The 113368-nt window shown below is 74.5% G+C and carries 106 protein-coding genes, 1 tRNA gene, 1 pseudogene and 1 riboswitch (2 of these 109 running past the window's edge); of the genes and pseudogenes, 60 read left to right on the top strand and 48 right to left on the bottom strand.

Annotation, left to right across the window (positions count from 1 at the left end; translation table 11 throughout):
- Positions 1-610, bottom strand: the 5' end (the start) of a protein-coding gene (locus tag NRO40_RS13895; protein ID WP_058943034.1) for an FAD-dependent oxidoreductase. 995 nt of this gene lie to the left of the window's left edge; only the first 610 of its 1605 coding nucleotides appear in the window; it begins with the start codon at positions 608-610; its stop codon lies beyond the left edge, outside the window.
- 4 nt (positions 611-614) lie between these two features.
- Entirely contained in the window at positions 615-815 is a 201-nt protein-coding gene (locus NRO40_RS13890) for a hypothetical protein (protein WP_058943033.1), read from the bottom strand.
- 142 nt (positions 816-957) lie between these two features.
- Here NRO40_RS13890 and NRO40_RS13885 point away from each other — a divergent pair, with 142 nt between their 5' ends.
- Together NRO40_RS13885 and NRO40_RS13880 are read left to right on the top strand one after the other, a co-directional pair.
- Positions 958-1860, top strand: a complete 903-nt coding sequence (locus NRO40_RS13885) for a hypothetical protein (RefSeq protein ID WP_058943032.1) — start codon at positions 958-960, stop codon at positions 1858-1860.
- A 231-nt stretch (positions 1861-2091) separates the two neighbouring features.
- Entirely contained in the window at positions 2092-2274 is a 183-nt protein-coding gene (locus NRO40_RS13880; RefSeq protein ID WP_058943050.1) for a hypothetical protein, read from the top strand.
- A 157-nt stretch (positions 2275-2431) separates the two neighbouring features.
- Here NRO40_RS13880 and NRO40_RS13875 read toward each other — a convergent pair whose 3' ends face one another.
- Positions 2432-2785, bottom strand: coding sequence for a metal-sensitive transcriptional regulator (locus NRO40_RS13875; protein WP_058943031.1), 354 nt, complete (start codon positions 2783-2785; stop codon positions 2432-2434).
- A gap of 190 nt (positions 2786-2975) precedes the next feature.
- Between NRO40_RS13875 and NRO40_RS13870 the strand changes: the two genes are divergently transcribed.
- Both NRO40_RS13870 and NRO40_RS13865 read left to right on the top strand, forming a co-directional pair.
- A complete protein-coding gene (locus NRO40_RS13870; RefSeq protein WP_058943030.1) occupies positions 2976-3596 on the top strand; it encodes a DUF47 domain-containing protein in 621 nt (206 codons plus the stop codon).
- Between the two features lie 6 nt (positions 3597-3602).
- On the top strand, positions 3603-4601 hold the full coding sequence (locus NRO40_RS13865) for an inorganic phosphate transporter (RefSeq protein WP_058943029.1): 999 nt from the start codon (positions 3603-3605) through the stop codon (positions 4599-4601).
- A 135-nt stretch (positions 4602-4736) separates the two neighbouring features.
- Here the strand turns inward: NRO40_RS13865 and pstB are convergent, their stop codons facing one another.
- From pstB to mshD, 8 genes are all read right to left on the bottom strand, one after another.
- Positions 4737-5513, bottom strand: coding sequence for a phosphate ABC transporter ATP-binding protein PstB (pstB, locus tag NRO40_RS13860; protein WP_058943028.1), 777 nt, complete (start codon positions 5511-5513; stop codon positions 4737-4739).
- A gap of 50 nt (positions 5514-5563) precedes the next feature.
- Positions 5564-6643: a phosphate ABC transporter permease PstA gene (gene pstA / locus NRO40_RS13855; RefSeq protein WP_058943027.1), complete on the bottom strand. Its 1080-nt coding sequence runs from the start codon at positions 6641-6643 to the stop codon at positions 5564-5566.
- A complete protein-coding gene (pstC, locus tag NRO40_RS13850; protein ID WP_058943026.1) occupies positions 6640-7638 on the bottom strand; it encodes a phosphate ABC transporter permease subunit PstC in 999 nt (332 codons plus the stop codon). The genes pstA and pstC overlap by 4 nt, the downstream gene beginning before the upstream one ends.
- A 104-nt stretch (positions 7639-7742) precedes the next feature.
- Positions 7743-8873 (bottom strand): phosphate ABC transporter substrate-binding protein PstS, encoded by a 1131-nt coding sequence (gene pstS, locus NRO40_RS13845; RefSeq protein ID WP_058943025.1) that lies wholly within the window; start codon positions 8871-8873, stop codon positions 7743-7745.
- Between the two features lie 528 nt (positions 8874-9401).
- On the bottom strand, positions 9402-9800 hold the full coding sequence (locus NRO40_RS13840; RefSeq protein ID WP_058943024.1) for an NUDIX hydrolase: 399 nt from the start codon (positions 9798-9800) through the stop codon (positions 9402-9404).
- The gene (locus NRO40_RS13835) at positions 9797-10732 is read right to left on the bottom strand and encodes a CHAD domain-containing protein (RefSeq protein WP_058943023.1); all 936 of its coding nucleotides are present in this window, start codon (positions 10730-10732) and stop codon (positions 9797-9799) included. Before NRO40_RS13835 ends, NRO40_RS13840 begins: the two co-directional genes overlap by 4 nt.
- Positions 10719-12968, bottom strand: coding sequence for an RNA degradosome polyphosphate kinase (locus NRO40_RS13830; protein ID WP_058943022.1), 2250 nt, complete (start codon positions 12966-12968; stop codon positions 10719-10721). The genes NRO40_RS13835 and NRO40_RS13830 overlap by 14 nt, the downstream gene beginning before the upstream one ends.
- A 389-nt stretch (positions 12969-13357) precedes the next feature.
- Complete coding sequence (mshD, locus tag NRO40_RS13825) at positions 13358-14359, bottom strand: mycothiol synthase (RefSeq protein ID WP_058943021.1); 1002 nt, start codon at positions 14357-14359, stop codon at positions 13358-13360.
- Between the two features lie 184 nt (positions 14360-14543).
- Here mshD and NRO40_RS13820 point away from each other — a divergent pair, with 184 nt between their 5' ends.
- Together NRO40_RS13820 and NRO40_RS13815 are read left to right on the top strand one after the other, a co-directional pair.
- Positions 14544-16373, top strand: coding sequence for a bifunctional metallophosphatase/5'-nucleotidase (locus NRO40_RS13820; RefSeq protein ID WP_058943020.1), 1830 nt, complete (start codon positions 14544-14546; stop codon positions 16371-16373).
- Between the two features lie 103 nt (positions 16374-16476).
- Positions 16477-17412 carry a phosphatidylinositol-specific phospholipase C gene (locus NRO40_RS13815; protein ID WP_079047192.1) on the top strand — a complete coding sequence of 312 codons (936 nt, stop codon included), beginning with the start codon at positions 16477-16479 and terminating at the stop codon, positions 17410-17412.
- On the opposite strand, the gene NRO40_RS13810 is transcribed toward NRO40_RS13815, so the two are convergent.
- From NRO40_RS13810 to NRO40_RS13790, 5 genes are all read right to left on the bottom strand, one after another.
- Positions 17392-18846: a sensor histidine kinase gene (locus NRO40_RS13810; RefSeq protein ID WP_058943019.1), complete on the bottom strand. Its 1455-nt coding sequence runs from the start codon at positions 18844-18846 to the stop codon at positions 17392-17394. The genes NRO40_RS13815 and NRO40_RS13810 overlap by 21 nt on opposite strands.
- Entirely contained in the window at positions 18843-19568 is a 726-nt protein-coding gene (locus tag NRO40_RS13805; protein ID WP_058943018.1) for a response regulator transcription factor, read from the bottom strand. The genes NRO40_RS13810 and NRO40_RS13805 overlap by 4 nt, the downstream gene beginning before the upstream one ends.
- Positions 19569-19588: 20 nt before the next feature.
- Complete coding sequence (locus tag NRO40_RS13800) at positions 19589-20725, bottom strand: S1C family serine protease (RefSeq protein WP_408057002.1); 1137 nt, start codon at positions 20723-20725, stop codon at positions 19589-19591.
- A 419-nt stretch (positions 20726-21144) separates the two neighbouring features.
- Positions 21145-22173: a LacI family DNA-binding transcriptional regulator gene (locus tag NRO40_RS13795; RefSeq protein WP_058943017.1), complete on the bottom strand. Its 1029-nt coding sequence runs from the start codon at positions 22171-22173 to the stop codon at positions 21145-21147.
- A 24-nt stretch (positions 22174-22197) separates the two neighbouring features.
- Positions 22198-23004, bottom strand: coding sequence for a winged helix-turn-helix transcriptional regulator (locus NRO40_RS13790; RefSeq protein WP_058943016.1), 807 nt, complete (start codon positions 23002-23004; stop codon positions 22198-22200).
- Positions 23005-23289: 285 nt separating this feature from the next.
- Here NRO40_RS13790 and NRO40_RS13785 point away from each other — a divergent pair.
- The 8 genes and pseudogenes from NRO40_RS13785 to NRO40_RS13755 all read left to right on the top strand — a co-directional run.
- Positions 23290-24123, top strand: a pseudogene (locus NRO40_RS13785) (alpha/beta hydrolase); the annotation flags it as partial.
- Between the two features lie 208 nt (positions 24124-24331).
- Positions 24332-24586: a MoaD/ThiS family protein gene (locus tag NRO40_RS13780; RefSeq protein WP_058943015.1), complete on the top strand. Its 255-nt coding sequence runs from the start codon at positions 24332-24334 to the stop codon at positions 24584-24586.
- 10 nt (positions 24587-24596) lie between these two features.
- Positions 24597-26210 (top strand): hypothetical protein, encoded by a 1614-nt coding sequence (locus tag NRO40_RS13775; protein ID WP_079047188.1) that lies wholly within the window; start codon positions 24597-24599, stop codon positions 26208-26210.
- 292 nt (positions 26211-26502) lie between these two features.
- Complete coding sequence (locus tag NRO40_RS13770; protein ID WP_058943014.1) at positions 26503-27192, top strand: LmeA family phospholipid-binding protein; 690 nt, start codon at positions 26503-26505, stop codon at positions 27190-27192.
- A gap of 266 nt (positions 27193-27458) precedes the next feature.
- Positions 27459-27542, top strand: a complete 84-nt coding sequence (locus tag NRO40_RS30785; protein WP_368857873.1) for a putative leader peptide — start codon at positions 27459-27461, stop codon at positions 27540-27542.
- 152 nt (positions 27543-27694) lie between these two features.
- Entirely contained in the window at positions 27695-28540 is an 846-nt protein-coding gene (locus tag NRO40_RS13765) for a sulfurtransferase (RefSeq protein ID WP_058943013.1), read from the top strand.
- 37 nt (positions 28541-28577) lie between these two features.
- Positions 28578-28865 carry a DUF1416 domain-containing protein gene (locus NRO40_RS13760; protein ID WP_058943012.1) on the top strand — a complete coding sequence of 96 codons (288 nt, stop codon included), beginning with the start codon at positions 28578-28580 and terminating at the stop codon, positions 28863-28865.
- 95 nt (positions 28866-28960) lie between these two features.
- A complete protein-coding gene (locus NRO40_RS13755) occupies positions 28961-29362 on the top strand; it encodes a DUF3099 domain-containing protein (RefSeq protein WP_058943011.1) in 402 nt (133 codons plus the stop codon).
- Between the two features lie 20 nt (positions 29363-29382).
- Here the strand turns inward: NRO40_RS13755 and NRO40_RS13750 are convergent, their stop codons facing one another.
- Positions 29383-29745 carry a DsrE family protein gene (locus NRO40_RS13750; RefSeq protein WP_058943010.1) on the bottom strand — a complete coding sequence of 121 codons (363 nt, stop codon included), beginning with the start codon at positions 29743-29745 and terminating at the stop codon, positions 29383-29385.
- A 297-nt stretch (positions 29746-30042) separates the two neighbouring features.
- On the opposite strand from NRO40_RS13750, the gene NRO40_RS13745 reads away from it, so the two are divergent.
- Genes NRO40_RS13745 through ygfZ form a run of 3 tightly spaced genes read left to right on the top strand, consistent with a single transcriptional unit; the run spans position 30043 to position 32202 of the window.
- Positions 30043-30615 carry an FABP family protein gene (locus tag NRO40_RS13745; RefSeq protein WP_058943009.1) on the top strand — a complete coding sequence of 191 codons (573 nt, stop codon included), beginning with the start codon at positions 30043-30045 and terminating at the stop codon, positions 30613-30615.
- A 38-nt stretch (positions 30616-30653) separates the two neighbouring features.
- A complete protein-coding gene (locus tag NRO40_RS13740) occupies positions 30654-31211 on the top strand; it encodes a Fur family transcriptional regulator (RefSeq protein WP_058943008.1) in 558 nt (185 codons plus the stop codon).
- 10 nt (positions 31212-31221) lie between these two features.
- Positions 31222-32202, top strand: coding sequence for a CAF17-like 4Fe-4S cluster assembly/insertion protein YgfZ (gene ygfZ, locus NRO40_RS13735; protein ID WP_058943007.1), 981 nt, complete (start codon positions 31222-31224; stop codon positions 32200-32202).
- 186 nt (positions 32203-32388) lie between these two features.
- On the opposite strand, the gene dtd is transcribed toward ygfZ, so the two are convergent.
- A complete protein-coding gene (gene dtd / locus NRO40_RS13730) occupies positions 32389-32814 on the bottom strand; it encodes a D-aminoacyl-tRNA deacylase (protein ID WP_058943048.1) in 426 nt (141 codons plus the stop codon).
- A gap of 115 nt (positions 32815-32929) precedes the next feature.
- Here dtd and NRO40_RS13725 point away from each other — a divergent pair, with 115 nt between their 5' ends.
- A complete protein-coding gene (locus tag NRO40_RS13725) occupies positions 32930-33592 on the top strand; it encodes an RsiG family protein (RefSeq protein WP_058943006.1) in 663 nt (220 codons plus the stop codon).
- Between the two features lie 163 nt (positions 33593-33755).
- Positions 33756-35021 (top strand): GNAT family N-acetyltransferase, encoded by a 1266-nt coding sequence (locus NRO40_RS13720; RefSeq protein WP_058943005.1) that lies wholly within the window; start codon positions 33756-33758, stop codon positions 35019-35021.
- Positions 35022-35052: 31 nt separating this feature from the next.
- Here NRO40_RS13720 and NRO40_RS13715 read toward each other — a convergent pair whose 3' ends face one another.
- Positions 35053-35805: an ABC transporter permease gene (locus NRO40_RS13715; protein ID WP_058943004.1), complete on the bottom strand. Its 753-nt coding sequence runs from the start codon at positions 35803-35805 to the stop codon at positions 35053-35055.
- Entirely contained in the window at positions 35798-36778 is a 981-nt protein-coding gene (locus NRO40_RS13710; RefSeq protein ID WP_058943003.1) for an ATP-binding cassette domain-containing protein, read from the bottom strand. Before NRO40_RS13710 ends, NRO40_RS13715 begins: the two co-directional genes overlap by 8 nt.
- A 137-nt stretch (positions 36779-36915) precedes the next feature.
- Between NRO40_RS13710 and NRO40_RS13705 the strand changes: the two genes are divergently transcribed.
- The 8 genes from NRO40_RS13705 (at position 36916) to NRO40_RS13670 (ending at position 44889) form a co-directional block, all read left to right on the top strand.
- Positions 36916-37677 carry a TetR/AcrR family transcriptional regulator gene (locus NRO40_RS13705; RefSeq protein WP_058943002.1) on the top strand — a complete coding sequence of 254 codons (762 nt, stop codon included), beginning with the start codon at positions 36916-36918 and terminating at the stop codon, positions 37675-37677.
- A complete protein-coding gene (locus NRO40_RS13700; protein WP_107115127.1) occupies positions 37670-38335 on the top strand; it encodes a TetR family transcriptional regulator in 666 nt (221 codons plus the stop codon). The genes NRO40_RS13705 and NRO40_RS13700 overlap by 8 nt, the downstream gene beginning before the upstream one ends.
- A 66-nt stretch (positions 38336-38401) precedes the next feature.
- A complete protein-coding gene (locus NRO40_RS13695) occupies positions 38402-40480 on the top strand; it encodes a HelD family protein (RefSeq protein ID WP_058943001.1) in 2079 nt (692 codons plus the stop codon).
- A 252-nt stretch (positions 40481-40732) separates the two neighbouring features.
- Positions 40733-42031, top strand: a complete 1299-nt coding sequence (locus NRO40_RS13690; RefSeq protein WP_058943046.1) for an ATP-grasp domain-containing protein — start codon at positions 40733-40735, stop codon at positions 42029-42031.
- A 278-nt stretch (positions 42032-42309) separates the two neighbouring features.
- A complete protein-coding gene (locus NRO40_RS13685) occupies positions 42310-43152 on the top strand; it encodes a sulfurtransferase (RefSeq protein ID WP_232791121.1) in 843 nt (280 codons plus the stop codon).
- 142 nt (positions 43153-43294) lie between these two features.
- A complete protein-coding gene (locus tag NRO40_RS13680) occupies positions 43295-43795 on the top strand; it encodes a helix-turn-helix domain-containing protein (protein WP_058945409.1) in 501 nt (166 codons plus the stop codon).
- A gap of 47 nt (positions 43796-43842) precedes the next feature.
- Positions 43843-44436 (top strand): hypothetical protein, encoded by a 594-nt coding sequence (locus NRO40_RS13675; protein WP_058945408.1) that lies wholly within the window; start codon positions 43843-43845, stop codon positions 44434-44436.
- 117 nt (positions 44437-44553) lie between these two features.
- On the top strand, positions 44554-44889 hold the full coding sequence (locus NRO40_RS13670; protein WP_058945410.1) for a DUF2516 family protein: 336 nt from the start codon (positions 44554-44556) through the stop codon (positions 44887-44889).
- A gap of 182 nt (positions 44890-45071) precedes the next feature.
- Here NRO40_RS13670 and NRO40_RS13665 read toward each other — a convergent pair whose 3' ends face one another.
- From NRO40_RS13665 to NRO40_RS13655, 3 genes are all read right to left on the bottom strand, one after another.
- A complete protein-coding gene (locus tag NRO40_RS13665; protein WP_058945407.1) occupies positions 45072-46307 on the bottom strand; it encodes a PP2C family protein-serine/threonine phosphatase in 1236 nt (411 codons plus the stop codon).
- 243 nt (positions 46308-46550) lie between these two features.
- Positions 46551-47612: a C40 family peptidase gene (locus NRO40_RS13660; RefSeq protein WP_058945406.1), complete on the bottom strand. Its 1062-nt coding sequence runs from the start codon at positions 47610-47612 to the stop codon at positions 46551-46553.
- A 398-nt stretch (positions 47613-48010) separates the two neighbouring features.
- Positions 48011-48829: a class I SAM-dependent methyltransferase gene (locus NRO40_RS13655; RefSeq protein WP_058945405.1), complete on the bottom strand. Its 819-nt coding sequence runs from the start codon at positions 48827-48829 to the stop codon at positions 48011-48013.
- A 495-nt stretch (positions 48830-49324) separates the two neighbouring features.
- Here NRO40_RS13655 and mshA point away from each other — a divergent pair, with 495 nt between their 5' ends.
- The gene (mshA, locus tag NRO40_RS13650; RefSeq protein WP_058945404.1) at positions 49325-50686 is read left to right on the top strand and encodes a D-inositol-3-phosphate glycosyltransferase; all 1362 of its coding nucleotides are present in this window, start codon (positions 49325-49327) and stop codon (positions 50684-50686) included.
- Positions 50679-51167: a type III secretion system chaperone family protein gene (locus NRO40_RS13645; RefSeq protein ID WP_058945403.1), complete on the top strand. Its 489-nt coding sequence runs from the start codon at positions 50679-50681 to the stop codon at positions 51165-51167. The genes mshA and NRO40_RS13645 overlap by 8 nt, the downstream gene beginning before the upstream one ends.
- 274 nt (positions 51168-51441) lie before the next feature.
- Here NRO40_RS13645 and NRO40_RS13640 read toward each other — a convergent pair whose 3' ends face one another.
- Positions 51442-52974, bottom strand: a complete 1533-nt coding sequence (locus NRO40_RS13640) for an MDR family MFS transporter (RefSeq protein WP_079047543.1) — start codon at positions 52972-52974, stop codon at positions 51442-51444.
- Between the two features lie 116 nt (positions 52975-53090).
- On the opposite strand from NRO40_RS13640, the gene NRO40_RS13635 reads away from it, so the two are divergent.
- Positions 53091-53852 carry a phosphoglyceromutase gene (locus NRO40_RS13635; protein ID WP_058945341.1) on the top strand — a complete coding sequence of 254 codons (762 nt, stop codon included), beginning with the start codon at positions 53091-53093 and terminating at the stop codon, positions 53850-53852.
- Positions 53853-54029: 177 nt separating this feature from the next.
- Here the strand turns inward: NRO40_RS13635 and NRO40_RS13630 are convergent, their stop codons facing one another.
- Positions 54030-54374 carry a hypothetical protein gene (locus NRO40_RS13630; protein ID WP_058945342.1) on the bottom strand — a complete coding sequence of 115 codons (345 nt, stop codon included), beginning with the start codon at positions 54372-54374 and terminating at the stop codon, positions 54030-54032.
- 312 nt (positions 54375-54686) lie between these two features.
- On the opposite strand from NRO40_RS13630, the gene NRO40_RS13625 reads away from it, so the two are divergent.
- Together NRO40_RS13625 and NRO40_RS13620 are read left to right on the top strand one after the other, a co-directional pair.
- A complete protein-coding gene (locus tag NRO40_RS13625) occupies positions 54687-55616 on the top strand; it encodes a LysR family transcriptional regulator (RefSeq protein ID WP_058945343.1) in 930 nt (309 codons plus the stop codon).
- A 172-nt stretch (positions 55617-55788) separates the two neighbouring features.
- Entirely contained in the window at positions 55789-56493 is a 705-nt protein-coding gene (locus tag NRO40_RS13620; protein WP_408057086.1) for a histone deacetylase, read from the top strand.
- Between the two features lie 138 nt (positions 56494-56631).
- Here NRO40_RS13620 and NRO40_RS13615 read toward each other — a convergent pair whose 3' ends face one another.
- Together NRO40_RS13615 and phoU are read right to left on the bottom strand one after the other, a co-directional pair.
- On the bottom strand, positions 56632-56781 hold the full coding sequence (locus NRO40_RS13615; RefSeq protein ID WP_198549488.1) for a hypothetical protein: 150 nt from the start codon (positions 56779-56781) through the stop codon (positions 56632-56634).
- Positions 56782-56914: 133 nt separating this feature from the next.
- Entirely contained in the window at positions 56915-57595 is a 681-nt protein-coding gene (gene phoU, locus NRO40_RS13610; protein WP_058945344.1) for a phosphate signaling complex protein PhoU, read from the bottom strand.
- Positions 57596-57791: 196 nt separating this feature from the next.
- Between phoU and NRO40_RS13605 the strand changes: the two genes are divergently transcribed.
- Positions 57792-59030 (top strand): sensor histidine kinase, encoded by a 1239-nt coding sequence (locus NRO40_RS13605; protein ID WP_058945345.1) that lies wholly within the window; start codon positions 57792-57794, stop codon positions 59028-59030.
- Positions 59027-59707 (top strand): response regulator transcription factor, encoded by a 681-nt coding sequence (locus tag NRO40_RS13600; RefSeq protein ID WP_058945346.1) that lies wholly within the window; start codon positions 59027-59029, stop codon positions 59705-59707. Before NRO40_RS13605 ends, NRO40_RS13600 begins: the two co-directional genes overlap by 4 nt.
- Before the next feature lie 252 nt (positions 59708-59959).
- Here NRO40_RS13600 and NRO40_RS13595 read toward each other — a convergent pair whose 3' ends face one another.
- Positions 59960-60619, bottom strand: coding sequence for a hypothetical protein (locus NRO40_RS13595; RefSeq protein ID WP_058945347.1), 660 nt, complete (start codon positions 60617-60619; stop codon positions 59960-59962).
- A 693-nt stretch (positions 60620-61312) separates the two neighbouring features.
- Between NRO40_RS13595 and NRO40_RS13590 the strand changes: the two genes are divergently transcribed.
- The 7 genes from NRO40_RS13590 (at position 61313) to NRO40_RS13560 (ending at position 68999) form a co-directional block, all read left to right on the top strand.
- Positions 61313-61795 (top strand): CarD family transcriptional regulator, encoded by a 483-nt coding sequence (locus NRO40_RS13590; RefSeq protein ID WP_003953493.1) that lies wholly within the window; start codon positions 61313-61315, stop codon positions 61793-61795.
- Positions 61796-62150: 355 nt separating this feature from the next.
- Complete coding sequence (ispD, locus tag NRO40_RS13585; RefSeq protein WP_058944147.1) at positions 62151-62921, top strand: 2-C-methyl-D-erythritol 4-phosphate cytidylyltransferase; 771 nt, start codon at positions 62151-62153, stop codon at positions 62919-62921.
- Complete coding sequence (ispF, locus tag NRO40_RS13580; protein WP_058944148.1) at positions 62911-63423, top strand: 2-C-methyl-D-erythritol 2,4-cyclodiphosphate synthase; 513 nt, start codon at positions 62911-62913, stop codon at positions 63421-63423. Before ispD ends, ispF begins: the two co-directional genes overlap by 11 nt.
- Positions 63424-64108: 685 nt before the next feature.
- Positions 64109-65509 carry a cysteine--tRNA ligase gene (gene cysS, locus NRO40_RS13575; RefSeq protein ID WP_058944149.1) on the top strand — a complete coding sequence of 467 codons (1401 nt, stop codon included), beginning with the start codon at positions 64109-64111 and terminating at the stop codon, positions 65507-65509.
- An 84-nt stretch (positions 65510-65593) separates the two neighbouring features.
- Positions 65594-66544, top strand: a complete 951-nt coding sequence (rlmB, locus tag NRO40_RS13570) for a 23S rRNA (guanosine(2251)-2'-O)-methyltransferase RlmB (RefSeq protein WP_058944150.1) — start codon at positions 65594-65596, stop codon at positions 66542-66544.
- 109 nt (positions 66545-66653) lie between these two features.
- Positions 66654-68282, top strand: coding sequence for a DoxX family protein (locus tag NRO40_RS13565; RefSeq protein ID WP_079047349.1), 1629 nt, complete (start codon positions 66654-66656; stop codon positions 68280-68282).
- A 123-nt stretch (positions 68283-68405) separates the two neighbouring features.
- Positions 68406-68999: a helix-turn-helix domain-containing protein gene (locus NRO40_RS13560; protein WP_058944152.1), complete on the top strand. Its 594-nt coding sequence runs from the start codon at positions 68406-68408 to the stop codon at positions 68997-68999.
- Between the two features lie 254 nt (positions 69000-69253).
- Here the strand turns inward: NRO40_RS13560 and NRO40_RS13555 are convergent, their stop codons facing one another.
- From NRO40_RS13555 to NRO40_RS13545, 3 genes are all read right to left on the bottom strand, one after another.
- On the bottom strand, positions 69254-69976 hold the full coding sequence (locus tag NRO40_RS13555) for a nucleotidyltransferase family protein (protein WP_058944153.1): 723 nt from the start codon (positions 69974-69976) through the stop codon (positions 69254-69256).
- A 49-nt stretch (positions 69977-70025) separates the two neighbouring features.
- Entirely contained in the window at positions 70026-70439 is a 414-nt protein-coding gene (locus tag NRO40_RS13550; RefSeq protein ID WP_058944154.1) for a hypothetical protein, read from the bottom strand.
- A 237-nt stretch (positions 70440-70676) separates the two neighbouring features.
- The gene (locus NRO40_RS13545; RefSeq protein WP_058944155.1) at positions 70677-71813 is read right to left on the bottom strand and encodes an ABC transporter ATP-binding protein; all 1137 of its coding nucleotides are present in this window, start codon (positions 71811-71813) and stop codon (positions 70677-70679) included.
- A gap of 181 nt (positions 71814-71994) precedes the next feature.
- Here NRO40_RS13545 and NRO40_RS13540 point away from each other — a divergent pair.
- Positions 71995-72071 (top strand) — tRNA-Thr (locus tag NRO40_RS13540).
- 194 nt (positions 72072-72265) lie between these two features.
- Positions 72266-72742 carry a GNAT family N-acetyltransferase gene (locus NRO40_RS13535; RefSeq protein WP_058944156.1) on the top strand — a complete coding sequence of 159 codons (477 nt, stop codon included), beginning with the start codon at positions 72266-72268 and terminating at the stop codon, positions 72740-72742.
- Between the two features lie 156 nt (positions 72743-72898).
- On the opposite strand, the gene NRO40_RS13530 is transcribed toward NRO40_RS13535, so the two are convergent.
- The 5 genes from NRO40_RS13530 to NRO40_RS13510 form a co-directional block, all read right to left on the bottom strand.
- A complete protein-coding gene (locus NRO40_RS13530) occupies positions 72899-73900 on the bottom strand; it encodes a zinc-binding dehydrogenase (RefSeq protein ID WP_058944157.1) in 1002 nt (333 codons plus the stop codon).
- A gap of 116 nt (positions 73901-74016) precedes the next feature.
- Positions 74017-75225: a phytoene desaturase family protein gene (locus NRO40_RS13525; protein ID WP_058944158.1), complete on the bottom strand. Its 1209-nt coding sequence runs from the start codon at positions 75223-75225 to the stop codon at positions 74017-74019.
- A gap of 190 nt (positions 75226-75415) precedes the next feature.
- Entirely contained in the window at positions 75416-75916 is a 501-nt protein-coding gene (locus tag NRO40_RS13520; RefSeq protein ID WP_058944172.1) for a hypothetical protein, read from the bottom strand.
- 226 nt (positions 75917-76142) lie between these two features.
- Positions 76143-76880 carry a response regulator gene (locus NRO40_RS13515; RefSeq protein ID WP_079047351.1) on the bottom strand — a complete coding sequence of 246 codons (738 nt, stop codon included), beginning with the start codon at positions 76878-76880 and terminating at the stop codon, positions 76143-76145.
- On the bottom strand, positions 76877-78013 hold the full coding sequence (locus NRO40_RS13510; RefSeq protein ID WP_058944174.1) for a sensor histidine kinase: 1137 nt from the start codon (positions 78011-78013) through the stop codon (positions 76877-76879). The genes NRO40_RS13515 and NRO40_RS13510 overlap by 4 nt, the downstream gene beginning before the upstream one ends.
- 358 nt (positions 78014-78371) lie before the next feature.
- Between NRO40_RS13510 and NRO40_RS13505 the strand changes: the two genes are divergently transcribed.
- On the top strand, positions 78372-78965 hold the full coding sequence (locus tag NRO40_RS13505) for a GlcG/HbpS family heme-binding protein (protein ID WP_058944159.1): 594 nt from the start codon (positions 78372-78374) through the stop codon (positions 78963-78965).
- A gap of 239 nt (positions 78966-79204) precedes the next feature.
- Positions 79205-80590, top strand: coding sequence for a M1 family metallopeptidase (locus NRO40_RS13500; RefSeq protein ID WP_058944160.1), 1386 nt, complete (start codon positions 79205-79207; stop codon positions 80588-80590).
- Positions 80591-80787: 197 nt separating this feature from the next.
- Here NRO40_RS13500 and NRO40_RS13495 read toward each other — a convergent pair whose 3' ends face one another.
- Both NRO40_RS13495 and NRO40_RS13490 read right to left on the bottom strand, forming a co-directional pair.
- Complete coding sequence (locus NRO40_RS13495) at positions 80788-81300, bottom strand: GNAT family N-acetyltransferase (RefSeq protein WP_058944161.1); 513 nt, start codon at positions 81298-81300, stop codon at positions 80788-80790.
- 174 nt (positions 81301-81474) lie between these two features.
- Positions 81475-82050, bottom strand: coding sequence for a TerD family protein (locus NRO40_RS13490; protein ID WP_058944162.1), 576 nt, complete (start codon positions 82048-82050; stop codon positions 81475-81477).
- A 117-nt stretch (positions 82051-82167) separates the two neighbouring features.
- Here NRO40_RS13490 and arfB point away from each other — a divergent pair, with 117 nt between their 5' ends.
- Positions 82168-82605: an alternative ribosome rescue aminoacyl-tRNA hydrolase ArfB gene (gene arfB / locus NRO40_RS13485; protein ID WP_058944163.1), complete on the top strand. Its 438-nt coding sequence runs from the start codon at positions 82168-82170 to the stop codon at positions 82603-82605.
- 187 nt (positions 82606-82792) lie between these two features.
- Here the strand turns inward: arfB and NRO40_RS13480 are convergent, their stop codons facing one another.
- The gene (locus NRO40_RS13480) at positions 82793-83257 is read right to left on the bottom strand and encodes a flavin reductase family protein (RefSeq protein WP_107115187.1); all 465 of its coding nucleotides are present in this window, start codon (positions 83255-83257) and stop codon (positions 82793-82795) included.
- A gap of 355 nt (positions 83258-83612) precedes the next feature.
- Between NRO40_RS13480 and cdgB the strand changes: the two genes are divergently transcribed.
- Both cdgB and NRO40_RS13470 read left to right on the top strand, forming a co-directional pair.
- On the top strand, positions 83613-85337 hold the full coding sequence (cdgB, locus tag NRO40_RS13475) for a diguanylate cyclase CdgB (RefSeq protein WP_058944165.1): 1725 nt from the start codon (positions 83613-83615) through the stop codon (positions 85335-85337).
- 65 nt (positions 85338-85402) lie between these two features.
- Positions 85403-86431, top strand: a complete 1029-nt coding sequence (locus NRO40_RS13470) for a carbohydrate-binding protein (protein ID WP_058944166.1) — start codon at positions 85403-85405, stop codon at positions 86429-86431.
- Positions 86432-86590: 159 nt separating this feature from the next.
- On the opposite strand, the gene NRO40_RS13465 is transcribed toward NRO40_RS13470, so the two are convergent.
- The 5 genes from NRO40_RS13465 to NRO40_RS13445 form a co-directional block, all read right to left on the bottom strand.
- Positions 86591-87484, bottom strand: coding sequence for a class II fructose-bisphosphate aldolase (locus NRO40_RS13465; protein WP_058944167.1), 894 nt, complete (start codon positions 87482-87484; stop codon positions 86591-86593).
- A 122-nt stretch (positions 87485-87606) separates the two neighbouring features.
- Positions 87607-88533: a 1-phosphofructokinase family hexose kinase gene (locus NRO40_RS13460; RefSeq protein ID WP_058944175.1), complete on the bottom strand. Its 927-nt coding sequence runs from the start codon at positions 88531-88533 to the stop codon at positions 87607-87609.
- A gap of 143 nt (positions 88534-88676) precedes the next feature.
- Positions 88677-89957, bottom strand: a complete 1281-nt coding sequence (nagA, locus tag NRO40_RS13455; protein WP_058944168.1) for an N-acetylglucosamine-6-phosphate deacetylase — start codon at positions 89955-89957, stop codon at positions 88677-88679.
- Entirely contained in the window at positions 89957-90907 is a 951-nt protein-coding gene (locus tag NRO40_RS13450) for an ROK family protein (RefSeq protein WP_058944169.1), read from the bottom strand. Before NRO40_RS13450 ends, nagA begins: the two co-directional genes overlap by 1 nt.
- Positions 90908-91076: 169 nt before the next feature.
- Complete coding sequence (locus tag NRO40_RS13445) at positions 91077-91979, bottom strand: SIS domain-containing protein (protein ID WP_058944170.1); 903 nt, start codon at positions 91977-91979, stop codon at positions 91077-91079.
- Positions 91980-92149: 170 nt separating this feature from the next.
- Here NRO40_RS13445 and NRO40_RS13440 point away from each other — a divergent pair, with 170 nt between their 5' ends.
- The 3 genes from NRO40_RS13440 (at position 92150) to otsB (ending at position 95599) form a co-directional block, all read left to right on the top strand.
- Entirely contained in the window at positions 92150-93433 is a 1284-nt protein-coding gene (locus NRO40_RS13440) for an extracellular solute-binding protein (RefSeq protein WP_232791200.1), read from the top strand.
- Positions 93434-93447: 14 nt separating this feature from the next.
- Positions 93448-93684, top strand: coding sequence for a DUF3263 domain-containing protein (locus tag NRO40_RS13435; RefSeq protein WP_058944171.1), 237 nt, complete (start codon positions 93448-93450; stop codon positions 93682-93684).
- A gap of 1063 nt (positions 93685-94747) precedes the next feature.
- Positions 94748-95599: a trehalose-phosphatase gene (gene otsB, locus NRO40_RS13430; RefSeq protein ID WP_058945330.1), complete on the top strand. Its 852-nt coding sequence runs from the start codon at positions 94748-94750 to the stop codon at positions 95597-95599.
- A 103-nt stretch (positions 95600-95702) separates the two neighbouring features.
- Here otsB and NRO40_RS13425 read toward each other — a convergent pair whose 3' ends face one another.
- Together NRO40_RS13425 and NRO40_RS13420 are read right to left on the bottom strand one after the other, a co-directional pair.
- On the bottom strand, positions 95703-97082 hold the full coding sequence (locus NRO40_RS13425) for an alpha,alpha-trehalose-phosphate synthase (UDP-forming) (protein WP_058945331.1): 1380 nt from the start codon (positions 97080-97082) through the stop codon (positions 95703-95705).
- 59 nt (positions 97083-97141) lie between these two features.
- The gene (locus tag NRO40_RS13420) at positions 97142-98098 is read right to left on the bottom strand and encodes a glucosyl-3-phosphoglycerate synthase (RefSeq protein WP_058945332.1); all 957 of its coding nucleotides are present in this window, start codon (positions 98096-98098) and stop codon (positions 97142-97144) included.
- Between the two features lie 147 nt (positions 98099-98245).
- A riboswitch (SAM riboswitch) is annotated at positions 98246-98395 on the top strand.
- 18 nt (positions 98396-98413) lie between these two features.
- On the opposite strand from NRO40_RS13420, the gene thrC reads away from it, so the two are divergent.
- From thrC to NRO40_RS13375, 9 genes are all read left to right on the top strand, one after another.
- Positions 98414-99706 (top strand): threonine synthase, encoded by a 1293-nt coding sequence (gene thrC, locus NRO40_RS13415; protein ID WP_058945333.1) that lies wholly within the window; start codon positions 98414-98416, stop codon positions 99704-99706.
- Positions 99707-99725: 19 nt separating this feature from the next.
- Positions 99726-100004 (top strand): MoaD/ThiS family protein, encoded by a 279-nt coding sequence (locus NRO40_RS13410; RefSeq protein ID WP_058945334.1) that lies wholly within the window; start codon positions 99726-99728, stop codon positions 100002-100004.
- A gap of 440 nt (positions 100005-100444) precedes the next feature.
- Positions 100445-100648 carry a cold-shock protein gene (locus tag NRO40_RS13405; protein WP_010474007.1) on the top strand — a complete coding sequence of 68 codons (204 nt, stop codon included), beginning with the start codon at positions 100445-100447 and terminating at the stop codon, positions 100646-100648.
- 1095 nt (positions 100649-101743) lie between these two features.
- Positions 101744-103366 carry a chaperonin GroEL gene (groL, locus tag NRO40_RS13400; protein ID WP_058945335.1) on the top strand — a complete coding sequence of 541 codons (1623 nt, stop codon included), beginning with the start codon at positions 101744-101746 and terminating at the stop codon, positions 103364-103366.
- A gap of 336 nt (positions 103367-103702) precedes the next feature.
- Positions 103703-107695, top strand: coding sequence for a polymorphic toxin-type HINT domain-containing protein (locus NRO40_RS13395; protein WP_257375417.1), 3993 nt, complete (start codon positions 103703-103705; stop codon positions 107693-107695).
- A gap of 62 nt (positions 107696-107757) precedes the next feature.
- Positions 107758-108219, top strand: a complete 462-nt coding sequence (locus NRO40_RS13390; protein ID WP_058943244.1) for a hypothetical protein — start codon at positions 107758-107760, stop codon at positions 108217-108219.
- A gap of 47 nt (positions 108220-108266) precedes the next feature.
- Positions 108267-110414 carry an FG-GAP-like repeat-containing protein gene (locus NRO40_RS13385; protein WP_232791136.1) on the top strand — a complete coding sequence of 716 codons (2148 nt, stop codon included), beginning with the start codon at positions 108267-108269 and terminating at the stop codon, positions 110412-110414.
- A 261-nt stretch (positions 110415-110675) separates the two neighbouring features.
- Positions 110676-110879 (top strand): hypothetical protein, encoded by a 204-nt coding sequence (locus NRO40_RS13380; RefSeq protein ID WP_306674868.1) that lies wholly within the window; start codon positions 110676-110678, stop codon positions 110877-110879.
- Positions 110876-111124, top strand: a complete 249-nt coding sequence (locus tag NRO40_RS13375) for a hypothetical protein (RefSeq protein WP_107115140.1) — start codon at positions 110876-110878, stop codon at positions 111122-111124. Before NRO40_RS13380 ends, NRO40_RS13375 begins: the two co-directional genes overlap by 4 nt.
- Positions 111125-111154: 30 nt before the next feature.
- Here NRO40_RS13375 and NRO40_RS13370 read toward each other — a convergent pair whose 3' ends face one another.
- Together NRO40_RS13370 and NRO40_RS13365 are read right to left on the bottom strand one after the other, a co-directional pair.
- Positions 111155-111934 carry a bestrophin-like domain gene (locus NRO40_RS13370; RefSeq protein ID WP_058943241.1) on the bottom strand — a complete coding sequence of 260 codons (780 nt, stop codon included), beginning with the start codon at positions 111932-111934 and terminating at the stop codon, positions 111155-111157.
- 16 nt (positions 111935-111950) lie between these two features.
- Positions 111951-113368, bottom strand: partial view of a hypothetical protein gene (locus tag NRO40_RS13365; RefSeq protein WP_257375416.1) — the 3' portion only. 625 nt of this gene lie beyond the right edge of the window; only the last 1418 of its 2043 coding nucleotides appear in the window; its start codon lies off the right edge, out of view; its stop codon occupies positions 111951-111953.

The raw sequence follows: 113368 nt of genomic DNA, 5'->3' as shown, positions 1-113368 counted from the left end.
CCACTCCGTGCCCGCCGCCCAGCGCCAGACCCGCCACCCCCACCGTCGGGCAGGACCCGGCGGGGATCGTGCGGCCCCGCCCGGCCAACGCCCGGTAGACGGGGGCGAGGCGCGCGCCCGCCCCCACCACGGCGGCGTCCCCGCCCGCCGCCGACACGGCCGCCAGCCGCGAGACGTCCACCACCAGGCGGTCGTCGCCGCTGGACCAGCCCCCGTAGGAGTGGCCGCCGCCGCGCACCGCGACCCGCACGCCGTGGCGGCGGGCGAACGCCAGGCACTCCCGCACGTCGTCCTCGCCCGCCACGTACGCGACGGCCGCCGGACGCAGCGCGTCGAAGCGGGTGTTGAACGACTGGCGGGCCGTCGCGTACGCCTCGTCGCCCGGCAGGACGAGCAGCCCGTCCAGGCCGCGGGCCAACGCCGGCCAGGAGGGGCGTCCGCCGTTCGCGGACGGTCCGGGCGAGCCGCCCGGCGACCGCGAGGGCGTGGGGGCCGAGCCCGTGGGGGAGGCGGTGGGGGAGGTCGGGGGCGGGCCGGTGGTGTCGCAGGCCGCGGCCGTCGCGGCCAGCGCCGTGGTCAGTCCCGTGGTCAGCAGCGCGCGCCGGTCCATGGCGTCACTGTCGCACGCCGCACCCCTCCTCCGACACGTGCGTCACGGCGTCCGTACGGGCCCGCTCACGGGAGCGGCGGGCGGGGCCCGACCAGCCGCAGGAACAGCGGGCCAGGGCGAAGGCGCCCCGTTCGGTCGTGGTGGTCGTGTGGTGCGGTTCGCCGCCGGGGCCCTGGGGCGGCGGCGGCGCGTCATGCGGGAGCACACGGCAACGGTACCGGGGAGCGGGGATGCGTGACGGGCCGTGTGAACGGTCGTTAGGGGAGTGGGGTTTTCCCTCGTCTCAGTGCTCCGGGGAGGGGGTGGGGCCCGGGCAGTCGGCGGCACGGCGTTGGAGTGGGCAGGCGATGGTGGTGCGGAAGCTCAGGCGGGCGGGCGGCGCGGACGCCGCGCCCGTCACCGCGGCCGTGGTGGCGGCGGCGGTGGCGGTCACGGGACTCGGCGGGTGCACGGGCGCGGTCGACGCCAGGCCCCCCGCCGGAGCGGTCGTCACCGCCGGCGGGCCGGTCGGCGACGCCGGCGGCCGGGGCGGAGACGGCGCCGGGCGGGGCCGGGGCGCGGAGGCGCTGCGCGCGGCGGCGGACGCGCTGGCCCGGGCCGGTACGTCGAAGGCCAGGACGTCCATGGAGATGACGACCGGTGGCACCCGGCTGACCGTCCACGGCGAGGGCGGCTACGACTTCCGGGCCCGGCGGGGACGCGTCCAGGTGCTGCTCCCCGAGGACGGCGGCCGCCCCCAGCGGCGCATCACGCAGGTGTTCACGCCCGGCGCGCTCTACATGAAGAACCGCGGCGCGGGCGTCCCCGCCGACAAGTGGGTCCGGGTCGACACCGCGACCCTCGCCGACGGCAACCTCGTCACGGGCGGTGCCACCGACCCCGCGGCCGCCGCCGAACTGCTCCGCGCCGCGCGGCGGGTGGCGTTCGTCGGTTCGGCGCGCCTCGGCGGGGTGCGCGTCGCCCACTACCGCGGCACCACCGACATCGCCGCCGCCGCGAAGACCGCGTCACCGCAGGTGCGCGGGGCGCTGGCGGCCGCGGCGAAGGGCTTCGCCACGGACGCGGTGGCGTTCGACGCGTACCTGGACGACGAGGGGCGGCTGCGGAAGGTCCGTCACCGGTTCCGCGTCACCAACGGGGGACGGGAGGTCGGTGTCGCGTCGACGACCGAGCTGTACGACTTCGGGACGCCCGTCGGCGTGGAGCTCCCGCCCCGGCGCGACATCTACGCCGGCCGGATCGAGGGCTGAGCCCCCGCGGCCAGGCCCGCCCGGCCCCGCCCCGTCCGGGCCCGCCCAGCCCTGGCCCGGACCGGCGCGACGACGTGGGAAGCGGCGTCCGGACTGCGGGCGGGGGCCCGACGGACCATTCGGATGGTTCCCAGAATGGTCCGGACGTGTCATGCGCGGTGCGTGTTCCGCTCCCTACGCTAGGAAGCCGACACCGGCTGGAAGAGGTGAACGCGCGTGGCGCCGATCAGCATGACGGCCGTCCAGGACCATGTGGCGCTCGCCGAGATCGAGCTCTGCGGAGAACTGATGATCGCGGCGTCCGCCACCGAGGCGGAGCGGCTCAGCGCCGACCGGATCGACGAGGTTCTGAAGGTCTCGACGGGCACCCGGCCTCCGGGCGGCACCCCTGCCGGCCCGCGCCTCACCCCGTGATCGCCGTCCCCTCGTGACCGCGGTCCGCCCCTCGTGACCACGGGTAGCTTCCCCGTGACCGCGGTCCCTGCCCCGACGCCACCGCTCCCCGTGAGCACGCCGGCCCCTCGTGCGCGCCACCGCTCCCCGAGCGATCGGTTTCGGACAGCCTGTGGACTCAGGTGCGCATCATCCTGGCGATCGCCTTCGTCGCCTCCTCGACCTTCGCGTCGATCTCGTCACCGCCCTTGACCGCCGCGGCGGCCACGCAGTGACGCAGGTGCTCCTCCAGCAACTGGAGCGCGAAGGACTGCAGCGCCTTCGTCGACGCCGAGACCTGGGTGAGCACGTCGATGCAGTAGACGTCCTCGTCGACCATCCGCTGCAGGCCCCTGATCTGGCCTTCGATGCGGCGCAGCCGCTTCAGGTGCTCGTCCTTCTGCTTGTGGTACCCGTGCACCGCGTGAGCGTGGTCACTGCCGACCCGTTCGGGGTCCGTGACCGGAGGGCCGGCCGGCTCGGTGGTCGTCATGGGGTCCTCCCGTCGTCCACGCGAGGGGGTATACCCCTCGCGGGTATATGGTACCGATCCGAACGCGATTGCGCGGGGCCGGTTCAGTTCTCCGCGCCCGATGGGCGACACTGAGGAACGCCGGTTCGCCGTGGCCGGATGATGCGCCTAGCATCAGCCTGACCGACATCCATGCACCGAAGGACCCCACGTGCGCTTTCGTCTGACCCCCAGGGAGACGAGCTTCTACGACATGTTCTCCGCGTCGGCGGACAACATCGTCACCGGCTCGAAGCTCCTGATGGAACTGCTGGGAGCGGAGGCGTCCGCGCGGGCCGACATCGCGGAGCGGATGCGGGCGGCCGAGCACGCCGGTGACGACGCGACGCACGCGATCTTCCACCAGCTGAACTCCTCCTTCATCACCCCGTTCGACCGCGAGGACATCTACGCCCTGGCCTCGTCGCTCGACGACATCATGGACTTCATGGAGGAGGCCGTCGACCTCGTCGTCCTCTACAACGTGGAGGAGCTGCCGAAGGGCGTCGAGCAGCAGATCGAGGTACTGGCCCGGGCCGCCGAGCTCACCGCCGAGGCGATGCCGCACCTGCGGACGATGACCAAGCTCACCGAGTACTGGATCGAGGTCAACCGGCTGGAGAACCAGGCCGACCAGATCCACCGCAAGCTGCTCGCCCATCTCTTCAGCGGCAAGTACGACGCCATCGAGGTGCTGAAGCTGAAGCAGATCGTGGACGTGCTGGAAGAGGCGGCCGACGCCTTCGAGCACGTGGCCAACACGGTGGAGACCATCGCCGTCAAGGAGTCCTGAGCCTCCGTGGACACCTTCGCTCTGGTCGTGACCATCGGGGTCGCGCTCTTCTTCACGTACACCAACGGCTTCCACGACTCCGCGAACGCCATCGCCACCTCCGTGTCGACGCGGGCGCTCACGCCGCGCGCCGCGCTGGCGATGGCCGCGGTCATGAACCTCGCCGGCGCCTTCATGGGCAGCGGCGTCGCCAAGACCGTCAGCGAGGGGCTGATCGCCACGCCCACCGGCGACAAGGGGATGGGCATCCTCTTCGCCGCGCTGGTCGGCGCGATCGTGTGGAACCTTGTCACCTGGTACTTCGGGCTGCCCTCGTCGTCGTCGCACGCGCTCTTCGGTGGCATGGTCGGTGCCGCGCTGGCCGGCGGTACCGAGGTCATCTGGGGCGGCGTGCTCCAGAAGATCGTCATCCCGATGTTCATCTCGCCGTTCGTCGGCCTCATCCTGGGCTACCTGGTGATGGCCGGCATCATGTGGATCTTCCGGAACGCCGGGCCGCACAAGACCAAGCGCGGCTTCCGCATAGCGCAGACGGTCTCGGCGGCCGGCATGGCGCTCGGCCACGGTCTGCAGGACGCCCAGAAGACGATGGGCATCGTGGTGATGGCGCTGGTCATCGCCGACGTCGAGCAGTCCGGCGACCCGATCCCGTTCTGGGTGAAGGTCGCCAGCGCGGTGATGCTGTCGCTCGGCACCTACGCGGGTGGCTGGCGGATCATGCGGACCCTCGGGCGCCGGATCATCGAGCTGGACCCGCCGCAGGGCTTCGCGGCGGAGACCACCGCGGCGTCCGTCATGTACTCGGCGTCGTTCATCTTCCACGCGCCGATCTCCACGACCCACGTGATCACCTCGGCGATCATGGGTGTGGGTGCCACCAAGCGCGTCAACGCCGTGCGGTGGGGCGTCGCGAAGAACATCATCCTCGGCTGGTTCATCACCATGCCGGCGGCGGCGGCCGTCGCCGCGGTGAGCTTCTTCGCCGTCCGGCTGTTCTTCGGCTGACGGCGGGGGCCGGCCCCGCCCCGCGCGGCGTTCGGCCGGAGGAAGTGAACGGGCCCGCCCCTGGGAGAGGGGGCGGGCCCTTCGTCTCGCGGTGGCACCGCCATGCAGCACCGCAGGACGTGTGTGGGGGGTGGCTCAGCCGAAGCGGCCGGAGATGTAGTCCTCCGTGGCCTGCACCGACGGGTTGGAGAAGATGCGCTCCGTCTCGTCGAGCTCGATCAGCTTGCCGGGCTGGCCGACCGCGGCCAGGTTGAAGAAGGCCGTACGGTCCGAGACGCGGGCGGCCTGCTGCATGTTGTGCGTCACGATGACGATCGTGAACTGTTCCTTCAGCTCGCCGATCAGGTCCTCGATGGCGAGCGTCGAGATCGGGTCCAGGGCGGAGCAGGGCTCGTCCATCAGCAGGACGTCCGGCTGGACCGCGATGGCGCGGGCGATGCACAGGCGCTGCTGCTGGCCGCCGGAGAGGCCCGAGCCGGGCTTGTTCAGCCGGTCCTTGACCTCGTTCCAGAGGTTCGCGCCCCTCAGGGAGCGCTCGACGACGTCGCTCAGCTCGGACTTGCGGTAGCTGCCGTTCAGGCGCAGGCCCGCCGCCACGTTGTCGTAGATCGACATGGTGGGGAAGGGGTTGGGGCGCTGGAAGACCATGCCGACCGTGCGGCGCACGGCGACCGGGTCGACGTCCTTGCCGTAGAGGTTCTGGTCGTCGAGCATCACCTTGCCCTCGACGCGGCCGCCGGGGGTGACCTCGTGCATCCGGTTCAGGGTGCGCAGGAAGGTGGACTTGCCGCAGCCGGACGGGCCGATGAAGGCCGTGACGGAGCGGGGCTCGACGGTCATCGAGATGTCGTCGATCGCCTTGTGGTTGCCGTAGTAAGCGGAGAGGCCGCTGACGTCGATTCGCTTGGCCATCTGAATCACTTCCCAGTTTGCGCCGCCCGGCGGGGCCGGGCGGTGGAGCCTTAGCGGCTGGTCTTCGGGGCCTTCCAGCGGGCGATGCCGCGGGCCACCATGTTGAGGATCATGACGAAGGCGATGAGGACGAGCGCGGCGGCCCAGGCGCGGGCCACGGCGGCGTCGGTACCGACGGCGTACTGCTCGTAGACGTAGAGCGGCAGCGACGCCTGCGCGCCTTCGAAGGGGTTCGGGTTGATCAGCTTCGTACCGAAGACGAGGAGCAGCACGGGGGCCGTCTCGCCGGTGATACGGGCGACCGCGAGCATGACGCCCGTGGTGATGCCGCCGATCGCGGTCGGCAGGACCACCTTGAGGATGGTCTTCCACTTGGGGACGCCCAGGGCGAGGGAGGCCTCGCGCAGCTCGTTCGGGACGAGCTTGAGCATCTCCTCGGTGGAGCGGACGACCACCGGCATCATGAGGATGGCCAGCGCCATCGAGCCGGCGAAGCCGGAGGGCCCGAAGCCCAGGACGAGGTTCCAGGTGGCGAGGATGAACAGGCCCGCGACGATCGACGGGACGCCCGTCATCACGTCGACGAAGAAGGTGACGGCCTGGGCCAGGCGGCCCCTGCCGTACTCGACCAGGTAGATCGCGGTCAGCATGCCGATCGGGGCCGCGATGACGGCCGCGATGGCGACCTGCTCGATGGTGCCGAGCAGCGCGTGGTAGACGCCGCCGCCCGTCTCGGCGTCGAGGACGCCGTTCATCGAGTGCGTGAGGAAGTAGACGTCGAGGACCTCGACGCCCTTGCTCACCGTCACCCAGGCGAGTGAGGCGAGCGGGACCACGGCGAGGACGAAGCAGACCCACACGAGGCTGGTCGCCACGCGGTCCTTGGCCTGCCGGGCGTTCTCGACCTTGGTGGTGACGGCGTACGTGGTGACGACGAAGAGCACCGCGGAGAGCATGCCCCACTGCGTGTGGCTCTCCCAGCCGGCGGCGGCGCCGATGCCGCAAGCGGCGGCGACGGACCCGACGGCGACGACGGCCGGCGCCCAGCGGGGCAGGCGCGCGTGGGACAGCGGCGCGGGCCGGCCCGCGGGGGCGGTGGCGGGCCGCTTCTCCTGGATGACGTGGCTCATGCGTTCGCCCCCGAGTACTCCTTGCGGCGCCCGATGATCCAGCGGGCCGCGCCGTTGACCAGCAGCGTGATGACGAAGAGGACGAGACCGGAGGCGATCAGGGCGTCCCGGCCGAACTCGTTCGCCTCGTTGAACTTGGCGGCGATGTTCTGCGCGAACGTGCCACCGCCCGGGTCGAGGATGTGCCCGGAGATGAGGAAGCTGGGGGAGAGGACGACGGCGACGGCCATCGTCTCGCCGAGCGCGCGGCCCAGGCCCAGCATGGACGCGCTGATGATGCCGGAGCGGCCGAACGGCAGCACCGACATGCGGATGGTCTCCCAGCGGGTGGCGCCGAGGGCCAGGGCGGCCTCCTCGTGCATGCGCGGGACCTGGAGGAAGACCTCGCGGGTGACGTTGGTGATGATCGGCAGGATCATGATCGCCAGCAGGACGCCCACGGTGAACAGGTTGCGCGCGACGCCCTCGCCGGACTTGTCGAAGACGTAGGTCCAGCCCATGTACTGGTCCAGCCACCGGTTGAGGCCGCCGAGGTACGGGACGAGGAAGATCGCGCCCCACAGGCCGTAGATGATGCTGGGCACCGCGGCGAGGAGGTCGACGACGTACGCGAGGGGCGAGGCGAGCCGGCGCGGCGCGTAGTGCGAGATGAACAGCGCGATGCCGATCGCGATCGGCACCGCGATGACCATGGCGATGATCGAGCTGACGATGGTGCCGAAGGCGAGGACGGCGATGCCGAAGACGGGCGGGTTCCCGGCCGGGTTCCACTCCGAGGTCGTGAGGAAGTCGCCCTCGTTCTTCGATATGGCGAGGACGGCGCGGTAGGTGAGGAAGACCGCGATCGCCGCCATGATCACCAGGAGGGTGATGCCGGAGCCGCGGGACAGGCCGCGGAAGATCCGGTCACCGGCGCGGGACGGGGCGCTCGTCTTCGGGGTCGTTGTCTGGTTCCCGCCGGGTGGCGGGGCGTGGTGCGGGGTGGCTGTGGCCATCGTGTGTTCTCCGGTCTGCGGAGCGGGCGTGGCTCCTGGCGGCGGTGCACCGGATGCCGGGGCCGGCCGGGCCCCGGGTGGGAGGGCCGGCCCCGGTCGGGTCGTTACGAGAGGGTGGGGACGATCTGCCGGACCTTGGTCGCGATCTCGGCCGGGAGCGGCGCGTAGCCCGCGTCGGAGAGGACCTTCTGGCCCTCCTCGCTCGCCGTGTAGGTGAGGAACGCCTTCAGGGTGGGCAGGGTGTCGGCCTTGTTGCCCTTGTCGCAGGCGATCTCGTAGGTGACCAGGATGATCGGGTAGGCGCCCTCGGCCTTGGTCTTGTAGTCGAGGGAGAGGGCGAGGTCGCTGCCGGTGCCCTTGACCTTGGCGGCGGCGATGGCCTTGGAGGCGTTCTCCGGGGTGGCCTCGACCGGCTGGGCGGCGCCCGTGTTCAGCTTGACGGTGCTGATGCTGCTGGCGGTCGCGTAGGACAGCTCGAAGTAGCCGATCGCGCCGTTGGTGTCCTTGACGGCGGCGGCGACGCCGGAGGAGCCGTTCGCGGCCTGGCCGCCGGGGGCGGGCCACGACTTCGTCTTCGGGTCGTGCTTCCATTCCGCGGCGGCGGCCTCGCTGAGGTACTTGCCGAGGTTCTGGGTGGTGCCCGACTCGTCGGAGCGGTGGAACGCCTGGATCGCCAGGTCGGGCAGCTTGACGCCCGGGTTCAGCTTGGCGATGGCCGGGTCGTTCCACTTGGTGATCTTCGAGTTGAAGATCTTGGCGAGGGTGGCGGCGTCCAGGACGAGGCCGTCCACGCCGTCGAGCTTGTAGCCGATGGCGACGGGGCCGCCGACCATGGGGAGGTTGATGCCCTTGCCGCCCTTGCAGATCTTCTGCGACTCGGTCACCTCCTCCTCCTTCAGCGCGGAGTCGGAGCCGGCGAAGGCGACCTGGCCCTGGTTGAACTTGGTGATGCCGCCGCCGGAGCCGATGGCCTGGTAGTTCACCTCGACGCCCTCGCAGGCCGCCTGGAAGTTCTTCACCCAGAGGTCCATGGCGTTCTTCTGCGCGGTGGAGCCCGCGGCGAGGAGCTGGCCCTTGGCGCCCTCGCAGGCGATGTTCGAGGCGGCCGTCGTCTTCTTCGTCCCGTCCGGGCTCGCGTTGTCGTCCGAACCACACGCCGTGAGGACCAGGGCGCCGGAGACGACGAGGGCGCCGAGCGCGGTGGCGCGAAGCCCGGTCTTGCGATGAAGCTTCACTTTCGGGTGTTCCTTCCAGTAACCGCCGGGCCGGAGGCCGCGTGGTGGGTCCATGGCCGGTTGTACGACGGCGTGTGTCGGAGTGGGGTGGTGATGGCGTCTGCTGGTCACCGTGTACGGCCGAAATTAGGCAGATCAGGTGAAGCGGTCGACGGGGGGGAGTGAACGGGAGGTGAACCATGCCGGAAGTGGCGGTGCAGTGCATACCGGGCGCCCCCGCTGCGCCCTGCACGCCCCCCGTACACCTCGCACGCCCCTGTCCCGCAGTCGACGGCCCCGGCCGGCCCGGGTGACACGGCCGCCCTCCGGCCACACGGCCCCGGGCAGACCCCGGCCTCGGGCACACGGCCCGGGCACCACGGTGGCCGGCGTGGACGCGGCCCCGGCCGCACCCCGGCGGCTCCCCGCCCCCCCGGCCCCCGGCACCGCACAGGCGCCCGGGCAGCACCGTACGCCCCAGGTCCTACCGCCCCTGGGAGCGGTACGGCCTGGGGCTCACCGCCCCCTGGGGGCGCCCCGGCCCGTGGCTCACACCGCGGCGAGGAACACCGCCACGAGCGGCCGGTCCGTCGCGTGGCTGAGGTGGGCGGTGGCCTGCGGGGCGGGCACCCACCGCAGGGCGTCGACCTCCCGGCTTGGCGTGAACCCGCCACCCGTCGCCTCGGCCGCCCAGTACGTGACCTCCTTGGGGCGGTCCTTGACCCGGTAGCGGACCGTCGCCAGGAACGGGCCGGGCCTGCACGACTGGCCGGTCTCCTCCGCCACCTCGCGGACCGCCGCCGCGAGGAGCTCCTCACCCGGTTCGAGCTTCCCCTTCGGGAAGGACCAGTCGTCGTACTTGGGCCGGTGCACCAGGCAGAGCTCCGGCACCCCGCCCGGCCCCGGCCGCCACAGCAGGCAGCCGGCCGCCCTGACGGTGCCGCTCACGGGGCCGTCACCGCCGTACGGCGCCAGGCGCGGTGGAAGGCGAGCCGCGCCGCGTCCACCTCGTGGCGCTGGTCGGCGTGGAGGACGCCCAGCGTGTACGCGGTGGCCGGGGCGATCCGGGGGGTGCGGGCGGCGGTGGCGGCGGCGGCCGCGGCCTCGGCGGCGTCCCGGTGCCGGTCCAGCGCGGTCGCCGCCTCGTACAGCTCCGGCGCGGGGACGGAGCACACCTCCCGCGCGTACCGGTGGAGGCGCAGCAGCAGCCGCACCTGGTGCCAGGGCGCGTCCTGGTGCTCCCCGCCGACGGCCGGGACCATGGGCAACACGCCGACCGCGTCCAGCAGGCGGCGCTCCACGGTCTCGGCGGGGACCGGGAGGACCTCCGGGGCGGGCGCGGCGGCGGCCGGCCCGAGGGGGACCTCCGACGCCAGCAGGGCCACCGCGTCCGCCACGGCGTGGAAGCGGGAGGAGCCGAGGGCCTCCAGGGCGGCGGAGTGGGCGCGGGTCCGGGCGAGGGTCAGCTGCCGTTCCAGCAGGGCGCCGGCCCGGGCGGCGCCCACCTGCATCGCCCCGCCCCCCGACGGCCCCCTCGGGGGCGGCACGGTCCCGCCGGTGAGACGGGACAGGGCGTCCACGAGGCGGACCAGGCGCGAGGTGCAGGCGTGCTCCTGGGCGAGCGTCCCGGAGAGCCAGGCCAGCTCGGCGCGCAGCCCGTCCGCCCACGCCCCGTCGAGGAGGGGGCGGAAGGTGTGCAGGGTCGCGCCGATGCGGCGGGCGGCGGCCCGCAGGGACCGGGTGGCCTCCTCCGCGCCCGAGCTGTCCGAGCCGTTGCTCTCGGTGTGCAGCCGCAGCGCGCGCAGGAAGTCGTTCGCGCGGGCGTGCAGGTACGGCGCCAGGACCTCGCCCGCGGGCGGGGTGGGGTCAGGTTTGTGCACGTCGGCGCCTCCGGGCGTCTATCAGCATCTCCTGGACGTGCCGCAGGGGCTGGCCGTCCGCGTCCGTCGAGTGCCGGGTCCATTCGCCGTCGGGGCCGAGGTGCCACGAGGCGGTGGTGTCGGCCATGCCCGTCTCCAGCAGGCGGTGGATCGCCGCGCGGTGGGCGGGGTCGGAGAGCCGTACCAGCGCCTCTATGCGGCGGTCGAGGTTGCGGTGCATCATGTCGGCGCTGCCGAGCCACACCTCCGGTTCGCCGCCGTTGCCGAAGGCGAAGACCCGGGAGTGCTCCAGGAAGCGGCCGAGGATCGAGCGGACCCGTATGTTCTCGGACAGGCCGGTGACGCCGGGGCGCAGGGCGCAGATGCCGCGGACCCAGATGTCGACGGGCACGCCCGCCTGCGAGGCGCGGTAGCAGGCGTCGACGACGGCCTCGTCGACCATGGAGTTGACCTTGATGCGGACGTACGCGGGGCGGCCCGCCCGGTGGTGGGCGATCTCCTTCTCTATCCGCGACACGAGGCCGTCGCGCAGCGACTTCGGGGCGACGAGCAGCCGGCGGTAGGTCTCGCGCCGGGAGTAGCCGGAGAGGCGGTTGAACAGGTCGGACAGGTCGGCGCCGACCTGCGGGTCGGCGGTGAGCAGTCCCAGGTCCTCGTAGAGGCGGGCGGTCTTCGGGTGGTAGTTGCCCGTGCCGACGTGGGAGTACCGGCGCAGCAGCTCGCCCTCCTGGCGGACGACGAGCGACAGCTTGCAGTGGGTCTTCAGGCCGACCAGGCCGTAGACCACGTGGCAGCCGGACTCCTCCAGCTTGCGCGCCCACTTGATGTTGGCCTGCTCGTCGAAGCGGGCCTTGATCTCGACGAGGACGAGGACCTGCTTGCCCGCCTCGGCGGCGTCGATCAGCGCGTCCACTATCGGCGAGTCGCCGGAGGTGCGGTACAGGGTCTGCTTGATCGCCAGGACGTCCGGGTCGGCCGCCGCCTGCTCCAGGAACGCCTGCACGGAGGTGGAGAAGCTGTCGTACGGGTGGTGCAGGAGCACGTCCCGCTCGCGCAGCGCCGCGAAGATGTCCGGCGCGGACGCCGACTCGACCTCGGCGAGGTCGCGGTGGGTGCCGGCCACGAACTTCGGGTACTTCAGCTCCGGCCGGTCCTGGCCCGCTATCCCGAACAGGCCGGTCAGGTCCAGCGGGCCGGGCAGCGGGTACACCTCGGCGTCGGAGACCTTCAGCTCGCGCACGAGCAGGTCGAGGACGTACGGGTCGATGGACTCCTCGACCTCCAGCCGCACCGGCGGGCCGAAGCGGCGCCGCATGAGCTCCTTCTCCAGGGCCTGCAGGAGGTTCTCGGTGTCGTCCTCCTCGACCTCCAGGTCCTCGTTCCTGGTGACGCGGAACATGTGGTGCGCCAGCACCTCCATGCCGGGGAACAGCTCCTCCAGGTGCGCGGCGATGACGTCCTCCAGCGGCACGTACCGCTGCGGGGACGCCTCCAGGAACCGCGTCAGCAGGGGCGGGACCTTCACGCGCGCGAAGTGGCGGTGGCCGCTGACGGGGTTGCGGACGACGACGGCGAGGTTGAGCGAGAGCCCGGAGATGTAGGGGAAGGGGTGCGCGGGGTCCACGGCGAGCGGCGTCAGCACGGGGAAGATCTGCTGCCGGAAGAGCGTGAAGAGGCGCGCCTGCTCCTTCTCGGTCAGGTCGGGCCAGCGGATGAGGTGGATGTTCTCGTCGGCGAGGGCGGGGGCGACGTCCTGCTGGAAGCAGGCGGCGTGCCGGGCCATGAGCTCGCGCGAGCGGGTCCAGATCAGGTCGAGGACCTCGCGGGGCTGGAGGCCGGACGCCGAGCGCGTGGCGACCCCGGTGGCGATGCGGCGCTTCAGGCCGGCGACCCGGACCATGAAGAACTCGTCCAGGTTGGACGCGAAGATCGCGAGGAAGTTGGCCCGCTCCAGGAGGGGGGTGTTCGGGTCCTCGGCGAGTTCCAGGACGCGTTCGTTGAACGCCAGCCAGCTGCGCTCGCGGTCGAGGAAGCGGCCCTCCGGCAGCTCCGAGGAGGCGCCGTCGACGTCGTACGCGTCGAGGTCGGCGTCCAGGTCCGGGGAGAGTTCGGCGGCGGCCGACGCCGGGGCGACGGCGTGGGGCCGGTGCGCGGCTATGGATCCGACGGACGGCTGGGCGTGCGGGGGCGACGGCTGTACCTGCTGGACCGGGACCTCGGCGGGCTGCTGGCTCATGTCACCATTCTTCCGCGCCAGGGGCTGGTCAGGCGCGTCGGAACGGCCCTGGCAGGCGGACACGGCGGGCTTCATTGGCCGAGGGTCGCAAGCGTGTCTGAATGATCGGTAACGAGGACGTGACGTTTCCGGGTGTGCCACCCCCGCAAATCCCCCACCCGGCCACGCCCCTCCGGGGCCGGGGCGGGCTGTGATCCGGGCGCCTGGGCCGGCCGGGGGCCGGGGGCCCGGGTGCGGGCGGCCCTGCGGCTCGCGCGGCGGTCCGCGGGTACGGCGGGGGCGTGCCGGGGCGCCGGGGGTGTGCACGGGGGCGCGATGGCGCGTACTCGCCACGGGCCCCGGGGGCGGGGCGCCGCCGTGGTGGCGGCACCCCGCAGGGGGAGGGGCCGTCACGTCTCCGTGCGGTACATGAGGTCCACCTCGTGCGTCGTGAAGCCCATGCCCTCGTAGACGCGCAGGGCCGCCGGGTTGTCGGCGTCGACGTACAGCATCGCCGTCGGCAGGCCCTCGGCGGCGAGGTGGCGCAGGCCGATCCCGGTGAGGGCCTTGCCGAGACCGCCGCCCTGGGCGTCGGGGGAGATGCCGAGCACGTACACCTCGCCGAGCCGCTCGTCGGCGTGGACCTTCGTCCAGTGGAAGCCGACCAGGGCGCCGTCGGACGCCCGCTCGGCGAGGAAGAAGCCCTTGGGGTCGAACCACGGCTCGCCCTTGCGGTCGTCCAGGTCCCGCTGGGTCAGGGCGCCCTGCTCGGGGTGGTGGGCGAAGGCGGCGGCGTTGAGGGCGAGCCAGGCGGCGTCGTCCCGGCCGGGGACGTAGGTGCGGACGGTGACGCCGGGGGGCAGGGTCGGCTCGGGGACGTCCAGCGGGGCCAGGGGGCGGCGCAGCTGCCGCAGCTCGCGGAAGAGGGTGAGCCCGAGCACCTGGGCGAGGTGGCGGGCGGCGGGCTTGCCGCCGTGCGCCCAGACCCGCAGCCGCTTGCCGGACTCGGCGAGCAGGGCGGAGCCGAGCGCCCGCCCGTGGCCGCGGCCGCGCTGCGCGGGGTCGACGACCAGCTCGGCCGCCGGGGCCTCGACGGGGTCGGTGTCCTCCAGCTGGGCGTAGCCGGCGAGCCGGTCGGCGAAGAAGAGGAGCAGGTGGCGCACGCCTTCCCGGCGGCCGTCCGCCTGCTGTCCGCCGCCGTCGCCCCGCTGTCCGCCGCCGTCGGCGGCGTCGGCGCGCGTGAACGCCTTCAGTTGGAGCCGGCCCTGTTCGGAGACGGCCTGGACGCCGTCGGTGCGGGCGGCGTCGGCGAGCAGGTCGAGGACGTCCTGGGCCTGCTCCGGGGTGAGCTCGTCGAAGATCTCGATGCGGCGTCCCGACTCGGGGGCCGTTGCGCGAACGTCAGTCGTCATGCGTACGAGCCTACGGCGGCGGTGCGCCGCCCGACGGGTGAAGGCAATCAGGTCGTAACCCGTTCCCCCCTGTTGCGCTACGCGCGTTGACCTTAGGCTGCGCTCGGCAGACCAGTGGCCATGACCTCACCCTTCTCTGACGGCGTGTGAAGTCATGTGGTGTCAAAAGGGGAAAAACGGACAGATGTCGACTACACGGCACAAGAAGCGGACGGGACGGCGGATACTCGCCACCGCGGCCGGACTCGCCACCGCGGGCGCGCTCGTGGCGGCCCTGCCGGCCGGCGCCGCCGACGAGCAGGACGCCGGCGCGTCCGGCTGGAAGCGCGGCGAGAAGGTCTCCGGTCGGACCGTCGACGTGCAGCTGCTCTCCTTCAACGACCTGCACGGCAACCTCGAACCGCCGGCCGGCTCGTCCGGCGAGGTCAGCCACGTCCACGCCGACGGCACCACCGAGAAGATCAAGGCCGGTGGCGTCGAGTACCTCGCGACCCACCTGCGCACCGCCCGCAAGGGCCACCCCTTCTCGATCACCGCGGCCGCCGGCGACATGATCGGCGCCTCCCCGCTGGTCTCCGGCCTCTTCCACGACGAGCCGACCGTCGAGGCGCTCAACAAGCTCAAGCTCGACGTCTCCTCCGTGGGCAACCACGAGTTCGACGAGGGCGCCGCCGAGCTCGCGCGCATCCAGAAGGGCGGCTGCCACCCCACCGACGGCTGCGCCGAGGGCACGACGTACGAGGGTGCCGACTTCCCCTACCTCGCGGCGAACGTGACGGACGAGAAGACCGGCAAGCCGATCCTCGACCCGTACTTCGTCTGGGAGCGCGCGGGCGTCCGCATCGGCTTCGTCGGCGTGACCCTGGAGGGCACCCCGAACATCGTCAACGCCGAGGGCATCAAGGGCCTGAGGTTCGGCGACGAGGTCGAGACGATCAACAAGTACACGAAGATCCTGGAGGCCAAGGGCGTCAAGTCCGTCGTCGCCCTGATCCACGAGGGCGGCGCCCCGGCCTCGTCCGCGTACAACTACGACTGCGACAGCCCCGGCCCCGGCGACGGCATCTCCGGGCCGATCGTCGACATCGCGAAGCGGCTCAGCCCGCAGGTCGACGCGGTGGTGACCGGCCACACCCACCAGGCGTACGCGTGCACCATCGCCGACCCGGCGGGCAAGCCGCGCACGGTCACCTCGGCGGCGTCCTTCGGCAAGCTGTACACGGACACGACGCTCACCTACGACCGCGCCACCAAGGACATCGTCCGCACGGCCGTGGCGTCCGCGAACCACGTCGTCACCCGTGACGTCGCCCCGGCGCCGGACATGACGCGGCTGATCGAGCGGTGGAAGGGGCTCGCCGCGCCGATCGCCGACCGCCCGGTCGGCCACATCACCGCCGACATCGACGGCCGCGGCTCGACCGCGTACGAGAAGCCGCTCGGCGACCTGATCGCCGACGCGCAGCTGGAGGGCCTGGCGCCGGCCGACAAGGGCGGCGCGCAGATCGCGTTCATGAACCCCGGCGGCATCCGCAGCGACCTCGTCCACGCGAAGTCCGGTGCCGAGACCACCGACGGCGTCGTCACGTACGGCGAGGCGTACACCGTCCAGCCGTTCACCAACATGATGACCAGCGTCGACCTGACCGGCGCGCAGATCGTCACCGCGCTCCAGCAGCAGGTCAGCGGCTCCAACGAGGCGTCGCCGAAGATCCTCCAGGTGTCGCGCGGCTTCACGTACACGCTGGACATGACCAAGACGGGCGCCGCCCGGGTGGACGTCTCCTCCGTGCGGCTGAACGGTGCGCCGCTCGACCCGGCCAAGACGTACCGCGTCGCGATGAACGAGTTCCTCTCCGGCGGCGGCGACGGCTTCCCGGCGCTGGCGCAGGGCAAGAACAAGCTGGTGGGCGCGTCCGACCTGGACGTCTTCATCGCCTACCTGACCGCGCACTCGTCGGCGGGCTCCCCGCTGGCGCCGCCCGCGGCCGACCGGATCACGGTCGTCAAGTAGGGCGAGGCATCCGGGGCGGGGCCCCGCCATCCGGTGCGCGGGTTCCGTTTCCGCCGGCGCCCGCCGTCTGGTCACTTTGACGTGTTCGCGTCATACTCCGCGCATGTCCCTGGACCGACGCGGCTTCCTCACGGCCGCCACCGCCACCGGCGCCGCCCTCGCCCTCGGCGCCCCGCCGGCCGCCCACGCCCGCACCGGCGCCCCCGCCCGCACCCCGACCGGCACCACGAGCCGGCCCCGGCCCCGGCCCCGGACCCGCGCGGCGTTCGGCCTCCAGGACTGGATGGGCGCCCACGCCGACGCCACGCCGCTGCGCGCCCTCACCATCCCCGGCACCCACAACTCCGCCGCGTCCACCGGCGGGCCCTGGGTGGCCTGCCAGAACACCACCGTGGCCCGGCAACTGGACGGCGGCATCCGGTACCTCGACGTCCGCTGCCGCGTCACCGGCGACTCCTTCGCCCTCCATCACGGCGCGTACTACCAGAACCTCATGTTCGGCGACGTCCTCGCCGCCTGCCGCGACTTCCTCGCCGCCCACCCCTCCGAGACCGTCCTCATGCGCGTCAAGCAGGAGTACTCCGAGGAGGGCGACGCCGTCTTCCGCCAGGTCTTCGACCGCTACCTCGACGCGAAGGGCTGGCGCCCGCTCTTCCGCATCGGCGACGGCCTCCCGCCGCTCGGCGAGGCCCGCGGCCGGGTCGTCCTCCTCGCCGACAACGGCGGCCTGCCCGGCGTCCGCTGGGGCGACGGCGCCCTCTTCGACATCCAGGACGACTACATGGCGGAGCCCACCGCCAAGTACCCGAAGATCGAGGCGCACTTCCGCAAGGCCGCCCAGCAGCCCGGCAGGCTTCACGTCAACCACGTCTCCACCGCCGCGCTGCTCCCGCCCCGCTGGAACGCCGACCGGCTGAACCCGCGCGTCCACACGCTCCTGGACGGCGCCGGGGCCGGCTGGCGCGGGCTCGGCATCGTCCCGATGGACTTCCCCCACACCCGCGGCGGCCTCGTCGAGTCACTGCTGCGGCACAACTGACCCCGTGCCGGCCGGCGGTGGCGTCGGCGCGCCCGGCAGACGGATCTCCGCACGCGTACCGCCGCCCTCCGCGCGGGTCAGGGCGACCTCGCCGCCCGCCTGCCGGACCGTGCGGGCCACGATCGACAGACCCAGCCCCGAGCCGGGCAGGGAGCGGGCCGACGGGGAGCGCCAGAACCGCTCGAAGACGTGCGGCAGCTCCCCCGCGGGGATGCCCGGCCCGTGGTCGCGCACCGCCAGCACCCCGTCCACGAGCCGCACCTCCACCTCACCGCCCGGCGGGGAGAACTTCACCGCGTTGTCCAGCACGTTGACCAGCGCCCGCTCCAGCGCGGCCGGCTCCGCCCGCACGTACCAGGGGCGTACGTCCGGGCTGAACACCAGCTCCGGGCCGCGCAGCCGCGCCCGCTCCAGCGCCGTCCCCAGCACCTCGTGCAGGGCGACCACCTCCAGGCGGCCCGCCGCCACCGCGTCCGGCCGGGCCAGCTCCTGCAGGTCCCCGATGAGCGCCGCCAACTCCGTCATCTGCGCCTTCACCGACGCCATCAGCGCCCGCCGGTCGTCCGCCGGGATCGCCCGGCCCGTCTCCTCGCTCCGCGCCAGCAGCTCGACGTTGGTCCGCAGTGACGTCAGCGGCGTGCGCAGCTCGTGCCCGGCGTCCGCGATCAGCTGCGCCTGCCGGTCGCGGGAGGAGGCGAGCGCGGCCGTCATGGCGTTGAACGACCGCGACAGCCGGGCGATCTCGTCCTCGCCCTCGACCGGGATCCGCACCGTCAGGTCCTCGGTCCGCGCCACGTGCTCGACCGCGTCCGTCAGCCGGTCCACCGGCCTCAGCCCGGCCCGCGCCACCCACAGCCCCGCCGCCCCCGCGCCCACGACACCGATCCCGGCGAGCGCGGTGAGCAGCAGCGCCAGGCGCCCGAGCGCCGCGTCGACCTCCGTCAGCGGACGGGCCAGGGAGACGGCGACCGTGACGCGCTGCCCGGACCCCGGCACGGTCACGACCTCCCGCACCGTGTGCACCCGCACGTTCTGTCCGCCGTCCGTGCGCGAGGTGTGCAGCGCCTCCGGCGCGTCGCCCCGCGCGACGGCGAGGTCCTCCGCCCCCACCGCGACGGGCAGCGAGTATCGCGCCACGCACCGCTCCCCGTCCGCCCCCACCAGCTGGGTGTACGCGAACCCGGGCCGGTCCTGCGCGGACGGCTCGGCCGACACCCCGACCCGGCAGGCGACGAGCGCCTCGGCCAGCTGCTCCTTCGGCGCCCGGGTGTTCTCCAGGGACCGGTCCAGCTCCTGCAGGAGCTGCCCCCGCGTCAGCAGCCACGCCGCCACCGACACCGCCGCCACGGCCACGGCGACCGCCAGCGCGGTCAGCAGGGCCAGCCGCGAGCGGAGCGGCAGCGCCCGGAAGCGCCGCACGGGACCGCTCGTCACTCCTGGCCCCCCTCGCGCAGCACGTACCCCACCCCGCGCACGGTGTGGACGAGCCGGGGCTCGCCGCCGGCCTCGGTCTTGCGCCGCAGGTACATGACGTACACGTCCAGGGAGTTGGACGTCGGCTCGAAGTCGAAGCCCCAGACGGACTTGAGGATCTGCTCGCGGGTGAGGACCTGGCGCGGATGGGCGAGGAACATCTCCAGCAGCGTGAACTCCGTCCGGGTCAGCTCCACCGGGCGCGGCCCGCGGGCCACCTCCCGGGTGGTGAGGTCCATCCGCAGGTCGCCGAAGGACAGCACGTCCCTGTGCTCCCCGCCCGCGCCGCCGCCGGTCACGTACGAGGAGCGGCGCAGCAGGGCGCGGATGCGGGCGAACAGCTCGTCCAGCTCGAACGGCTTGACCAGGTAGTCGTCGGCGCCCGCGTCGAGCCCGGTGACGCGGTCGCCGACGGCGTCCCGCGCGGTGAGCATCAGGATCGGCACGGTCGCACCGGACGCCCGGATGCGGCGGGCGGCGGTCAGCCCGTCCATGCGAGGCATCTGCACGTCGAGGACGACGAGGTCCGGCGCGTACGCCCCGATCCGCTCCAGGGCGTCGACGCCGTCGACGGCGACCTCCGTGCCGTACCCCTCGAAGGCGAGGCTGCGGCGCAGCGCTTCGCGGACGGCGGGCTCGTCGTCGACGACGAGGATGCGGTCGGGCTCGGCGGTGGTGTTCATGGGCTCAGCGTCGCACGGGGTCAGCCGCCCCCGCGGAGGGCGTCCAGGTCGGCCTTGACGGTGTCGACGGGGATCGCGAACCCGAGGCCGACGCTGCCCGCGGCACCCATGCCCGCGCCGCCGGTGGCGCTGGGCGCGTACATGGCGGAGTTGATGCCGATGACCTCGCCGCGCATGTTGATCAGCGCGCCGCCGGAGTTGCCGGGGTTGAGGGAGGCGTCGGTCTGGATCGCCTTGTACGTGGTCTTCGACGCGCCGGTGTCGCCGTTGAACCGCTGCCCGCCGAACTCGAACGGCCACCCCTGGCCGGAGTCGTACCACTGCCCGCCCTGCCCGCCGCCGGCGCTGTCGTCGTCCTTGGCGACGGTCACGTCGCGGTCGAGGGCGGAGACGATGCCACTGGTGACGGTGCCGGTGAGGCCCTCGGGGGAGCCGATGGCGACGACCTGCTCGCCGACCCGGACCGAGCCGGAGTCGCCGAGGACGGCGGGCTTGAGGCCCTTGGCGCCGCGCAGCTTCAGCAGCGCGAGGTCCTTGTCGGGATCGGTGCCGACGACGTCGGCGGTGTGGGTGCGGCCGTCGCTGAGCCGGACGGTGACCTCGGAGGCGCCGGAGACGACGTGGTTGTTGGTGACGACCTCCCCGTCGGCCGTGATGATCACGCCGGAGCCGGTGGACGAGCCGGCCGTCCCTGCCGCCCGGATCTCCACGATGCTGGGGGAGACGGCCCGCGCGACCCCCGCGACGGTGCCGGCGTCCGACTGCGAGACGGCCGTGCCGGCCACGGCGGTGGAGCCACCGCCGGTCGCGTCGCCGCCCACGAGGTCCTGGGCGAGCGCCCCCGCCCCGCCGCCGACGGCGGCCGCCACGATCGCCACGGCGGCGATCAGCCCCACCGGCCGCCGCGCGCGCCGGCGGCGCGGCGCGGGGCCGGGCGCGGGGGGTCCGGGGGGTGCGGGCGGCGGGGTGGTGCCGTCGGCGGGCGGCTGTCCACCGCCCGGCCACACGGTGACCCCGGGCCCGGCCATGACCGGCCGGGCCGGCTCGGGCGGGGGCTGCGGGGGCGGCGGGGGGACCCGGTCGTGGAACCCGGCGTACTGCTGCGGTCCGTCGTCGCCCTGGAGGTGGCCGTCACTGCGGCGGTCGTGGTCCGTCATGGATACGACTGTGGCGCCGGCGGATGAGAGCTTCCTGAGGGCGCCGTGAGAGTCCCGGAAGAAGTCGTGGACGGCCCTCGACGACGGGCGCCGGGGCGGCGCCTGCCGGGGGCGTCGGTCGGAGCGTCGGCGAGCGGGCGTCGGCCGGCGGCCGGGGTGGTGCCGCGCCGGCGCCCGAGCGTCGCGCCGCGGCCGGACGGCAGGGCCGTGACGGGTGGCCGGGCCGGCGTGGCCGGGTGGGCCGTGGCTGGTGGGCGGGCCGCGGGCGGGCGCTCGGCCCGTGTCCGTGTCCGGGTCCCTGGCCGGCCGTGTCCGTGCCCCTGGCCGGCCGGGGCCGTGGCCGGGTGGGCCGGGGACGTACGGCTGATGCGTCCGCGTCCGCGGCGGGCGCCGTCGCCGGTGCTGCCGGGGGCGGACGGTCAGGCGTCGTCGCAGCCGCAGCTGCGGCGGACCACCAGTGCGGAGGGGAACTGCTTCACGCGCTCGCGCCGCGACCCGGCGACCCTCAGCCCGTCGTCCAGGACCAAGTCCACCGCGGCGCGGGCCATGGCCGGCCGGTCGGACGAGATCGTGGTCAGGGGCGGGTCGGTCAGGGCGGCTTCCTTGACGTCGTCGAAGCCCGCCACCGCCAGGTCGCGCGGTACGTCGAGCCGCAGCTCGCGCGCGGCGCGCAGGACGCCGATCGCCTGGTCGTCCGTGGAGCAGAAGATCGCCGGGGGCCGGTCGGGACCCGACAGGATCTTCAGGGCGACCTGGTAGGCGTCGTAGCGGTTGTACGGGGCCTGGAAGAGGCGGCCCTCGACCGAGCGGCCCGCCTCCAGCATGGCGCGGCGCCAGCCCTCCTCGTGGTCGGCCACCGGGTCGCCGACGGCGGGCGTCGACTCGACGCCGCCGAGGCAGGCGACGTACGCGTGGCCGTGCTCCAGCAGGTGGCGGGTGGCGAGCTGCGCGCCGCCGATGTCGTCCGTGACCACCGCGACGTCGTCGAGGGCCTCGGGCCGCTCGTGCAGCAGCACCACGCGCGCGTCCCACGCCTCGATCTCCTGGGCGGCCCGCTCGCTCATGCCCTGGCTGACGAGGATGAGCCCCGCCACCCGCATGCCGAGGAAGGCGCGCAGGTAGTGGATCTCCCGCTCGTCTCGGTAGTCGGAGTTGCCGACGAGGACCATCTTCCCGCGGTCCGCGGCGGCCCGCTCGACCGCGTGCGCCATCTCCGCGAAGAACGGCTGCCGGGCGTCGGGGACGATCATGCCTATGAGATCCGTGCGCCGCGAGGCCATGGCCTGCGCGACGCGGTCGGGCCGGTAGCCCAGCTCCTTGATGGCGGCGAGGACACGCTCGCGCGTGGCCGGGGCGACCGGCCGGGGTCCGTTGTTGATGACGTAGCTCACGACCGCGGTGGAAGTACCCGCCAGTCGCGCCACGTCGTCCCGCGTCACCTTGGCCACGCGCGGCAGTCTACGCGGGGTGACCTACCTCCGGGCAGGTCGGACGGCTGCTTCCGCCGCCGGCTCCGTGTCCGCCATCCGGATGACCTCCGGCGCCGCCCGTTCGGCGTCGTCACCGGCGCGCGTGGCGGCCCTCGCCTCCTCCGCCGCGCGCTCCACCTTCTCGGGCGCGACGAAGCGGTAGCCGACGTTGCGGACGGTGCCGATCAGGGACTCGTGCTCGGGGCCCAGCTTGGCGCGCAGCCGCCGGACGTGGACGTCGACCGTCCGCGTACCGCCGAAGTAGTCGTACCCCCAGACCTCCTGGAGGAGCTGGGCGCGGGTGAAGACCCGGCCCGGGTGCTGCGCGAGGTACTTGAGCAGCTCGAACTCCTTGAAGGTCAGGTCCAGGACCCGGCCCTTCAGCTTCGCGCTGTACGTCGCCTCGTCGACCGACAGGTCGCCGTTGCGGATCTCCATGGGGGAGTCGTCCGCCGTGATCTGCTGGCGGCCCGTCGCCAGCCGCAGCCGTGCCTCGACCTCCGCGGGCCCCGCGGTGTCGAGCAGGACGTCGTCGACGCCCCAGTCGGCGGTGACGGCGGCCAGGCCGCCCTCGGTGACCACCAGCAGCAGCGGGCAGCCGGGGCCGGTGGAGCGCAGGAGCTGGCACAGCGACCGCACCTGCGGCAGGTCGCGGCGGCCGTCGACGAGGATGACGTCGGCTCCGGGGGTGTCGACGAGGGCGGGACCCTCGGCGGGCGCCACCCGCACGTTGTGCAGCAGCAGCCCGAGTGCCGGAAGCACCTCGGTCGACGGCTGCAGGGCGTTCGTCAGGAGCAGCAGTGAACTCATCGCGTCCCACCTTCAAGCTCTCGGCTGCGCTCCAGCAGGGGGGATCCCCATGGCCGGGTCGTCGTCCTGCTCGTCGTCGTCCGGTCGTGCACGATCAGCTCGCCCATAACGTCGGTTCCTCCTCGGTCCGTGCGAGGACGTTTGCGGCACTGCTTCGTACGGCTTCGTACGCCGGCTCCCGCGCCCCTGAGAGCCTTTGTTCACCCACCCGTAACACCGGCGGGAAAACACAAAAGGATCCGGGGGCTGCTTCGCCCGGATCCTCTGCCAGCCAGAATAGCCCACATGAGCTCCGGGACAGAGGGCGCGTTCCACAGTGTGGATGTCTCCTCGCTCACTCGCCGCCCTCTGGGTGAAACCTTGCGTATGTCTTTGCGGACTCCTGACGGAGTCCGCCTGGAGGCCCGGCACGACCCCTGCGCGGCCGGGCGGACGGACACCGCGGTGGTCGTCGCGCACGGTTTCACCGGCTCCGTGGACCGGCCCGCGGTGCGCCGCGCCGCCATCGCGCTGGCCCGGCACGCGGGGGTCGTGACCTTCTCCTTCCGCGGCCACGGCCGCTCCGGCGGGCGCTCCACGGTCGGCGACCGCGAGGTGCTCGACGTGGCGGCGGCCGTGGAGTGGGCGCGGGGGGCCGGGTACGCGCGCGTGGCGACGGTCGGCTTCTCGCTGGGCGGCTCCGTGGTGCTCCGGCACGCCGCCCTGTACGGATCGGAGCACGGGGGGCGCACGGAGGCGCGCACCGACGCCGTCGCCGCCGTCAGCGCTCCCGCGCGCTGGTACTACCGGGGGACCGCCCCCATGCGGCGGGTGCACTGGCTGATCACTCACCCCGCCGGGCGGCTGGTCGGCCGGTACGGGTTGCGCACCCGCATCCACGACCGCGACTGGGACCCGGTGCCGCTCCCGCCCGTCGGGGCGGTGCCACTGATCGCGCCGACGCCGCTGCTGGTCGTGCACGGGGACCGGGACCCGTACTTCCCCGTCGACCACCCGCTCGCGCTGGCCGCTGCGGCGGGCGGCGCGGCCGAGCTGTGGCTGGAGCCGGGCATGGGGCACGCCGAGAACGCGGCCGGCGACGCGCTGCTGGACCGGATCGGCCGGTGGCTGACGTCATCGGCGGCGGCGGGTCGTGGGGTGTCGGCGGGGTCCGCGGCGGCGGTGGGGCCCGGGGAACCGGCGGGGTCCGGGGAACCGGCGGGGTCCGCGGTGGCGGGGCCCGGGGATGCGGTGGGGCCTGCGGCGGTGGGGCCCGGGGAACCGGCGGCGCCTGCGGGCGGGCCTCCGGCGTGGCCCATCATGGAAGCCTGACGAAAGGAGCCCTCCTATGGCAGCGGGAACCATCCGCTACTGGGCCGCGGCCAAGTCCGCCGCCGGGACCGCCGAGGAACCGTACGCCGCGGAGACCCTCGCGGAGGCGCTGGACGCCGCCCGGGAACGCCACCCGGGGGAGCTGGTCCGGGTACTGCAGCGGTGCTCGTTCCTGGTGGACGGCGACCCCGTGGGCAAGCGGGGCCATGAGACGGTACGGCTGGCCGAGGGCGGCACGGTCGAGGTGCTCCCGCCGTTCGCAGGAGGGTGAACCGCACAGCATGAGCAGCGATCCGCAGTACCCGCACGACCCGTACGCCGACCCGGAGGTCGCCCAGACCTGGCAGGGGCAGACCTGGGACACCCACTACCAGCCGGCGGTCCAGCCCGACGACCCCCAGCCGCCGCGGCCGCAGCAGCACCACCGGCAGGCGCCCCGGCACCGGGCGCCCCAGCAGCACCAGGCGCAGCCGCAGCAGCCGTACCAGCCGCACCAGGACGCGGCCCCGTACTCACAGCACCAGGACGCCGCCCCGTACCAGCAACAGGCCCAGCCGCAGCCTCATCAGCCCCAGCAGCACCACGGGGCGCCCGGGTACCGACAGCCGCCGCAGCAGCAGGCCGCCGACGCGACGGCGTACCTGCCGCGGCAGGGTTCCGGCGCGTACCCCCTGCCGCCGCAGGCACCGGCGTCGACGGGGGCCGCCGGGTACGACGCGCCGACGGCCTACCTCCCGCCGGTCGCCGACGGCCCCGAGCCGTACGGCCGGGCCGCCCGGGCGCAGGCGCAGCCGGGACAGCAGAGCCAGGCGCAGTCGCAGGGGCAGTGGCACGGGCAGGAGCGGTACGGGCACGCGCCGGCGGAGGCGTACGCCCCCGAGCCCTCGGCCGCCGGCGCCCCCGGCGCGCACGACCCGTACGTCGCCCACGACCCGTACGCGGCGCACGACCCGTACGGGCGGCCGGAGGGGCCGGAGGCCCCCGAGCCCACCGCCCCGGAGCCCGCGCCCGGCCCGACCCCGGCCCCCGGGTCCGCCACCCCGGCGGCCCCCGCGTCCGCCACCCCGGCGGGTGGCGCCGTCGGCGCCCCGGCCGACGGCCCCGGGTACGGCTCCCCCACCACCTTGGGCAACGCCCGCGTCACCGACGCCCAGCGCGCCCGCGCGGAGGGCCGGTCGCCGATCATCGACCCGGGCGTCCAGCCCGCCGGGCTGACCGCGTTGCTCGGCCTGCTGCTCGCCGGCGGCGCCGCGCTCGGCCCGTACGCGGCGCTGGTCCCGTTGGTGCTGCTCCAGGCGGTCACCGCCGCGGGCTGGTTCCGGCTCAACGGCATGTGGCCCGCACGGCAGGGGATCGCGCTCGCCTTCCTCGGCGGTCTCGTCGCGGACGCCGCGCTGCTCACGACGGGCCGCGAGCACGGCCCCGCCGCGATCCTCGGCACCCTCGCCGTCTGGGTCCTCCTGGTCCTCGTCCTCCAGCTGCGCAGCCACGCGGCCCCCGAGGAGCGCGTGTACGGGCTGATGGCGACGGTCGTGTCGTCGGCGCTGGCCGTGGTGTGCGCGGGCTTCCTCGCGGCCGAGCCGGACGCGGTCGTCGTGGGCGCCCTCGCGGTCGCCGCCGCGACGGTGGCCCGTGCCCTCCCGCTGCCCGGCCCCGTCTCGCTCGCCGTCGCCCTGCTGGCGGGCGCGGGCGCGGGGCTCGCCGCGGGCGCCGCGACCGGCGCGGGACCGCAGGCCGCTGTGCTGGGCCTCGCCGCCGGGGCGTGCGCGGTGATCGGACTGCGGGTGGCGGCGTACGACTACCCGTCGCGGTTCGTGCACATGACGGCGGGCGTCGCCCTGCCGCTCGCGCTGGCCGCCCCGGCCGTCTACCTGCTGGGCCGCACGCTGGTGTGACCCGCGCGCCGGGTGCGGCCGCCCGCACCCGGCGCCGTCCCACCCCCGCCCGACCCGGCCCCGTCCGACCCCCGCCCGACCCGGCCCCCGTCGGAGCGCGTCCGGCCCGCGCCGGGCCCGCACCCCGGCGCCGCGGTGTGGCCCGCGCGGTGTGACCTGGCCCCATCCCGGGAAGCCGCGCCTGTGGCGTGCACGACGTCGACACGCCCCAGGGAACCAATGGGTAACCCCGTACGTCGATCATTTGCGTCGTCGGGGGCCGGGCACCAAGAGGCGGGGGAGACACCGAGCCATGCGAGCACTGCGAAAACTCCTGATCATCGCCGTCGTCCTCGGCGGGCTCCTCGTCGTGGGCGACCGGCTGGCGGCCGGCGTGGCCGAGAGGGAGGCCGCGGGGAGGATTCAGGCCAATCAGGGCCTCTCGACGGAGCCGGACGTCTCGATCGGCGGCTTCCCGTTCCTGACGCAGCTCCTCGCGAAGAAGTTCGACCGGGTCGACGTCGCCCTGACCGGCCTGGAGGTGACCGCGGGTGACCGTCGGGTACGGGTCGGCGAGCTCCAGGCCGAGCTGCACGACGTCCGCCTGGAGGGCGACTACTCCCGGGCCGTCGCCGCCACGGCCACCGGCACCGCCCGCATCTCGTACGACGAGCTGCGCAAGACCTCCGACAGCGACGTCACGCTCGCCTACGGCGGCGACGGCAAGATCAAGGTCACCGGCAGCGTCGAGTTCCTGGGGCAGACGGTGACCCGCAGCGTGCTGTCCACCGTCAGCGTCGTGGACGGCGACACCCTCCGGGTGCGGGCGGACGAGGTGCCCGGCGAGGGCCTCCCCGGCATCGAGGAACTGATCCGTCAGCGTACGGACTTCGACCGCCCGGTCAGCGGTTTCCCGGCCGGTCTCGCCATAGAGAAGGTCGAGGCGGCGCCGGACGGGCTCGCCGTCACCGTCGGCGGCCGGGACGTCGTCCTGACGGGCTGACCGCCCCGGGCGTCGCCCGGCGGCGCGGGGTGGGGCGGGGCATGGCAGGGCGTGATGAGGCGTGGCGGCTCGGGACGGCCGAACGCCCCCGTTCCCACATGGCGAGACGGCTGCGTCCGCACCGTAGACCGACGGTGGGAACGGCCCCGTCGCGACGTGCCCGGACGCGGGTCCGAAGCCCCTGTCGTCCCGGAATGCGGATGATCCCGTCTCACCATGCGACACGCCGGTGACACGAACGCCGCTCCGTCCCTACGATCGGTGCCATGACGAAGCGACAGGCGGACCTCACGAAGCGGCGGGCAGTAGACCTGTGCCGCGTCGCCGCCATGCTCTGTCGCACCGTCTGAGCGGGGTCCGCAGACCCCGCACGTTTCGGCCCTTCCCGCTCGGGGGGCCTTCCCCGTGCCGCGGCCGCCCCGCACCCTCGTACGCGTAGAGCGCTCGGCGCGACCTTCCGCACCCGCATCCCGCCGCAGACTGCCCCGGAGGAGAACTCAGCATGAGCCGCAGCGACGTCCTGGTAGACGCCGACTGGGTCGAGGCCCACATCGACGACCCGAAGGTGGTCCTCGTCGAGGTCGACGAGGACACGTCGGCCTACGACAAGAACCACATCAAGAACGCCGTCCGCATCGACTGGAAGCGGGACCTCCAGGACCCGGTGCGCCGCGACTTCGTCGACCAGGAGGGCTTCGAGAAGCTCCTCTCCGCGAAGGGCATCGCCAACGACGACACCGTCGTCCTCTACGGCGGCAACAACAACTGGTTCGCCTCGTACGCCTACTGGTACTTCAAGCTCTACGGCCACGAGAGCGTCAAGCTCCTCGACGGCGGCCGCAAGAAGTGGGAGCTCGACTCCCGCGACCTGGTCGACGGCTCCGAGGTCCCCAGCCGCCCGGCCACCGAGTACAAGGCCAAGGCCCAGGACACCTCCATCCGCGCCTTCCGCGACGACGTCGTGGCCGCGATCGGCAGCCTCAACCTGGTCGACGTGCGCTCCCCCGACGAGTTCAGCGGCAAGCTGCTCGCCCCGGCGCACCTCCCGCAGGAGCAGTCGCAGCGCCCCGGCCACGTCCCGAGCGCCCGCAACATCCCGTGGTCCAAGAACGCCAACGACGACGGCACCTTCAAGTCCGACGAGGAGCTCCGCGCGCTGTACGCCGAGGAGCAGGTCGACCTGGCGAAGGACACCATCGCGTACTGCCGCATCGGCGAGCGCTCGGCCCTGACCTGGTTCGTCCTGCACGAGCTGCTCGACCAGGGGAACGTCAAGAACTACGACGGCTCCTGGACCGAGTACGGCTCCCTCGTCGGCGTGCCGATCGAGCTCGGCCCCGCCAAGTAACCCCCGCCCGACCTGCGACGCGAAGGACAGAAACGACATGTGTGGAGCACAGGCCGGCGGCCCCGACGCCTCTGCGATCAAGCCCGGTGAGACCACCATCCAGGGCCAGGTGACCCGCGACGGCGAGCCCGTGACCGGCTACGTCCGGCTGCTGGACTCGACCGGCGAGTTCACCGCCGAGGTCCCCACCTCCGCGACCGGCCAGTTCCGGTTCTACGCGGCGGAGGGCACCTGGACCGTCCGCGCCCTGGTGCCGGGCGCCACGGCGGACCGCAAGGTCGCCGTCCGGACCGGTGGCCTCGCCGAGGTCGCCATCGCCGTCTGACACACGGCACGACGAACGGCCGCAGGGCCGCGCCTCCTGGGGGTTGGACGCTTTCCGGGACTTGAGGTGCGGCCCTGCGGTCTTACCCTGGAAGGGTGTACGCACGCCGCCGGCGCACCTACTTCGCGCTGATGGGCACGTGCCTGGCCCTCTTCGTCAGCGCCTGGTCCTTCGTGCGCCTCTGGTCCACCGAGGCCGCCGTCGGGATGGCCTTCGCGGCCATGGTCCTGCCGCCGCTCGCCGCCATCGCGGCGAACCGCCGGGACCCCGACGACCACTGGTGGGACGAGCCGCCCCCGAACCGCCCGCCTCCCGCCGACCGCTCGCCCGCGGACCCCGCCGACCGGACGCCCGCCGACCGGACGGGCGCCGAGCGGACGGGCGCCGGCCTCGTGGACCCCGGCCGGGTGGGCCCGGACCGGGTGGGCCCGGGCGGCGACCCGGAGTCCGACGCCTGGTGGGCGGAGCTGGACGGCAGGAGCCGGCCCGAACCGTAGCCGGGCCGGCCCCGCCCGCCTCAGTAGACGAGGGCCTGGACCCCGTCCTCCATGATCTCGCTGAGGAAAACCTGCGCGCCCGCGATGCGCACGCCCTCGATCAGGTCCCCCTCCGTGATCTCCCTGCGCGCCGCGCACTGCGTGCACAGGGTGATCCGGCCGGCCGCCTGGACCGACCCGATCAGGTCGGGCAGCGGCGCGGCGTGCGGCAGCTCGAACTCCGCCGCCCGACCGGGCAGCGCGAACCACGAGGACTCACCGGTCAGCCACAGGGACACCTCGACCCCGCTGGCCGCGGCGACCGCCGCCACGGTGAACGCCTGCGAACACCGCTCGGGCGCGTCGGCCCCGGCGGTCACCTTGATCACGAGCTTCTTCGCCATGGTCCGAACTGTAGTGGGCCCGGTCCCGCCGAGCCGGGTGGCCGCCCGGGCCGGGTCGGCGGCGCGGGCGGCTCACCTCACACGGAGGGCGGCGGGTCCACCCATTAGGCTGGGACCCGGCCCCCATACCGCCCACCGCCACCGAGGAGCACCCCGTGCTTGAGGCTTTCTTCTCCGCCCTGCTGGTCCTGGTCTGCGTCGGCGTCCTCGCCTTCGCCGGGCTGACCGTGAAGAAGCTGTACCAGGGCCAGCGCTGACCACCCGCACCCGCACAGATCGCCAGAGCAGCCAGACACCATGATCCAGATCCCGTCCGACCTGCACCCGGACCTCGTCCCCCTCGCGTTCCTCCTCGGCACGTGGGAGGGCGCGGGCGTCTCCGACTTCCCCGGCTCCGAGAAGTGCAACTTCGGCCAGTCGGTGACCTTCTCCCACGACGGCCGTGACTTCATCGAGTACGTCTCCCACTCCTGGGTCCTGGACGCCGAGGGCAACAAGGTCCGCCCGCTGGAGAGCGAGAGCGGCTACTGGCGGATCGACGCGGGCCGCAAGGTCGAGGTCGTCATGGTCCGCGACCAGGGCATCGTCGAGGTGTGGTACGGCGAGCTCGCCGACAAGAAGCCGCAGATCGACATCGTGACCGACGCCGTCGCCCGCACCGCGGCCTCCGGCCCGTACAGCGGCGGCAAGCGGCTGTACGGCTACGTCAAGAGCGACCTCATGTGGGTCGGCGAGAAGGCCACCCCCGAGGTGCCGCTGCGCCCCTACATGTCGGCGCACCTGAAGAAGGTCGTCACGCCCGAGGAGGTCGAGGCCATGGCGAAGAGCCTGGGCGACCTGCCGGACGACGGCATCGCGTTCTTCAAGTAGGCCCGGGAACGCCGGTCGGTGCTCCTACACTGGAGCGCGTGGTGAGCACCGACTGGAAGAGCGACCTCCGGCAGCGTGGCTACCGGCTGACGCCGCAGCGCCAGCTCGTCCTGGAGGCGGTGGACGTGCTGGGCCACGCCACGCCCGACGACATCCTCACGCAGGTCCGCAAGACCGCGGCGGGGATCAACGTCTCCACCGTCTACCGGACCCTGGAGCTCCTGGAGGAACTGGGCCTCGTCAGCCACGCCCACCTCGGCCCCGGCGCCCCCACCTACCACCTCGCCGACCGCCACCACCACCTCCACCTCGTCTGCCGGGACTGCGACGACGTCATCGAGGCCGACGTGTCGGTGGCCGCCGAGTTCACCCGCAAGCTCCTCGACACCTTCGGCTTCGACACCGACATGAAGCACTTCGCGATCTACGGGCGCTGCGGTGCCTGTACGGAGGAGGCGCGGGAGAAGTCCGGGGCGAAGGGGGCGGACACGAAGGGGGCCGACGCCAAGGCGGCTCAGGTGGAGGGGGCGCACGCGCGGGCGCAGGGGGAGGCGCCTGGGAAGGCGGCGGCGGAGGAGTCGAACAGCGGGTCGTAGGCTGGACGTCATGCAGCGACGTACACCGACCAGCCCCCTGCTGTCCCTGCCCGGCGCCGTCCCCGCCGAGGGGCGGGACGAAGGTGTCGCCGCGCACTACGGCGATCCGTTCCGCGAGCAGCGCGCCCTCGTCGCCGGCCGCGGGTTCGTCGACCTCTCCCACCGGGGCGTCATCACCGTCAGCGGCGACGACCGGCTGAGCTGGTTGCACCTGCTCCTCACCCAGCACGTCAGCGAACTGCCGCCCGGCCGCGCCGCCGACGCGCTGATCCTCTCCGCGAACGGCCACATCGAACACGCGCTGTACCTCGTCGACGACGGCACGACGGTCTGGGCACACGTCGAGCCCGGCACGCGCGAGGCGCTCCTCGCCTATCTGGAGTCGATGCGGTTCTTCTACCGCGTCGAGGTCGCCGACCGCACCGACGCCTACGCGGTGGTGCACCTGCCCGCCGGGTCGATCGCCCCGGTGCCCGACGGCGTCGTCGTACGGGAGACCCCGCACGGCCGTGAGCTGTTCCTGCCCCGCGGCGACCTGGAGGCGTACGCCGGGGAGCACGGGCCGCCGGCCGGGACGCTCGCCCACGAGGCGCTGCGCGTCGAGGCGCACCGCCCGCGCCTCGGCCACGAGACGGACCACCGCACCATCCCGCACGAGATCGGTCTCATCGGGTCGGCCGTCCACCTCCAGAAGGGCTGCTACCGCGGGCAGGAGACCGTCGCGCGCGTCCACAACCTGGGGAAGCCGCCGCGGCGCCTGGTCTTCCTGCACCTGGACGGCAGCGAGGTGCACCTCCCGGCGCACGGCACGCCCGTCCGGCTCGCCGCGGACGGCCCCGAGGGCCGGCAGCTGGGCTTCGTCACGACGGCGGTCCGCCACTACGAGCTGGGTCCGATCGCCCTGGCCCTGGTCAAGCGCAACGTGCCCGTGGACGCGCCGCTCATCGTGGGCACCACGGCCGCCGCTCAGGAGCCGGTCGTCGAGCCGTAAGCCGGTGTCGGTGTCGGTGGAGGTGCCGCTGTCGGTGGGCGGTGTCGGTGTCGGTGGGTGGGGCGGGGCCGCGATGGGTCACCTCCTCGCGGTCGGCGGCCTCGGGTACCGCGGAGGTGGACCCGCTGTCGCCGCCGACCCCTGCGGGGGCGACCCACCACGGCCCCGCCACTCGCCGTGGGCGGCTCAGACGTCGACGACCAGCGTGAACGGGCCGTGGTTCGTGAGCGAGACCCGCATCTCCGCACCGAACCGGCCCGTCGCCACGGTCGCGCCCAGCTCCCGCAGCCGTGCCACCACCTCGTCCACGAGGGGCTCGGCCACCTCCCCGGGAGCCGCCGCGTTCCAGGTGGGGCGGCGGCCCTTGCGGGCGTCCCCGTAGAGGGTGAACTGCGAAATCACCAACAAGGGTGCATTCACGTCGGAGCAGGACTTCTCGCCGTCCAACATGCGGACGCTCCACAGTTTGCGCGCCAGCTGCGCCGCCTTCTCCGGGGTGTCGTCGTGCGTGACGCCGACGAGGACGCACAGCCCCTCACCGGTCAGCTCGCCCACCGTCTCGCCCGCGACCTCGACCCTCGCCCCGTCGACCCTCTGTACCACTGCTCGCATGCGCCCCAACTTACCGAGGGCCGAACGGGTGCAGAGCACCTGCACTTCCCATGCGGGAGTGGCACCATGCCTGTCAGGCGGTGCGGCTGACGCGCCGGTCGAGGGGACGGAACACATGAGCACACCTGGCGCCGGGCAGACACCCGGCCCCGCACGGACCACCTGTGCCGGTTCGGGCTTCGACCGGTCCCGCCCGCCGATACAGCGCACCCCCGCCGAGCCGCCCACCGCCGGTACGGCCCGGGCCGTCGGCGCCCTCGCCGCCCTCGACGCCGTCCCGCACCCCGAGTACGCCCACGCGCTCGACCTGCGGGCGCTGCGGCTGGAGGAAGTGCGCGCGCTGCGCCGTGACTCGCACACCGACGAGGCCGACCTCAGTTACGTGCGGCGGCTGTTGCAGGGGCGCGTCGACATCCTCCGCGCCGAGCTGGCGAGCCGGGCCGTGCCGGAGGGGCCGGTGGTGCACCGGCTGCCGGAGATCCTCGCCGACGCGCCCTCACGGCGTCGGCCCAACTCCGCGCGGTACCTCACGCTGTCCACGCCGCGCGGCGAGGAGTACCGGCTGCTGGCCGCGGAGATGCTCGCCGAGGTCGAGCTGTCGGACCTGGACGCCCGTACCGACGAGGAGCTGCGCGAGGCCATGGCGCGGCTCGCGCGGTACGAGCAGGAGGTCTCGCGGCGCCGGCACGAACTCCAGCGCACCGCCGACGAGTGCAGCGCCGAGATCGCCCGCCGCTACCGCGACGGCGAGGCCCAGGTCGACGACCTGCTGTCCTGAACCGGGGGGTGTTGACCGGTTCTCGGGTCCGTCGGTCGGGATCCGGGTGCCCGTCGGACGGTCCCTCTCGGCCGGGGTGCCTGTCGGGGGTCCGGCCGTGGGCGGCGTGCCGTGCCGTGGAAACCGGATGCGTCGCCGTCGTTCCGCTGTCTAGCGTGGCGCCATGACCTCCGACGCCGCCGCCCCCGTGGTCCGCACGCTCACCGAGGACGACTTCCCCGACTGGCTCCGCGCCCTGCACACCGGTTTCCTGCGGCCGCCGACCCCCTCCGCCGAGGAGGTCGCCATCCGGCTTCCGTACCAGGACTTCGCCCGTACGCGCGGGGCGTTCGACCCGGACACCGGGCGGTGCGTGGCGACGTTCCGGTCCTTCGCGCAGGAGGTGACGGCGGTCGGCGGCGCCGCGGTCCCGGCGAGCGCCGTGTCGGCCGTGACGGTCTCGCCCACGCACCGGCGCCGCGGCCTGCTGGGCCGGATGATGCGGGCCGAGCTGGCGGAGTCCCGGGAGCGGGGTGACGTGCTGGCGACGCTCATCGCCGCCGAGTATCCGATCTACGGCCGGTTCGGCTTCGGTCCGGCCTCCTGGCTCACGCACTGGCGCGTCGACCTGCGCCGCGCGGGCCTGGACCCGCGCTGGTCCGGGCCGGAGGACGGCGGGCGCATCGACCTCGTCGACGGCGCGACCGTCCGCAAGCTGGGCCCGGAGCTGTACGACCGCGTCCGGGCCGTGCGGCACGGCATGGTCAGCCGCAGCGCGCGCGACTGGCAGCGGCGCACCGGTGAGGACGTGCCGGCGAGCGACCGGTGGACGGAACCGTTCCACGCGACGTACCGCTCGGCCTCCGGCGAGCTGGAGGGGTACGTGGCCTACGCCGCCGACGAGACGTGGGACGACGGCAAGCAGCCGATGAACACCGCCACCGTGCGGGACCTGGTCGCCCTGACGCCGGCGGCCGAGCGCGCCCTGTGGCGGTACGTCTGCGCGATCGACTGGGTGACGCTCGTCGACAGCGGCCACCGCGCCCCCGACGACCTGCTGCCGCTGCTGCTGCCGGACCCGCGGGCCGCCCGCGTCGTCACCCACGCCGACATGATGTGGGTGCGGATCCTCGACGTCGTGCGGGCCCTGGAGGCGCGTACGTACGCGACGGAGGGCTCGCTGGTGCTCGACGTGCGGGACGCGGACGGCCTGACCGGGGGCCGCTTCCTGCTGGACGCGTCACGGGACGGCGCCTCCTGCACGCCGACCGCCACGCGGGCCGACCTGGCCCTGGACGTCGCGGACCTGGGCGCGCTGTACCTGGGCGACGAGTCGGTGACGCGGCTCGCGGCGCTGGGGCGGGTGGAGGAGGCGACGACGGGCGCGGCCGCCCGCGCGGACGTCCTCTTCCGGGCCTCCCGCCGCGCTTGGTGCCCCGACATCTTCTGAGGGGGGTGCGCGGTCGCGCCGTGGCTGGTGGTCAGCGCGTGCGGGCTCGGAAGAGGGTCGCCGCCAGTGCCGGTGCCAGCAGCAGCAGCCCGGCGCACCAGGCCAGCGCGGTCCACGGGGCGTCGCCGACGGGCTGGTCGAGGAGGAGCCCCCGCAGGGACTCGATGACCGGGGTGACCGGCTGGTGCTCGGCGAAGCCGTGGAGCCAGCCCGGCATCGTGTCGATCGGTACGAACGCGCTGCTCGGGTAGGGCAGGAACATCATCAGGAAGGTGAAGCCGCCGGCCGCCTCCGGCGAGCGCGCCAGCAGCCCGGCCGCCGCCGACAACCACGACACCGCCAGCACGAACGCGAACAGCAGCCCGAGGGCGGCGGCCCAGGCGGCGGGTCCGGCCTGCGGGCGGAAGCCGATCAGGTACGCGACGCCGAGGACGAGGGCCGTCGACAGGACGTTGCGGGCGACGCTCGCGCCGACGTGCCCGGCGAGGATCGCGGTCGGGCCCACGTCGAGCGAGCGGAACCGGTCGACGATGCCGGCCCGCATGTCCTCACTGACGCGCACGGCGGTCGTGGAGGCGCCGAAGCCGGCGCACAGCAGCAGCACGCCGGGGACGACGTAGGTGACGTACGAGGTAGGCGTCCCGGTGTCGATGGCGCCGCCGAAGAAGTAGACGAAGATCAGCATCAGCATCACCGGCAGCACCATCGCGGTGAGGAGCGCGTCCGGGTTGCGGCGGTTCTGGCGGACGCCGCGGGCGACGAGGGTGAGGGCGGCGTCAGGCACGGGTGTTCTCCCGGTGGTCGGTGGTGGGGGTGGTCGGTCCGGCGTCCGTGGTGGGGCGGGTGGCGGTCAGGGCCAGGAACACGTCGTCGAGCGTGGCGCTGTGGAGCGTGAAGCGGGCGATGTCCGACCGGTGCGGGTCGAGGGTGTCGAGCAGGGTCCGTACGTGCGCGGCCGTGCCGTCGGTGGCGATGCCCAGGGTGAGCGTGTCGGGGGTGCGGCGCACCGCGTGCGGGGCGAGCCGCGCGTAGGCGGCCGCGTCGGTGGCGACGACGTCCAGGCGGTGGCCGGCGACCCGTGCCTTGAGGGCGTCCGCGGTGCCCTCGGCGACGACGCGGCCCCCGTCCAGTACGGCGACGGTGTCGGCCAGCTGGTCGGCTTCCTCCAGGTACTGGGTGGTGAGGAGCACCGCCGCCCCGCGCGCGGACAGGTCGCGCACCACCTGCCACAACTCCTGGCGGCTGCGCGGGTCGAGGCCCGTCGTCGGCTCGTCGAGGAAGACGACGTCCGGTTCGCCGACCAGCCCGGCGGCGAGGTCCAGACGGCGGCGCATGCCGCCGGAGTAGGTGCGGGCGGGGCGGTCGGCCGCGTCGGCCAGCGCGAAGCGGTCGAGCAGTTCGGTGGCGCGGCGGCGGGCGTCCCGGCGGGACAGGCCGGAGAGCCGGGCCATCATGCGGAGGTTCTCCGCCCCGGTCTGGTCGTCGTCGACGGCGGCGAACTGGCCGGTGAGGCTGATCGCCCGCCGTACCCGGGAGCGCTCGGCGACCACGTCGTACCCGGCGACGCGGGCCCGGCCGCCGTCGGGGGCGGTGAGCGTGGCGAGGACGCGCACGGCGGTCGTCTTGCCGGCGCCGTTGGGGCCGAGGAGCGCGAAGACGGCCCCGCGCGGGACGTGGAGGTCGAGGCCGTCGAGGACCGGGACGTGTCGGTACGACTTGCGGAGGCCGGTGGCCTCGATGGCGGCGGTGCCGGGCATGGCGATCCCCTTACTGCGTATGGCATACGCGTTACTGCGTAAGCCTTACGCATTACTAGGATGGGCGTCAAGCGTCCTGCTCGCGCCGGGCGGTGAGGTGGCCCGGGCGCGGGTGGTACGGGTGGTTCGGCTGGAGGGTGGCACCGGTGGAGGACAGTGGCGGTACGGGGCTCACGCCCGGCCTGGAGGCCGCCTGGGGGCTGCGTGAACGCCCCTCGAAGGGGCCGAGGCCGGGGCTGAGCGTGCACGCGATCGTCGACACGGCGGTGGCGGTGGCCGCGTCCGAAGGGCTGTCCGCGGTGTCCATGGGCCGGGTCGCCAAGGAGCTCGGCGTCTCCACGATGTCCCTGTACCGGTACGTCGGCGCCAAGGACGAGCTGTACGTGCTGATGCAGGACGCCGCCGTCGGCGCCCCGCCGCCCCCGCCCCCGCCGGGCACCGGCTGGCGCGAGGGGCTGACCCGCTGGGCGTGGGCGCAGCGTGCGGTGTTCCGGCGGAACCTCTGGCTCCTGCGCGTCCCGATCTCCGGGCCTCCGGCCACGCCCAACTCGGTGGCCTGGTGGGAAGCGGGCATGGAGGCGCTCGCGGGGACGGCGCTGGACGAGGGCGCCAAGATCTCCGTGGTGCTGCTGGTCGGCGGGTTCGTCCGCAGCGAGGCGGGCATGACGGCCGACCTCGGTGCCGCGATGGCCGCGACCGGCGAGACGCCCGAGCAGGTCATGGCCCGGTACGGCCGCACCCTGCGGCGTCTCGCGGACCCGGAGCGGTACCCGCGGGTGGCGCGGGCGCTGGACTCGGGGGTCCTGGACCAGCCGGACGACCCGGACCACGAGTTCCGCTTCGGGTTGGAACGGCTGCTGGACGGCGTCCGGATCCTGCTGGAGCGCTCCGATGGCTGAGCCGATCGTGCGCACCCCCGCCGGCGACGGGCCCGGGCTGCGGGAGCGGAAGAAGCGGCAGACGTACCGGACCCTCTCCGACACGGCGATCGCGCTCTTCCTGGAGCGCGGCTTCGACCGGGTGTCGGTCGCCGAGGTCGCCGCGGCGGCGGAGGTGTCGAAGCCGACGCTGTTCCGGTACTTCCCCACCAAGGAGGACCTGGTCGTGCACCGGTTCGCCGACCACCGCGACGAGGCGGCCCGGGTGGTCGCCGGGCGTCCCGCGGGCGTCGGGCCGCTCACGGCGCTGCACCGGCACTTCCTCGACGGGCTCGACCGCCGCGACCCCGTCACCGGGCTCAGCGACGAACCGTCGGTCCTCGCCTTCCATCGGCTGCTGTACGGGACGCCGAGCCTGCTCGCCCGGCTCCACGGGCACCAGGCCGCCGCCGAGGGCGCGCTGGCCGAGGCGCTCGGCGGGGGCGTCGGCGCCCGCCTGGCGGCGGGGCAGGTCGTCGCGGTGCTGCGGGTGCTCGCGGAGGACAACTGGCGGCGCGTCGACGCCGGCGAGAGCGCGGACGCGGTGCTGCCGGACGCGGTCGCGGCGGCGGAGGTGGCCTTCCGGCAGCTGATCGGAGGGCTCGGTGACGAGCCGGGTGGGGAGGGGTGGCGGCGGTAGTCGGCGCGTCGCCCAAGATTTGTTACTCGGTTAGAAAAGTTACTCGGTTGCGTTATTCTCGGGGGAATGACGCCACTCGACCATGACCTGACCCGGGAACGGGCCTTCCACGACACCTGCCGGGCCGCGCTGGAGCGCATGGTCGGGGCGGCCGAGGAACGCGTCGTGACCGGTGAGGACGTCGCCGCGTCCGGCGCGGACGCCGAGGCCCTCGGGTACCACCTGCGCAGCCACGCCAAGGCGCTGCGCGAGGAGGAGCCCGGGCCCCTCTTCTTCGGCCGCCTCGACCACTCCGACGGCCGCCACCACCACATCGGCCGCCGCCGCATCAGCACCCACCCCGCCGAACCACCGCTCGTCGTCGACTGGCGGGCGCCCGTGGCCCGCGCGTTCTACCAGGCGCGGCCCGACGACCCCCAGGGCGTACGGGTCCGACGCCGCTTCGGATGGGCGCCCCACAGCCGGGGCGACGCGGCCGACCTCACCGGCCTGGAGGACGAACACCTCGACGCGCCCCCCACCGCCGAGCCGACCGGAACCGGTGCGTCACCGGGCCCCGGCGCGTACGGCGACACGTCCCGCGGGCTGCTCGCCGCCGAGATCGAGCGGCCCCGCGTCGGGCCCATGCGCGACATCGCCGCCACCATCCAGCCCGAGCAGGACGACCTCGTCCGCGCCCCGCTCGGCACGTCCCTCTGCGTGCAGGGCGCGCCCGGTACCGGAAAGACCGCCGTCGGCCTGCACCGCGCCGCCTACCTCCTCTACACGCATCCGCGCCGCGTCGACCGCGGCGGGCTGCTGATCCTCGGCCCCAACCGGGCGTTCCTCGCGTACGTCGCCGAGGTCCTCCCCGCGCTCGGCGAACGGGACGTGCGCCAGACCACCGTCGAGGAGGAGGTCGCCCGCGCGGTCGGCCACGAGCCGCGCGCCGAGGACACCGCGGCGGCGGCGCTGGTGAAGCACGACGCCCGCATGGCCGGCGTCCTGCGAAGGGCCCTCTACGCGCGCGTGGCCGCCCCCACCGGCGAACTGGTCCTCCCGGACGGCGCCTACCGGTGGCGCGTCCCGGTGGACGAACTCGCCGCGGCCGTCGAGCGGGTACGGACCGACGCCCCGCCCTACGCGGTCGGCCGCGAACGGGTGCGCCACCGCTTCGTACGCGCCCTGCGGGACCGTGCCGAGCGGCGGGCGGGACCGGTGGGCGCGGCCTGGGAACGGCGCGTCGCGCGGGCGCGGCCGGTGTCGCGGCTGGTGGACGCCTGCTGGCCGAAGGTCACCCCCGAGCAGGTGCTCGCCGAGGTGCTGGCCGACCCCCGCGACGAGGCCCTCAGCCCCGCCGAACGCGCCGCGCTCCGCCTGCCCCGGCCCTCGCGCTCGTACCGGTCGGCCCGCTGGACCGCGGCCGACCTGCTCCTCCTCGACGAGCTGGCCGCGCTGCTCGAACGGCCCGCCGGATACGGCCACATCGTCGTCGACGAGGCCCAGGACCTGTCCCCGATGCAGTGCCGGGCCGTCGCGCGCCGCACCGCCGCCTCCGGGTCCCTGACCGTGCTCGGCGACCTCGCCCAGGGCACCACCCCCTGGGCCGCCCGGGACTGGCGGGAACACCTCGCGCACCTGGGCCGCCCGGACGCGCGGATCACCGCGCTGACGGCTGGCTACCGGGTGCCGGGCGCGGTGGTCGACCTGGCCAACCGGCTGCTCGGCACCCTCGACGTCGACGTACCGCCCGCCCGGTCCGTGCGGCGGGACGGCGAGGTGACCGTCCGCCGGGTGCACCGGCTGGAGGCGGCGGTGGTCGACGCCGTACGGGCGGCGCTCGGCCGTGACGGCTCGGTCGGCGTCATCACCCCGGACGCCGCGTACGAGGAGCTGCGCGGCGCCCTCACGGCGGCGGGTGTCGCGACCAGCCACCCCGGGGACGTCACCGCAGGCACCCCGCGCGTCACGGTGCTGCCGGCGGGCCTCGCGAAGGGCCTGGAGTACGACCACGTGGTCCTCGCCGAGCCCGCCGCCGTGGTCGAGGCCGAGGCGCGCGGCGCACACCGCCTGTACGTCGCCCTCACCCGCGCCGTCTCCCGGCTGGAGGTGCTCCACACCCGGCCGCTCCCACGGGAGTTGGCGGACGCGGCCGGGGTGGGGTGAGCCGGGGGGACGGTTACGATCAGCCGAGGGGGGTGGGGGAGATGCGCCTGGGGGACCTGTGCCGCGCACCCGCCGCCCGGCCGCGCGTGGCGCCGGCGCCGGGTGGTGCGTGGGCGTCGGTACGTGATGCGTGGGTGTCGCCTGGTGCGCGGGGCCCACGGCTGGAGTGTGGGCGGCCACGTGTGGCGCGGGGGCGGCGTGGTCGATGGGGGCGTGGGTGACGTGGGCGGCCGCGGGGGTGCCGTGCGTGCCGTGACGCTCGTCGTCCTCGGCGCTGACGCGGCGGTCGCGCGGGCGGCGGCCACCCTGCCCGTCGACGTGGTCCACGTAAGGCTGCCCGGGGCGGCCCCCCTCGACCGCGGCACGTACGGCCCGGTCGGCCGAGGCGCCCCGGAACACGGCGCGCACGCGGTGGCCGCGCCCCCGCGTCCGCCCCGGCCCGCCGTGCACCTCTCCCGGCCCGCCGACCGCCCGCGCCCGCCCGCCGTGCAGCACTCCGTCGACTACCAGCACGCCCCCACCTTCCTGGCCTTCGTCGACGCCGTGCTGCGGCCGCTCGCCCCGGCCGCCGTCGTCTCGCTCACCGAGCTGGGGCTCGAACCGGCGGCCGTCGCGGCGCGGCGCCTCGGCGCGACCGGGGTCCCACCGGAGGCCGTACGCGCCACCCGCGACAAACTCGCGATGCGCCGGGCACTGCACCGCGCGGCACCGCACCTGAACCCGGCGTTCGCGGCGGGCGACGACCCTGAGGGGGTGGCACGTCTCTTCGACGGGCGCCCGGGCACCGCGGTCGTCGCCAAACCGGTGGCGGGCACCGGGAGCAACGCCGTCACGCTCGTCCGCGCCCCCGCCGACCTGCCGGCCGACCGCCGGACCCCCGCCACCCTGCTCGAACGGTACGTACCCGGGCAGGAGTTCAGCGTCGAGACGCTGTCGTCCGGTGGGCGCCACACCTGCCTCGGCATCGCCGAGAAGCGCACGGCGGGGGAGGGGTTCGTCGAACTCGCCCATCTCATGCCGGCGCCTTCCCTCGACGGCCCGGGGCGCACCCGCGTGGAGCGTGCCGTCGGCGAACTCCTCGACGCCGTGGGACTGGTGGACGGCCCGGCGCACACCGAGGTCAAGGTCCACGGCGACCGCGTGACCGTCATCGAGACGCACAACCGACCCGGCGGCGACGGCATCGCCGACCTCGTACGCCTCACCCGTGGCATCGACTGGCGCCGCGCGGCCCTCGGTTGGGCCGTCGGCGAGGGTCCTCGCGTGGAGCCGGGCGGTCCGCAGGCGGCCGCCGCGGCCACGGTGTTCCTCACCGCGCCGACCGGCCGGGTGACCGCGGTGGCGCCCCGGCCCCGGCTCGCGACGGGGCGGCTCGTGGGGTGGGACGTCGAGGTGGAGCCGGGGGACCCGGTGTCACCGCTCAGGTCGTCGGCGGACCGGCTGGGCATGGCGCTGCTCACGGCCCCGAGCGGCGCCGCCTGCGCGGCGGCCGTCGACGAGCTGACGGCCCTTCCGATCGTGACGACCGACCGCTCCGAGGAGGACACATGACCGGTACGGGAAGACGACAGCAGCCGGAGGAGGCCCTGTCCGGGCGCCCGTCCGGGGTGGCGTCCGGAGCTCCGCCCGTGGCCGGGCCCGAGGCGCCGGCCGGGGCTCGGTCCGGGGACGTGTCCGGGGCGCCGGCCGGGGCTCCTTGCGGGGCCCCGTCCGGGGGGCCCGATGGGAGATCCTCCGAGGTTCCCGAGGGGAGCCTGTCCGGGGTTCCCGAGGGGAGCCCGTCCGGGGCTTCGGCCGGCGTGGCGGACTCGGCGCTCCCCGGTCCCCTGGTGGACCCGACCTGGCTGGCGGCCCGCCTGGCGGTGCCCGGGCTCGTCGTGCTCGACGCGTCGGTGGGCGCGCACCGGGACGCCGACCGGCGCGTTCCGGGCGCCCGGCGCTTCGACCTCGACGGCCCGCTCTCCGACCACGCCTCGCCCCTGCCGCACACCATGCCCGGCCCGGCCGCCTTCACCGAGGAGCTGCGTGCCCTCGGCGTCGACGACACGAGCACCGTGGTGGTCTACGACACCGCCGGCGTCTACTCGAGCGCCCGCGCCTGGTGGATGCTGCGGGCGACGGGCTTCGACCGGGTCGCCGTACTGGACGGCGGCCTGCCCGCCTGGACGGCCGCGGGACTGCCGGTGGAGGAGCGCGCGCCGGACGCCGCGGCTCCGGTGCGGGGCGGCTTCACGGCACGGCCGCGGGCGGGGTGGCTCGTCGACGCCGGGGTGGTCGCGGCGGCGCTCGCGGACCCGGCCGCGCTGGTGCTGGACGCCCGGACACGCGGCCGCTTCGCCGGTACCGAGCCCGAACCGCGGGCCGGGCTGCGCGGCGGCCACATGCCCGGAGCGGTGAACCTGCCGTTCGGCGAACTCCTGGACGACGCCGGGCGGCTGCGCCCGGCGTCCGAACTGCGCGCGCTGTTCGCCCCGCTGGTCGGCGGGGAGACCGAGCGACTGCTGTTCAGCTGCGGCTCCGGCGTGACGGCCTGCGTCCTCGCCCTGGGCGCGGAGGTCGCCGGGTACGACGGGCTCGCCGTGTACGACGGCTCGTGGAGCGACTGGGGCCGCCCGTCGGAACGCCCCGTGGCCGTGCGGGCGGGCAGCGGCGTGGCGGCGCGCGCGACCTGACGCCGGCGGGTGTACTGGGTGGGGGCGGGGGCAGGCGGGATGCGGCGTTCCGCATCCTGCGGGCATGCCGGACCCGCCCGGATGGATAACTTCTGCAAGCGCCTGCTTGCAATTGTTAGCGGAGGTGGTGCACCATCGAGGCATGGCATCACTGAACGTCGGCAACCTCGGCGAGTACCTGCGCGAGCAGCGGCGCACCGCGCAGCTGTCGTTGCGCCAGCTCGCGGAGGCTGCCGGGGTGTCGAACCCGTACCTGAGCCAGATCGAGCGCGGGCTGCGCAAGCCGAGCGCGGAGGTGCTCCAGCAGGTCGCCAAGGCGCTGCGCATCTCCGCCGAGACGTTGTACGTCCGCGCCGGGATCCTGGACGAGCAGGACCGCGACGAGCTGGAGACGCGGGCCGCCATCCTCGCCGACCCGTCCATCACCGAGCGGCAGAAGCAGGTCCTGCTCCAGATCTACGAGTCCTTCCGCAAGGAGAACGGGCTCGACACGGCCCCCGCCGGACCGGACACGACGTCCGACGGGACCGACGGGACCGACGGGACCTCCGGTTCCGGCGGGCCGGGTACGACATCCGGCGGGCCCGGCACGGCCTCCGGCGCGGGTGATGCCGCAGCAGGCGCAGGATCCACCGAACTCTGACCGCGACGACTCCGCGAGAACCCCGCGACACGGGAGGACCCCACACCATGGCCATCATCGACGAGCTGCGCACGCCCCTCTACTTCGCCGCCGGAACCGCCGACCTCGCCGTGCAGCAGGCCCGCCGACTCGCCGCCGAGGCGCCGGCCCGTATCGACGAGCTGCGCAAGACCGACCCCAAGGTCGTCCAGGAGAAGGTCAGCACGCAGGCGAAGGAGGCCCAGGCGTCGCTCCAGGCCAAGGTCACCGAGCTGGTCGGCAGCCTCGACACGGACCTGAAGAAGCTCGGCGAGACCGCCCAGGGCCTGGCCCTGCGGGGTGTCGGCGCGGCGGCCGAGTACGCGGTGAAGGCCCGCGAGGCGTACGAGAAGGTCGCCGAGCACGGTGAGCAGACCGTCCGGACGTGGCGGGGCGAGGCCGCCGAGGAGATCACCGAGATCGCCATCGCCGTCGAGCCCGGCACCACCCCGGCGCAGGACGGTACCGCGACGGCGGACGCCGGCGGCACCACGGCGACCGACACCACGGCGACCGACACCGCCGAGCCCACCGCGAAGCCCGCCGCCCGGCGCACGGCCGCCACCCGCAGGGCCGCCAACCGCAAGAACGACACCCCGTCGGAGCCCGCCGGCGAGAAGTGACCGCACGGCCCGGCCACGTCTGCGAGCGGCCCGGCCGGGCACATTCACGGAACGCGGAGCGTTGTACGGGTACCTTGGCCGCGAGGCGCTCCATCCACCTACCAGGCGGTGCTCACCATGCTGATGTCCGGTTTCAACTCGCTGATCGGGCTGCTCTTCATCGCGATGCTCGTCTTCGCCGCCGTCGCGCTGGTCTTCGCGGCCCTGGCACGTGAGGACGCCTACCGGGCAGCGGACAAGCAGAGCAAGCCCTTCTGGCTGATCATCCTGGGCGTCACGGTCGTCGTCGACCTCTTCCTGCCGATGCTGTTCCTCCAGATCGCCGGCCTCATCGCGACCATCGTCTTCATGGTGGACGTCCGCCCGGCCCTGCGGCAGGTGTCCGGCGGCGGCCGCGGTCCCCGCGGCTCCAGCAGCGACGGCCCGTACGGCCCGTACAACGGCGGCCGGTAGGGGCCCCGCCCCACCCCCCTTCCCCCCGCCGTACCCGCCCCGTGCCGGACGTCCCACAGGACGCCGGGCACGGGGCTCCGTCGTCCGCGCAGGCGACGCAGGCGACCCAGGCGACCGCGGCGACGAGGCCGCCCATGCCGCCGCGGGCCCGGGTCCGGGCCCGGCTCCGGTTCCGGGGTGTGTCAGCGGCCGGCTCGGTCCAGGAGCAGGACCGCCACGTCGTCCGTCAGTTCGCCGCCGTTCAGCTCGCGTACCTCCGCGACGGCGGCCTCCAACAGGTCCTCGCCGCCCAGGCCGCGTGCCAGCTGGAGGTTCACCATGTCGACCATGCCGTCCTGGCCCAGCCGGGGTGAGCCCGGACCCGCCGAGCGGCCCTCGATCAGTCCGTCCGTGTACATCATCAGACTCCACGCACCGCCCAGCTCCACCTGCCGCCGCGGCCACCGCGCCCTCGGCAGGAGGCCCAGCGCCGGGCCCCCGTCCTCGTACGGCAGCAGCTGGGCGTCCTGGCCGGGACGGGCCAGCAGGGGCGCCGGATGGCCGGCGAGGCACAGGCCCGCGCGCCGCCCGTCGGGGGCGATGTCCACGGTGCACAACGTCGCGAAGATCTCCTCGCTCTCCCGCTCGTGCTCCAGTACCTGCTGGAGCGTCGACAGCAGCTCGTCCCCGCAGAGCCCCGCGAACGTCAGGGCGCGCCACGCTATGCGCAGCTCCACACCGAGCGCCGCCTCGTCCGGGCCGTGCCCGCACACGTCGCCGATCATCGCGTGCACCGTGCCGTCCGGGGTGCGCACCGTGTCGTAGAAGTCGCCGCCCAGCAGGGCCCGGGAGCGGCCCGGCCGGTAGCGGGCGGCGAATCGCAGGTCCGAGCCCTGGAGCAGGGGCGTCGGGAGCAGGCCGCGCTCCAGCCGGGCGTTCTCCTGGGCCCGCAGCCGGGACTCGGCCAGCTTCACCTGCACCGAGTCGGCGCGCTTGCGCTCCACCGCGTACCGGATGGCCCGGCTGAGCAGCGGCCCGTCCAGCTCCTCGCGGAACAGCCGGTCCTGAGCCCCCGCCCGTACCGCCTCGGAGGCCAGTTCGGCGCGGTCCGACGTGGTCAGGGCGAGCACCGCGTGGCGCGGGGCCACCTGGAGGACGTGGCGCAGGGCGGCCAGTGGGTCGTCGCCCCGGCGGGCGTCGGCGGGCAGGTCCAGGTCGACCAGGACGCAGTGCACGTCGTCGGTGAGGAGCCGCTCGGCCTCGGTGAGGTTCCGGGCGGTGCGTATGCGGACCCGTCCGCCGCCGGCGTCGACCAGTTCGGGGACGGTGAAGGTGCCCGCAGGGTCGTCCTCGATCACCAGCAGGGTCAGGTCGCCGTTCGACAGGTCGAGCGGGTTCACCCTCTGGCGCTGTGCGGGCACGGGCGCGGGTACGGGCATCGGTTCGGTTTCCTTCCCTCCCCCCGAGGGTGCGGGCTGAGCGTCGGACGACGCCCCGCCGACGGGGACCATAGCGGCACCCGGCGTCCGAACGGAATGGCGATCGGTGAAGAGTCGGCGGCATATGCCGCGCATGGGGAGGTAGTTGGCGCCCTCCCCATGAGAAACATCACGCGGTTGGCGGACCCCTGCCGAGGGTCGCCACTCGCGGCCGTGAGCCGCGCCACCGTGTCCCGAACGCCCCTACTTGTCCGGTCGGACCACGCCGAGGATCGGCATCGAGCCGGCGCCCGCGACCGTGATGTCCCGCCCCGGTCGCGGGGCGTGCACCATCCGGCCGTCGCCGACGTAGATCCCCACGTGGCTGGCGTCCTCGAAGTAGATGATCAGGTCGCCGGGACGCAGGTCCCGCACCGCGACGCGCGGCAGGAGCCGCCACTGCTCCTGCGACGTGCGCGGTATGCCCCGCCCCGCCGCGCCCCAGGCCCGCAGGGTGAGCCCCGAGCAGTCGAACGAGTCCGGGCCTTCGGCACCCCACACGTACGGCTTGCCGATCTGCGCGGTCGCGTACGCGATGGCCTTCCTGCCCTCGGCGGTCGCACTGCTGCCGATCTCCCGCAGGGCGCCGGAGGCCAGCCACTCGGCCTGCGCGTCGTTCTGCGCCCGCCGCTCCAGCTCGCGCAGCCGCTCCCGCTCGGCGACCTCCAGGCGGGACTCCAGCTGCTCCGCCGCCGCGATCCTGTCCTGTATGAGCTTCTTCGTCCGGGCCTGCTTGACGCGGTTGGCCTCCAGCCGGCCGTACTCGGCGCTGGCGTCCCTGGTGTACGTCTCCAGGTCGTCCTGGCGTTTCTGGAGCTCGGTCAGCAGGTCTCGCGTGGCCTTCTGGCCCTGCACGACGCGGTTGGTGCTCTCCAGGAAGAGGCGCGGGTCGTCGGTGAGGACGAGCTTCGCCTCCTCGGGGATGCCGCCGTTGCGGTACTGGGCGCGGGCCGCGGCTCCCGCCCGTCTCTTCAGGTCGTCGATCCGCTCCCGGCCGTCGACGATCGCCTTCGACAGCCGGACGATCTCCGCTGACTGCTTCTTCGCCTGTTCCTCGGCGAGGTTGTACGCGTCCGTGGCGGAGGCGGCCTGCCGGTACAGGGCGTCGATCTCGGCGCGCACCTCCTCCAGGCTCTTCTTCGGTGCCACCGGGGCGCCGGCGCCCGGTGACGGTGTCGGCGCGGGCGCGGCGTGCGCGGGCCCCGCCAGCACGGTCAGGGCGCACACCACGGTGATCGCGACAGAGACGCAGCGGCGTCGGTTCACAAGCTCTCCCCCTCCGGACGTCGACCGACCAGGCGGCACCGCACCCCATCTGATTTACCGTCAGTAACTTTCGGTGCCCCGGCGATCGTGCCATGTAGAGCGCGAAAGTAACAGGGTCGTGGAGCGGCGCCGGCCCCACTGTCCACAGGCTGCCCACAGGTGGCGCCACCAGGGCGGGTTGTCCACAGGCCGCCCCTCGCGGACGGGCCCGGGGCCCTACACTCCCGCGCCCGCCGGGCCCGCGTACCCATGCCCCTGCGGTTGCGCCTGCGGACGTACCCGAGCGCCCCGCGTCCGTACCCGAGCGCCCCGCGTCCGTACCCGAGCGCCCGGGGCCGCGTCCGAGTGCTTCACGTCCGCACCCGGCCGCCCCTCGGCGGGCTGGCCCGCCGCGCGGGCTAGGCTCCCGCGCCCCGCCACCCGCGCGGCGCCAGCGCTTCCCAACGCACCGTCAACTCCCCCTGCCGCCAACGCCTCCGCCCGTCCACCAGGGGCCACCGCGCGTCCAGTGCCGCCGCCGTCGCGATCCAGCGCTGCCGGGCGCCGAGGGAGGCGTACGGGGCGGCGGCCGCCCACGCCCGGTCGAAGTCCCGCAGGAAGTCGTACACGGGCTCACCCGGCACGTTCCGGTGGATGAGCGCCTTGGGCAGCCGCTCCGCCAGGTCCGACGGTCGCTCCAGCGAGCCCAGCCGCGTGGCGAACGTCACCGTGCGCGGCCCCTCCGGCCCGAGCGCCACCCACACGTGCCGGCGCCCCACCTCGTCGCAGGTGCCTTCCACCAGCAGCCCGTCCGGCGCCGTGAGCCGCCCGCACAGGCGCGCCCACACCTCCCGGACCTGGTCCTCGTCGTACTGGCGCAGCACGTTCGCCGCCCGGATCAGCGACACCGGCCCGTCGACCGGCACCTCGAAGCCGCCGTGCGCGAAGGACAGGCCCTCGCGCGCGTAGGGGCGTGCCGCCGCCACGCGCGCGGGGTCGATCTCCACGCCCACCACGCGCGCGCGTGGGTCCGCGTCCCGCCGCAGCCGCTCCAGCAACTCGACGGCCGTCCAGGGCGCCGCCCCGTACCCGAGGTCCACGGCGACCGGCGGGGCGTCCGCGCGGCGCAGGGCGGGGCCGTGCTCGGCCGCGATCCAGCGGTCCATGCGGCGCAACCGGTTCGGGTTGGTGGTCCCGCGGGTGGGGGTGCCGACAGGTCGGGTCGTACGCGGGGCCATGGGGACGAGCGTAGACGTTCCCCACCGTGCCGCCGGGGGCCCGCCCACCGCCGGAGGGCAGTTCCGGGGGCGGCCCACCGCCGGAGAGCAGCCCGGCGGCACCCGCCGACGACCGCGCCGGGCCCACCGCCGGAGGCAGCCCGGCGACCCCCGCACCGGCCCCCGCACCCCCGTGCCACCCCCCTCGCCCCGGGCCCGGATACGCCCCGGCACCGCCCCCGGCACGCACCCGCCCTCGCCGCCCCGGACGCGGACCCGCCCCAGCCGCCCCTGCCCCGCCGCCCCTCGCCCGGGACCCACCCCCACTCCCGTAATGAATTGGCAAAGAGGGAAATGAAAGGAGCCCCTCCACTGTTGTGCGGCAACGGGAGAGGAGCACGCGCCTCCCTCCGCCATGCCCCTACGCCCGCACATCCGGCCCCGGGAACCAGCCCCACAGGCTGGGAACACGGGCCCCGGCCCCGGCCCCAGACCCTGAGCGGAAGGACCGACGACGTGAGCCAGTACGTGTCCCGGCTCGCCGGCACCCTGGTACCGCCGCCCCGGCTCCGGCTGCCGGGCCGCCACCGCGGCACGCGCGGGCACCGCGTCCCACGGCGCGTCGCCATGCTGAGCGTCCACACGTCGCCGCTGCACCAGCCGGGCACGGGCGACGCCGGCGGCATGAACGTCTACATCGTGGAACTGGCGAAACGTCTCGCCGCGATCGACATCGAGGTGGAGGTCTTCACCCGCGCCACGGCCGGCGGGCTGCCACCGTCCGTGGAGCTCGCCCCCGGCGTCCTCGTACGGCATGTCGACGCCGGCCCCTACGAGGGCCTCAACAAGGAGGACCTCCCGGCCCAGCTGTGCGCCTTCACCCACGGCGTCATGCGGGCCTGGGCGGGCAACCGGCCCGGCCACTACGACCTGGTCCACTCCCACTACTGGCTCAGCGGCCACGTCGGCTGGCTGGCCGCCGAGCGGTGGCGCACGCCCCTCGTGCACGCGATGCACACGATGGCCAAGGTCAAGAACGCGTCGCTCGCCGAGGGCGACACCCCCGAACCGGCCGCCCGCGTGATCGGCGAGACGCAGATCGTGAGGGCCTCCGACCGGCTCATCGCCAACACGGCCGGCGAGGCCGACGAACTGGTCCACCACTACGACGCCGACCCGGAGCGCGTCGCCGTCGTCCACCCGGGCGTCAACCTCGACCGGTTCCGCCCCGCCGACGGCCGGGCCGCCGCCCGCGCCCGCCTCGGACTGCCGGCCGACGCGTTCGTGCCGCTCTTCGCGGGCCGCATACAGCCCCTCAAGGCCCCCGACGTGCTGCTCCACGCGGCCGCCCGGCTCCTGGCCGCCGAGCCGTCGCTGCGCGCGCGGATGGTCGTCCCCGTCGTGGGCGGGCCCAGCGGCAGCGGCCTCAGCAAGCCGGAGGGCCTGCAGAAGCTGGCGGCCCGCCTCGGCATCGCGGACGTCGTGCGCTTCCACCCGCCGGTCGCCCAGGCCGGACTCGCGGACTGGTTCCGGGCGGCGAGCGTCCTGGTCATGCCCTCGCACAGCGAGTCGTTCGGGCTCGTCGCCATCGAGGCGCAGGCGACCGGTACCCCGGTCGTGGCCGCCGCCGTAGGGGGCCTGCCCGTGGCCGTACGGCACGGCGAGACGGGGTTCCTGGTCGAGGGCCACGACCCGGGCGACTACGCGCGCGTACTGGGCCGTTTCGCGGCCGACCCGGACCTCACCGGCCGCCTCGGGGACGCGGCGGCCCGCCACGCGCGGTCCTTCGGCTGGGACCGGGCCGCGTCGGCCACCGCCGACGTGTACGCGGCTGCGATGCACGAGCACCGCCGTCGCGTACGCTCGCCCCATGGCTGACGCACGGCAGATCATCGAGTCCGCACTGCACGACGCCGACCTGGCCTGGGAGTCACCGGAGCCCGGCTCGTACGTCGTCACGCTGCCCGGCACCAACAAGCTGTCCACCACGCTGTCCCTGCGCCTGGGCAACCACTCCCTGTCGCTGAACGCGTTCGTGATCCGCCACCCGGAGGAGAACGAGGCGGGCGTCCACCGCTGGCTGCTGGAGCGCAACCTCAAGCTGTACGGGGTCGGCTACGCCGTCGACGGCCACGGCGACATCTACCTCACCGGCAAGCTCCCGCTCTCCGCCGTCACGCCCGAGGAGCTGGACCGCCTCATGGGCTCGGTCCTGGAGGCGGCGGACGGCTCGTTCAACACCCTGCTGGAGATGGGGTACGCCTCGGCGATCCGCAAGGAGTACGAGTGGCGGGTCTCGCGCGGCGAGTCCACCCGCAACCTCGACGCCTTCAGCCACCTCACCCAGCCGTCCGACTGACCCCCGGCACCCCCCGCGCCCGGACGCCCCGCGCCCGCGCCCGGACGCCCCGCGGCCACCACGGCGGCCACCCCGGCACCCCCGCGCCCGGCGCCCGCCACCGCCCCGCGCCCGGACGCCCGCGACCGCCACGGCGGCCACCCCGCCACCGCTACGCGGCCACCACGGCGCCCCCCGGCCGCCATGTGCCGCCCCCGGGTACACGCCCGGGGGCGTACGGCACCCCCGTGTCCGTACGCCCCCGGAACCCTCACCGGCCGACCGCCCCGCGGGCTCACACGGCGCCGGCACGCCCCGCGGCGGCCCTACCGTCACCGGACCCGGCCGCCGCGGAGGCCGCCGTCGCGGCGGCGGCGGGAACGACAGCGGCCGGGGCCACGGCGCCCGCCGCGGTCTTCTGCGCCGGAACCTTCACCACCGCGGCCCCCACCCGCCCCTCAGCCTCCGGGGCATCGGCCCCAGCGAGGCCAACGGCTCCCGCAGGACCAACCGCTTCCACCGAACCATCCGCCCCGGCAGCCGCGACCGGCCCCGCCCCACCCGCGCCACGTGTGTCCCCGGCGCCGCCCGCCACCGCCCCGCGCTCCCGCTCGTCGGAGCCCAGGGCCCGTCGCAGCAGCGTCCCGTACCCGACGGCGGCGATCAGCGCGACGACCGCGCAGCCGATCCACAGCGCGGCCGGGCCCGGGCCGGTGGCGATCCAGCCGGCCAGCACCGGCGCCACGAACCCGCCCACGCCCCAGGCCATGCCCATCACGCCCTGGTACCGGCCCCGGGCGTGCACCGGGGCGAGGCGGGCCGTGGCGGCGGCGTTGACCGGGATGTACACCATCTCGCCGATCGTCCACACGACCACCGTCGCCGCGAACGCCACCGGCGACCCAGCCAGCGCCGTCGCGCCGGTACCGGCGGCGAACAGCAGCGACGAGACGACGAGCAGCGCGACCGGCGAGCGCTTGTCGGTGATGCGGTTGACCAGCAGCTGGAAGCCGACGATCACCACGCCGTTCACCGCGATGACCACGCCGTACGCGTTCGGCTCCAGGCCCTGCGAGGTCATCGTCAGCGGCAGGCCGACCCACGGCGTGCTGAAGACCGTGCACACCAGCAGGCTCAGCAGCACCAGCGTGCGGAACGGTCCGTCCCGCAGCACGTCGAGCGTGGTCAGGCGCGGCTCGGCCGTGCTCTTGCCGTCCGCGCCGACCGGGGCCTCGGGACGGGTCTCCGGCAGCCGCATGAAGACGATCAGCGCGCACAGGACCACCGCGACCGCCTCGGCGACGAACAGCGCCCGGTAGCCGAAGACCAGGGCCGCGCCGCCGCCGGTCGCCGCGATGGCGAAGCCGAGGTTCAGCGCCCAGTAGTTCAGCGCGTAGGCGCGGCGCCGGTCGTGCTCGGGCACCTGGTCGGCGATGGTCGCGCCGATCGCGGGCCGCACCGACTGCATCGCGACGCCCATGACCAGCACCACCGCGGCGACCGCCCACGGGCTGGTCACCACCGCGAGGGCCGCGGCGCACGCGGCGGCCGCCAGGTGGCCGGTGACCATCGTCGGCCGGCGCCCCCACCGATCGCTCAGCATGCCGCCCAGCGGCGAGCCGGCGATGCCGCCGAGGCCGTGCAGCGCGACGACGAGCCCCGCGTACCAGCCGGAGAAGCCCAGCTCCTGGGTGAGGAAGAGCGAGAGGAACGTCAGGACGAACGCGCCCGTCCGGTTCACCAGCGTCGACAGCCACAGCCACCAGAACCCGGGTGGGAGCCCCGAGACGGTGGCGCGTGCTGAACGTATGAGCGGGACGATGGACACGCGAGCTCCCCCGTAAGTGGCTGACTGCTCCAACGGAACTTACGAGCCCACGTGCGCCGGGGCCACTCAATTGACGCGGACCGTCAAGCGTCGGAGCGTCCACTAATCTCGTACGCATGGCCGACGCACCGTACAAGCTGATCCTCCTCCGCCACGGCGAGAGCGAGTGGAACGCGAAGAACCTGTTCACCGGCTGGGTGGACGTCAACCTCACCGAGAAGGGCGAGAAGGAGGCGGTCCGCGGCGGTGAGCTGCTGAAGGACGCCGGGCTGCTCCCCGACGTCCTGCACACGTCGCTCCAGAAGCGCGCGATCCGCACCGCGCAGCTCGCCCTGGAGGCGGCCGACCGCCACTGGATCCCGGTCCACCGCTCCTGGCGGCTGAACGAGCGCCACTACGGCGCCCTCCAGGGCAAGGACAAGGCGCAGACGCTCGCCGAGTTCGGCGAGGAGCAGTTCATGCTGTGGCGCCGCTCGTACGACACCCCGCCGCCGGTCCTCGCCGACGACAGCGAGTTCTCGCAGGCCCGTGACGCGCGCTACGCCACCATCCCGAGCGAGCTGCGCCCGCGCACGGAGTGCCTGAAGGACGTCGTCGACCGCATGCTGCCGTACTGGTACGACGGCATCGTCCCGGACCTCCTGGCCGGCCGCACGGTCCTGGTCGCCGCCCACGGCAACAGCCTGCGCGCCCTGGTCAAGCACCTGGACGGCATCTCGGACGCCGACATCGCGGGCCTCAACATCCCGACGGGCATCCCCCTGGCGTACGAGCTGGACGCCGACTTCAACCCGCTCACCCCGGGCGGCACGTACCTCGACCCGGCCGCCGCCGCGGCCGCCATCGAGGCCGTGAAGAACCAGGGCAAGAAGAAGTAGCCCCGCGCGGTCAAGGCTCCCACCCGCGGCTCGTCCACGGGTGGGAGCCTTGTCGCTGTACCGGGGCCCTGCGCGTCCGCGGGGCGGCCACGCTCACCTTCGCCCTCCACCGGGACCCGGAGCCCGGGGCCCGGACCCCCGGAGCCCGGTCGTCGGCGGGGCGCGAGGGCGCCGGGCTCACCCCTGCCGCTTCATCGCCTCGTCCAGCCACTCGTCGATGCCGTTGAAGTTCAGTCGGGCGTTGTTGCCGACGATGGCGGCGGGGCCGACGTACTTGGAGGGGCCGTAGCAGCCCCGGGTGGCGCCCGCCCCGAGCGGCGAGGGGGCACAGTCCACGTGGCCACCGAAGTTCGTGGTGATCTCGCCCTCGATGTTGATGGTGACGCTCGCCTTGTTCTGGACGACCAGGACGGTCTGCGCGTAGTTCGCCGCGTTGATGACGTTGCAGGTCTTGAAGAAGACGTTCTTCGAGCCCTTGTGGTCGAAGTACTTCGTGCAGTGCCAGGTGGGGTCGGTTTCCACGGCTTTCCACTTGACCTCGTCGGCGCTGGTGGCGAGGCGGTGAACGCGAGTGCGGCGGCCATCGCGCCGACCAGTGCGACCTTCGTGAGACGCATGATGTGTCTTCCCCTCCGATTTCTGGCATGCCCCGGGAGGACCCGGGCACGCGGAACCGTCCGTGACCGGACGGGCGTTGACCGGCCGGCGCCGTCGACGGGCAGGTCGACGCCCCCGTGGCGCCAGGCCGGGACCCACCCTCCTCTACGCTGGCCGACCGAACAACGCCGAACTCCGCACGGCACTCATAAGCGATGATGATCAATCGGGGGTGCGATGGAACTGCGGGACATCGAGATCTTTCTGACCCTCGCGGAGGAACTGCACTTCGGCCGGACCGCGGAGCGGCTCCACCTTTCCCAGGCGCGGGTCAGCCAATCGATCCGGCAGCAGGAACGCCGCCTGGGCGGTGCCCTGTTCGACCGCAGCACCCGGACCGTCGCGCTGACCCGCTTGGGGCAGCGCTTGCGCGACGACCTCGAACCGGGCTTCGGACTGATACGGGCGGCCGTGGACCGGGCCGCCGTGGCGGCCCGTGGCTGTTGCGGGACCGTGCGGCTGGGGGCGATGGGCGCCCTGCCGTCCGAGCTCACCTGGCTCGTGGACGCCTACCGTGCCCGGTACCCGGAGTGCGGTGTGGAGTTCGTGGAGTTCCACTTCAGCGACCCGTTCGTGAAGCTGCGCACCGGTGAGGTGGACATGCAGCTGATGTGGCTGCCCGTGCCGGAGCACCGCTTCCGTGTCGGCCCGGTGGTCCTGACGGAGGGCCGGGTCCTGGCCGTCGCCGAGGACTCGCCCCTGGCGACGCGCAGTTCGGTGTCCCTGGAGGACCTGGCCGGCCGGACGGTCCTCGACCCGGGAGAGCACGTGCCCGTGGAGTGGTTCCGGGCCATGTGTCCCGACCGCACTCCCGGCGGACGGCCGATCCACCGCGGTCCGCGGGCGCGCACCTTCCACGAAGTCCTCGCCCTGGTCGCGGCGGGACGCATCGTCTGCCCCCTCAACGGCCACGTCCCGCGCTACTACAGCTACCCCGGCGTCACGCTGCTGCCCATCGACGACGCCCCGCCCACCGAATGGGCCCTGGCACTGCCGGCCTCGGTCCCCGCACCCCACGTCCAAGCCTTCGTCGACACGGCCCGCGACCTCGGCCCCCGCCGGATCGACGACCACACCACCCCGGCGGCCACGCACCGACTCCGCTGACGTGCTGCCCGCCGTCCGCACGGCGGCCGGAGCACCGGCCTCCGGCCCGCCTCCCGCGGCCGGTCGCACCACCACCGTGACGCGTCCGCCCTCCCCCCGGACCGCCGCCTCCCCGGGTGGGCGTACGGCCGCGGGCCCGGTGCCGGGCTGGCAACATGGCGGTGTGGGTGTGGTGGTGAGGACGCCGGAGCCCCCGCGGGCCGGGGCGGGAGCCGGGGCCGGGGCGGGGGGTGCCGGTGTCTGGTACCTGGCCTACGGGTCCAACGCCGATCCGGGCCGGCTCGGCTGCTACCTGCGCGGCGGGCGCCCCGAGGGTGGGCGGCGGGTGTATCCCGGGTGCCGGGACCGGGCGGCGCCGCGGGCGAGCGCGGCCGTGGAGGTGCCCGGGGCGGTGTACTTCGCCACCGAGTCGCCCGTGTGGGGCGGCGGCCGGGCGTTCTACGACCCCGCGGTCCCGGGCGGGCCGGTGCTGGCCCGGGCGTACCTGATCACCCCCGGGCAGTTCTCGGACCTCGCCGCCCAGGAGATGTACCGCACGCCCGGGCAGGGCCCGGACCTCGACCTGACGGGCGTGCTCCGCGACGGTCGCGCCGTGCTGGGGGACGGGCGGTACGAGACGCTCGTGTGCGCCGGGCTGCTGGACGGGCGCCCGCTGCTGACGTTCACGGCCCCCTGGGCGATGGGCGCCGTCCCGCCGAACCCGCCGTCCGCCGCGTACCTGCGGTGCGTGGCGCACGGTCTGCTCGGCGCGGGCGCCTGGGACGCCCGGACGGTCGCCGGCTACCTCGCCGCCCGGCCGGGTGCGGTGGGGTGCTGGACGGCGGGGCAGGTCCTGGACCTCGCCGGGTACGGGGAGGGCCCGGCGGGACGCGGGTGACACGGCGCTTCCGGTGCGCTGATCCGGGTGCGCTCCTTCCGGTGCGCTGCTGCCGGGGGCCCGGCGCCCGGGACACGCGTGGGCCCCGCGCCGGGGATCTTCCCGGCGCGGGGCCCGTCGTGCGGGTGCGGTGCGGCGCTATCCGCAGCTGCCACTGCACGAGCAGGGGCCGCCCGACTGGCAGCCGCAGCTGCAGCCGGAGCCGCAGCCGCAGGCACCGAGCATGGGCAGGCTCACCACCTCGTCCGGCGCGTCCTGCTGGGGCTGGGTCGTGGGGGAATCGGCCATGGGTTCCTCCTCAACGGCGGGCGTGTGTTCGCCTCGTCACCCATTGGAAGCCCCACGACGAGGGCGCATCAACGGCGCACGGAGGCGCCGACCCGGGCCCGCGCCCCCACCGCACCACCTGGCGCCCCCCGCCTCAGGCGCCCTCGACCGGGGCTTCCGGGAGCTGGAGCTCGTCGGCGTGCTCGCCCGTCACCAGGTACACCACGCGCTTCGCCACCGACACCGCGTGGTCGGCGAACCGCTCGTAGTACCGGCCCAGCAGCGTCACGTCGACCGCCGTCTCGATGCCGTGCTTCCAGCGGTCGTCCATCAGGTGCTGGAAGAGCGTGCGGTGCAGCAGGTCCATCTCGTCGTCGTCCTGCTCCAGCTGGAGCGCCAGGTCGACGTCCTTCGTGATGATGACCTCCGCCGCCTTGGCCATGAGGCGCTGCGCGAGCTGGCCCATCTCCAGGATCGTCGCGTGCAGGTCGCCCGGCACCGCCCGGTCCGGGAACCGCAGCCGGGCGAGCTTCGCCACGTGCTGCGCCAGGTCGCCGGAGCGCTCCAGGTCGGCGCTCATCCGCAGCGACGTCACCACGATCCGCAGGTCCGTCGCCACGGGCTGCTGCCGGGCGAGCAGCGCGATCGCGCGGGCCTCCAGGTCGTGCTGCAGGTCGTCGACCTTCTGGTCGGCGGCGATGACCGCCTCGGCCAGCTTCAGGTCCGCGTCGAGCATCGCCGTCGTGGCGCGCCCGATCGCCGATCCGACCAGCCGGGCCATCTCGACCAGCCCCTCGCCGATCGAGTCCAGTTCCTCGTGGTACGCGTCCCGCATGGATGTCCCTCTCTCACTACGCTCGGGGTCCGGGTGGGGCTCGGACCCCACGCTCCCACGTTCGGACGGTCACAAGTCGAGGGCCTCCATCACAAGTGAACCGGCACCGTCCCCTCGGTGAACTCTGAGCGACGACTGTTCGAGCAGCCACCCGGACGGCTGGGAGAGCGCCCGTGACCATGCCTAACCTGGGTGCATGGACGTGAACGCGGCGGTCGCCGCAGCGGCAGCGATCGCCGGGTTGCTCACCGGTGTCATCGCCATGCTCGCGTTCCGGTGGAGCGAGCGCGACCAGGCGAGGCCCAGTCGGACCTCCCTGCACACCGACGCCGTGCTGCCACCCGGTGTGGACACGGTCCTGTCCGTGCTCCGCTCCTCCGCGGTCGTCCTCGACGAGAGCGACTCCGTGGTGAAGGCCAGCTCGGCGGCGTACGCGCTCGGACTGGTCCGGGGCGGCAAGCTGGCGGTGGAGGCCATGCTGCAGATGGCCCGCGACACCCGCCGCGACGGCGAGATACGCCAGGTCGAACTGGACCTCCCCCGGCGCGGCACCGGCCGCGGCGAGGCCCTCGCGGTCTCCGCGCGCGTCGCCCCGCTCGGCTCGCGGCTGGTCCTGCTGCTCGTCGAGGACCTGACGGAGGCCCGCCGCATAGAGGCGGTACGCCGCGACTTCGTCGCCAACGTCAGCCACGAGCTGAAGACGCCCGTCGGCGCCCTCTCCCTCCTCTCGGAGGCCGTCATGGACGCCGCCGACGACCCCGAGGCGGTGACCCGCTTCGCCGGCCGCATGCAGATTGAGGCCACCCGCCTCACCAACCTCGTGCAGGAGCTCATCGACCTGTCCCGGGTCCAGAACGACGACCCGCTGGACGACGCCGAGCCCGTACGGGTCGACGAGCTGGTCGCCGAGGCCGTGGACCGCTCCCGGCACACCGCCACCACCAAGAACATCACCATGGCCGCCGGCGGCACCAGCGCGCTGCGCGTCTGGGGCCACCGCGGCCAGCTCGCCGCGGCCCTCGGCAACCTCGTCGAGAACGCCGTCAACTACTCCCCGGCCCACACCCGCGTCGGCATCGCCGCGCGCCGCGTCACCGCCCCCGGCGGCGACCTGATAGAGATCGCCGTCACCGACCAGGGCATCGGCATCCCCGACAAGGACAAGGAGCGCATCTTCGAGCGCTTCTACCGCGTCGACCCCGCCCGCTCCCGCGCCACCGGCGGTACCGGCCTCGGCCTGGCCATCGTCAAGCACGTCGCCGCGTCGCACGGTGGCGAGGTCACCGTATGGTCGACCGAGGGCCAAGGCTCCACCTTCACGCTCCGCCTCCCCGAGGCGGCCGCGCGCCGTGACCGCGTCAGCGACGGCGGCCGCGGTACCCCCGGCACCCCCACCACCAGCGATCCGCTCACCGCCCCGGAGGTCCATCCGTGACCCGAGTTCTTGTCGTCGAGGACGAGGAGTCCTTCAGCGACGTCCTGTCCTACATGCTCCGCAAGGAAGGATTCGAGGTCGCGGTCGCGACCACCGGGCCGGAGGGGCTCGAGGAGTTCGAGCGCAACGGCGCGGACCTCGTCCTGCTCGACCTGATGCTGCCCGGGCTGCCGGGCACCGAGGTCTGCCGCCAGCTGCGCAGCCGTTCGAACGTGCCCGTCATCATGGTCACCGCGAAGGACAGCGAGATCGACAAGGTCGTCGGCCTGGAGATAGGGGCCGACGACTACGTCACGAAGCCGTTCTCGTCGCGCGAGCTCGTCGCCCGCATCCGGGCGGTGCTGCGTCGTCGCGGCGAGCCGGAGGAGTCCACGCCGGCGGCCCTGGAGGCGGGCCCGGTGCGGATGGACGTGGACCGCCACGTCGTCACGGTGGACGGCGGCAAGGTCGAGCTGCCGCTGAAGGAGTTCGACCTGCTGGAGATGCTGCTGCGCAACGCGGGCCGCGTGCTCACCCGCATGCAGCTCATCGACCGGGTGTGGGGCGCGGACTACGTGGGCGACACGAAGACCCTCGACGTCCACGTGAAGCGGCTGCGCGCCAAGATCGAGCCGGACCCGGGCGCGCCGCGCTACCTGGTGACGGTCCGCGGCCTGGGCTACAAGTTCGAGCCGTAGGCCGCCGTGTGACGAGCCGCGTGCCCGGGCGGGTACGCGGGAAGGGCGCCCCGCCGGTGAGACCGGTGGGGCGCCCTTCGCGTCGTTGGTACGGGCCGCGCGGGCCGCGTCAGGCCGCACGGTCGGTACGGGGCAGGGCCCGCGTCCGGGCGTACGGGCCGCGCGAGCCCTGTCCTCGCGGGCGGGCCTGCTCGGCCGTACGGGCCGTGCGCGCCGGCGCCGCGCCGAGGGCGCGGCGCCGGGCGGACGTCGTCAGTGGCCGTCGCCGCCCGCGGCGTGCGAGGCGCCGGCGGCCGGAGCGGACGGGGTCACGTTGCCGGTCGGCGTCGCCGACGGCGACACGGAGGCGGCGCCCGACGGCGAACCGGAGGGGCTGCCGGAGGGCGAGCCGGACGGGGCAGGCGCGCCGGAGGGGCCGAACCCGGCGTAGTAGCTCGTGGCCGGGACGACGATGGCCTTCAGCTTCACCTCGCCGCTCTCGCTGAACTGGAGGACGACCTCCTGGACGTCGCCGCCCTTCGTCTCGCCCACGCCGTCCGGGAGCTCCGCGGTGGCGTTGCCCGGGCCGCCGAGGACGAGCGAGGCGCCCGCGGGGATGGTGAGCGGGCCGGAGCCCTTGGAGGGCTTGAGCTCGGCCTGCACGGAGCCCACCTTGACGGACTCCAGCGTCTCGGCCTTGGGGCCGTCGTTGAAGACGGTCACGGAGACGACCGCGGGGCCTTCGGCGTCGGCCTTCGGCTGGGTGATCACCAGGGTGTTCTGGACCTTGAGCTTGCCGACGGTGGCGCCGGCGGTGTCCGGCTTGATGCCGAGGGTCTGCGCGTCGTTGCCCGCACCGCAGGCGGTGAGCGAGGCGATCGAGATCACGAGGGCGGTGGCGGCGATGGCGCCGCGTCGAAGGCTGCGGCTCACGGCGGCGGCAACTCCTAGACGTACGGACGGAGGACGGGCACGGTCGGTGGAACGGTGCGACCGTCCCTGTGCCGGACCGGCGGGACCGGACCATGGAGGGGCAGTCAGCGGGCTCAGGTTACCGACCCCGCGTCGACCTCCCGCACCCGACCCGCCCCTGTGGGCCCATCCGCCCGCGGGCCCGATCGCCCCGCGACGGTGCGGGACGGCACCCGGCCGCGCGACGCCCCACTTCCCCCGCCGCGTCCCCGCCGCGCCCGCCGTCGTCCCCGTCGTCGCGCCACGCCCGACCCGCCCGTCTTCTCGCACGCCGTTCACATAACCGTCGTGATCAATTCCCCGGCCCTCACGCATTCCCCGCGGAAAAGCCACGGTGATCAATTCGGGAATCCTCCGGCCACACCCCCGTGCGGGTGACCGACAACCGAACGGAGTACGGGAAGTGGACACCGCCGAACCCGACAAACCGGGAGGATTCGCCCGTCCGGCCCACCGCCCAGGGGGTGTGACGAAGCCGTTTCCGACCGCGCCCGCAGCCGCTCCGACCTGCGAATACCGGCCCGCGGAAGCCCTCCGCAGCACGTTCGCGTTGCTGTTGTCAAGCCCCGAGATATGCCCTGACCTGCGAAAACGCCATTCAGAAGAAGCCGTTCTCGTGTTACCCTGGATAGCCACGGAAGGGGTACCTGTCACATGACGTTCAAGGTTGGCGACACCGTGGTCTATCCCCATCACGGGGCCGCGCTGATCGAGGCCATCGAAACTCGTCAGATCAAAGGCGTGGACAAGACCTACTTGGTGCTCAAGGTCGCCCAGGGCGACTTGACGGTACGTGTACCGGCGGACAACGCGGAGTTCGTCGGCGTGCGCGACGTCGTCGGTCAGGACGGGCTGGACCGGGTCTTCGAGGTGCTGCGCGCACCGTACGCCGAAGAGCCGACCAACTGGTCCCGACGCTACAAGGCAAATCTCGAGAAGCTCGCGTCCGGCGACGTCATCAAGGTCGCCGAAGTGGTGCGCGACCTGTGGCGCCGTGAGCGCGAGCGCGGTCTCTCCGCAGGAGAGAAGCGGATGCTCGCGAAGGCGCGTCAGATCCTGGTCAGCGAGCTCGCGCTCGCGGAGAACACCAACGAGGACAAGGCCGAGGCCCTGCTCGACGAGGTCCTCGCGTCCTGACGACGCCGAAGCCCTCGGACCCTGACGGAACCCCGGAGCGTCACCGCCACCGGGTCCTGAGCGCCGAGTGCCACGAGTGGATCGCCGCGTGTGCGGTTCGCCACCTGTGCGGTACGCCTCACATGTGAACGCTGAACGCAGTGATCACTGCCGCGGTGCCCGATGACATGCTGTGAGACCACAGTAGCGTCGCCGGGCGCTGCGGCATGTCCGCACGCGGACCGGGCCCGGGCTGACGACGGGCCGGGGCGACCCGCTCGACCGGGGGTCACGGAAGGGTCCGGTCGGGGCGTCCCGCCCGCGCTGTGGCCATACCCATGTCGGCCGAGTGAACAAACCTGCCGGAGTGCAACCGATGTCAGACGCAGCACGTCCCTCCCCCCGGGTCGCCGGTGCGGGAGGCACCCGCAGCACCGCGGCGGTCATCCCCGCCGCGGGCCGAGGCGTACGGCTGGGCCCCGGGGCCCCCAAGGCGCTCCGCACGCTGGGCGGCATCCCCATGCTGGTCCACGCGGTCCGCGCCATGTCCGCCTCGCGCGCCGTCTCCCTCGTCGTCGTCGTGGCACCCCCGGACGACGTCGCGGGCGTGCGGACGCTCCTCGACGAGTACCCGGCGCCCGAGCGCACCGAGGTGGTCGTCGTCGCCGGCGGCGCCACCCGCCAGGAGTCGGTACGGCTCGGTCTGGAGGCGCTGCCCGACACGGTGACCACCGTGCTCGTCCACGACGCCGCCCGGCCGCTCGTCCCGGTCGACACCGTCGACGCGGTCATCGAGGCCGTACGCGACGGGGGCGCGCCCGCCGTCGTCCCCGCCGTGCCGCTCGCCGACACGGTCAAGGAGGTCGAGCCGCACGAGGACGGCGCGCCGGAGCCGGTGCTCGGCACGCCCGCGCGGTCCCGGCTGCGCGCCGTGCAGACGCCGCAGGGCTTCGACCGGGAGACGCTCGTGCGCGCGCACGCCGAGGTGACCGGCGAGGTCACCGACGACGCCGGCATGGTGGAGCGGCTCGGCGTCCGGGTCGTCGCCGTCCCCGGCCACGAGGAGGCGTTCAAGGTCACCCGGCCCCTCGACCTCGTCCTGGCCGAGGCGGTCCTCGCCCGCAGGAGGGTCAACGATGGTTTCTGAGCACCCCGCCGCCCCCGCCCCGCCCGTGCTGCCGCTCGTCGGCGTCGGCACCGACGTGCACGCCTTCGAGCGCGGCCGCGAGCTGTGGTGCGCCGGCCTGCTGTGGGAGGGCGAGGAGTTCGGTCTGGCCGGCCACTCCGACGGCGACGTCGCCGCGCACGCCGCGTGCGACGCGCTGTTCTCCGCCGCCGGGCTCGGTGACCTCGGCGCCCACTTCGGCACCGACCGCCCCGAGTGGTCCGGCGCGTCCGGCGTGACCCTCCTCGCGGAGGCCGCCCGCATCGTCCGCGCGGAGGGGTACGGCATCGGCAACGTCGCCGTCCAGGTGATCGGCGTCCGGCCCAAGATCGGCAAGCGGCGGGAGGAGGCCCGCGAGGCGCTGAGCGCGGCGGTGGGCGCGCCGGTCTCCGTCTCCGGCACGACGACGGACGGCCTCGGTCTGACCGGCCGCGCGGAGGGTCTGGCCGCGATCGCCACGGCCCTGGTGTACCGCACCCCCTGAAGCCCGCCCCGGAGTGGCGGCCCTCCGGTGGAGGGCCGCCGCCCGTCCCGGCGTGGAGGACCACCCCGCGGCAGACACCCCGGGCCGTCCGGCGCCCGCCCCCAGGGGCGGCGCCACGGCCGCGGCGGCGCGCCGCAGGGGCGGCGACCAGGCCGCGCAGAGGGGTGCGGCGGCGTCCGTGCTGCGGCAGCCCGTGACCGGCCGGCAGCGAGCGGCCACCGGGCCCCCGGGCCGTCCGGTGCCTCCCCTCCGGGGCCGTGCTACGGCCGCGGAGGGCCCGCCGTAGCGGCGGCCCCCAGGCCGCGAATGGCATGCGGCGCCGAGGCCGTGAAAGGGCGTGTGGTGCCCGGGCCGGGCGGGGGATGGGGTCCCAGGCCGGGTAGCGGGGTGCGGTGGCGTCCGGGCACACGGCACGCCGTGGCGGGGCCCTCCGCGCGGACGTCGTGGGAGGCCCCGGCAGCGAGCGCCCCCGGCAACAGTCCCCGGGCCGTGCGGCGCCTCCCCGCCGGGGAAGGGCGTGCGGCGCGCGGGTCGCGGAGGGGCTGCGGTGCTGCCCGGGCCGTGGAGGGACCGCCGTGGTGCTGGGGAGGGGCGGCGGGACGGGGGCTGGGCGGGGGGCGCGGCCGGGGCGTGTTCCGGGGCGGACCGGCGTGGGGCAGTAGTGGGTGGCCACTACTCTGGACCCGTGACTATTCGGCTGTACGACACCAGCGCCCGGCAGATCCGCGACTTCACCCCGCTCAGGCCGGGCTGCGTCTCGATCTACCTCTGTGGCGCCACCGTGCAGGCGGCTCCCCACATCGGGCACATCAGGTCCGGGCTGAACTTCGACATCATGCGTCGCTGGTTCGCCTACCGGGGCTACGACGTGACGTTCGTGCGGAACGTCACCGACATCGACGACAAGATCATCGCGAAGGCCGCCGACCAGGGCCGCCCGTGGTGGTCGATCGGGTACGAGAACGAGCGCGCGTTCAACGACGGGTACCGGGCCCTCGGCTGCCTCCCGCCGACCTACGAGCCCCGCGCCACCGGCCACGTCACCGAGATGGTCGAGATGATGCGCGGCCTCATCGAGCGGGGCCACGCCTACGAGGCGGACGGCAACGTCTACTTCGACGTGCGGTCGTTCCCCGGGTACCTGGAGCTGTCCCGGCAGGACCTGGACGAGCTGCGCCAGCCGTCCGGCGACGGCGAGACCGGCAAGCGCGACCCGCGGGACTTCGCCATGTGGAAGGCCGCCAAGCCCGGCGAGCCCAGCTGGGAGACCCCCTGGGGGCGCGGGCGCCCCGGCTGGCACCTGGAGTGCTCGGCGATGGCCCACAAGTACCTGGGCACGGCGTTCGACATCCACGGCGGTGGCCTCGACCTGGTCTTCCCGCACCACGAGAACGAGATCGCGCAGGCCAAGGCGTACGGCGACGAGTTCGCCCGGTACTGGGTGCACAACGCCTGGGTCACCATGAGCGGCGAGAAGATGTCCAAGTCGCTGGGCAACTCGGTGCTCGTCAGCGAGATGGTCAAGCAGTGGCGCCCGGTCGTCCTGCGCTACTACCTCGGCACCCCGCACTACCGCTCGATGATCGAGTACAGCGAGGAGGCCCTGCGCGAGGCGGAGTCCGCGTACGCCCGCATCGAGGGCTTCGTGCAGCGCGTCGTGGAGAAGGCGGGCCGGGTCGTCGAGCCGGCCGCCGAGGTCACCCCGGCCTTCGCCGAGGCGATGGACGACGACCTGGGCGTGCCACAGGCGCTGGCGATCGTCCACACCACCGTGCGGCAGGGCAACAGCGCCCTCGCCGCCGACGACAAGGACGCCGCCGTGACGTGCCTCGCCGAGGTCCGGGCGATGCTGGGCGTCCTCGGCCTCGACCCGCTCGACCCGCAGTGGGCCGGCGGGTCCGACGGCGGCGGGGAGCTGCACGGCGTCGTCGACGGCCTCGTGCGGGTCGTCCTGGACCAGCGGGAGGCCGCCCGCGCCCGCAAGGACTGGGCGACGGCCGACGCGCTGCGCGACCGGCTCGCCCAGTCGGGGCTGGTCGTCGAGGACGGCCCGGACGGCCCGCGCTGGACGCTGGGCGCCCGCTGACGCACTCTGGAACGTGCCGCCCGGCCCGGCCGGGCGGCACACTGACGTAGTACGACTGTGAAGTTTGACGGAGACAGGTAGGTCATGGCCGGGAACAGCCAGCGCAGGAACCGCCGCACCAGCAACAAGAAGGGCGCGACGGTCGGCAGCGGTGGCCAGCGGCGCCGGGGCCTGGAGGGCAAGGGCCCGACGCCGCCCGCGTCCGCCCGCAAGGGCCACGTGAAGAACCGCGTCGCCAACGCCAAGGCCCGCCAGTCCCAGCGCCGCCCGGTCGCCCGTCGCGGCGGCAAGGGCCAGTCGGAGATGGTCGTCGGCCGCAACCCCGTCTTCGAGGCGCTGCGCGACGGCGTACCGGCGACGACGCTGTACGTCCAGCAGTTCATCGACAACGACGAGCGGGTGCGCGACGCGCTGAAGCTCGCGGCCGACCGCGGCGGGATCAACCTCATGGAGGCCCCCCGCGCCGAGCTGGACCGGATGACCAACGGCCTCAACCACCAGGGCCTCGTCCTCCAGGTCCCGCCGTACGAGTACGCCCACCCCGAGGACCTCGCCGCGGCCGCCTTCGACGACGGCGAGGACCCGCTGATCGTCGCCCTCGACGGCGTCACCGACCCGCGGAACCTCGGCGCGATCGTCCGCTCGGTGTCGGCCTTCGGCGGCCACGGCGTCGTCGTGCCGGAGCGCCGTGCCGCGGGCATGACGGCGGGCGCCTGGAAGACCTCCGCCGGTACGGCCGCCCGCACCCCGGTCGCCCGCGCCACCAACCTGACGCGTGCCCTGGAGGCCTACCAGAAGGCCGGGCTGACCGTCGTCGGCCTCGCCGCCGAGGGCGAGACCGAGGTCGGCGACCTGGCGGCGCTGGAGGGCCCGGTCGTCATCGTCGTCGGCAGCGAGGGCAAGGGCCTGTCCCGGCTCGTCGGCGAGACCTGCGACGTCCTCGTCCGCATCGCCATGCCGGGCGGCGCCGAGTCGCTGAACGCCGGCGTCGCGGCGGGTGTCGTGCTGTACGAGGCGGCGCGCCGCCGCGCCTGACCCGTCCGCACCTTCCGTCACACCGTCCCGAGACCCGTCATGATCTTGACGGGTCTCGGACATTCAGGGGCCGTCAAGGCAGTGTCCTAACGGCGCATCACTCGGTTAGATGAGTGTGGACACCAGAACGCCCCGGCCCGGGTTCGATGATCAGCCTGCGCTGAGCATGGTCAAGGTGAACAGCGACCCCGCGCAGGTCATCGTGAACCACGCCAGTTTCCGGGTACAGCTCGCCCCGGTGCAGTCGCACCGGTTCGCCGACACGGCCCGCCTGCCCGTCATGAGCGGGGTGGTGCCGGGAGGGCGGCGGCGCGCCCCCGTCGTGTGGAGCGGCAAGTCCTCGCCCGGCGACCCCGGCGCGACCGGACTCCTCCAGGCGATGCGCGACTCCGCCGCCGTCGACACGCTCGAACGCCGCTCGGCCGGCGCCCCCTTCGACGGCGCCCTCCTGGGCGGCGACGGCGGCGCGACCCGGCTCATCCCGCGCGTCGACCTCTCCGACGACACGATGCCGACCCCCGTCGTCGGCGGCCCGCGCGGCCCCGAGACCCCGCTGCTGCCGCCGATGCGGCGCGCCGAGGGGGCGTACGACGCCCGCCCCGACGCGCACCCCCACGACGCGCACCCCCACGACGGGTACGACGACGCGTACGACGACGACGCGTACGACGACGACGATGACGGCTCCGCCGCGCACCAGCGGCACGCGTACTACCCCGATCGCCGGATGAACCTCGGGGTCGTGCTGCTGCCGCTGCGCGTCTTCCTCGGCCTCATCTCGGTCTACGCCGGTATGGGCAAGCTCTGCGACCCCGTCTACTTCGACGGCGGGGAACGCGGCTCCATGGTGAAGTGGTTGACGTCGCTGCACCCGTGGCCGCTGGCCGAGCCGCTGCGCGACTTCGCCCTGTCCCACCCGGTGGGCGCCGGTCTGACCATCGCGTTCGCACAGGTCATCGTGGGTGTCCTCACGATCCTCGGCCTGTGGCAGCGGGTGGCCGCCGTGTTCGGCGCCCTGCTGTCGGCGGCGCTGCTGCTCACGGTGAGCTGGCGGGCCGTGCCGGTGTACGACGCGCCCGACATCATCTACCTGGCCGCCTGGTCGCCGCTGATCATCGCCGGTGCCCCGGTGTACTCCGTCGACGGACGCCTCGCCGGCGAGGCGTGGCGGACGCTCGGCCCGCGGTCCGCGCTGTGGGAGCTGCGCCGGCGCGTGCTGCGCCGCGGCACGGTCGTCGCCGCGGTCGTCATCGGTCTGACCCTGCTGATCGGCTCGGTGCTGGGCGGGGCGGTGCGCTCCTCCGACCTGATCACCGTGCCGGGGCCGAACGCCGACCCGACGAACCACCTGCCCGGCCAGCCCCTTCCCGAGGAGCCGCGCAGCGAGGCGAGCCCCGAGGCGTCCAGGGAGCCGGAGCCGACGGTGTCGGCGTCCCCGTCCGCGTCCGAGGTGCCGTCCGAGGCGCCCACGGCCGGGCAGGAGGCGACGCGGGAACCCGTCCGCGAGGAGGACCGCGTCGAGGAGGAGCGGCCCACGGCCTCCCAGGGCACGGGCGAGCGTCCGGAGCAGTCCCAGCCCGAACCGCCCCCGACCTCCAGCGCGGGACCGACGTCCAGCGGCGGCTCCGGCGGCGGCCCGGAGGAGGACTCCGGCTCGGGCGGCGCCGAGGACGGTTCGTCGGGCGGATCCGGTGGATCCGGCGGCAACCGCAACCCGCTCGGCGGCCTCCTGGGCTGACCGGTCCGCAGCGGCCCACCGAGGGCGGCCACCCCGTGGGGGTGGCCGCCCTCCGCGGTGTCGCGGGTTCCGTTTCCCGGAACCGGCAACGTCTGTTGCCGCCCCCGGGACGGCCGGGGTGCAATGGCCGGCATGGGCCAGCAGACACCGGACATGGAACAGGCGTTGGCCGCGGTCGGCCCGCGGCTCAGACAGCTGCGCCGGCGGCGCGGCGTGACCCTCACGGCGCTCTCCGAGACGACGGGCATCTCCCGGAGCACCCTCTCGCGGCTGGAGACGGGCCTGCGGCGCCCCACCCTGGAGCTGCTGCTGCCGCTCTCCCAGGCCCACCAGGTGCCGCTGGACGAGCTGGTCGGCGCACCGGAGGTCGGCGACCCGCGGGTCCGGCTCAAGCCGCGTACCGTCCACGGCTCGACCGTGGTGCCGTTGACCCGGCTGCCGGGGCCGCTCCAGACGTACAAGATGGTCCTCCCGCCGTCCCGTGCCACCCCCGACCCCCGCACCCACGAGGGGCACGAGTGGCTGTACGTGCTCGCGGGGCGGCTGCGGCTGGTGCTGGGCGATCAGGACCTGGTGCTGGGGGCGGGTGAGGCGGCCGAGTTCGACACGCGGGTGCCGCACTGGTTCGGCAGCACGGGCGACGGGCCGGTGGAGGTCCTGAGCCTCTTCGGGCGCCAGGGCGAGCGGGTCCACGTCCGCGCCCGGACCCGCCGGTAGGGCGTGCGGGGAGGGCCCGGCCCTGCAGAGGGGCTGGAAACGCCGGGAGGGCGCGGACGCGCTGGTGGGCCGGGACGCGCTGGTGGGCGTGGGACGCGGTGGTGGGTCCGGACGCGCTGGGGGCGCGGACGCGGTGGTGGGTCAGGACGCGCGGGAGGGCCGGGCTTCAGGGGGCCCGTCCGCGGGGGAGCGCCCTCTGCGGGGGAGCGCCCGGCAGGCCCGTCCGCGGGGGAGCCCGCCCACGGGAGGGCGGGCTACGGGAGGGCGGTCTGCGCGGCCAGTTCGCGGGCGGCCTCGGTGAGGTCCTTCGCGGTGTCGATGGCCCGCCAGTAGGCCCCCTGGGGGAGTGGGAAGCCGGCGAGGCGCTGCTCCCGGGCGAGCCGGGGGAACGTGGTCCGCTCGTGGTCACCGCGCTCGGGCAGCAGCTCCCGGAAGGACGCGGAGAAGACGTACACCCCGGCGTTGATCAGGTACGGCGACGGGGGCGACTCGATGAAGTCGGTGATGTGGCCGAAGGCGTCGGTCTCGACGGCGCCCCACGGGATGCGGGGGCGGGCGAGGGCGAGGGTGGCCGTGGCGTCCCGCTCGGTGTGGAAGCCGGCCATCTCGCGCAGCGAGAAGCGGGTCCAGATGTCGCCGTTGGTGGCGTACCAGGGCTCGTCGGCGTGCGGCAGGTGCGCCGCCGCGTGGCGGAGGCCGCCGCCGCGCCCCAGGGGCTCGTCCTCGACGACGGTGGTGACGTGCAGCGGCAGGTCGGCGCCGGCCAGCCACTGCTGGAGGACGTCCGCGAGGTGGCCGCAGGAGACGACGGCGTGGGTCACGCCCTCGGCGGCGAGCCAGGACAGCTGATGGCCGATGATCGGGGTCCCGGTGCCCGGGATCTCGACCATCGGCTTGGGGCGGTCGTCGGTGTAGGGGCGCAGTCGCGAGCCCTGGCCGCCTGCCAGGACCACGGCTTGCGTGGGGGTGGTGTGCATACCGGGCACGATAGGCGTACCGCGGTGGCCACAGGGGGCGCTCCGCGGTTCAGCTCGCGCCCGCCACGCCGCCCGCGAACGACGTGTCGCAGACGGGCCGGGAGTACGACTGGGCCTCGGTCGGGCCGTAGACGCGGACGGCGGCGGTGCCGAGCTCACGGGCGATCGACATGCAGTGCCGGGAGAGGGACGGGCTCTGCTCCACGGCGCGCTGGAGGTGCGTCAGGGCGACGCCCGGGTCCTTCTGCTCCAGCTCCGTGAGAAGCCGCTCGCGCAGCAGGTCCTCCGGCGCGCGCGGCTTGGCGGGCACGGAGACGTTCTCCGCGGAGGCGGTGAGGAGCTGGGTGTCGGAGGGCGGGCCCGCCCAGGGGACGCTGGTGACCGCGAGGGTTCCGGAGAACACCAGAACGACGGGCAGGACGAGGGCGAGTGAGCGGCCGATGCGGCGTGCTGTCTGGTTCACGGAGGCGAGCGTAGCGCTCGGTGAAGTTTCAGCGACAGTCAGTCACTCTCACGAGGGAGCGTTTTCTGCTCCTTTTCGAATTCCGTGTTGACGAGCGGGAGACGAAACGGCCGCTGTGCCGGGGTATCCGACGGCTTTCCGCCCGTCAAACGCGAACGGCCCCGCGTGGGTACGCGGAGCCGTCCGTGAGTGTTCTCGTGAGGCGGTCCCTGGCGGCGCGGTGGGCGCCGGGAGCCGTCAGTCGCTGAGGCGCTCGCCCGTGGAGGTGGCGAAGACGTGCAGCTCGCCCGGGCGCGGGACGACGTGCAGCTCGGAGCCCTTCTCCGGGATGGCGCGGCCGCCGACACGGACGACGAGGTCCTTCAGCTCGCCACCGACCTGGGCGGAGCCGTAGACGTAGCCGTCGGCGCCGAGCTCCTCGACGACGTTCACCGAGACGGCCAGGCCGGCCGGGGCGGAGGGGTCCTTGGACAGGGACTGCCCGGCGTCGGCGCCGCCGTGCTCGAGGACCTCGAAGTGCTCGGGGCGGATGCCGACCGTCACGGTCGTGTCGCCGCGGTCGGCGGCGGCGGAGAGCGCGTCGCGCGACACCGGGACGACGCTGTTGCCGAACTTCACGCCGCCGTCGGTGATCGGGACCTCGACGAGGTTCATGGCGGGGGAGCCGATGAAGCCGGCGACGAAGAGGTTGGCCGGGCGGTCGTACATGTTGCGCGGCGTGTCGACCTGCTGGAGGAGGCCGTCCTTGAGGACCGCGACGCGGTCGCCCATGGTCAGGGCCTCGACCTGGTCGTGCGTGACGTACACGGTGGTGATGCCGAGGCGGCGCTGGAGGGACGCGATCTGCGTGCGGGTCGAGACGCGGAGCTTGGCGTCGAGGTTCGACAGCGGCTCGTCCATGAGGAAGACCTGCGGCTCGCGGACGATGGCGCGGCCCATGGCGACACGCTGGCGCTGGCCGCCGGAGAGGGCCTTCGGCTTGCGGTCGAGGTAGTCGCTCAGGTCGAGGATCTTCGCGGCCTCCTCGACCTTCTTGCGGATCTCCGCTTTGTTGACGCCGGCGATCTTGAGTGCGAAGCCCATGTTGTCGGCGACGGTCATGTGCGGGTACAGCGCGTAGTTCTGGAACACCATGGCGATGTCCCGGTCCTTCGGCGGCAGGTGCGTGACGTCGCGGTCACCGATGCGGATGGCGCCGCCGTTGACGTCCTCGAGCCCGGCGAGCATGCGCAGGGAGGTGGACTTGCCGCAGCCGGAGGGGCCGACCAGGACGAGGAACTCGCCGTCGGCGATCTCGATCTCCAGCTGGTCGACGGCGGGCTTGGTGCTGCCCGGGTAGAGCCGGGTCGCCTTGTCGAACGTGACAGAAGCCATGGTGATGGGTCCCTTCACCGGCAGGAACGTGCCGGACGATCCGAGTAAAGGAAGGATGGGGGCGGGTCCACCCAGGTGGACCCCCGGTGACGCTACCCGTCGGACCCGGCCCTGTCAGCAGTCCGGGATCGGTGAAATTTTCGACCGGGCGTCGGAGCGGTCCGGTTACACTGGCCCGGCTGCCGCCTTAGCTCAGTTGGCCAGAGCGCTTGACTTGTAATCTTGAGGTCGTCGGTTCGATTCCGACAGGCGGCTCCACCGGAGGACCCCCGGCCCGTGCAGGGCCGGGGGTCCTCCGCGTCGCGGGCCCGCTGCGGCGTCGGCCGCGGCCCGTGGGCGGCCGGCCTCGCGGGCGGGTCTACGGGCCGGCCTCGGGCGGGTCTACGGGCCGGCCTCGCGGGCGGTCGGGACGGGGGTGGACGGCGGGGGTCGGGGCCGGGCAGGCTGCGGGCATGATCCGTACCGCCACGCCTGACGACGTGCCCCTCGTCCACGCCATGATCCGCGACCTCGCCGAGTACGAGAAGGCGCTGGAGGAGGTGCGGGCCACCGAGCGGGACCTCCACGAGGCGCTGTTCGGGGAGCACCCGGCCGCCTTCGCGCACATCGCCGAGGACGAGCGCGGCGAGGCCGTGGGCTTCGCGCTGTGGTTCCTCAACTTCTCCACCTGGCGCGGCGTGCACGGCATCTACCTGGAGGACCTGTACGTACGCCCCGAGGCGCGCGGGGGCGGGCACGGGAAGGCGCTGCTGCGGGAGCTGGCGCGGATCTGCGTGGAGCGCGGCTACGAGCGCCTGGAGTGGTCCGTCCTGAACTGGAACGCCCCGTCGATCGCCTTCTACGAGTCCCTCGGCGCCCGCCCGCAGGACGAGTGGACGGTGTACCGGCTGACGGACGGTGCGCTGGCCGCGCTGGGGGCGGCGGAGTAGTCCGTCGCCGGTGGGGTGCCGTCGGCGGGGGCCCGGCTCCGGTGGCGGGAGGTGGTGCCGTCGGTGGGGCGAGGCGGGGCGGTCCGGCTCCGGTGGGGTACGGCCAGGTGGTCGCGGTGGGTCGTCACCGTGCTGTGCCGGGCCGCTCGTGGTTCCTCAGGGGACCAGGACCACCTTGCCCGTCGTGCGGCGGGTCTCCAGGGCGCGGTGGGCCTCCGCCGCCGCGGCGAGGGGGAAGCGCTGGACGGCCGGGCGCAGGCGGCCGGTGGCGGCCTCGGTGAGGGCGCGGGTCTCCAGGGTGCGGACGTCGCCGCCCGCCCGGTCGAGCATGACGCGGCCGAGGACCTGCTCGGAGGTGATGCCGCGGTCGGCCAGTTCCCCGTCGGTGAAGGTGAGCGGCCCGCCGTCGTGGAGGCCCCGGCCGGACCAGCCGAAGACGACGTGCCTGCCGCCCTCGCCGAGCAGGTCGACGGCCGTCCGGCCGGTGTCGCCGCCGACGGAGTCGTAGAGGACCGTGGCGCGGCGGTCGCCGCCGAGGAACGCGCGGACCTCGGCCGCCCAGTCGGGGCGGGTGTAGTCGACGGCCGCGTCGGCGCCGTTGGCGCGGACCCGGGCGACCTTCGCGGGGCCGCCCGCCAGGCCGACGACGACGGCGCCGGCGTTCTTCGCGTACTGGACGAGGAGCGTGCCGATGCCGCCGGCCGCCGCGGGGACGATGACGACGTCGTCGGGGGTGAGATCGGTGAACTGCACGATGCCCATCGTGGTGCGGCCCGTGCCGATCATGGCGACGGCCTCCGCCTCGTCGAGCCGGGCCGGGATCACGTGCAGCCGCGCGGCGTCCACGACGGCGCGTTCGGCGTAGCCGCCGGGGGCCATGCCCAGGTGGGCGACGACCCGCCGGCCGAGCCAGGCCGGGTCGGTGCCCTCGCCGACCGCGTCCACCCGGCCGGCGACCTCGCGACCCGGGACGGTGGGAAGCTCCGCCGGGGCCGGGAACGGGCCGGGCATCCCCTCGCGCAGGGCCGTGTCCAGGAGGTGGACGCCGGCGGCGGCGACGGCCACGCGCACCTGACCGGGGCCGGGGACGGGGTCCGGGAGCTCTTCGAGGACGAGGTTCTCGGCGGGGCCGAAGGCGTGCAGGCGGATCGCGCGCATGGTGGGATTCCTGTCTGTCTCCCGCCCCCGGCCGGCGGTGCGGCGGGGCAGCGACGGCCGGGGCGGCGGTGTGCGGGTGGGCGAGTGACAGGCTGGTACCTCGATCAAGGTTGAGGTCAAGGGGTACGGGAAGCGGGGTGCCTGGTGCCCCGGCCGGCGGGTGCGTCGAGGGCTCCCAGGGCGAGGAGGGCCGCTTCCCGCCCGCTCGTGAACGCCACCTCCGCCAGGACGCCCGGTGCCGCCACCGCGTCGCCCGCGAGGAACACCCCGTCGCCGCGCGCGATCGCCGGCCGGTCCCGCCATGTCGTCCCCGGGCGGTCGACGGCGCCGGTCCGGCCGGTCGCGAGGGCGTCGCGGCGCCACACCATCCGGTCGCGCCAGCCCGGGAAGCCGAGGTCGAGCAGGCGCTCCGCGCGGGCGAGGCCCTCGTCCCTCGACGCCCCGGGACCGACCGGGAACTGACCCTGGAGCAGCTGCCTGCCGGCGGGGGCGAGTGTCGGGTCCTGCGCGGTGAACCGCTCCAGCCAGCCCGGCGCGTCCAGGTCGGACACGACGAACGGGTCGCCCTCCCGGGTGCGCAGGGCCAGGTCCAGCAGGGCCGTACGACCGCTCTCCCAGGTCAGCGACGGGTCGCCGAGGAGCCGCCGCGCGGCGGCCAGCGACGTGGCGACGACGACCGGCCCGTCGGCGGTGCCCGGCAAGGTGTCGACGCGTGCACCCGTCTCCAGGCGCACGCCCAGCTCCCGGGCGCGCGCCGCCATCCGCTCCACGACCCGCCCCCAGCCACCGCGCGGGTAGCGCGCCTCGGGCGGCAGCGCGGCGGAGCGGTGCAGCCGCTCCTGGACGAAGCGGGCCGACAGCGACCCGGGGTCGTGGTGGAACAGGGCCACACCGCTGTAGTGCGTGGCCGCGCGGGCGGCGGCGGGGCCCACCTCGGCGCCGGCCCAGGTGGCGAAGTCCAGGTCGACCGGGGCCCGTCCCGGGGAGCGGCGCGCCAGGCGCAGCAGCCCGAGCGGCGGGGTGCGGCGCAGGGCCCCGTCGCGGTGGAAGCGGAACCGCGCGCCTTCGCGGGCGGGCAGGGGCGCCATCGGCCCGAGCAGCCCGCGCGCGGCGAGCCAGGACCAGTGCGGGCCGCGGCGGTACAGGGCGTGCGGGCCCTCGTTGGTGCGGTACGGGTGTTCCGCGGTGCGCGCGCGGCCGCCGGGGGTGCGGTGGGCCTCGTACAGCGTGACGCGGGCGCCGCCCTCGGCGGCGGTGATCGCCGCGGTGAGTCCGGCGAGGCCGGCGCCGACGACGGTGACGTGCCGGACGGGACGGGGGGTCATGGTGGCTCCTCGGTGGATGGGGACGGGCTGTCACCGAGAAGGACCGGGCAGGGGAGCGGTTCGTTACGGGCGGGTGGGGCAGGGCGGGTGGGGGTGGGTGGGCCCGGTGCGGGGCCGGGCTCGGGGCGCGGCGGGGTACGGGTCCGGGGCGGTGCGGGGTACGTGGCGGGGGCCGGGTCCGGCCCGGTGGTCAGGGCAGGCGCGGGAAGCGGGCCTGGAGGTCCCAGACGACGGGGTTGTCGGCGAGGCCCTCGTGCATGTCGACGAGGTCCGCGATCAGGTCGTGGAGGAAGTCCCGGGCCTCGCGCCTCAGTTCGCCGTGGCCGAAGGTGAGCGGCGGCTCGTCGCCGGGCATCCAGTCGGCCTCCACGTCGACCCAGCCGAACCGCCGCTCGAACAGCATGCGGTCGGTGGATTCGGTGAAGTCCAGCTCGGCGTACTGCGGCTTCGCCGCCCGGCTGCCGTGCGGGTCGCGGTCGAGCTGCTCGACGATGTCGCAGAGCGCCCACGCGAAGTCGAGCACCGGCACCCACCCCCAGGCCGTGGACACCTCGCGGTCGGTCTCCGGGTCGGCGAGGTACACGTCCCCGCAGAACAGGTCGTGCCGCAGCGCGTGGACGTCCGCGCGCCGGTAGTCGGTCTGCGGGGGGTCGGGGAAGCGGCGGGAGAGCGAGTAGCCGATGTCGAGCACGTACGCGATGGTGTCACGTCCCCGGCGGGCCGCGGCCCGGGGCACCGCGCCCGGCGCGGGCGCACCGCGTACCGGGCGGACGCGGCTCCGGTGCGCCGGCCCCGGTGCGCCGACTCCGGGCGGTGCGGCCCCGGCAGGCTCGGCGCGGACCCCGGCGCACCCGGCGTGATCCGGCGCCGGCCCGGCGTACCCGCGCCGACGCGGGCCCGGCGTACCCGCCCGGGCCTCAGGGGACCAGGCGCCGCTCCTTGGCCACCGCCACCGCGCCGGCGCGCGTGTCGACGCCGAGCTTGGCGTAGATGCGGCCCAGGTGGGTCTTGACGGTGGCCTCGCTGATGAAGAGCGCCCGGGCGATGTCGCGGTTGCCGAGGCCGTGGGCGAGCTGGCCGAGGATGTCGCGCTCGCGGGCCGTGAGGGCGGGCGCCGCCGCGCCGCGCGCCCGGTCCAGGACTCGGCCGGCGACCGGCGCGGAGAGCGCTGTGCGGCCCTCGGCGGCGGCGCGGATCGCGGCGAACAGCTCCTCGGGGCGTTCGGCCTTGAGCAGGTAGCCGGTGGCGCCCGCGTCGACGGCCCGGGTGACGTCGGCGTCCGTGTCGTACGTGGTGAGGACGAGGACCCGTACGTCGGGTGCGGCGATCCGCCGGGTCGCCTCGACGCCGTCCATGCCGGGGCCGAGCTGGAGGTCCATGAGGACCACGTCGGGCCGCAGCTTCGCGGCCGCCGCGACGGCCTCCTCGCCGCTGCCCGCCTCGCCGACGACCTCGACGCCCGGCTCGCTGCCGAGCAGGGCGAGCAGGCCGGCGCGGACGACGGCGTGGTCGTCACAGAGCAGGACCCGGACGGTCCCGGGGGTGTCGGGGGTGGGCGTGCTGCCGGTGTCATCGGTGACACCGGGGGCGCTGGGGGTCGTGGGGGTTCCCCGGGTGTCGGGGGCGCCGGTGCTGCCGGGGTCCGGGGGTGTCATCGTCGGGCCTCCAGGGGGACCGAGGCGGAGAGCACGGTGCCCTCGCCGGGCGCCGACTCGACGGTCAGCGTGCCGCCCAGGGCCGCCAACCGGGCGCGCATCGCCGGCAGGCCGTGGCCGCGCGCGTCGGTACCGGGCGGCGGCGCGGCGGACGGGTCGAAACCGCGGCCGTCGTCGGCCACGTCCAGCACCACCTGGTCGTCGAGCCGGGTCAGCGTGAGCGCGGCCCGGGTGGCCCCGGCGTGCTCCCGTACATTCGCGAGGGCGCCCTGCGCGATCCGCAGCAGCGCCGACGCGACCCGGTCCGGAAGCGCCGCGTCCGCACCCTCGGCGTGGAAGCCCACCAGGAGGCCGCCGGTCGTCTCGCGGGCGGCGAGGGCGCGCAGCGCCGGGGCGAGGCCACCGCCCCCGGCCAGGTCGGCGGGGGCCAGGTCGTGGACGAAGCGGCGGGCCTCGGCGAGGTTGTGCTCGGCGATGGCGGCGGCGGTACGGACGTGGTGGCGCGCCGTCTCGGGGTCGCCGTCCCAGGTGCGGTCGGCGGCCTGGAGCAGCATCCGCTGGCTCGACAGGCCCTGCGCGAGCGTGTCGTGGATCTCCATCGACAGCCGTTGCCGTTCCGCCAGGGTGCCCTCGCGCCGTTCGGTCGCCGCCAGGTCGCGGCGGGTGCGCAGCAGGTCCGCGATGAGCGCCCGCTGCCGTTCCGCCTGCCGGCGGGCGTGCAGGAACACGGCCGTCGCGATGGCCGCCGCGGCGGGCGGCGCCACGAGCGTGACCGGGTCGAGGCCCGGGTCGGCGAGCCGTTGGAGGGCGCCGACGACGAAGAGGGTCAGCAGCGTGACGAGGGCGAGCGCGGCCCGCCGGGGAAGCAGGCGCAGCCCGGTGAACAGCAGCGGTACGGCGCACAGCGCGAAGCTCGGGGCCGCCACCACCAGCACCGTCCAGACCACCACGACGGCCGCCAGCCAGACCCGGCCGCGCCGGGAGGCGGGCGCGGCGGCGCCGGGCCCGAGGGCGTACAGCGCCGCCAGCGCGACCGACAGCGCCACGACCCACGCGCCCCGCCCGTCCCAGGGGTGGCGGAGCAGGAAGCGGGCGAGCGAGGCGGCGAGCAGCAGGAAGAACGCCACGTGCATGACCCGGGCCAGCCCCCGGGCATCCCGCTCGACGCCACCGTCCGCGGCAACGCCGTCCGGGCCGTCGTCCGTCTCGTGCGCACCGCCGGCACCGCCGTGCGCACCGCCCACGCCGTACGCGCCCTCGCCCGTGCCGCCGACCCCGCCGACCCCGCCGTACGGGCCGTCGGGGGAGGCGGGGTGCCGGGGTGTGTCCGGCGGGTCGATGTGCGTCACGCCCCCATCCTCCGCCCCTGCGCGCCGTCCGGCATCAACCGATCGGCCGACCCCTCAGTCACCCGCTTCGGCGACGCGGAACCGCAGGTCACGGCGGGATGGTGGAGGCGTTGCACCAGCCGACCCCACCCCGGGAGCCCCCGTGAACGACCACCGCACCCCGTCCCCCCGCCCCGCGTCCCGCCGCACCTGCCTCCTCACCGGTGCCGCCGTCGCCGCCGCGCTCGCCGCCGGCACCTTCGGCGCGGTGTCCGCCAACGCCACCACCCCCACCGCCGCCGCCGGTGCCCCGCAGCGGACCGTCACCGCCGCCGAGGCCGGCGACCGGAACGTCCACCGGACCAGTCACCTCACCGTCGACGCCGCCACCCGCGCCGCCCAGGCCGCCCTCCAGGCCGCCCGCGAGGACGGGCAGCGGGTGAGCGTCGCGGTCGTCGACCGCGCCGGCAACACGATCGTCGTCCTGCGCGGCGACGGCGCCGGACCGCAGTCGTACGCGTCGGCGGAGCGCAAGGGCTTCACCGCCGTCTCCTGGAACGCCCCCACCTCCGCGCTCGTCAAGCGCCTGGAGACCACGCCCAACCTGAGGGACATCCCCGGCACGCTCTTCCTCGGCGGCGGCGTGCCCGTGGCCGCGGGCGGCGCGCCGATCGCCGGGATCGGCGTGGCGGGCGCGCCCAGCGGCGCCCTGGACGAGGAGTACGCGCGGGCCGGTGCCGCCGCCCTCGGCCGCTGAGACGCCGACACGCTGACGCCCCGATGCCCCGATGCCCCTTGCCTCCGACGCCATGGCGGGCCCGCCGCCTGACGGCCCGGCAGCCCTGACGCCGCCACCGTCCTGGCGGCCCGGCCATCCGTACGCGGGCCACCGTCCTGACGGCCCGGCCGTCCCGACGCCGCCACCGCCCTGACGCCCTGGCGCCCTGACGCCCTGACAGACAGGCCTCGCGTCCCGGCCCGGCCTAGGATCGCCGTGTGAGACGAGGGAAGAGGGTGCGCGGGCTCGCCTCCGCGTCGCTCGCCGTGGCGCTGCTCGCGGCCGGCTGCACGCAGGGCGTCACCGGCACGCCCGGCGCGGCCGGGCTGCGCGACCCGTACTTCCCCCGCCTGGGCAACGGCGGGTACGACGTACGGCACTACGCGCTCACCCTCGCCTACGATCCCGGCACCGGTCGCCTCGACGGCACCGCCGAGATCACCGCCCGCGCCACGCAGGACCTCAGCGCGTTCAACCTGGACCTGGCCGGGCTCACCGTCCACGGCGCCACCGTCGACGGTGAGCCGGCCTCCGTCCGCCGCGCCGGGCAGGAGCTCACCCTGCGGCCGCGCTCCGACCTCGCCCGCGGGGCGACCTTCCGCACGGCCGTCCGCTACTCCGGCACCCCGCGCACCGTCACCGACGCCGACGGGTCGCGGGAGGGCTGGCTGCCCACCGACGACGGGGCGCTCGCGCTGGGGCAGCCGGCCGGGTCCACGGCGTGGTTCCCCGGCAACCACCACCCCTCCGACAAGGCCACGTACGACGTGACGGTCACCGTCCCCGAGGGCTACCGGGCGATCGGCAACGGCCTGCCCGGCCGCGCCCGCACCGCGGACGGCCGTACCACCGTCACCTGGCGGACCACCGAACCGATGGCCGGCTACCTCGCCACCCTCGCCGTCGGCCGGTTCGACGTCACCACCAGCCGCACTCCGGCCGGGCTGCCGGTCGTCACGGCCACCGACCGCACCGTCACCCGCGAAGCCGCGCCGGTGCTCGCCCGGCTGCCCGAACTGCTCGGCTGGCTGACGGAGAACCTCGGCCCGTACCCCTTCACCTCCGCCGGCGTGATCGTCGAGCGGGAGGGCGACGCGGGGTACGCGCTGGAGACGCAGACGCGGCCGGTCATCCCCGCCGACCAGTTCACCGTCGAGATCCTCGTCCACGAACTGGCCCACCAGTGGTACGGGAACTCCGTCTCCCCCCGCTCCTGGCGCGACATGTGGCTCAACGAGTCGTTCGCGACCTACGCGGAGTGGCTGTACGCGGAGGACTTCGAGGACCGGCCCGCCCAGGAGAACCACGAGGAGGCCTTCGCCGACCCGGCCAACTGGGCGTTCCCGCCCGCCGAGCCGCCGACCGCCGCCGACATCTCGCAGCCGCCCGTGTACGGCAGGGGCGCGATGGTGCTGCACAAGGTGCGCCAGGCCGTCGGCGACGACGCGTTCTTCGGCCTGCTGCGGGGCTGGGCCGCCGAGCACCGGCACGGCAACGCCTCGACGGACGAGTTCACCGCGTACGTCGAGGAGGAGACCGGCGAGGACCTGACGGAGGTCTGGGACACCTGGCTGTACGGCACGGAGAAGCCGGACGCGCCCTGAGCCGCGACGGCCGGCCCGGACGGGGTGCCCGGGACGCCCGGGACGATGCTGATGGCCGGGACGTCCGGGACGTCCGGGACGGCGGGGGCGGTCGAGACGACGTGGCCAGCCGGCATGGCGGGGGCCAGCCGGCACGGCGGGGGGACCGGGTCATCGGGGGCGGGTCGCGGTAGGTCGCGGTGGGTCGGGGCGGACGGTCACAGGGGCTTGCGCAGCACCACGCAGTCGCGGCCGCGTTCCCGGTCCCGGCGGCGGGCGACCTCCTGGTAGCCGATGGCCCGCCAGAAGGTGAGGGCCCGGCGGTTGCCGGCGAGGACGGCGAGCTTGACGCCCGTGCGGCCCCGCTCCCGGAACCGCTTCTCGACGATCTCCGCCAGCTCGCGGCCGAACCCCATGCGGTGGTCGCGGGCGTGGACCATCAGCAGCCCGATCCACGGGTCCGGATCGTCCGGGTCGGGGTGGTGGGCGAGGGTCACGGCCACGCCGATCACCCGGCCGTCGGACCGCGCCAGCAGCACTTCGGCGTCCGGCCTGGCCAGCTCCTCGGCGAGCGAGGTGGCGACCTGCTCGGGCCGGATGTCGTCGGGGTCCGGGAAGTCCCCGCTGAGCTGCTGGAACTCCCGGTTCGAGGCGTACAGCTCGGTGAGTTCGGTCAGGAGCGGGCCCGGGAGGGCGCTCTCCTCGCCGAGCTCCAGCGGTTCCACGATCATGCGGCCCACAGTAGGCAACGGAACGCGCCCCGGCGCGCCGTACGCCACCGGCCCGCGCCCTACGCCACCGGCCCCGCGCCCGTACGCCGCCGGGCCCCGCGCCGTCGCGCGGAGCCCGGTGGCGTCATGCGGCAGCGGCGCGCGCGGGGGCGCGCCGGTGCACCGGTCGGAACGTCAGACGTTCACGCCGAAGTCGCGGGCGATGCCCTCCAGGCCGGAGGCGTACCCCTGGCCCACGGCGCGGAACTTCCACTCGGTGCCGTTGCGGTAGAGCTCGCCGAAGACCATGGCGGTCTCCGTCGCGGCGTCCTCGCTGAGGTCGTAGCGGGCGATCTCGGTGCCGCCGTCCTGGTTGACGATGCGGATGTAGGCGTTGCGGACCTGGCCGAAGTTCTGCGAGCGGTTCACCGCGTCGTAGATGGAGACCGGGAAGACGATCTTGTCGACGTTCTGCGGGAGGCCCGCGAGGTTGACGTTGATCTGCTCGTCGTCACCGCCGCCCTCACCCGTGCGGTTGTCGCCCGTGTGGACGATCGTGCCGTCGGGGGTGGTCTTGTTGTTGAAGAAGACGAAGTGCGCGTCGGAGGCGACCTTGCCGGCCGCGTCCACGCCGATCGCCGAGGCGTCGAGGTCGAAGTCGGTGCCGGTGGTCGTGCGGACGTCCCAGCCGAGGCCCACCGTGACGGCGGTGAGGCCCGGGGCCTCCTTGGTCAGCGAGACGTTGCCGCCCTTGGACAGGCTTACAGCCATGGAAGTGCCTTTCCCTTGCCTGAGTACTCGATGGCGTCACAGCTCATAACGCCGGGCACGCCGAGGTGGTTCCTGCCGCGGAAAAGCGGGTGACGTGGGACTGCGCCATTCGGGAACATGGAGGGCATGTCCGGTCCCCATGTCATCCGCGGTTCGGTCTCCCTGCCGGAGGCCGAGCTCCAGTGGCGATTCTCCAGGTCCTCGGGGCCGGGCGGGCAACACGTCAACACCAGCGACTCCCAGGTGGAGCTGCGCTTCGACCTCGCCCGCACGGAGGCGCTGCCGCCGGTGTGGAAGGAGCGGGCCCTGGAGCGGCTCGCCGGCCGGCTGGTGGGCGGCGTGCTCGTCGTACGCGCCTCCGAGCACCGGTCGCAGTGGCGCAACCGCGAGGCGGCCGCCGTACGGCTCGCGGCGCTGCTGGCGGAGGCGACCGCGCCGCCGCCGAGGCCGCGACGGCCCACGAAGGTGCCGCGGGGGATCAACGAGCGTCGGCTGCGGGAGAAGAAGCAGCGCGCCGAGACGAAGCGCGGCCGCAACTCCCGCGACTGGAGCTGACCGGCCCGGCCCGGGCCGGAGCTCACCGGGCCGGGCCGGGCTGGCCCTGACCGGACTGGACCGGAGCGGACCGGCCCGACCCACTCTGACGGCCTGACCGCCCCTGACCGGGGGCGGTACCGCCCGCCGCCCGCCCGCCCGCCGCCCGCCGACCGCCCGCGCCCGTCGTGCGGCCGGCTGCCGGTGTTCAGGCCAGGTGGCGGTAGGCGCCCCGGAAGTACGTCAGGGGCGCGCCCTCCGGGCTCGGGAGGGCCGTGGCCAGGACCCGGGCGATGACCAGGGTGTGGTCGCCCGCCTCCACCCGCCGCTCGGTGCGGCACTCCAGCGTGGCCAGCGCCCCGCCGACGAGGGGCGCGCCGGTCAGGTCGCCGCGGGTGTACGGGATGTCGGCGAACAGCAGGCGGTCGCTGATCCGGCCCCGCATCGCGAAGCGGCCCGCGATGTGCCGCTGGCTCTCCGCGAGGACGGACACGCCCCACAGCGGCTGCTCCGCCAGCAGGTCGTCCATCCGGGAGCCGTTGCGCAGGCTCACCAGGACCAGCGGCGGGTCCAGCGACACCGACATGAAGGCCGTGGCCGTCATGCCCACGTCCTCGTCCATCGGTGGCTCCACGGCCGTCACCAGGACGACGCCGCCGGCCAGGCGGGACATCGCCGCACGGAATTCCTCGTCGCTCACCCCTTCAGGATGGGGCAGGTCGGAGACTGACACCGGGGTCCGAGTTGTTGGCAGCACACCGGGAACGCTAACCTCGCCCGCCACCCGGCCGCATCGGGCCGGAGGACCAGCGGGATCCCGCCGGGTCCTAGGTCCAAGGATCGATTTGCGCTTCGCAATTTCGGGGAAATGGGCTGGCTATTGTGACTTGAGTCACACAGGGCAGTAATTGTTGACCCTGTGTACCGAGTGCGCAGCTCGCTGTGATTCAGTGGCGGTCAACACCCGCACGAGGAAGCCGCTGACACACCTGGAGTTGTTGCTGTCGAGGTCTCGGGGAGAGCGAGCGATGGAGACCGAGTCGGAGCCGTACGTCCGTCTTGCGACCCTGCGGCAGCTGCACCAGGTCGTCGCCAACCTCAACACGGCCCGGAGCCTGGCCGACACCCTGCAGACGGTCGCCGACGGTGTCATCACCGGCCTGGGCTACGAGCTGTCGTGCGTCAACCTCGTCCGCCCCGACGGCGACCTCGTCGTCGCCGCCTTCGCGGGGAACGCCGCCGCGGAAGCCCTGATCACCGGCCGGGTCGGCTCCCGCGTCTCCTGGGAGCGGCGCCTCCACATGGGCGAGGCGTGGGGGGACCTCCGGTTCATCCCGCACACCGAGGGCTGGGTGCTCATAGACGACGACGTGCCGCAATGGCACACCGAGGGTCCCGAGCCCCGTTTCGAGGACGAGTGGCACCCCCGCGACCGGCTGTACGCCCCCATGTACACCTCCGGTGGGCAGCGCGAGCTCCTCGGCGTCATCTCCGTGGACCGGCCCCGCAACGGCCGTCGCCCCGGCGCCTGGGGGCGCGAGGCGCTCCAGATGTACGCCTCCCAGTCGGCGATTGCGATCAGCAATGCCCGACTGCGCGCAAACATGCAGCGCGCCCTGGTGCGGCTGGAGCGCGAGCAGCAGGCCCTGCGCGCCAGCGAGGAGTCGTTCCGGCAGGCCTTCGAGTACGCCCCGTCCGGCATGGCCATCGCCGAGATGGGCGGTGACCAGCACGGACGGCTCCTCCGGGCCAACGACGCGCTGTGCCGGCTGCTGGGCAGGCCCGCCGCCGTCATGCGCCGGTACTCCTTCGCCGACCTGGTCCACCCGGAGGACGTCGGCACCCTGCTGCGCACCTCCGCCGAGGGCGGCCGCGCCGAGCTGCGGCTCGCCCGCCGGGACGGCACGTACGTCTGGGTCTCCCTGCGGAACTCCGTCGTCGCCGACACCGCCGACGGGCCGCGTTTCCTCCTCACCCACGTCGAGGACATCGAGGAGCGCAAGCGGCACGAGCTGCAGCTCGCCCACCGCGCCTCCCACGACGCGCTGACCGGGCTGCCCAACAGCGCAGAGCTGCGCGCCCGCCTCAGCGCCCGGCTGTGCGCCCGCCCCGACGACCGCGTCCGCGCCACGGCCGCCGACGCCGCCGGGTTCGAGCCGGGCCGCGACGCCGCCGGGTTCGAACCCGCCTACGACACCGCGTACGGCAACGGCCACGCGGACACCGCCCCCTCCGCATACGAGTACGACCACGCCTACCGCGCGGACGGTTTCGACTTCGACCCCTCCGCGCCCGGCGGCCCCTACGACGGCCACGTCCACGCCGTCGCCCCGGACGGCGAGGTCGACGACGGCCGGAAGGGCCTCGCCGTGCTCTTCTGCGACCTCGACGGCTTCAAATCGATCAACGACAGGTTCGGCCATCACACCGGTGACGCCGTGCTCATCGAGGTGGCGCGCCGGCTGAGCGCCGGCGTCCGCGACGGGGACACGGTCGCCCGGCTCGGTGGCGACGAGTTCGTCGTCCTCGCCGACGGCCTCGGCGCGGCCGACGCCGCCGACCTGGCCGTACGCCTGCGCAACGGCATCATCCCGCCCATCCGGGTCGACGGCAGGGCGGTCCGGGTGGGCGCCAGTTTCGGCATCGGCTGGGCCGAGTGCGGGATGTCCGTCGAAGAGGTGCTCAACTCCGCCGACCAGCGGATGTACATGGAGAAGCGGTCCCGGGCCAAGGTGCACCGCCGGGCGGGGTAGCCCGTTCGGGGTAGGCTCGCCGGGGTCGGTGACGGCTGGCGAGCACGGATGAGGAGTGACCAGGGATGGCTGCCGGTAACCACGGCAATGGCGCGGGCACGCCCGAGGACGACGATCCGTTCGGCTACCTGTACGCGGACGGCCAGGCGTCGGGTGCCCAGCCGCCGGGCAGTCAGGGCGGCTACGGCTACCCGGGTCCGACCAGCGGTCAGCCCGGACGCCCCCGAACGTCGTACAACCAGGTCAGGGCGGTCGGCGAGCGCCCGCGGCCCCAGGTCCCGCCGCAGCCGCAGTACGGCCAGGCGCCCGGCGCCCCGTACGGCCAGGCGCCCGGCGCCCCGTACGGCCAGCAGCCCGGCGCTCCGTACGGCCAGCCGCACGCCCAGTACGCCGCGCCCGAGACGTACCCGGGCGGCGCGCCCACCCGGCCCGGCCCGGCGCATGGGGGTCGCGGCGGTCGCGGCGGCCCCAACACCAAGGGCCTGCTGATCGGCGCCGTCGCCGTGGTCCTCGTGGTGGTGGTCGGCATCACTGTGGCGCTCCTCACCAACGGCGACGACGACAAGGACAAGGCGAACCCCGCCCCGGGCGCCTCGGTCTCCGCCTCCCAGGAACCGGGCGACACCCAGCCCTCCCCGTCGACCGACCCCGGCGCGGCCCAGCCGCAGACGCAGAAGCGGGACGCGGCGACGCTCCAGCTCACCCCGCCCGCCGTGCTCGGCACGGAGGTCAAGGGCGCGAAGGGCGCCGACGGCGCGTACGTGATGTTCAACGGTGTCGGCGGTGCGGCCAGCTGGAAGGTCGACGTGCCGGAGGACGGCCAGTACACGCTGTTCCTGACGTACAGCGTCCCCGGCAAGGACGCGAAGGCGTCCCTCACGGTCAACAACGGCAAGCCGCGCAAGATCAACATGTCGAACTTCGCGCACGCCCCGGAGGGGTCGTGGGAGAAGGGCTGGACCGAGACGTACTCCTGGGTCCAGCTGCACAAGGGCGAGAACACCCTGAAGATGTCCTGCGAGCCGGGCAACGACTGTGACGCCTACCTCGACCAGGTCTGGCTCAAGCCGGGCCAGCTCCGCCGCGACAGCTAGGACCTGCCGGGCCCGTTGCCCTCCGCGGACCCGTCAGGACCTGTCGTGACGGCGGTAGGTGTCGGCCCGTGAGGTCCTGCCGGGCCGCCGGTACGTGTCGGGCCGTCGGAACAGGTCGGTCCGTCAGAGCGTGCCCTCTCGTCGGAACGTGTCGGGCCGTCAGGTGGTGGCGGTCGCGCCGGTCCTGTCGGGTCGGTCGGGGCCGCCGGTGATCACCGTCAGGAAGCGGGCGACCGTTTCCGCCATCGCCTCGCGGGCCCCGGTGAGGTAGGGGCGGGGATCCACCGCGGCGGGGTGCCGCGCCAGGTGGGAGCGGAGCGCCGTCGTGTAGGCGGTGTTCAGGGCCGTGCCCACGTTGACCTTCGTCATGCCGGCGCGGACCGCGGCCCGCAGTTCGGCGTCCGGGACGCCCGAGGAGCCGTGCAGGACCAGCGGGACCGGGACCGCCGTGCGCAGGGCGGCGATCAGGGCGTGGTCGAGGGTGGCCGTCCGCTCCGTCATCGCGTGGGTCGAGCCGACCGCGACGGCCAGCGCGTCCACGCCCGTCTCCGCCACGTACGCGACGGCCTCCGCCGGGTCGGTGCGCACGCCGGGGGTGTGGGCGTCCAGCGGCGGTTCGCCGGCCTTGCCGCCGACGCGGCCCAGCTCCGCCTCCACCCACATGCCGCGTGCGTGGCCCCAGCGGACGGCCTCCGCCGTGGCCTTCACGTTGTCGCCGTAGCCGAGCCGCGACGCGTCGACCATCACCGAGTCGATGCCGGCCGCGTGGGCGGCGTGCAGCAGTTCCGGGGTGACCACGTGGTCCAGGTGGAGGGCGAGGGGCGCGCGGGAGGCGCGGGCCACGGCCGAGGCGGCCGCCGCGACGGCGGAGAGGTCCCCGCCGTGGAAGCGGACGGCGTTCTCGGAGATCTGGAGGACCGCCGGCCGGCCGGCGCGTTCCGCCCCGGCCGCGACGGCCTCGGCGTGCTCCAGGGTGATGACGTTGAACGCGGCGACGGCGCGGCCCGCCGCCCGCGCCGGTGCGACGAGGTCAGCGGTGCTGACGAGGGGCATGTCCGGATCCTTCCGCCGTGAGCCGTGAGCCGTGAGCCGTGAGCCGTGGGCCGTGGGCCGTGAGCCGTGAGCCGTGGGCCACGGGCCGTGAGCCGTGGACCGTGGCCGTGGGTGACGGCGGATCAGGCCGCGGTGGCGAGCTCCCGGACCGACACCCGTTCCAGCAGTTCCCCGTACCGGTCGGCGTCGAACTCGCCGGCCGCCCTGGCGTGCACGGTGGCCGTCGCCAACGCGGTCGCCCGGGCCAGGCGTTCGGGCCAGGGCGCCCCCTCGACCAGCGCCGACAGCAGGCCGGCGACCGCCGAGTCGCCCGCCCCGGTCGGGTTGCCGGCGACGCGGGCGGGCGGGGCGGCCTGCCAGGTGCCGTCCGGGGTGACCGCGAGGAGCCCCTCCGCGCCGAGGGAGGCGACCACCGCGTGCGCGCCGCGGCGGCGGGCGTCGCGGGTGGCGCGCAGCGGCTCGCGGGCGCCGGTGAGGGCGGCGAGCTCGTCGGCGTTCGGCTTGACCAGGTCGGGTCGGGCGGCGATGCCCCGGCGCAGCGGTTCGCCACTCGTGTCGAGGAGCACCGGCACGCCGGCGGCGCGGGCGCGGCGGACGAGTTCGGCGTACGCGCCGACGTGCACGCCGCGCGGGAGGCTGCCGCAGAGGGCGACCGCTCGGGCTCCGTCGAGCAGTTCCGCGTAGACGGAGAGGAAGGCGGCCCACTCGGCGGGGGTGATCACCGGGCCGGGTTCGTTGAGCTGTGTGGTGTCCCCGCTCGCGGAGTCGACGACGGCGACCGTACGGCGGGTGGCGCCGGCGCTGGGCACCAGGGCGTCCCGTACGGGCAGCGGGGCGAGCAGGCCGCGCAGGACCTCCCCGGTGGGGCCGCCCGCGAAGCCCGTCACGACCGTCTCGTGGCCCAGGGCGGCCAGGACGCGGGCGACGTTGACGCCCTTGCCGCCGGGGCGCTCCACCACGTCGGTCACCCGGTGCGTGGCGTGCGGCACGAGCGCCGGCACGGTGTAGGTGAGGTCGAGCGCGGTGTTGAGCGTGACCGTGAGGATCAACGGTTCCAACACCCCCGGAAGGTCGTGGACCGGCTGCTTGCGGAGGCCCGGCCCGGAAAGATCACGGTGCACGATCATGCCAAACGGAAGGCGGCCGGGCCCAGCCCCCTGGACCGGCCACCTCGCGGCAAACGGCCGGATCATCAGCCCACTTGGGGCTCAACCACCCATTCGCCCCTGCGCATCACGCCCGCGAGGGCGAAGTCGGCGTCCAGGACGACCAGGTCGGCGTCCTTGCCCGGTTCGAGGGAGCCGATCCGGTCGTACAGGCCGAGCAGCTTCGCCGGGTTGGCGGAGATGGCCTGGACGACCGCCTCGACGGGCAGCCCGTCGACGGTCGCCGCCCGCCGGAACGCCGTGTCGAGCGTGAGGGTGGAGCCGGCGATGGAGCCGCCCTCGACGAGCCGGGCCACGCCGTCGCGCACCTCCACCGCCAGTGGGCCGAGGCTGTACACGCCGTCGCCGAAACCGGCCGCGTCCATGGCGTCGGTGATGAAGGCGACCCGGGCGGCGCCGGCCCGGTGGAAGGCCAGTTCGAGGGCGGCGGGGTGGAGGTGCGTACCGTCGTTGATCAACTCGACGGTGACCCGCTCGTCCTCCAGGAGGGCGGCGATCGGTCCCGGCGCGCGGTGGCCCAGGCCGGGCATCGCGTTGAACAGGTGCGTGGCGACGGTGGCGCCCGCGTCGATCGCCTCCACGGTCTGCTCGTACGTGGCGTCCGTGTGGCCGATCGCGGCGATGACGCCGTGCTCGGCGAGGAGGCGTACGGAGTCGATGCCGCCGGGCAGTTCGGTGGCGAGGGTGACCATGCGGGCGTGGCCGCGCGCGGCGTCGACCAGCTTGCGCACCTCGGCCGGGTCCGGGTCGCGCAGCAGCGCCTCGCTGTGGGCGCCCTTGCGGCACGGGGAGATGAACGGTCCCTCGAAGTGGATGCCCGCGATGTCGCCCTGCTCGGCGAGTTCGGACAGCTCGCCGGCGCGGTGCGCGAGGAAGTCCATGTCGCCGGTGACGGTCGACGCGACCAGGGTGGTCGTGCCGTGCAGCCGGTGGGTGCGGATGCCCCGGAGCACCTCGTCGAGGGTGCCCGAGGTGAAGGAGGCGCCGCCTCCGCCGTGGTTGTGGAGGTCCACGAAGCCGGGGACGACCCAGTGCCCGGAGAGGTCCAGCACGTCGGCGCCGGCGACGGCCGCGATGTCGGCGGGGCCAGTGGTGCGGGCGGGGCCCGAGGGGCCGGCGGGGCCCGCGGTGCCGGTCGTGGTGGCGGTGGTAGCGGTGGCGCGGCGGTCCGTGGTGGTGGCGGGGCGGCCGCCCGTGGTGTCGGTGATCCGGGTGCCCTCGACGGTGACCCGCCCACCCTCGACGACGCCGGTCGGCAGCACCACGCGGGCCCCGGCGAGGACCTTGCGGTCGGCGTGAACGGCCATCAGGGGGATACCTCCAGGTCGGTGGCGAGCTCGGCGGCGAGCAGGTCCCAGGCGAGGAGCCCCGCGCCCAGGCAGCCGGCCGTGTCCCCGAGGGCCGCGGGCACGATGGCGGGCCGCTGCTGGAACGTGATGCGCTCCGCCACGGCGGCCCTGAGGGGTGTGAACAAGGTTTCCCCGGCCTCGGCGAGACCGCCACCGATGATCAGGGTGCGGGGGTCCAGCAGGGTGAGCGCGGTGACCAGCCCGTCGGCCAGCGCGTCGACGGCGTCCTGCCAGACGCGGACGGCGCGCTCGTCCCCCGAGGCGACGGCCTCGGCGCAGTCGGCGGCGTCCGCGTCCGGGTCGCCGCTCGCCTCCGCCCAGGCCCGGGTCACGGCCGCGGCCGACGCCAGGGTCTCCAGGCAGCCGCGCCCGCCGCAGCCGCAGGCGGGGCCGCCGGGACGGACGACGATGTGGCCGATCTCGCCGGCGCAGCCGTGCGCGCCCGCCTCGATGGTGCCGTCGATGCCGATGGCGCCCGCGATGCCGGTACCCAGGGGCACGAACAGGAACCGGTCCGCGCCCCGGCCCGCTCCCACGCGCCCCTCGGCGAGCCCGCCGGTGCGCACGTCGTGGCCGAGCGCGACGGGCAGCCCGCCGAGCCGCTCGCCCAGCAGGGCGCGCAGCGGGACGTCGCGCCAGCCGAGGTTGGCGGCGTACACGGCGACGCCGTCGACGGGGTCGACGACCCCGGGCACGGCGACGCCGGCGGCCTCGGCCCGTACGCCGTACCGCTCCTCACCGTGGGCGAGGAGCTCGGCCGCGAAGTCGAGGATCGTGCCCACGACGGCGTCCGGGCCGCGCTCGCGCCCGGTGGCCCGCCGCGCCTCGTACAGCAGTGCCCCGTCGGCCCCGACCAGGGCGGCCTTCATGCCGGTGCCGCCCACATCGAGGGCGATGACGTGTCTCACGGGAGACAGTTTCACCCGAGGGGCGTGAAAGGTCTAGTCCACTTCGTTGATTGTTGCCCCGGCATACAAATCGGATGAGCGGACGATCGGGGGGCGGTCGCGGGCGACCGGCCGCCCGCCCGGCGACGGCGCCGCCGGGCGGCCGTACCGGAGGAAGGGGACCGCCGGGTCAGGAGAGGATCACGCTCCGCGTGAGGTGGCGCGGCCGGTCCGGGTCGCTGCCGCGCGCCTCCGCCAGGGCCACGGCGAGCCGCTGGGCCCGCACCAGGTCGGCCATCGGGTCCGCCGAGGCGTGGGCGTGCAGAGTGCCGCCCACCCGGGCGACGTCGGCCGCCAGCCCCTCCGGCAGGGCACCGAACACCCACGTCACCCGGCCGGGCCCGGTGATCGAGATCGGGCCGTGGCGGTACTCCATCGCCGGGTACGCCTCCGTCCAGGCGCCCGCCGCCTCCCGCATCTTCAGCCCCGCCTCCAGTGCCAGCCCGTACGTCCAGCCGCGTCCGAGGAACGTCCACTGGTCGGCCGCCAGCACGGCCTCCGGCAGCGGTTCCGTCACGGCCAGCTCCGCGTCGACCGCCGCGAGCTCGACCGGCTTCACACCCGGTACGGGACCGAGGCCCGCGCGCAGGAACGCCAGCGCCGTCGTCGCGAACCGCGTCTGCACCACCGAGTCCTCGTCCGCCCAGTCCAGCACGGCCACCGCGTCGGCTGCGTCCACCACCGGCGTCGCCGCGTCGGCCGTCAGCGCCGCCGTGCGCGTCACCCCGCGCACCCGCGCCAGCAGCTCCAGCACCTCCGTCGTCGTCCCGGACCGGGTGATCGCCACGACCCGGTCGTACGCGGCGGCCCGGCCGACCGGGAACTCGGACGCGGCGAACGCGTCCGTCTCGCCCTCCCCGGCCGCCTCGCGCAGCGCCGCGTAGGCGATGGCCATGAACCAGGACGTGCCGCAGCCGGTCACGGCGACGCGCTCACCCGGTCGCGGAAGCACATCCGGGGCCCCGGCGGCGGTCCGCGCGGCGCGGCGCCAGCAGCTCGGCTGGGTGGTGATCTCGGCGGCGGTACGGGACATGCGCGGGCTCCCACTGTCGTCGTCTGCGGACGCTCCGGAACGTACCCATCGGTAGGCCCCCGGTCGTCGGGCGTTGCGGAAGCGATACCAAGGAACCCCGGTGGTTTAGACCTAGGTGTAGACCTCCTATCCTGCCGGGAAGCGAATTCGCGTTCGATGTGGAGCAAAGGGTGGGTAAGGCAGTGCGCCGCTACAAGGGACTGACCGCGGCGATGGCCGCACTGACGATCACGGCCACCCTGTCGGGCTGCGGAGCGGATTCCGCCGGAGAGGTCACCCTGAAGCTGGTCGCCGCCGACTACGGCAGCAACAGCGCCAACACGTCGCAGAAGTACTGGGACGAACTGGCCCGCGCGTACGAGAAGAAGACGCCCGGCGTGAAGATCGACGTCACCGTCCTGTCCTGGAAGGACGTCGACCGCGAGGTCGCCGAGATGGTCGACCGCGGCGAGGCGCCGGACATGGCGCAGATCGGCGCGTACGCGGACCACGCGCGGGCGGGCCGGCTGTACTCCGCCGACACCCTCCTCTCCGTCCCCACCCAGGCGAACTTCCTGCCCATGCTGCGGCAGGCCGGCGAGGTGGACCGGGCCCAGTACGGCATGCCGTTCGGCGCCAGCACCCGGATGCTCTTCTTCAACGAGAAGCTCTTCCAGGAGGCCGGCGCCACGCCGCCCGGCAGCTGGGACGAGCTGCAGAAGGCGGCCCAGAAGCTCAAGGCCAAGGACGTGAAGTACCCCTACGCGCTGCCGCTCGGGCCCGAGGAGTCCCAGGCCGAGACCATGATGTGGCTGCTCGGCGGTGGCGGCGGCTACCGGGACACGACCGGCACCGCGTACCAGATCGACTCGCCCGCGAACGTCGAGACGTTCGGCTGGTTGAAGAAGGAACTCGTCGGCAAGGGCCTCACCGGCCCCGTCGCCCCCGGTGAACTCGACCGGCAGGAGGCGTTCGACGCCTTCGTCCGCGGCGAGGTCGGCATGCTCAACGGCCACCCGACGCTGATGGCGACCGCCGAGAAGGCCGGGGTGAAGGTCGGCACGGTGCCGCTGCCCGGCGTCGCCGGCAAGTCCAAGGCGACGCTCGGCGTGGCCGACTGGATGATGGCGTTCAAGCAGAACGGCCACCGCAAGGAGATAGGCCACTTCCTGGACTTCGTGTACCAGGACAAGAACGTCATGGCCTTCTCCGACCGGTACGACCTGCTCCCCGTCACCGTCTCCGCGAGCGACGCCATGGAGGCGGACGAGCAGCACGCGGCGATGCGGCCGTTCCTGGAGGAGCTGGCCGGCTCGGAGCTGTACCCCGTCGGCGACACCTCGTGGGCGCGGGTGAGCGAGAGCGTGAAGAAGAACATCGGCCGGGCCGTCGCCCCCGGCGGCGAGCCGCGCGCCGTCCTGGAGCAGATCGCCCGGGACGCCCGGTCGGCCCAGTCCTCGGCGTCGGCGCGGTAGCTTAAGTTGCTGATATGACCGAACGCCCCGCACTCGACGACCGCGCCCGCGCGGTCCTGGCCATGGAACGGCGCTCCTGGCCGGGGCCGGGGGCGAAGGAACGGGCGATCCGCGAGCAGCTGGACCTCTCGCCGGTCCGGTACTACCAGCTGCTGAACGCCCTCCTCGACGACGAGCGCGCCCTCGCCCACGACCCGGTCACGGTCAACCGCCTCCGCCGCCTGCGCGCCACCCGAGAATCCCACCGCTGACCCACCCGCCCCGCCGGCGCGACCCCCACCGGGGACCCCGGCGGGGGTCGGCCCGCGTGGACCCCGGGCACGCCGAAACCGCACCGCGGTCGCGCCGGACACCCACCCGCCCGACGCGCCGGACGCCCGCCCGGCGCGGACGCGCCGGAGCCCATCGCGCCGGAACGCCGGACGCGCCGGACATCCACCCGCCCGCCGCGCCGGACGCCCGCCCAGCGCGGACGCGCCGGGGCCCATCGCGCCGGAGCCCCGGACGCGCCGGGGGCCCGCGGCCGACGGCCACCGGCCGGGAGCGCCGCCGCGGGGCACTGCCGGCCGCGGCCACCACCCCTCCGCGGCCTGTAGGTCCCGCTGCGGCGGTTCCTCCGCGGCCGTGGGGCGTCCCAAGGTGCGGGACGGCCGCGGGGTGTGGTGGCCGGGGGTGTCTGCTGCGGGGTGGGCTTGCCAGGGAGGACGGGGGGACTGCGGCCGCCACCCCTTCGCGGCCCGCGCGTCCCGCCACGGTGGTTCCTCCGCGGCCGTGGGGCGTCCCGGGGGCGCGGGACAGCCGCGTGGCGGCCCGGGGTGTCTGCCGCTGGGCTTCGCAGGGAGGGCGGGGGACTATGGCCGCCGCCCCTTCGCGGCCTGTAGGTCCCGCTGTGGTGGTTCCTCCGCGGCCGCGGGGGCGTCCCGGGGGCGCGGGACAGCCGCGTGGCGGCCCGGGGTGTCTGCCGCCGGGGGGCTTCGCAGGGAGGGCGGGGGACTGTGGCCGCCGCCGCTTCGCGGCCCGTGCGTCCCGCTGTGGCGGTTCCTCCGCGGCCGTGGGGCGTCCCGGGGGCGTGGGACGGCCGTCCGGCCACGGGCGGGTGGCCCTGGGGTTCGCGGCGGGTGTCGGAGGTGGCGGCCGCGCCCGCGCGGTCCGGTCCTCCCGCCACGGCGGGTACTCCGCGGCCGGGAGCGGGTCCGGTGAGGGCTTCGGCGCGGGGCGTCCCCGGGGTGACGCGGTGGCTCGGTGTCGGCGGCGGCCGGACGCGGCCGGGGCGGGGAGGTGTGTCCCGGGGGCGTACGGGATAGGTACGCACACATGTCCAGTTACCCGGATGACAGCCTTCCCGTGCCCGCCACGGCCGCCGGTCGTGAGGGCCTGGCCGCGATCCTGGCGCGGCCCCGCACCGCCGTCGTGGCCGTCGACTTCGACGGGACCCTCGCGCCGATCGTCGCCGACCCCGAGCAGGCCCGCGCCCACCCGGACGCCGTGCCCGCGCTCGCCGAGCTGGCCCCGTGCGTCGGCTCCGTCGCGGTGGTCACCGGGCGCCCGGCCGGCGTCGCGGTCCGGTACGGCGGCTTCGCCGGGGTGCCGGGCCTGGACCGCCTCGTCGTCCTCGGCCACTACGGCGCCGAACGCTGGGACGCCCGCACCGGCGAGGTCCGCGCCGCCCCCGAGCACCCGGGCGTCGCGGCGGCGCGCGCCGAACTGCCCGGCGTCCTGGAGCGGGCCGGCGCGTGGCCCGGGACGTGGATCGAGGAGAAGGGCCGCGCGGTCGCCGTCCACACGCGCCGCGCGACCGACCCGCAGGCGGCGTTCGACGCCCTGGTGGATCCCCTCGCCGACCTGGCCACCCGGCACGGGCTCGTCGTGGAACCGGGCCGCATGGTCCTGGAGCTGCGCCCGCCCGGGATGGACAAGGGCGAGGCGCTCCTGGAGCACGTGCGCGCCACGGGCGCCGGGGCGGTCCTGTACGCGGGGGACGACCTGGGTGACCTGCCGGCCTTCGCCGCGGTGGAGAAGCTCCGCGCCGAGGGCGTCCCGGGCCTGCTGGTGTGCAGCGGCAGCGACGAGGTGAGCACCCTCGCCGCCCGCGCCGACCTCACCCTCCCGGGCCCGGCCGCCGTGGTCGGCTTCCTCGCCTCCCTGGCCCGCGCCCTCCCGCACTGACCGAACAGCCCGGGCGGCGCATACGTTGCATGCCCGCGTACGGCGAACGGCCCCGGCACACGCCGGGGCCGTTCGCCGTACGCACGGGCGGGACCCGCCGGGGTCACAGGGCGCGGAGGGCCTCCAGCTGGTCGAGGAACCAGCGCTGCGGCGGGAGGGCGGTGGCCGCGGCGGCGAGGCGCTCGGTGCGTTCGGCGCGTTCGGCGGCCGGCATGGAGAGCGCCTCGTGCAGGGCCCGGGCGGTGCCGGTGACGTCGTACGGGTTGACCGTCACCGCGGCGTCGCCGAGCTCCTCGTGCGCCCCGGCCTCGCGGGACAGGACCAGGGCGCAGCCCCCGTCGGAGACGACCGGGACCTCCTTGGCGACCAGGTTCATGCCGTCCCTGATGGGGTTGACCAGCGCCACGTCGGCGAGGCGGTACGCGGCGAGGGAGCGGGCGAAGTCGTCCTTCACGTGCAGCAGGACCGGCGTCCAGCCGTCCGTGCCGTACGCGGTGTTGATCTCGTCCGCCAGCCGGGAGACCTCCGCGGTGTACTCCCGGTACACGGCGAGGTCCTGGCGGGAGGGGTAGGCGAAGGCGATGTGGACGACCCGCTCGCGCCACTCGGGGTGCTCCTCCAGCAGCGCCCGGTAGGAGAGCAGGCCGCGCACGATGTTCTTCGACAGCTCCGTGCGGTCCACGCGGATGACGGTCTTCCGGTCCGCCCCGCCGATCTGCTCCCGCAGCGTCGCCATGCGGTCCTCGACGTCCGCCTCGCGCGAGCGGGCGCGCAGGAAGTCGGCGTCGGCGCCCAGGCCGTGCACGCCGATCCGCGTGTCGCCCGTGCCGCCGACGAGCCGCTCGCAGCAGGCGGCGAAGGAGTCCGCCCAGCGGCGGGTGAGGAAGCCGAGCCGGTCCGCGCCGAGCATCCCGCGCAGCAGCTCGCGGGCGACGTCGTCGGGGAGCATGCCGAAGTAGTCCGGCGGCGCCCACGGGGTGTGCGAGAAGTGGCCGATGCGCAGGTCGGGGCGGAGCTCGCGGAGCATGCCGGGGGCCAGCGCGAGGTGGTAGTCCTGGATGAGGACCGCCGCGCCCGGGGCCGCCTCCGCCGCGAGCGCCTCGGCGAAGGCGCGGTTGTACGCCCGGTACGCCTCCCAGCGCGTGCGGAACTCCGCGTCGAAGGCCGGCTCCAGGGGCGTCTGGTAGAGCATGTGGTGCACGAACCACAGCACGGAGTTGGCGATGCCGTTGTAGGCGGCGGCGTGCGTCTCCGCGTCGATGTCCAGCATGCGGACGCCCGTCTCGCCGACGCCCCGGCGCACCGCCTCGCGGTCGCCGTCGCCCAGCGCGGCGCACACCCACACCGCGCCCGCGTCGGGCCCGATCGCGGAGAGCCCGGAGACCAGGCCCCCGCCACCGCGCCTCGCCTCCAGCTCGCCGTCCTCCCGCAGCGCGTAGCTGACCGGACCGCGATTCGATGCCACCAGGATGTCCGAGACCATGAGGCCAACCTAGCCCGCGCCGGAAACGCTCAAACGTGCGGAAACGAACCCGCCGGCCGTCAGGCCACCCGGCGCTTCCGCACGTACTCCGCCACCTCGACCATCGGCGGGCGCTCCTCCGTGTCCACCGGGTGGGTACGCGGCGCGAACCCCGCCTCGGTGCGCTCGAACTGCGTCAGCCGCGGCCGCACCAGGTGCCCGCGCGACAGCCGCAGCTGGGCCGTGCGGTAGATCGCCGCGGCCATCCGCCCCAGCGCCCGGTCGTCCTGGTGGCGGTGGAGGCGCACGCCCACGTCGACCTGCGCCAGCGCGTCCAGCCCCACCAGGTGCAGCGCGTCCACCAGCAGCGCCAGTTCCACGCCGTACCCCACCGGGAAGGGCAGCCGCTCCAGCAGCGAGCGACGGGCCGCGTACTCCCCGCCGAGCGGCTGGACGAACCCGGCCAGCTGCGGCCAGTGCAGGTTCAGCAGCGGCCGCGCGACCAGCTCCGTCACCCGTCCGCCCTGCCCGGCGGCGGGTCCGGAGCCGAGCGGCCGGTCGTACGTGGCCTTCACGAACTCGACGTCCGGGTCGGTCAGCAGCGGCCCCACGATGCCCGTCACGAAGTCCGCGCGGAACTCACGCAGGTCGGCGTCGACGAAGCACACCACGTCCCCGCCGGTCACCAGCAGGGAGCGCCACAGCACCTCGCCCTTGCCCGGGACGGCGGGTATCCGCGGCAGCACGTCGTCCCGCGCCACCACGCGCGCGCCGGCCGCCGCGGCGACCTCGGCCGTGCGGTCGGTCGAGCCGGAGTCGAGGACGACGAGCTCGTCGACGAGCGGCACCGCTTCCGACATCAGCTCCCGCCGGATCACGGTGACGATCTCGCCGACCGTCGCCTCCTCGTCCAGCGCGGGCAGGACGACGCTCACCGTCGTGCCGCGGGCCCGCTTGGCGGCGAGCAGCCGGTCCACGGGCCGGTCGGCCACGGACCAGGACCGCCGCTCCAGCCAGCGCTCCACCTCTTCCAGCACGCGCGCCTCTCCTCGGGTCGTCCCACAACCGCAGGTGATCCATCTCGTAGGTCGGACGCCCCTCTCGGACACCCACCCCTTCGGTTACAGTCTTGAACAACGCGTGAGACGCCCGCATGCCGGGGTCCCGCGCCGACAACCACATACCGCTCATCCAGAGGGGCAGAGGGAAACGGCCCGATGAAGCCCCGGCAACCCTCCAGTCGGTCTCGCACGCGCACGTGCCCGCGAGGTCCCCGGCTAGGGAAGGTGCCAAATCCGTCTCACGGCGAAAGACGCCAGTGAGAAAGATGAGGAGAAAGGGCCTCGCCTCCCATGGCTGTGCAGACCACCGCACCCACCAGCGCCACCTCCGTCGACCTCGGCCCCGCCGCCGGACTCTCCTGTCGCGAATGCGGTGAGCGCTTCGCGCTCGGCCCGATCTTCGCCTGCGAGTTCTGTTTCGGCCCCCTCGAAGTGGCCTACGACCTCCCGGCCGGCGACCCGGAGGAGCTGCGCAAGCGGATCGAGGCCGGCCCGGCCAACATCTGGCGCTACGCCCCCCTCCTGCCCGTCCCGGCCGACGTCGCCGACAAGCCCAACCTGAACCCCGGCTGGACGCCCCTCGTGCGGGCCGACAACCTCGCCCGCGAGCTGGGCGTCGCGCCGGGCAGGCTGTTCGTCAAGGACGACTCCGGGAACCCGACCCACTCCTTCAAGGACCGCGTGGTCGCCCAGGCCCTGGAGGCCGCCCGCGCCTTCGGCTTCACCACCCTGTCCTGCTCCTCCACCGGCAACCTCGCGGGCGCGGTGGGCGCCGCCGCCGCCCGCGCCGGCTTCCGCTCGTGCGTGTTCATCCCGCACGACCTGGAGCAGGGCAAGGTCGTCATGGCCGCGGTCTACGGCGGCGACCTCGTCGGCATCGAGGGCACGTACGACGACGTCAACCGCTTCTGCTCGGAGCTCATCGGCGACCCGCTCGGCGAGGGCTGGGGCTTCGTCAACGTCAACCTCCGCCCGTACTACGCCGAGGGCTCCAAGACCCTCGCGTACGAGATCTGCGAGCAGCTCGGGTGGCGGCTCCCCGACCAGCTGGTGATCCCGATCGCGTCCGGCTCGCAGCTGACGAAGATCGACAAGGGGCTGCAGGAACTGATCCGGCTGGGCCTGGTCGAGGACAGGCCGTACAGGATCTTCGGCGCCCAGGCGGAGGGCTGCTCCCCGGTGTCGGCCGCCTTCAAGGCCGGCCACGACGTCGTGCGCCCGCAGAAGCCGAACACGATCGCCAAGTCGCTCGCCATCGGCAACCCGGCGGACGGACCGTACGTCCTCGACATCGCCCGCCGCACCGGCGGCGCGGTGGAGGACGTGGACGACGCGCAGGTCGTCGACGCGATCAAGCTGCTGGCCCGCACCGAGGGCATCTTCGCCGAGACGGCGGGCGGCGTGACGGTGGGCGTGACGCGCAAGCTCGTCGAGCAGGGCCTCCTCGACCCGACCCTCACCACCGTCGTCCTCAACACCGGCGACGGCCTCAAGACCCTGGACGCGGTCGCCCCGACGACCGGTCCCACCGCGACCATCCGCCCGAGCCTGGACGCGTTCCGGGACGCCGGCCTCGCCCACTGACCCCCGGGAGACACGAAACATGAGCGTCAACGTCCGCATCCCCACCATCCTCCGCACGTACACGGACGGCCGGTCCGAGGTCGAGGCCGAGGGGGCCACCCTCGCCGAGGTCATCGAGTCCCTGGAGAAGAACCACCCGGGCATCGCCGCGCGCGTCCTCGACGACCAGGGGCAGCTGCGCCGCTTCGTGAACGTCTACGTCAACGACGACGACGTCCGCTTCGAGGGCGGGCTCGCCACGTCGACCCCCGACGGCGCGGGCGTCTCGATCATTCCGGCGGTCGCGGGCGGTTGCTGAGTTCCCTTCCGCTTTTCCCCGTTGCCCCCTCCGCCGACAAAAGCGGAGGGGGCAATTCTGCATGGTTGAGCGCGGTAGAGTTGGGGAAGTCCCCGCCGCCGCCTGTGCCACGTGCATATGAGAATGCGCCCGGCCGCGACAAGATGTAGCCAAAGTAGCGTCGTTTCTTGCGAACTTTGCGCCGTTTGCCCGGCCCGACTTGCCCGGGGTTATGAGCATTGCGGACAGGTTCTCCCTTCGCCGGTGCTCGGAATTCTCGTCCGATTGACCTGTTGCAGAGGGCAGTTGGGCAGATACATTCAGCCGCGGTCGACGCGTTCCGGCGCACGCTCCTGGGGCGTCCCCGGCTCGGAGAGTCAGGGGTTCGGTCAGTGGGCGAGGTCTGACCCGGGTCCGCGAAGTGCGGTCCTGTGCAAGGGCCAGTAATAGGGGAGTTAGGCATGGCTCAGGGCACCGTCAAGTGGTTCAACGCGGAGAAGGGGTACGGCTTCATCGCGGTCGACGGTGGTGCGGATGTTTTCGTCCACTACAGCGCGATCCAGATGGATGGCTACCGCACCCTTGAGGAGGGCCAGCGGGTCGAGTTCGAGATCTCGCAGGGTCAGAAGGGTCCGCAGGCGGACATGGTCAAGATCGCCGTCTAGGTACGACGCGTCCGGCCAACGGCATTGCGACGGAGGGCCCGCACCCCGGCACCGGGGTGCGGGCTTTCCGCCCGTCCCGGGGCCGGCCGCCCGCCCGGACCGCGCCCGCGCACGCCCGGTGCCCGGGTGCCGCGCGCCGTCCGTGCCGGATGGGGCGCTCCAGGCCGCCACGCGGGTTCGTGCCCGGGGTGCGTGAGGGGCGAGCGGCGCGGGGCCGCGCCCCGGCCGGTACGGCCCCCATCGTCGCGCGGGTTCGCGCCGCCCGGGTGCGTGAGGGTGGGTGGTGCGAGGCGACGCCTCCTCGACGGGTGCGTACGCCCCTCCGGCCGGTACGCCCCCGGCCGGTACGCCCCGGCCTGTAGGACCCCGCGGGCGCCCGGGGTGCGTGAGGAGTGAGGGGTGCGGGGCCGCCCCCTCGGCGGGCACGCCCCTCCGGTGCGTACGCCCCCGGCCCGCACGCCCCGCCGCCCGTCATGAACGCGCCCGTGTCCGCGGTCCCCGCGCGCCGTCTCCGTTCCGGTGCGCCGGTGCCCGTGCGCGGCCGCGCGGCGTGGTCCGCGACCGTGTCCGGCGAACGCCCGCCCCGTCCGACCCGCGTCGTACGCGTGGGGCGGCGGTGGCCCCGCCGCGCGCGTTGCCGGCTTCCGCGGGCCTGGCGCGGGACGCCTCCGGCCCCCGGTCGCCGAGTCCGCGCGGTGCCGGCCGCCGGGGGCGCCGGCGCCCGGTGGTGTCCGCGGCGGGGTGCCGCACCCGGTGGTCCCCGGGTGCGCGCACGGCGCCGGTGGACGCGCCCCGCGCGCACGCCCGGTGGGGGCGCGCGGGGTGGTTCGCGGAGGGCGATCGCAGGCCCCGTCACGGGGTGGGGCGCTTGCACTCTCCTAGGGCGAGTGCTAATCATTGGCATTAGCACTCTGAGAGTGAGAGTGACAACCAAGGACCTCGTGGGTGAGGCCCGCAGGGCGGCGTGGGGCAGGGAACCACGCGGCACACGGGCCGTCCGTCGCGGGCGCCAGCGCGGTCCGGAGCAATCCTTCCCCAAGCTCTCTACTGCGTCCGAGCAGGGGAGACCCCATCAGTCCGGGAGGACCACTTCACATGGCCAAGATCATCGCGTTCGACGAGGAGGCACGGCGCGGTCTCGAGCGCGGGATGAACCAGCTCGCCGACGCCGTCAAGGTCACCCTTGGTCCCAAGGGTCGCAACGTCGTCCTCGAGAAGAAGTGGGGCGCCCCCACGATCACCAACGATGGTGTGTCCATCGCCAAGGAGATCGAGCTCGAGGACCCGTACGAGAAGATCGGCGCCGAGCTGGTCAAGGAAGTCGCCAAGAAGACGGACGACGTCGCCGGTGACGGTACGACCACCGCGACCGTCCTCGCCCAGGCGCTCGTCCGCGAGGGTCTGCGCAACGTCGCCGCCGGCGCCAACCCGATGGCCCTGAAGCGCGGCATCGAGAAGGCCGTCGAGGCCGTCTCCGGTGCGCTGCTGGAGCAGGCGAAGGACGTGGAGACGAAGGAGCAGATCGCCTCCACCGCGTCCATCTCCGCCGCCGACACCCAGATCGGCGAGCTCATCGCCGAGGCCATGGACAAGGTCGGCAAGGAAGGCGTCATCACCGTCGAGGAGTCCAACACCTTCGGGCTCGAGCTCGAGCTCACCGAGGGTATGCGCTTCGACAAGGGCTACATCTCGGCGTACTTCGCGACCGACATGGAGCGCATGGAGGCCGTCCTCGAGGACCCCTACATCCTCATCGTCAACTCCAAGGTCTCCGCGGTGAAGGACCTCCTCCCGCTGCTGGAGAAGGTCATGCAGTCCGGCAAGCCGCTGCTGATCATCGCCGAGGACGTCGAGGGCGAGGCCCTGTCCACGCTGGTCGTCAACAAGATCCGCGGCACGTTCAAGTCCGTCGCGGTCAAGGCCCCGGGCTTCGGCGACCGCCGCAAGGCCATGCTCGGCGACATCGCCATCCTCACCGGTGGCCAGGTCATCTCCGAGGAGGTCGGCCTCAAGCTGGACAACGCCGGTCTCGACCTCCTGGGCCGCGCCCGCAAGGTCGTCATCACCAAGGACGAGACGACCATCGTCGACGGTGCCGGTGACAGCGAGCAGGTCGCGGGCCGCGTGAACCAGATCCGCGCCGAGATCGAGAACTCCGACTCGGACTACGACCGCGAGAAGCTCCAGGAGCGCCTCGCGAAGCTGGCCGGCGGCGTGGCCGTCATCAAGGCCGGCGCCGCCACCGAGGTGGAGCTCAAGGAGCGCAAGCACCGCATCGAGGACGCGGTGCGCAACGCCAAGGCCGCCGTCGAGGAGGGCATCGTCGCCGGTGGTGGCGTGGCCCTGCTCCAGGCGTCCAGCGTCTTCGACAAGCTGGAGCTGGAGGGCGACGAGGCCACCGGTGCCGCCGCCGTGAAGGCCGCCCTGGAGGCCCCGCTCAAGCAGATCGCCGTCAACGCCGGCCTCGAGGGCGGTGTCGTGGTGGAGAAGGTGCGCAACCTGACCCCGGGTCACGGCCTGAACGCCGCGACCGGCGAGTACGTCGACCTGGTCGCCGAGGGCATCATCGACCCGGCCAAGGTGACGCGCTCCGCGCTGCAGAATGCCGCGTCGATCGCCGCGCTGTTCCTCACCACCGAGGCCGTCATCGCCGACAAGCCGGAGAAGAACGCCGCGCCGGCCGGCGGCGGCATGCCGGGCGGTGACATGGACTTCTGATCCCGCGCGGATCGGACCCGTCCTGAACGACGAAGGGCGGCACCCCTCTTGCGGGGGTGCCGCCCTCCGTCGTACCCGCACCCGGCCCGCCCCCGCCGCCCCCCGTCACCCCCCTCCCTCTCGGCTCCCGTGGAGCCGCCCCGGCTCGGGCATTCGTATGCTCGAATCCCGGTCCTCCGTCTTGATCTTGCCGGTTATGCTCACGGGGCGCTTTTTCCGAGCGCGTGAACCGGCCGGGACCAGGCCGGTCCGCTCGATGAGGGGATGTACAAGGTGTATGGATCAGGGGGGAAGCGGGGACGCGCGCTACGTGCGCTGTGCGTCGGCACGCTCTCCATGGCACTGGCCGCGGGGACCGTGGGCGCCGCCCCGGCCTTCGCGGACGGGCCCGCCGCGGGGGGCACCGCGACGGTGGAGGGGAGCCCGCTCCCGGACACCGACCGCGGCCGCGTCGTGGAGCTGTGGAAGACCGGCGGGCCCGGCGTCAAGGCCGCCGCGGAGGCCGCGCTCATGGGGACCGACGCCGACGTGCGGCGGTTCCTGGACAGCGAGAAGGCCATCACGGAGCTGCACGACGACCGGGTGACCGCGCTTCAGATGATCTCGCTGGGCGGCAAGGGCGTCCGTGAGGCGGCGCAGGCCGCGCTCGGCGGGACGCCGCAGGACCTCGACGCCTTCCTGCGCACCGGCTGGCAGAAGCCGCTGGAGGACGATCAGCGCGTCGAGGTGGCGCGGCTGATGAACGAGGGCGGCCGCGGTGTCCGCGAGGCCGGCCAGGCCGCACTCGCCGGCACCGTCGAGGACGTACGCCAGTTCCTGGACTACACGCAGCACAGCGCGCGCGAGGCCGACGACCGCGTGCAGCTGATGCAGATCATGGCGTCCGGGGGCGCCGCCACGAAGGCCGCCGCGGCGCTGGCCATGGAGGGCTCCGTCCACGACGTCCGGGAGTTCCTGGAGGTCGGACAGCACGTGGCGCGCGCCCGCGACAAGGAGCGCGCGACCGTCGCCGAGCTGGCCGCGCGGGCCAAGGCCGCCGGTGAGCAGGCCAAGCGGGAGACCGAGGCCGCCAAGGAGGCCTCCGCCCGCGCCGTCGCCGCCTCCAAGCTCGCCAAGGAGGCCGCGCTGAAGGCGGCCGAGGAGACCGAGGCGGCCCGCAAGGACTCCAAGCGCGCCGCGAACGCCGCCAACCGGGCCGCGACCGCCGCCCGGGGCGCCGCCGCCGCCGCGCAGCAGGCCATCAGCGCGGCCCGCGCCGCGAACGCCTCCGCCCGGGTCGCCGCCGCTGCCGCCTCGCAGGCCGCCTCGGCCGCCGCCGCGGCCGCGCAGGCCGCCTCGCGCGCCCGGGGCGCCGCCGCCGCGGCCGCCTCCGACGCCGGTGAGGCGTCCGCCGCCCGCAAGGCCGCCGAGGAGGCCCGCACCGCGGCGAAGGGCGCGAAGCTCGCGTCCGAGGCCGCCTTCCAGGCCGGTGTCGCCGCGCTCGCCGCCGGTGACGCCGCCAAGGCCGCCGTGAGCGCCGGTGCCAACGCCGACGCCGCCGCGAACGCCGCGACCCAGGCCAGCGGCCACGCCGACGCGGCCGGGGCGCACTCCGCCAAGGCCGCGTCCGCCGCCGCCGCGGCCCGCCGCCACGCCGCCGAGGCAACGCGCGCGGCGAACGCCGCCGAGAGCCTGGCCCGCGAGTCCGCGGCCGCCGCCTTCGAGGCGCGGGACGCCGCCAACGACGCCGCCGCGCACGCCGAGAAGGCCGCCGCGGCCGCCGACGAGGCCGCCAAGCACGCCGGTGACGCGACGAAGGCCGCCAAGGAGTCCACGGCGCACGCCGCCGAGGCGAAGAAGGCCGCCGATGTCGCCACCAACGCCGTGGTGAAGGCGCGCAAGATCTACGACCTGGCGCGCAAGTCGGAGCAGGAGGACCTCAACACCCGTACGGCGGCCGCGATCGAGCGGGCCAGGGACCTGAAGGCCGCCGACGACGAGCGCCGCAAGGCGCAGGCCGACGAGAACGCCGAGGCGGCGAAGCTCGTCGCCGAGGCCGACCGGCTGGCCGCCGAGGCGGCGAAGCCGGGCGCGGACCAGGCCGAGGTGGCCGCCAAGGGCCGCGCCGTCGCCGTCGCGACCATGAAGTACAGCGGCCCGTGGGCCACCGCCTCCGCCCAGGCGGCGCTGGCCGGTTCGGACTCCGCCGTCGTGGACTACGTCCGCGGCGGCCGCGCCCAGGCCGCCGAGATGGACGAGGTGGTGCGCGTCGAGCGCCTCGCCGACGAGGCCGAGTCGCCGACCGTCCGCGCCGCCGCGCTGGAGACCCTCGGCGGTGACGCGGCGAAGGTCCGCGCGTTCCTCGCCACCGGGCAGCACGAGGCCGCGGCGGACGACTACCGGGTGCGCGTCATCGCGATCAGCGACGACGCGGGCAAGGGCGTCAACGCCGCCGCGCAGGCCGCGCTGAACGACGGCTCCTCGGAGAAGCTCCGCTCGTTCATCACCACCGGCCAGTACGCGGCGCGCACCGAGGACGAGCGCGTCCAGGCCGCGACGCTGGTCAACACCGGCGGCCCCGAGGTGAAGGCCGCGGCGCGGATCGCCCTGGAGGGACCGCCGCAGCTGCTGCACCACTTCATCGAGGTCGGCCAGTACAAGGCCAAGCGCAAGGACCAGCTCGCCGCGACCCACCAGGCCGCGGTCCAGCAGCTGATCGCGCAGGCCGCCGTCTCCGCCGCGTTGGCCCAGCAGCAGGCCGCCGAGGCGGCCAGGGTCGCCGCCGTCGCCCGCAAGGCCGCCGCCGAGGCCACCGAGTGGGCGAAGAAGGCGAAGGACTCCGCCGACCAGGCGAAGAAGCACGCCGACGACGCCCGCAAGTCCGCCGACGCGGCGCAGAAGTCCGCCGACGAGGCCGCCGCGTCCGCCAAGGCCGCGCGCGCCGCCGAGGCCGACGCGAAGGAAGCGGCCCGCGAGGCCACCGCCTCCGCCGCCCGCGCCGCCGACTCCGCGGCGTCCGCCCGCTACTCCGCCGACGACGCCTGGGCCTCCGCGAACGAGGCCCGCGCCTCGGCGACCGCCGCCGGCAAGGACGCCGCGGCCGCCGAGCAGGCGTCGAAGGACGCGTACGCCGCGTTCATCGTCAAGCGCAAGGAGGAGGAGGCCGCCAAGCGGCGCGCCGAGGCCGACGAGCGCCGGCGCATCAACGAGATGAAGGACAACGCCGCCATCGTCGCCGCCGCCAACGCGGAGGCCGAGGGCAGCGACGGGTGGGAGATCCTGTCGGAGACGGGTCACTTCATCCTCGACGTCGGCGGTCTGGTCCCCGGCTTCGGTGAGGCCGCCGACGGCGCCAACTGCGCCTGGTACGGCGCCGAGGGCGACGCCCTGAACGCCGGCCTGTCCTGCGGCTCGGCCATCCCGATCGCCGGGTACGGCGCCTCCGCCGTCAAGTTCGGCAAGTGGGGCGACAAGGCCGTCGACTTCTTCAAGGGTCTCTTCGGCAAGGGCAGCCCGCCGCCGTGCAAGGTGCCCAACAGCTTCACCGCCACGACCCGGGTCGCGAAGGCCGACGGCACCAGCGCCCCCATCAGCGCCATCCGCGTCGGCGACCGCGTCGTCGCCACCGACCCCGCCAGCGGCCGCACGGACGCCCGTGAGGTCGAGGACGTCATCGTCGGCCACGGCCGCAAGACCCTGGTCCGGCTGACCGTGGACACCGACGGCGACCGCGGCGACGCCACGGGCACCGTCACCGCCACCGGCAACCACCCGTTCTGGGCGGTCGACCGGCAGGCGTGGGTCGACGCGGGCGACCTGCGTCCGGGCGCCGACCTGCGCACCCCGGACGGCAGCACCGTCGAGGTGGTCGGGACGCGCACGTGGACCGAGGCGGAGACGGTGTACAACCTGTCCGTCAAGGGCCTGCGCACCTACTACGCGCTCGCCGGCGACGCGCCGCTGCTCGTCCACAACTGCGGCAACCTGAACAAGGACTACAACATCGCCGGCGGCCACGCGAAGGACCACGTGGGCCTCGACGACCAGGCCCTCAAGGACCGGGCGCCGACGCTCAAGGGCGGCAAGGCCTCCAGCCTCGACCCGGCCACGGCGCAGCAGAGCATCGACGCCGTGATCGCCAACGTCGACCTCACCAAGTGGGCCGCGAAGAACGCCCGCGGCGCCGAGAGGATCATCAAGAAGAAGTTCGACAAGCCGATCGGACGGGTCGCCGACAGCAACGGCAACGTCCAGGACGCGTACACGCTCGAACTCCTCATCCGGCGCGTCGACAAGGGCGAGGGCGGCCACAAGGGAACGTGGGTCGTCCACACCCTGATGGCCAGCTAGTCACCCGGCCGGCGGCCCCGGGACGCTCCCGGGGCCGCCCGCCACCCGAGAAACGGAACCGCATGGCACACGACGAGATCCTGGCGTTCCTCCAGGAGCTGGACCGCCTCCACGACCGGCTGCGCGGTCACACGAGCGAGCTGCTCCTCCACGGCGCCGCCCTCGGCGACCACCGGGAGCTCTCCCACGAGCTGCGCACCGACCGCCGCGAGGACGGCTCGGTCGAGGTCTCGCTGCTGCACCGCTTCGTGGTGGGACTCACGCCCGACTTCGCGCTGACCCACGAGGTCGACCTCGTCGCCCGGCTGACCGTCTCCACCCCCCACAGCTCCGCCCGCGTCGCCGTCGACGCCTACCTCGACCACCCCGTCGCCGACCTCCCGGAGGGACCGTCCGTCCTCTGGGAGCGGCAGGTCGACGGGGTCGGCCTCGGGGAGGCGCTGCGCTTCCTCGGCGCCGCGGTCGAGGAACTGCGCGGTCTGGAGAACCCCTTCGGGCCGCTCGCGGAGCCGGACGGGCGCTAGCCGCCCGCGCCTTCCGCACCCTTTTCCCGTAACCGATTGGAACATCCGTGTTCGGTAGATCCCACCGATCCGCCTGGACGACAGGCATCCTCACGGCCGGCGTCGCCACCGGCCTGCTCGGCACGGCCATACCCGCGAACGCGGTGGTCGGCGCCGCCGTCACCGACGCCTCGTACGCGTTCACCGCGAACCTGCAGATCGGCGAGGGCGAGCAGATGCGCGCCTGCTCCGGCGCGCTGATCGACGCCTCGTGGGTGCTGACCGCCGCCGCCTGCTTCGCGCCCGACCCGCTGGCGGGCGGTGAGGTCAAGGTCGGCAAGCCCGCGCTGAAGACGGTCGCCACCATCGGCCGCAACGACCTGGCGGGGACGGGCGGCCACGTCAGCGAGGTCGTCGAGGTCATCCCGCGCGGCACCGGCGGCTCGGCCCTGGTGCGCCTGGCCACCCCGGCGACCGGCATCACCCCGGTACCGGTGGCCACCACGCCGGCGGCCGCGGGCCAGACCCTGAAGTCGGCCGGCTTCGGCCGGTCGAGGACCGAGTGGCGGCCGGACAAGCTGCACGCGGCGACCTTCGGCGTGGACTCCGTCGACGCCGGTACCGTCGCCCTGACCGGCGCCACCGCCGACGACGCGATCTGCGCCGGCGACACCGGCGGTCCGGTCCTGCGCCAGCGGACCGGCGGCGGCGTCGAGCTGGTCGGCGTCAGCACCCGCTCCTGGCAGGGCGGCTGCTTCGGCATGCCGGAGACGGAGACCCGCACCGGCGCGGTCGCCGCCCGCGTCGACGGCTTCGCCTTCCGCTCCCAGCTGGCCGCCGGCCAGCGCCTGCAGCCGGGCGACGTCCTCGTCTCGGCGACGGCCCGGCTGACGATGCAGGCCGACGGCGACCTCGTCGTCTCCGGCCGCGCCGGCAACGTCCTGTGGTCGACCGGCACGGCCGGCAACCCGGGCGCCACCGCCGTCCTCGGCGCGGACGGCAACCTCGTCGTGCGCAACGCCGCGGACACCACCACGCTGTGGCAGTCGGGCACCAGCGCCGCCGGCGGCTCCCTGGTCGTCCAGGACCGCGGCAACGTCGTCGTGCGCACCTCCACCGGCGCCACCGTGTGGTCCAGCGGCACCGCGATCCGCAACGACGTCGACCTCGACGGCCGCAGCGACATGACGGCCTGGTACGACTTCGCGGAGGGCACGGACGCCACGTACACCTTCGGCGGTCAGGCCGACGGCCGGATCGGCGCCTTCACCAAGACGTACGCGTCGAAGGCGGGCGAGTGGCGCGCCGAGTACCAGAAGCGCGTCACGGGCGACTTCACCGGCGACGGCCGCAGCGACCTCGTCTTCGTCGAGGGCTACTCCGACACCAGCGTCAAGATGTTCCTGGCGACCGCCAAGGCGGACGGCATGTTCGCCCAGCCCGTCCAGGTGTGGGCGGTGGCGGCGGGACACACGACCTTCCACTACAGCAACATGACGCCGCAGGCCGGTGACTTCAACGGCGACGGCCGCGAGGACGTCGCGCTGTGGAACGTCGACAAGACGACCGGCGTCACGAGGCTCTTCACCTTCACCGCCAACGCGACCGGTGGCTTCAACCGCATGGTCGAGTCCGAGTGGTCGGCCCCGGCCGGCACCTGGACCCGCGCCCGCGCGAAGTTCGTCACCGGTGACTTCAACGGCGACGGCCGCGACGAGCTCGGCGTCTTCTACGGCCAGGGCGACAACACCATCAAGCAGTACGTCTTCCCGACCACGGCCGCCGGTGTCTTCACCGCCCCGCAGGTCTGGTGGACCGGCCCCGCCGCCACCACGTACGACTGGAACAAGGCCCAGCCGCACGTCGGCGACTTCAACGGCGACCGCCTGGACGACCTGATGTTCTGGTACGACAACGGCAAGGTCACCGGCAACACCCTGCTGTCGACGAAGACCGCGTTCGGCCCGACGGTGAAGCTGTCGCTCAGCGGCGACCTCGACACCTCGTCCCTCCAGCTGGTCGTCGGCGACTACGACGGTGACGGCCGCGACGACCTCGGCGCGATGTACCACTACGCCTCGACCGGTGTCGTGAAGATGTGGACCTGGACGGCGAAGCCGGACGCCGGCTTCAACGGCGCCCTGCTCGGCTGGGAGTCGAAGCCGAACAGCTTCCTCTACGCGCAGACGCAGTTCGTGAAGCCCTACAGCGGCTGACCGACCACGTCGACGCGGACCGGCAGGCCGGTACGGGGTTTCCCGTACCGGCCTGCCGGCGTTCCGGGGGCGCCGACGGGAGGCCGATCACCGGGGGCGCACGCTGCGTGACGACCGCGGACGCGGGCGCCCCCGGGCCCGGCGCGGTGCAACTCCCGTTAGCCAGATGGGGTTGTCGGTGCGCCGACTCCGTTCGGGGTGCCGGGACTTTGACCACGCTGTGTATGGAATGCGGGTACTCGGCGTATGGAGGTGCGTGGGATGAAGGAACGGCTTCGGGCGGCGGAGGAGGCGGTGGCGACGTTGCGGGACGAGCTGCGCGAGGCGGGTGTCGTCCTGCCGTCGCTGCGGGTCGACCTGGTGACGGTGGCGAACGACGTGTCACACCCGCTCATCGAACTGGGCCGGTGCAACCTCGACACGGCGGTTCGTCTGGCGGGCGCGCTGCGCGGGGCGCGCACGTGAGCCCGGCGGACGGGGCGCCGCCGGCGGACGGGGCCCTGCCGGCGGCACGGGCGCTGCCGGTGGGCGGGACGGTCGGGGCGTACGCGGTCGACACGCGCGACGGGCGGGTGGGCCAGGTGATGGGGCACGTCGGCGGGTACGTGCAGCTCCGCCCGCCGGGCGGCGGACGCGAGTGGGACTGCCCCCCGGACACGGCCGCCGCGGCCCCGCCGGACGTGGTCCTGCGGGCGCGGTGCGGGCCATGAACCGGGACGCGCTGATCCGCGCGGCACCCCTCAGCCCGCGCCCGGGACGGAGAAGTAGCGGGTGAAGGGGTCGGTGCTGACGCCCGCCACGTCGCCGAAGGGGATCGACAGCTGGTGGATCAGGTAGCCGAGGAAGACGGTCAGGGCGACCATGCCCATGGCCATGACGAGCTGGCTCGCGCTGCGCCCGATGCCGAAGAAGAACAGGATGCAGACGGAGAGGACCGCGCCGACGACCAGGCCGACCCAGAGCACGGGTGACAGGGAGTCCTGGGCGCTCGCCTCGCGGCCGCGGCGGGCCTCGTCGAGGGTGCCGAGCTGGGTGAGGAGTTCCAGCGCGGTGACCTGCTGGGCGGGCGTGGCGTCCGGTGGGGCGGCGGCGTCGGCGCGCATCCGGCGCAGCATGTCCCAGCCGGTGTCGCCGAGGTCCTCCTGCCGGTTCATGCGCGGCCACTCCTCGCGCACGACGTGCTCGGCGTACTGCTGGGCGAGGCCCTCGACGCGGAGGCGCTGCTCGGGCGGCAGGCCCTCGGCGAGGACGGTCATCTGGTGCAGGGCGCCCGCCTCGTCGGCGGTGCTGCTGCCGGCCCCGGCACGCAGGTCCCAGACGGTGACGAGGGCCAGGCCGAGCAGCATCGCGTAGAGCAGCGCGATCATCATCGACATGTACTCGGCGACGGTGTCGCCGCTGTCCTCCTCGCAGTCGCCGTCCCGGGCGCCGGGCCGGTAGCGGTGCCACGCGACCACCACGCCGGCGGCGAACAGGGCACCGCAGAGCCCGAGGAGCAGGGCTTCCATGACGGGGTTCATCGGGGGCGCCCTTCGGTCAGAGGCGGCGGGCCGAGAAGACGACCACGACGGCAGCCGGCAGGAGCAGGAGCAGCAGGTAGAGGGCGGGGGGCAGCCCGGAGTCGTCGCCGGAAGCGCTACGGGCCCGCGCGGACAGCAGCTGCCCCACCTCCGGCTGCCGCGCCGGGGGACGCTGCGGCCGGGCGGGGGTGCGCGGCGCGGTGGGCACGCGCCCGGTGACCCCGGGATCGGTACCGGGCGCGGTGCCGGGGGCTCTGCCGGGCGCGGTGCCGGGTGCTGTACCGGGGGCGAGACCCGCGCCTGCTCCGGCGCCTGCGTCCGCGCCCGCGCCTGCTCCGGCTCCGGCTCCTGCGTCCGCGCCTGCGCCTGCTCCGGCTCCTGCGTCCGCGCCTGCGCCTGCTCCGGCTCCTGCGTCCGCGCCTGCGCCTGCTCCGGCTCCTGCGTCCGCGCCTGCTGCGGCGCCGGCGCCGGCTCCTGCGCCCGCGCCAGCACCTGCCCCCGCGCCAGCACCTGCCCCCGCGCCAGCACCTGCCCCCGCGCCCGCGCCCGCGCCAGCACCGGCTCCGGCGGCGGCGCCCGCCCCGGCTCCTGCCCCGGCGGCGGCGCCCGCGCCCGCCGTGGCTCCGGCGCCCACACCTGCACCGGCGCCCACACCTGCACCGGCGCCCACACCTGCACCGGCTGCCGTACCTGCCCCGGCTGCCGTACCTGCCCCGGCCGTCACACCCGTTGCCCCGGCCGCTCCAGCCGCCCCGGCGGCACCTGCCGCGCCCGGGACCGCACCGGCCGCCGCCGCAGCCGCCGCCGCAGCAGCCGCGGCTGCCGCTCCGGAGACCGCCGCACCTGGTACGGCCCCCGGCACCACACCGGGAACAGCGCCGGGTACCGCACGGCCAGGCGCCACGGGAGCGACCGGGGCCCCGGGCGGCGGGGCTCCAGGCGCCCCCGGGGCTCCGGGTACGACCGGTGCGCCCGGCACGACCGGTGCACCCGGCACCACCGGTGCGCCCGGCACGCCCGGTGGTACGGGTGGTGGCGCTCCAGGAGTTCCTGGTGTGCCCGGTACGACCGGCGCCCCCGTTGTCCCCGGCACCACTGGTGCGCCCGGCACCGCCGGCGCCCCCGGCACCGCCGGCGTGCCCGGCACGACCGGCGCCCCCGGTACGACCGGCGCCCCCGGTACGACCGGCGCCCCCGGTGCGCCCGGAACGTCCGGTGGTACGGGGGTCGGCTGGGGCGGTGGTGGCGGGGGGATGGTGAACGGTGACAGCGGCGCGCGCGCCACGAGCCGCGGCGGCCCCACGAGCTCGCCGCCCGGGCCGAGCGTTTCCAGCCGGTCGCCGGCCCGCGCCTCGACGGCCGTGTGGTACGTCCCGGGGCGCAGTCCCGTCAGGTGCGCGAGGCAGGAGGCGCGGCCACCGGCGGCGAGCACCG

The organism is Streptomyces changanensis (assembly GCF_024600715.1).
GTDB classification, from domain to species: domain Bacteria; phylum Actinomycetota; class Actinomycetes; order Streptomycetales; family Streptomycetaceae; genus Streptomyces; species Streptomyces changanensis.
The sequence above is the reverse complement of the archived record's forward strand: the minus strand, read 5'-3'. Positions and strand labels throughout refer to the sequence as shown.

Bases quoted from the DNA above. Each gene is read 5' to 3' on its own strand.
- NRO40_RS13885 (WP_058943032.1), top strand. From the start codon at position 958: ATGGTGGTGCGGAAGCTCAGGCGGGCGGGCGGCGCGGACGCCGCGCCC.
- NRO40_RS13880 (WP_058943050.1), top strand. From the start codon at position 2,092: ATGACGGCCGTCCAGGACCATGTGGCGCTCGCCGAGATCGAGCTCTGC.
- NRO40_RS13875 (WP_058943031.1), bottom strand. From the start codon at position 2,785: ATGACGACCACCGAGCCGGCCGGCCCTCCGGTCACGGACCCCGAACGG.
- pstB (WP_058943028.1), bottom strand. From the start codon at position 5,513: ATGGCCAAGCGAATCGACGTCAGCGGCCTCTCCGCTTACTACGGCAAC.
- pstA (WP_058943027.1), bottom strand. From the start codon at position 6,643: ATGAGCCACGTCATCCAGGAGAAGCGGCCCGCCACCGCCCCCGCGGGC.
- pstC (WP_058943026.1), bottom strand. From the start codon at position 7,638: ATGGCCACAGCCACCCCGCACCACGCCCCGCCACCCGGCGGGAACCAG.
- NRO40_RS13830 (WP_058943022.1), bottom strand. From the start codon at position 12,968: ATGAGCCAGCAGCCCGCCGAGGTCCCGGTCCAGCAGGTACAGCCGTCG.
- mshD (WP_058943021.1), bottom strand. From the start codon at position 14,359: ATGACGACTGACGTTCGCGCAACGGCCCCCGAGTCGGGACGCCGCATC.
- NRO40_RS13820 (WP_058943020.1), top strand. From the start codon at position 14,544: ATGTCGACTACACGGCACAAGAAGCGGACGGGACGGCGGATACTCGCC.
- NRO40_RS13815 (WP_079047192.1), top strand. From the start codon at position 16,477: ATGTCCCTGGACCGACGCGGCTTCCTCACGGCCGCCACCGCCACCGGC.
- NRO40_RS13805 (WP_058943018.1), bottom strand. From the start codon at position 19,568: ATGAACACCACCGCCGAGCCCGACCGCATCCTCGTCGTCGACGACGAG.
- NRO40_RS13800 (WP_408057002.1), bottom strand. From the start codon at position 20,725: ATGACGGACCACGACCGCCGCAGTGACGGCCACCTCCAGGGCGACGAC.
- NRO40_RS13790 (WP_058943016.1), bottom strand. From the start codon at position 23,004: ATGAGTTCACTGCTGCTCCTGACGAACGCCCTGCAGCCGTCGACCGAG.
- NRO40_RS13780 (WP_058943015.1), top strand. From the start codon at position 24,332: ATGGCAGCGGGAACCATCCGCTACTGGGCCGCGGCCAAGTCCGCCGCC.
- NRO40_RS13775 (WP_079047188.1), top strand. From the start codon at position 24,597: ATGAGCAGCGATCCGCAGTACCCGCACGACCCGTACGCCGACCCGGAG.
- NRO40_RS13770 (WP_058943014.1), top strand. From the start codon at position 26,503: ATGCGAGCACTGCGAAAACTCCTGATCATCGCCGTCGTCCTCGGCGGG.
- NRO40_RS30785 (WP_368857873.1), top strand. From the start codon at position 27,459: ATGACGAAGCGACAGGCGGACCTCACGAAGCGGCGGGCAGTAGACCTG.
- NRO40_RS13765 (WP_058943013.1), top strand. From the start codon at position 27,695: ATGAGCCGCAGCGACGTCCTGGTAGACGCCGACTGGGTCGAGGCCCAC.
- NRO40_RS13760 (WP_058943012.1), top strand. From the start codon at position 28,578: ATGTGTGGAGCACAGGCCGGCGGCCCCGACGCCTCTGCGATCAAGCCC.
- NRO40_RS13750 (WP_058943010.1), bottom strand. From the start codon at position 29,745: ATGGCGAAGAAGCTCGTGATCAAGGTGACCGCCGGGGCCGACGCGCCC.
- NRO40_RS13745 (WP_058943009.1), top strand. From the start codon at position 30,043: ATGATCCAGATCCCGTCCGACCTGCACCCGGACCTCGTCCCCCTCGCG.
- ygfZ (WP_058943007.1), top strand. From the start codon at position 31,222: ATGCAGCGACGTACACCGACCAGCCCCCTGCTGTCCCTGCCCGGCGCC.
- dtd (WP_058943048.1), bottom strand. From the start codon at position 32,814: ATGCGAGCAGTGGTACAGAGGGTCGACGGGGCGAGGGTCGAGGTCGCG.
- NRO40_RS13725 (WP_058943006.1), top strand. From the start codon at position 32,930: ATGAGCACACCTGGCGCCGGGCAGACACCCGGCCCCGCACGGACCACC.
- NRO40_RS13720 (WP_058943005.1), top strand. From the start codon at position 33,756: ATGACCTCCGACGCCGCCGCCCCCGTGGTCCGCACGCTCACCGAGGAC.
- NRO40_RS13710 (WP_058943003.1), bottom strand. From the start codon at position 36,778: ATGCCCGGCACCGCCGCCATCGAGGCCACCGGCCTCCGCAAGTCGTAC.
- NRO40_RS13700 (WP_107115127.1), top strand. From the start codon at position 37,670: ATGGCTGAGCCGATCGTGCGCACCCCCGCCGGCGACGGGCCCGGGCTG.
- NRO40_RS13695 (WP_058943001.1), top strand. From the start codon at position 38,402: ATGACGCCACTCGACCATGACCTGACCCGGGAACGGGCCTTCCACGAC.
- NRO40_RS13680 (WP_058945409.1), top strand. From the start codon at position 43,295: ATGGCATCACTGAACGTCGGCAACCTCGGCGAGTACCTGCGCGAGCAG.
- NRO40_RS13675 (WP_058945408.1), top strand. From the start codon at position 43,843: ATGGCCATCATCGACGAGCTGCGCACGCCCCTCTACTTCGCCGCCGGA.
- NRO40_RS13670 (WP_058945410.1), top strand. From the start codon at position 44,554: ATGCTGATGTCCGGTTTCAACTCGCTGATCGGGCTGCTCTTCATCGCG.
- NRO40_RS13665 (WP_058945407.1), bottom strand. From the start codon at position 46,307: ATGCCCGTACCCGCGCCCGTGCCCGCACAGCGCCAGAGGGTGAACCCG.
- NRO40_RS13655 (WP_058945405.1), bottom strand. From the start codon at position 48,829: ATGGCCCCGCGTACGACCCGACCTGTCGGCACCCCCACCCGCGGGACC.
- NRO40_RS13645 (WP_058945403.1), top strand. From the start codon at position 50,679: ATGGCTGACGCACGGCAGATCATCGAGTCCGCACTGCACGACGCCGAC.
- NRO40_RS13635 (WP_058945341.1), top strand. From the start codon at position 53,091: ATGGCCGACGCACCGTACAAGCTGATCCTCCTCCGCCACGGCGAGAGC.
- NRO40_RS13625 (WP_058945343.1), top strand. From the start codon at position 54,687: ATGGAACTGCGGGACATCGAGATCTTTCTGACCCTCGCGGAGGAACTG.
- NRO40_RS13615 (WP_198549488.1), bottom strand. From the start codon at position 56,781: ATGGCCGATTCCCCCACGACCCAGCCCCAGCAGGACGCGCCGGACGAG.
- phoU (WP_058945344.1), bottom strand. From the start codon at position 57,595: ATGCGGGACGCGTACCACGAGGAACTGGACTCGATCGGCGAGGGGCTG.
- NRO40_RS13605 (WP_058945345.1), top strand. From the start codon at position 57,792: ATGGACGTGAACGCGGCGGTCGCCGCAGCGGCAGCGATCGCCGGGTTG.
- NRO40_RS13590 (WP_003953493.1), top strand. From the start codon at position 61,313: ATGACGTTCAAGGTTGGCGACACCGTGGTCTATCCCCATCACGGGGCC.
- ispD (WP_058944147.1), top strand. From the start codon at position 62,151: ATGTCAGACGCAGCACGTCCCTCCCCCCGGGTCGCCGGTGCGGGAGGC.
- ispF (WP_058944148.1), top strand. From the start codon at position 62,911: ATGGTTTCTGAGCACCCCGCCGCCCCCGCCCCGCCCGTGCTGCCGCTC.
- rlmB (WP_058944150.1), top strand. From the start codon at position 65,594: ATGGCCGGGAACAGCCAGCGCAGGAACCGCCGCACCAGCAACAAGAAG.
- NRO40_RS13565 (WP_079047349.1), top strand. From the start codon at position 66,654: ATGAGTGTGGACACCAGAACGCCCCGGCCCGGGTTCGATGATCAGCCT.
- NRO40_RS13560 (WP_058944152.1), top strand. From the start codon at position 68,406: ATGGCCGGCATGGGCCAGCAGACACCGGACATGGAACAGGCGTTGGCC.
- NRO40_RS13555 (WP_058944153.1), bottom strand. From the start codon at position 69,976: ATGCACACCACCCCCACGCAAGCCGTGGTCCTGGCAGGCGGCCAGGGC.
- NRO40_RS13545 (WP_058944155.1), bottom strand. From the start codon at position 71,813: ATGGCTTCTGTCACGTTCGACAAGGCGACCCGGCTCTACCCGGGCAGC.
- NRO40_RS13535 (WP_058944156.1), top strand. From the start codon at position 72,266: ATGATCCGTACCGCCACGCCTGACGACGTGCCCCTCGTCCACGCCATG.
- NRO40_RS13530 (WP_058944157.1), bottom strand. From the start codon at position 73,900: ATGCGCGCGATCCGCCTGCACGCCTTCGGCCCCGCCGAGAACCTCGTC.
- NRO40_RS13525 (WP_058944158.1), bottom strand. From the start codon at position 75,225: ATGACCCCCCGTCCCGTCCGGCACGTCACCGTCGTCGGCGCCGGCCTC.
- NRO40_RS13515 (WP_079047351.1), bottom strand. From the start codon at position 76,880: ATGACACCCCCGGACCCCGGCAGCACCGGCGCCCCCGACACCCGGGGA.
- NRO40_RS13510 (WP_058944174.1), bottom strand. From the start codon at position 78,013: ATGCACGTGGCGTTCTTCCTGCTGCTCGCCGCCTCGCTCGCCCGCTTC.
- NRO40_RS13495 (WP_058944161.1), bottom strand. From the start codon at position 81,300: ATGATCGTGGAACCGCTGGAGCTCGGCGAGGAGAGCGCCCTCCCGGGC.
- NRO40_RS13490 (WP_058944162.1), bottom strand. From the start codon at position 82,050: ATGGCTGTAAGCCTGTCCAAGGGCGGCAACGTCTCGCTGACCAAGGAG.
- arfB (WP_058944163.1), top strand. From the start codon at position 82,168: ATGGAGGGCATGTCCGGTCCCCATGTCATCCGCGGTTCGGTCTCCCTG.
- NRO40_RS13480 (WP_107115187.1), bottom strand. From the start codon at position 83,257: ATGTCCCGCCTGGCCGGCGGCGTCGTCCTGGTGACGGCCGTGGAGCCA.
- cdgB (WP_058944165.1), top strand. From the start codon at position 83,613: ATGGAGACCGAGTCGGAGCCGTACGTCCGTCTTGCGACCCTGCGGCAG.
- NRO40_RS13470 (WP_058944166.1), top strand. From the start codon at position 85,403: ATGGCTGCCGGTAACCACGGCAATGGCGCGGGCACGCCCGAGGACGAC.
- NRO40_RS13465 (WP_058944167.1), bottom strand. From the start codon at position 87,484: ATGCCCCTCGTCAGCACCGCTGACCTCGTCGCACCGGCGCGGGCGGCG.
- nagA (WP_058944168.1), bottom strand. From the start codon at position 89,957: ATGGCCGTTCACGCCGACCGCAAGGTCCTCGCCGGGGCCCGCGTGGTG.
- NRO40_RS13445 (WP_058944170.1), bottom strand. From the start codon at position 91,979: ATGTCCCGTACCGCCGCCGAGATCACCACCCAGCCGAGCTGCTGGCGC.
- NRO40_RS13435 (WP_058944171.1), top strand. From the start codon at position 93,448: ATGACCGAACGCCCCGCACTCGACGACCGCGCCCGCGCGGTCCTGGCC.
- otsB (WP_058945330.1), top strand. From the start codon at position 94,748: ATGTCCAGTTACCCGGATGACAGCCTTCCCGTGCCCGCCACGGCCGCC.
- NRO40_RS13425 (WP_058945331.1), bottom strand. From the start codon at position 97,082: ATGGTCTCGGACATCCTGGTGGCATCGAATCGCGGTCCGGTCAGCTAC.
- thrC (WP_058945333.1), top strand. From the start codon at position 98,414: ATGGCTGTGCAGACCACCGCACCCACCAGCGCCACCTCCGTCGACCTC.
- NRO40_RS13410 (WP_058945334.1), top strand. From the start codon at position 99,726: ATGAGCGTCAACGTCCGCATCCCCACCATCCTCCGCACGTACACGGAC.
- NRO40_RS13405 (WP_010474007.1), top strand. From the start codon at position 100,445: ATGGCTCAGGGCACCGTCAAGTGGTTCAACGCGGAGAAGGGGTACGGC.
- groL (WP_058945335.1), top strand. From the start codon at position 101,744: ATGGCCAAGATCATCGCGTTCGACGAGGAGGCACGGCGCGGTCTCGAG.
- NRO40_RS13395 (WP_257375417.1), top strand. From the start codon at position 103,703: ATGGCACTGGCCGCGGGGACCGTGGGCGCCGCCCCGGCCTTCGCGGAC.
- NRO40_RS13390 (WP_058943244.1), top strand. From the start codon at position 107,758: ATGGCACACGACGAGATCCTGGCGTTCCTCCAGGAGCTGGACCGCCTC.
- NRO40_RS13380 (WP_306674868.1), top strand. From the start codon at position 110,676: ATGAAGGAACGGCTTCGGGCGGCGGAGGAGGCGGTGGCGACGTTGCGG.
- NRO40_RS13370 (WP_058943241.1), bottom strand. From the start codon at position 111,934: ATGAACCCCGTCATGGAAGCCCTGCTCCTCGGGCTCTGCGGTGCCCTG.